The sequence below is a fragment of the Providencia sp. PROV116 genome, from assembly GCF_028482485.1.
GTDB lineage: Bacteria > Pseudomonadota > Gammaproteobacteria > Enterobacterales > Enterobacteriaceae > Providencia > Providencia rettgeri.
The window spans coordinates 57,672-173,014 of record NZ_JAMPQO010000002.1 but is presented as its reverse complement, the minus strand read 5'-3'; the positions used below and the strand labels follow the sequence as shown (position 1 = coordinate 173,014).

Annotated in this window: 107 protein-coding genes and 4 pseudogenes (2 of these 111 cut by a window edge); 65 read left to right on the top strand and 46 right to left on the bottom strand. The window is 37.7% G+C overall.

All coding sequences use genetic code 11. From position 1 onward, the window contains the following. From PSE72_RS02360 to PSE72_RS02320, 9 genes are all read left to right on the top strand, one after another. On the top strand, window positions 1–865 hold the end of the coding sequence (locus tag PSE72_RS02360; protein ID WP_115167295.1) for an ATP-dependent DNA helicase. Its footprint begins 1,061 nt before the window's first position; only the last 865 of its 1,926 coding nucleotides appear in the window; its start codon lies off the left edge, out of view; its stop codon occupies window positions 863–865. 94 nt (window positions 866–959) lie between these two features. Further along, window positions 960–1,658, top strand: a complete 699-nt coding sequence (tsaB, locus tag PSE72_RS02355; RefSeq protein WP_115167294.1) for a tRNA (adenosine(37)-N6)-threonylcarbamoyltransferase complex dimerization subunit type 1 TsaB — start codon at window positions 960–962, stop codon at window positions 1,656–1,658. Window positions 1,659–1,902: 244 nt separating this feature from the next. After that, entirely contained in the window at window positions 1,903–2,505 is a 603-nt protein-coding gene (locus tag PSE72_RS02350; protein WP_004910718.1) for a Slp family lipoprotein, read from the top strand. Window positions 2,506–2,935: 430 nt separating this feature from the next. After that, window positions 2,936–4,624 (top strand): long-chain-fatty-acid--CoA ligase FadD, encoded by a 1,689-nt coding sequence (gene fadD, locus PSE72_RS02345; protein WP_004910720.1) that lies wholly within the window; start codon window positions 2,936–2,938, stop codon window positions 4,622–4,624. An 84-nt stretch (window positions 4,625–4,708) separates the two neighbouring features. Continuing rightward, window positions 4,709–5,830: a ribonuclease D gene (rnd, locus tag PSE72_RS02340; RefSeq protein WP_004910722.1), complete on the top strand. Its 1,122-nt coding sequence runs from the start codon at window positions 4,709–4,711 to the stop codon at window positions 5,828–5,830. Between the two features lie 436 nt (window positions 5,831–6,266). After that, window positions 6,267–7,010, top strand: coding sequence for a Slam-dependent surface lipoprotein (locus PSE72_RS02335; protein WP_115167293.1), 744 nt, complete (start codon window positions 6,267–6,269; stop codon window positions 7,008–7,010). 86 nt (window positions 7,011–7,096) lie between these two features. Further along, window positions 7,097–8,509, top strand: a complete 1,413-nt coding sequence (locus PSE72_RS02330) for a surface lipoprotein assembly modifier (protein WP_115167292.1) — start codon at window positions 7,097–7,099, stop codon at window positions 8,507–8,509. Between the two features lie 18 nt (window positions 8,510–8,527). Then, on the top strand, window positions 8,528–11,536 hold the full coding sequence (locus tag PSE72_RS02325; RefSeq protein WP_272690878.1) for a TonB-dependent receptor domain-containing protein: 3,009 nt from the start codon (window positions 8,528–8,530) through the stop codon (window positions 11,534–11,536). Between the two features lie 67 nt (window positions 11,537–11,603). Then, window positions 11,604–12,374: an energy transducer TonB gene (locus PSE72_RS02320; RefSeq protein ID WP_115167291.1), complete on the top strand. Its 771-nt coding sequence runs from the start codon at window positions 11,604–11,606 to the stop codon at window positions 12,372–12,374. A 152-nt stretch (window positions 12,375–12,526) separates the two neighbouring features. Here the strand turns inward: PSE72_RS02320 and minE are convergent, their stop codons facing one another. Genes minE through minC form a run of 3 tightly spaced genes read right to left on the bottom strand, consistent with a single transcriptional unit; the run spans window position 12,527 to window position 14,355 of the window. Continuing rightward, window positions 12,527–12,811, bottom strand: coding sequence for a cell division topological specificity factor MinE (minE, locus tag PSE72_RS02315; RefSeq protein WP_004910733.1), 285 nt, complete (start codon window positions 12,809–12,811; stop codon window positions 12,527–12,529). 3 nt (window positions 12,812–12,814) lie between these two features. Next, the gene (gene minD, locus PSE72_RS02310; protein ID WP_004910734.1) at window positions 12,815–13,630 is read right to left on the bottom strand and encodes a septum site-determining protein MinD; all 816 of its coding nucleotides are present in this window, start codon (window positions 13,628–13,630) and stop codon (window positions 12,815–12,817) included. 23 nt (window positions 13,631–13,653) lie between these two features. Beyond that, entirely contained in the window at window positions 13,654–14,355 is a 702-nt protein-coding gene (gene minC / locus PSE72_RS02305) for a septum site-determining protein MinC (RefSeq protein ID WP_004910735.1), read from the bottom strand. A gap of 129 nt (window positions 14,356–14,484) precedes the next feature. Between minC and PSE72_RS02300 the strand changes: the two genes are divergently transcribed. From PSE72_RS02300 to PSE72_RS02255, 10 genes are all read left to right on the top strand, one after another. Continuing rightward, window positions 14,485–14,754, top strand: coding sequence for a YcgL domain-containing protein (locus PSE72_RS02300; RefSeq protein WP_004910736.1), 270 nt, complete (start codon window positions 14,485–14,487; stop codon window positions 14,752–14,754). A gap of 48 nt (window positions 14,755–14,802) precedes the next feature. Continuing rightward, window positions 14,803–15,891 (top strand): lytic murein transglycosylase, encoded by a 1,089-nt coding sequence (locus PSE72_RS02295; RefSeq protein WP_004910737.1) that lies wholly within the window; start codon window positions 14,803–14,805, stop codon window positions 15,889–15,891. Between the two features lie 19 nt (window positions 15,892–15,910). Continuing rightward, on the top strand, window positions 15,911–16,567 hold the full coding sequence (locus tag PSE72_RS02290; RefSeq protein ID WP_004910738.1) for a fumarylacetoacetate hydrolase family protein: 657 nt from the start codon (window positions 15,911–15,913) through the stop codon (window positions 16,565–16,567). A gap of 20 nt (window positions 16,568–16,587) precedes the next feature. Next, the gene (locus PSE72_RS02285) at window positions 16,588–17,028 is read left to right on the top strand and encodes a YcgN family cysteine cluster protein (RefSeq protein WP_004910740.1); all 441 of its coding nucleotides are present in this window, start codon (window positions 16,588–16,590) and stop codon (window positions 17,026–17,028) included. Between the two features lie 467 nt (window positions 17,029–17,495). Then, complete coding sequence (locus tag PSE72_RS02280) at window positions 17,496–17,705, top strand: hypothetical protein (RefSeq protein ID WP_004910742.1); 210 nt, start codon at window positions 17,496–17,498, stop codon at window positions 17,703–17,705. A 91-nt stretch (window positions 17,706–17,796) separates the two neighbouring features. Next, a complete protein-coding gene (locus PSE72_RS02275) occupies window positions 17,797–18,030 on the top strand; it encodes a putative hemolysin (protein ID WP_004910743.1) in 234 nt (77 codons plus the stop codon). 1,604 nt (window positions 18,031–19,634) lie between these two features. Then, window positions 19,635–20,213: a fimbrial protein gene (locus tag PSE72_RS02270; RefSeq protein WP_004910744.1), complete on the top strand. Its 579-nt coding sequence runs from the start codon at window positions 19,635–19,637 to the stop codon at window positions 20,211–20,213. Window positions 20,214–20,323: 110 nt separating this feature from the next. Beyond that, window positions 20,324–21,025 carry a fimbrial biogenesis chaperone gene (locus tag PSE72_RS02265; protein WP_102140365.1) on the top strand — a complete coding sequence of 234 codons (702 nt, stop codon included), beginning with the start codon at window positions 20,324–20,326 and terminating at the stop codon, window positions 21,023–21,025. 9 nt (window positions 21,026–21,034) lie between these two features. Then, a complete protein-coding gene (locus tag PSE72_RS02260; RefSeq protein WP_115167290.1) occupies window positions 21,035–23,515 on the top strand; it encodes a fimbria/pilus outer membrane usher protein in 2,481 nt (826 codons plus the stop codon). Beyond that, a complete protein-coding gene (locus PSE72_RS02255) occupies window positions 23,506–24,537 on the top strand; it encodes a fimbrial protein (protein WP_164528882.1) in 1,032 nt (343 codons plus the stop codon). The genes PSE72_RS02260 and PSE72_RS02255 overlap by 10 nt, the downstream gene beginning before the upstream one ends. Window positions 24,538–24,637: 100 nt before the next feature. Here the strand turns inward: PSE72_RS02255 and PSE72_RS02250 are convergent, their stop codons facing one another. Both PSE72_RS02250 and PSE72_RS02245 read right to left on the bottom strand, forming a co-directional pair. Continuing rightward, window positions 24,638–24,940 carry a helix-turn-helix domain-containing protein gene (locus PSE72_RS02250; protein ID WP_004910749.1) on the bottom strand — a complete coding sequence of 101 codons (303 nt, stop codon included), beginning with the start codon at window positions 24,938–24,940 and terminating at the stop codon, window positions 24,638–24,640. 713 nt (window positions 24,941–25,653) lie between these two features. Next, a pseudogene (locus PSE72_RS02245) lies at window positions 25,654–25,998 on the bottom strand (DJ-1/PfpI family protein); the annotation flags it as partial. 240 nt (window positions 25,999–26,238) lie between these two features. Between PSE72_RS02245 and grxB the strand changes: the two are divergent. Next, a complete protein-coding gene (gene grxB, locus PSE72_RS02240) occupies window positions 26,239–26,877 on the top strand; it encodes a glutaredoxin 2 (RefSeq protein WP_004910754.1) in 639 nt (212 codons plus the stop codon). Window positions 26,878–26,955: 78 nt separating this feature from the next. Here the strand turns inward: grxB and PSE72_RS02235 are convergent, their stop codons facing one another. Together PSE72_RS02235 and PSE72_RS02230 are read right to left on the bottom strand one after the other, a co-directional pair. Next, window positions 26,956–27,393 (bottom strand): META domain-containing protein, encoded by a 438-nt coding sequence (locus tag PSE72_RS02235; RefSeq protein ID WP_004910755.1) that lies wholly within the window; start codon window positions 27,391–27,393, stop codon window positions 26,956–26,958. Between the two features lie 14 nt (window positions 27,394–27,407). After that, a complete protein-coding gene (locus tag PSE72_RS02230) occupies window positions 27,408–28,406 on the bottom strand; it encodes a 2-hydroxyacid dehydrogenase (RefSeq protein ID WP_004910756.1) in 999 nt (332 codons plus the stop codon). A 234-nt stretch (window positions 28,407–28,640) separates the two neighbouring features. Between PSE72_RS02230 and PSE72_RS02225 the strand changes: the two genes are divergently transcribed. Genes PSE72_RS02225 through PSE72_RS02215 form a run of 3 tightly spaced genes read left to right on the top strand, consistent with a single transcriptional unit; the run spans window position 28,641 to window position 31,788 of the window. After that, window positions 28,641–31,238, top strand: coding sequence for a YdbH family protein (locus tag PSE72_RS02225; RefSeq protein ID WP_254178852.1), 2,598 nt, complete (start codon window positions 28,641–28,643; stop codon window positions 31,236–31,238). 11 nt (window positions 31,239–31,249) lie between these two features. Further along, window positions 31,250–31,462, top strand: coding sequence for a YnbE family lipoprotein (locus PSE72_RS02220; RefSeq protein WP_102140371.1), 213 nt, complete (start codon window positions 31,250–31,252; stop codon window positions 31,460–31,462). Continuing rightward, complete coding sequence (locus PSE72_RS02215; protein WP_004910759.1) at window positions 31,459–31,788, top strand: YdbL family protein; 330 nt, start codon at window positions 31,459–31,461, stop codon at window positions 31,786–31,788. The genes PSE72_RS02220 and PSE72_RS02215 overlap by 4 nt, the downstream gene beginning before the upstream one ends. An 80-nt stretch (window positions 31,789–31,868) precedes the next feature. Here PSE72_RS02215 and PSE72_RS02210 read toward each other — a convergent pair whose 3' ends face one another. Further along, the gene (locus PSE72_RS02210) at window positions 31,869–32,468 is read right to left on the bottom strand and encodes an FMN-dependent NADH-azoreductase (RefSeq protein WP_004910760.1); all 600 of its coding nucleotides are present in this window, start codon (window positions 32,466–32,468) and stop codon (window positions 31,869–31,871) included. Window positions 32,469–32,682: 214 nt separating this feature from the next. Between PSE72_RS02210 and hrpA the strand changes: the two genes are divergently transcribed. Continuing rightward, window positions 32,683–36,582 (top strand): ATP-dependent RNA helicase HrpA, encoded by a 3,900-nt coding sequence (gene hrpA, locus PSE72_RS02205; RefSeq protein ID WP_198641168.1) that lies wholly within the window; start codon window positions 32,683–32,685, stop codon window positions 36,580–36,582. 282 nt (window positions 36,583–36,864) lie between these two features. On the opposite strand, the gene PSE72_RS02200 is transcribed toward hrpA, so the two are convergent. Beyond that, a complete protein-coding gene (locus PSE72_RS02200) occupies window positions 36,865–38,205 on the bottom strand; it encodes a basic amino acid/polyamine antiporter (protein ID WP_371021248.1) in 1,341 nt (446 codons plus the stop codon). Window positions 38,206–38,558: 353 nt separating this feature from the next. After that, window positions 38,559–39,509 carry a DUF1471 family protein YdgH gene (ydgH, locus tag PSE72_RS02195; protein ID WP_109912180.1) on the bottom strand — a complete coding sequence of 317 codons (951 nt, stop codon included), beginning with the start codon at window positions 39,507–39,509 and terminating at the stop codon, window positions 38,559–38,561. A 385-nt stretch (window positions 39,510–39,894) separates the two neighbouring features. Here ydgH and pntA point away from each other — a divergent pair, with 385 nt between their 5' ends. Further along, entirely contained in the window at window positions 39,895–41,424 is a 1,530-nt protein-coding gene (pntA, locus tag PSE72_RS02190; protein ID WP_110731915.1) for a Re/Si-specific NAD(P)(+) transhydrogenase subunit alpha, read from the top strand. Window positions 41,425–41,437: 13 nt separating this feature from the next. Continuing rightward, window positions 41,438–42,826: a Re/Si-specific NAD(P)(+) transhydrogenase subunit beta gene (gene pntB / locus PSE72_RS02185; RefSeq protein ID WP_115168283.1), complete on the top strand. Its 1,389-nt coding sequence runs from the start codon at window positions 41,438–41,440 to the stop codon at window positions 42,824–42,826. A gap of 126 nt (window positions 42,827–42,952) precedes the next feature. Here pntB and PSE72_RS02180 read toward each other — a convergent pair whose 3' ends face one another. Further along, on the bottom strand, window positions 42,953–44,149 hold the full coding sequence (locus PSE72_RS02180) for an MFS transporter (protein ID WP_115167289.1): 1,197 nt from the start codon (window positions 44,147–44,149) through the stop codon (window positions 42,953–42,955). Between the two features lie 171 nt (window positions 44,150–44,320). Here PSE72_RS02180 and PSE72_RS02175 point away from each other — a divergent pair, with 171 nt between their 5' ends. Continuing rightward, entirely contained in the window at window positions 44,321–44,953 is a 633-nt protein-coding gene (locus tag PSE72_RS02175; protein ID WP_109912182.1) for a TetR/AcrR family transcriptional regulator, read from the top strand. Between the two features lie 49 nt (window positions 44,954–45,002). On the opposite strand, the gene uspE is transcribed toward PSE72_RS02175, so the two are convergent. Then, the gene (gene uspE, locus PSE72_RS02170) at window positions 45,003–45,950 is read right to left on the bottom strand and encodes a universal stress protein UspE (RefSeq protein WP_115167288.1); all 948 of its coding nucleotides are present in this window, start codon (window positions 45,948–45,950) and stop codon (window positions 45,003–45,005) included. 126 nt (window positions 45,951–46,076) lie between these two features. After that, a complete protein-coding gene (locus PSE72_RS02165; RefSeq protein WP_004254821.1) occupies window positions 46,077–46,832 on the bottom strand; it encodes an FNR family transcription factor in 756 nt (251 codons plus the stop codon). Between the two features lie 364 nt (window positions 46,833–47,196). Between PSE72_RS02165 and PSE72_RS02160 the strand changes: the two genes are divergently transcribed. The 5 genes from PSE72_RS02160 to PSE72_RS02140 all read left to right on the top strand — a co-directional run bounded on the left by PSE72_RS02160 (window position 47,197) and on the right by PSE72_RS02140 (window position 52,801). After that, complete coding sequence (locus tag PSE72_RS02160; protein WP_213942406.1) at window positions 47,197–48,207, top strand: NAD(P)H-quinone oxidoreductase; 1,011 nt, start codon at window positions 47,197–47,199, stop codon at window positions 48,205–48,207. Window positions 48,208–48,612: 405 nt separating this feature from the next. Next, window positions 48,613–50,553, top strand: a complete 1,941-nt coding sequence (locus PSE72_RS02155) for a pyridoxal phosphate-dependent decarboxylase family protein (RefSeq protein ID WP_217007942.1) — start codon at window positions 48,613–48,615, stop codon at window positions 50,551–50,553. A gap of 20 nt (window positions 50,554–50,573) precedes the next feature. Then, complete coding sequence (gene tyrP / locus PSE72_RS02150; RefSeq protein ID WP_004910783.1) at window positions 50,574–51,782, top strand: tyrosine transporter TyrP; 1,209 nt, start codon at window positions 50,574–50,576, stop codon at window positions 51,780–51,782. Window positions 51,783–52,053: 271 nt separating this feature from the next. Then, entirely contained in the window at window positions 52,054–52,605 is a 552-nt protein-coding gene (locus PSE72_RS02145) for a PadR family transcriptional regulator (protein WP_272690877.1), read from the top strand. Continuing rightward, window positions 52,598–52,801 (top strand): DEAD/DEAH box helicase, encoded by a 204-nt coding sequence (locus tag PSE72_RS02140; RefSeq protein ID WP_115167287.1) that lies wholly within the window; start codon window positions 52,598–52,600, stop codon window positions 52,799–52,801. The genes PSE72_RS02145 and PSE72_RS02140 overlap by 8 nt, the downstream gene beginning before the upstream one ends. Before the next feature lie 226 nt (window positions 52,802–53,027). On the opposite strand, the gene PSE72_RS02135 is transcribed toward PSE72_RS02140, so the two are convergent. After that, complete coding sequence (locus tag PSE72_RS02135) at window positions 53,028–54,773, bottom strand: ABC-F family ATP-binding cassette domain-containing protein (protein ID WP_217007722.1); 1,746 nt, start codon at window positions 54,771–54,773, stop codon at window positions 53,028–53,030. Window positions 54,774–55,191: 418 nt separating this feature from the next. Between PSE72_RS02135 and PSE72_RS02130 the strand changes: the two genes are divergently transcribed. The 6 genes from PSE72_RS02130 to ahpF all read left to right on the top strand — a co-directional run bounded on the left by PSE72_RS02130 (window position 55,192) and on the right by ahpF (window position 63,437). Further along, the gene (locus tag PSE72_RS02130; protein WP_115167286.1) at window positions 55,192–55,668 is read left to right on the top strand and encodes a GNAT family N-acetyltransferase; all 477 of its coding nucleotides are present in this window, start codon (window positions 55,192–55,194) and stop codon (window positions 55,666–55,668) included. A gap of 371 nt (window positions 55,669–56,039) precedes the next feature. Next, window positions 56,040–57,110 carry an HlyD family secretion protein gene (locus PSE72_RS02125; protein ID WP_004910790.1) on the top strand — a complete coding sequence of 357 codons (1,071 nt, stop codon included), beginning with the start codon at window positions 56,040–56,042 and terminating at the stop codon, window positions 57,108–57,110. Next, window positions 57,107–59,863: a ribosome-associated ATPase/putative transporter RbbA gene (gene rbbA / locus PSE72_RS02120; RefSeq protein ID WP_115167285.1), complete on the top strand. Its 2,757-nt coding sequence runs from the start codon at window positions 57,107–57,109 to the stop codon at window positions 59,861–59,863. The genes PSE72_RS02125 and rbbA overlap by 4 nt, the downstream gene beginning before the upstream one ends. Window positions 59,864–59,868: 5 nt before the next feature. Next, a complete protein-coding gene (locus tag PSE72_RS02115) occupies window positions 59,869–60,993 on the top strand; it encodes an ABC transporter permease (RefSeq protein WP_217007941.1) in 1,125 nt (374 codons plus the stop codon). Between the two features lie 188 nt (window positions 60,994–61,181). Then, complete coding sequence (gene ahpC, locus PSE72_RS02110; RefSeq protein WP_004910793.1) at window positions 61,182–61,745, top strand: alkyl hydroperoxide reductase subunit C; 564 nt, start codon at window positions 61,182–61,184, stop codon at window positions 61,743–61,745. A 117-nt stretch (window positions 61,746–61,862) separates the two neighbouring features. After that, on the top strand, window positions 61,863–63,437 hold the full coding sequence (gene ahpF, locus PSE72_RS02105; RefSeq protein WP_115167283.1) for an alkyl hydroperoxide reductase subunit F: 1,575 nt from the start codon (window positions 61,863–61,865) through the stop codon (window positions 63,435–63,437). 262 nt (window positions 63,438–63,699) lie between these two features. On the opposite strand, the pseudogene PSE72_RS02100 reads toward ahpF, so the two are convergent. Further along, window positions 63,700–63,864, bottom strand: a pseudogene (locus PSE72_RS02100) (phage integrase); the annotation flags it as partial. On the opposite strand from PSE72_RS02100, the pseudogene PSE72_RS02095 reads away from it, so the two are divergent. After that, a pseudogene (locus tag PSE72_RS02095) lies at window positions 63,861–63,963 on the top strand (phage tail-collar fiber domain-containing protein); the annotation flags it as partial. The pseudogenes PSE72_RS02100 and PSE72_RS02095 overlap by 4 nt on opposite strands. A 37-nt stretch (window positions 63,964–64,000) precedes the next feature. Continuing rightward, window positions 64,001–64,192, top strand: coding sequence for a hypothetical protein (locus tag PSE72_RS02090; protein WP_198641161.1), 192 nt, complete (start codon window positions 64,001–64,003; stop codon window positions 64,190–64,192). Between the two features lie 175 nt (window positions 64,193–64,367). On the opposite strand, the gene PSE72_RS02085 is transcribed toward PSE72_RS02090, so the two are convergent. From PSE72_RS02085 to PSE72_RS02075, 3 genes and pseudogenes are all read right to left on the bottom strand, one after another. After that, the gene (locus tag PSE72_RS02085; protein WP_115167280.1) at window positions 64,368–65,879 is read right to left on the bottom strand and encodes a phosphoethanolamine transferase; all 1,512 of its coding nucleotides are present in this window, start codon (window positions 65,877–65,879) and stop codon (window positions 64,368–64,370) included. Between the two features lie 160 nt (window positions 65,880–66,039). Continuing rightward, on the bottom strand, window positions 66,040–66,420 hold the full coding sequence (locus tag PSE72_RS02080; RefSeq protein WP_115167279.1) for a phage major tail tube protein: 381 nt from the start codon (window positions 66,418–66,420) through the stop codon (window positions 66,040–66,042). Window positions 66,421–66,432: 12 nt separating this feature from the next. Further along, window positions 66,433–66,690, bottom strand: a pseudogene (locus tag PSE72_RS02075) (phage tail sheath C-terminal domain-containing protein); the annotation flags it as partial. A 364-nt stretch (window positions 66,691–67,054) separates the two neighbouring features. Here PSE72_RS02075 and PSE72_RS02070 point away from each other — a divergent pair. From PSE72_RS02070 to yajD, 3 genes are all read left to right on the top strand, one after another. Beyond that, window positions 67,055–68,032: a DUF1852 domain-containing protein gene (locus PSE72_RS02070; protein WP_115167278.1), complete on the top strand. Its 978-nt coding sequence runs from the start codon at window positions 67,055–67,057 to the stop codon at window positions 68,030–68,032. Window positions 68,033–68,061: 29 nt separating this feature from the next. Further along, a complete protein-coding gene (locus PSE72_RS02065) occupies window positions 68,062–69,093 on the top strand; it encodes a methionine synthase (protein WP_109912189.1) in 1,032 nt (343 codons plus the stop codon). Between the two features lie 171 nt (window positions 69,094–69,264). Beyond that, window positions 69,265–69,612, top strand: coding sequence for an HNH nuclease YajD (gene yajD, locus PSE72_RS02060; protein ID WP_004910806.1), 348 nt, complete (start codon window positions 69,265–69,267; stop codon window positions 69,610–69,612). Window positions 69,613–69,692: 80 nt separating this feature from the next. Here the strand turns inward: yajD and PSE72_RS02055 are convergent, their stop codons facing one another. Both PSE72_RS02055 and pdxR read right to left on the bottom strand, forming a co-directional pair. After that, a complete protein-coding gene (locus PSE72_RS02055) occupies window positions 69,693–70,274 on the bottom strand; it encodes a YebB family permuted papain-like enzyme (RefSeq protein ID WP_115167277.1) in 582 nt (193 codons plus the stop codon). A gap of 94 nt (window positions 70,275–70,368) precedes the next feature. Further along, a complete protein-coding gene (gene pdxR, locus PSE72_RS02050; RefSeq protein WP_217007721.1) occupies window positions 70,369–71,856 on the bottom strand; it encodes a MocR-like pyridoxine biosynthesis transcription factor PdxR in 1,488 nt (495 codons plus the stop codon). Between the two features lie 103 nt (window positions 71,857–71,959). Between pdxR and PSE72_RS02045 the strand changes: the two genes are divergently transcribed. Next, window positions 71,960–72,418 (top strand): GNAT family N-acetyltransferase, encoded by a 459-nt coding sequence (locus PSE72_RS02045; protein WP_004910809.1) that lies wholly within the window; start codon window positions 71,960–71,962, stop codon window positions 72,416–72,418. 97 nt (window positions 72,419–72,515) lie between these two features. Here the strand turns inward: PSE72_RS02045 and PSE72_RS02040 are convergent, their stop codons facing one another. The 4 genes from PSE72_RS02040 to PSE72_RS02025 form a co-directional block, all read right to left on the bottom strand. Further along, window positions 72,516–73,064, bottom strand: a complete 549-nt coding sequence (locus PSE72_RS02040) for an NADAR family protein (RefSeq protein WP_115167275.1) — start codon at window positions 73,062–73,064, stop codon at window positions 72,516–72,518. 99 nt (window positions 73,065–73,163) lie between these two features. Then, window positions 73,164–73,886, bottom strand: coding sequence for an amino acid ABC transporter ATP-binding protein (locus PSE72_RS02035; RefSeq protein ID WP_115167274.1), 723 nt, complete (start codon window positions 73,884–73,886; stop codon window positions 73,164–73,166). Further along, window positions 73,873–74,637: an amino acid ABC transporter permease gene (locus tag PSE72_RS02030; protein WP_004910811.1), complete on the bottom strand. Its 765-nt coding sequence runs from the start codon at window positions 74,635–74,637 to the stop codon at window positions 73,873–73,875. Before PSE72_RS02030 ends, PSE72_RS02035 begins: the two co-directional genes overlap by 14 nt. Window positions 74,638–74,702: 65 nt before the next feature. Beyond that, on the bottom strand, window positions 74,703–75,470 hold the full coding sequence (locus PSE72_RS02025) for a basic amino acid ABC transporter substrate-binding protein (protein ID WP_109912195.1): 768 nt from the start codon (window positions 75,468–75,470) through the stop codon (window positions 74,703–74,705). A gap of 294 nt (window positions 75,471–75,764) precedes the next feature. On the opposite strand from PSE72_RS02025, the gene PSE72_RS02020 reads away from it, so the two are divergent. From PSE72_RS02020 to PSE72_RS01995, 6 genes are all read left to right on the top strand, one after another. After that, entirely contained in the window at window positions 75,765–76,673 is a 909-nt protein-coding gene (locus PSE72_RS02020) for an AEC family transporter (RefSeq protein WP_198641157.1), read from the top strand. 119 nt (window positions 76,674–76,792) lie between these two features. Then, on the top strand, window positions 76,793–78,253 hold the full coding sequence (locus tag PSE72_RS02015) for an AMP nucleosidase (protein WP_004910817.1): 1,461 nt from the start codon (window positions 76,793–76,795) through the stop codon (window positions 78,251–78,253). Then, entirely contained in the window at window positions 78,234–78,797 is a 564-nt protein-coding gene (locus PSE72_RS02010) for a GNAT family N-acetyltransferase (protein WP_115167273.1), read from the top strand. Before PSE72_RS02015 ends, PSE72_RS02010 begins: the two co-directional genes overlap by 20 nt. A 30-nt stretch (window positions 78,798–78,827) precedes the next feature. Further along, window positions 78,828–79,250 (top strand): helix-turn-helix domain-containing protein, encoded by a 423-nt coding sequence (locus PSE72_RS02005; RefSeq protein ID WP_115167272.1) that lies wholly within the window; start codon window positions 78,828–78,830, stop codon window positions 79,248–79,250. A gap of 105 nt (window positions 79,251–79,355) precedes the next feature. Continuing rightward, a complete protein-coding gene (gene accA, locus PSE72_RS02000; protein ID WP_115167271.1) occupies window positions 79,356–80,315 on the top strand; it encodes an acetyl-CoA carboxylase carboxyl transferase subunit alpha in 960 nt (319 codons plus the stop codon). A gap of 45 nt (window positions 80,316–80,360) precedes the next feature. Continuing rightward, window positions 80,361–81,251 carry a LysR family transcriptional regulator gene (locus PSE72_RS01995; protein ID WP_109912199.1) on the top strand — a complete coding sequence of 297 codons (891 nt, stop codon included), beginning with the start codon at window positions 80,361–80,363 and terminating at the stop codon, window positions 81,249–81,251. On the opposite strand, the gene PSE72_RS01990 is transcribed toward PSE72_RS01995, so the two are convergent. The 6 genes from PSE72_RS01990 to PSE72_RS01965 form a co-directional block, all read right to left on the bottom strand. Next, on the bottom strand, window positions 81,252–81,710 hold the full coding sequence (locus tag PSE72_RS01990; protein ID WP_217007720.1) for an RES family NAD+ phosphorylase: 459 nt from the start codon (window positions 81,708–81,710) through the stop codon (window positions 81,252–81,254). After that, window positions 81,707–82,168 (bottom strand): type II RES/Xre toxin-antitoxin system antitoxin, encoded by a 462-nt coding sequence (gene parS, locus PSE72_RS01985; RefSeq protein WP_004910826.1) that lies wholly within the window; start codon window positions 82,166–82,168, stop codon window positions 81,707–81,709. The genes PSE72_RS01990 and parS overlap by 4 nt, the downstream gene beginning before the upstream one ends. Window positions 82,169–82,256: 88 nt before the next feature. Next, complete coding sequence (locus PSE72_RS01980) at window positions 82,257–82,724, bottom strand: DUF1456 family protein (RefSeq protein ID WP_115167270.1); 468 nt, start codon at window positions 82,722–82,724, stop codon at window positions 82,257–82,259. Between the two features lie 191 nt (window positions 82,725–82,915). Beyond that, window positions 82,916–83,230: an AzlD domain-containing protein gene (locus tag PSE72_RS01975; RefSeq protein ID WP_115167269.1), complete on the bottom strand. Its 315-nt coding sequence runs from the start codon at window positions 83,228–83,230 to the stop codon at window positions 82,916–82,918. Next, complete coding sequence (locus PSE72_RS01970; RefSeq protein ID WP_115167268.1) at window positions 83,227–83,928, bottom strand: AzlC family ABC transporter permease; 702 nt, start codon at window positions 83,926–83,928, stop codon at window positions 83,227–83,229. The genes PSE72_RS01975 and PSE72_RS01970 overlap by 4 nt, the downstream gene beginning before the upstream one ends. Window positions 83,929–83,986: 58 nt before the next feature. Further along, the gene (locus PSE72_RS01965) at window positions 83,987–84,841 is read right to left on the bottom strand and encodes a helix-turn-helix transcriptional regulator (RefSeq protein ID WP_115167267.1); all 855 of its coding nucleotides are present in this window, start codon (window positions 84,839–84,841) and stop codon (window positions 83,987–83,989) included. Between the two features lie 485 nt (window positions 84,842–85,326). On the opposite strand from PSE72_RS01965, the gene leuE reads away from it, so the two are divergent. Both leuE and PSE72_RS01955 read left to right on the top strand, forming a co-directional pair. Further along, window positions 85,327–85,968 carry a leucine efflux protein LeuE gene (gene leuE / locus PSE72_RS01960; protein ID WP_115167266.1) on the top strand — a complete coding sequence of 214 codons (642 nt, stop codon included), beginning with the start codon at window positions 85,327–85,329 and terminating at the stop codon, window positions 85,966–85,968. Between the two features lie 290 nt (window positions 85,969–86,258). Further along, the gene (locus PSE72_RS01955) at window positions 86,259–86,732 is read left to right on the top strand and encodes an NUDIX hydrolase (RefSeq protein WP_109912202.1); all 474 of its coding nucleotides are present in this window, start codon (window positions 86,259–86,261) and stop codon (window positions 86,730–86,732) included. A gap of 41 nt (window positions 86,733–86,773) precedes the next feature. Here the strand turns inward: PSE72_RS01955 and PSE72_RS01950 are convergent, their stop codons facing one another. After that, a complete protein-coding gene (locus PSE72_RS01950) occupies window positions 86,774–87,388 on the bottom strand; it encodes a LysE family translocator (RefSeq protein WP_109912203.1) in 615 nt (204 codons plus the stop codon). 151 nt (window positions 87,389–87,539) lie between these two features. On the opposite strand from PSE72_RS01950, the gene PSE72_RS01945 reads away from it, so the two are divergent. Together PSE72_RS01945 and ddlA are read left to right on the top strand one after the other, a co-directional pair. Beyond that, window positions 87,540–88,424 carry a LysR substrate-binding domain-containing protein gene (locus PSE72_RS01945; protein ID WP_115167265.1) on the top strand — a complete coding sequence of 295 codons (885 nt, stop codon included), beginning with the start codon at window positions 87,540–87,542 and terminating at the stop codon, window positions 88,422–88,424. Between the two features lie 133 nt (window positions 88,425–88,557). After that, the gene (ddlA, locus tag PSE72_RS01940; RefSeq protein ID WP_115167264.1) at window positions 88,558–89,661 is read left to right on the top strand and encodes a D-alanine--D-alanine ligase; all 1,104 of its coding nucleotides are present in this window, start codon (window positions 88,558–88,560) and stop codon (window positions 89,659–89,661) included. 47 nt (window positions 89,662–89,708) lie between these two features. On the opposite strand, the gene PSE72_RS01935 is transcribed toward ddlA, so the two are convergent. The 5 genes from PSE72_RS01935 to PSE72_RS01915 form a co-directional block, all read right to left on the bottom strand. Next, window positions 89,709–90,260: an adenylate kinase gene (locus tag PSE72_RS01935; protein ID WP_109912206.1), complete on the bottom strand. Its 552-nt coding sequence runs from the start codon at window positions 90,258–90,260 to the stop codon at window positions 89,709–89,711. Between the two features lie 118 nt (window positions 90,261–90,378). After that, the gene (locus tag PSE72_RS01930) at window positions 90,379–91,152 is read right to left on the bottom strand and encodes a GNAT family N-acetyltransferase (protein ID WP_004910844.1); all 774 of its coding nucleotides are present in this window, start codon (window positions 91,150–91,152) and stop codon (window positions 90,379–90,381) included. Between the two features lie 3 nt (window positions 91,153–91,155). Continuing rightward, on the bottom strand, window positions 91,156–92,256 hold the full coding sequence (locus PSE72_RS01925) for an NAD(P)/FAD-dependent oxidoreductase (RefSeq protein ID WP_115167263.1): 1,101 nt from the start codon (window positions 92,254–92,256) through the stop codon (window positions 91,156–91,158). A 190-nt stretch (window positions 92,257–92,446) separates the two neighbouring features. Continuing rightward, window positions 92,447–93,607, bottom strand: coding sequence for an MFS transporter (locus tag PSE72_RS01920; RefSeq protein WP_115167262.1), 1,161 nt, complete (start codon window positions 93,605–93,607; stop codon window positions 92,447–92,449). 27 nt (window positions 93,608–93,634) lie between these two features. Beyond that, on the bottom strand, window positions 93,635–94,435 hold the full coding sequence (locus tag PSE72_RS01915; protein ID WP_115167261.1) for an inositol monophosphatase family protein: 801 nt from the start codon (window positions 94,433–94,435) through the stop codon (window positions 93,635–93,637). Between the two features lie 87 nt (window positions 94,436–94,522). Between PSE72_RS01915 and PSE72_RS01910 the strand changes: the two genes are divergently transcribed. From PSE72_RS01910 to PSE72_RS01900, 3 genes are all read left to right on the top strand, one after another. Further along, complete coding sequence (locus PSE72_RS01910; protein ID WP_115167260.1) at window positions 94,523–95,293, top strand: DeoR/GlpR family DNA-binding transcription regulator; 771 nt, start codon at window positions 94,523–94,525, stop codon at window positions 95,291–95,293. A gap of 111 nt (window positions 95,294–95,404) precedes the next feature. Beyond that, the gene (locus PSE72_RS01905; protein WP_198641151.1) at window positions 95,405–96,325 is read left to right on the top strand and encodes an alpha/beta hydrolase family protein; all 921 of its coding nucleotides are present in this window, start codon (window positions 95,405–95,407) and stop codon (window positions 96,323–96,325) included. A gap of 1 nt (window position 96,326) precedes the next feature. Continuing rightward, complete coding sequence (locus tag PSE72_RS01900) at window positions 96,327–96,926, top strand: LysE family translocator (RefSeq protein ID WP_115167258.1); 600 nt, start codon at window positions 96,327–96,329, stop codon at window positions 96,924–96,926. 40 nt (window positions 96,927–96,966) lie between these two features. Here PSE72_RS01900 and PSE72_RS01895 read toward each other — a convergent pair whose 3' ends face one another. Continuing rightward, window positions 96,967–97,749, bottom strand: coding sequence for a GNAT family N-acetyltransferase (locus PSE72_RS01895; protein WP_272673528.1), 783 nt, complete (start codon window positions 97,747–97,749; stop codon window positions 96,967–96,969). 184 nt (window positions 97,750–97,933) lie between these two features. Here PSE72_RS01895 and yqfB point away from each other — a divergent pair, with 184 nt between their 5' ends. After that, window positions 97,934–98,263: a N(4)-acetylcytidine aminohydrolase gene (gene yqfB, locus PSE72_RS01890; protein WP_004910859.1), complete on the top strand. Its 330-nt coding sequence runs from the start codon at window positions 97,934–97,936 to the stop codon at window positions 98,261–98,263. Window positions 98,264–98,385: 122 nt separating this feature from the next. Further along, window positions 98,386–98,538 (top strand): hypothetical protein, encoded by a 153-nt coding sequence (locus PSE72_RS01885; protein ID WP_198641148.1) that lies wholly within the window; start codon window positions 98,386–98,388, stop codon window positions 98,536–98,538. Here the strand turns inward: PSE72_RS01885 and PSE72_RS01880 are convergent. The 5 genes from PSE72_RS01880 to PSE72_RS01860 form a co-directional block, all read right to left on the bottom strand. Then, window positions 98,515–98,649 carry a GNAT family N-acetyltransferase gene (locus PSE72_RS01880; protein WP_324255892.1) on the bottom strand — a complete coding sequence of 45 codons (135 nt, stop codon included), beginning with the start codon at window positions 98,647–98,649 and terminating at the stop codon, window positions 98,515–98,517. The genes PSE72_RS01885 and PSE72_RS01880 overlap by 24 nt on opposite strands. 84 nt (window positions 98,650–98,733) lie before the next feature. Next, a complete protein-coding gene (locus PSE72_RS01875) occupies window positions 98,734–98,928 on the bottom strand; it encodes a hypothetical protein (protein ID WP_232800738.1) in 195 nt (64 codons plus the stop codon). A gap of 130 nt (window positions 98,929–99,058) precedes the next feature. After that, window positions 99,059–100,048, bottom strand: coding sequence for a D-cysteine desulfhydrase (locus PSE72_RS01870; protein ID WP_115167256.1), 990 nt, complete (start codon window positions 100,046–100,048; stop codon window positions 99,059–99,061). 15 nt (window positions 100,049–100,063) lie between these two features. Continuing rightward, window positions 100,064–101,491, bottom strand: a complete 1,428-nt coding sequence (locus PSE72_RS01865) for a Na+/H+ antiporter NhaC family protein (protein WP_115167255.1) — start codon at window positions 101,489–101,491, stop codon at window positions 100,064–100,066. Between the two features lie 175 nt (window positions 101,492–101,666). Further along, the gene (locus PSE72_RS01860; protein WP_115167254.1) at window positions 101,667–102,209 is read right to left on the bottom strand and encodes a GNAT family N-acetyltransferase; all 543 of its coding nucleotides are present in this window, start codon (window positions 102,207–102,209) and stop codon (window positions 101,667–101,669) included. Between the two features lie 153 nt (window positions 102,210–102,362). On the opposite strand from PSE72_RS01860, the gene PSE72_RS01855 reads away from it, so the two are divergent. Continuing rightward, window positions 102,363–103,217, top strand: coding sequence for a helix-turn-helix domain-containing protein (locus tag PSE72_RS01855; RefSeq protein ID WP_115167253.1), 855 nt, complete (start codon window positions 102,363–102,365; stop codon window positions 103,215–103,217). Window positions 103,218–103,219: 2 nt separating this feature from the next. Here PSE72_RS01855 and PSE72_RS01850 read toward each other — a convergent pair whose 3' ends face one another. Further along, entirely contained in the window at window positions 103,220–104,119 is a 900-nt protein-coding gene (locus PSE72_RS01850; RefSeq protein WP_115167252.1) for a LysR family transcriptional regulator, read from the bottom strand. Between the two features lie 117 nt (window positions 104,120–104,236). On the opposite strand from PSE72_RS01850, the gene PSE72_RS01845 reads away from it, so the two are divergent. From PSE72_RS01845 to PSE72_RS01835, 3 genes are all read left to right on the top strand, one after another. Next, entirely contained in the window at window positions 104,237–105,415 is a 1,179-nt protein-coding gene (locus PSE72_RS01845) for an MFS transporter (RefSeq protein WP_115167251.1), read from the top strand. Between the two features lie 170 nt (window positions 105,416–105,585). Further along, window positions 105,586–106,662, top strand: coding sequence for a bifunctional DNA-binding transcriptional regulator/O6-methylguanine-DNA methyltransferase Ada (ada, locus tag PSE72_RS01840; RefSeq protein WP_254178924.1), 1,077 nt, complete (start codon window positions 105,586–105,588; stop codon window positions 106,660–106,662). A 244-nt stretch (window positions 106,663–106,906) separates the two neighbouring features. Further along, window positions 106,907–107,116, top strand: a complete 210-nt coding sequence (locus PSE72_RS01835) for a hypothetical protein (protein ID WP_232800735.1) — start codon at window positions 106,907–106,909, stop codon at window positions 107,114–107,116. A gap of 51 nt (window positions 107,117–107,167) precedes the next feature. Here PSE72_RS01835 and PSE72_RS01830 read toward each other — a convergent pair whose 3' ends face one another. Next, window positions 107,168–108,415, bottom strand: a complete 1,248-nt coding sequence (locus tag PSE72_RS01830) for an MFS transporter (protein ID WP_115167250.1) — start codon at window positions 108,413–108,415, stop codon at window positions 107,168–107,170. A 537-nt stretch (window positions 108,416–108,952) separates the two neighbouring features. Here PSE72_RS01830 and PSE72_RS01825 point away from each other — a divergent pair. Continuing rightward, window positions 108,953–110,101: an MFS transporter gene (locus PSE72_RS01825; protein ID WP_115167249.1), complete on the top strand. Its 1,149-nt coding sequence runs from the start codon at window positions 108,953–108,955 to the stop codon at window positions 110,099–110,101. A gap of 64 nt (window positions 110,102–110,165) precedes the next feature. Here the strand turns inward: PSE72_RS01825 and ydeE are convergent, their stop codons facing one another. Together ydeE and PSE72_RS01815 are read right to left on the bottom strand one after the other, a co-directional pair. After that, window positions 110,166–111,344, bottom strand: coding sequence for an efflux MFS transporter YdeE (ydeE, locus tag PSE72_RS01820; protein WP_115167248.1), 1,179 nt, complete (start codon window positions 111,342–111,344; stop codon window positions 110,166–110,168). A gap of 467 nt (window positions 111,345–111,811) precedes the next feature. Next, complete coding sequence (locus tag PSE72_RS01815; protein ID WP_109912223.1) at window positions 111,812–112,969, bottom strand: iron-containing alcohol dehydrogenase; 1,158 nt, start codon at window positions 112,967–112,969, stop codon at window positions 111,812–111,814. A gap of 251 nt (window positions 112,970–113,220) precedes the next feature. Here PSE72_RS01815 and PSE72_RS01810 point away from each other — a divergent pair, with 251 nt between their 5' ends. Beyond that, window positions 113,221–115,343 carry the 5' end (the start) of a C80 family cysteine peptidase gene (locus PSE72_RS01810; protein WP_272690876.1) on the top strand. Its footprint extends 5,197 nt past the window's final position, so only the first 2,123 of its 7,320 coding nucleotides appear in the window; its start codon is at window positions 113,221–113,223; its stop codon lies beyond the right edge, outside the window.

Genomic DNA, 115,343 nt, shown 5'->3' with positions numbered 1-115,343 from the left:
TGCGGGTTACAGTTATTGGTTTGAAAGTTATGGTCGCCATTTTTTACTGGCGCTAACCCCCTTAACGGTTGCAGATAAATTCAGCGAAATGATTGCAAGTACGCCAGGCAGTTGGGTTTTCACATCAGCAACTTTGTCGGTAAATGAAAAATTAAGTCACTTCACTGACCGTTTAGGTTTAGTCAGTGCAAAAACGTTATTATTAGCCAGCCCATTTGATTATCAAAGCCAAACCTTATTATGTGTTCCCCGTTTTTTACCCGAGCTCAATCAACGAGGTCTAGCACAAAAATTAGCAACAATGCTACGACCTATGATTGAAAAAAATCAGGGGCGCTGTTTCTTTTTATGTACATCGCACCTGATGATGCGTGAATTGGCCGAAGAGTTTAAATCCTCATTGACATTACCCGTCTTAATGCAAGGGGAAAGCAGTAAAAATAAACTGTTATCCCAATTCATTTCAGCAGGGAATGCCGTTTTAGTTGCTACCAGTAGTTTTTGGGAAGGGGTTGATGTGCGAGGTGATGAACTGACTTGTGTCATTATCGATAAACTCCCATTTACTGCGCCGGATGACCCATTATTAAGAGCGCGTATCGAAGATTGTGAATTACGAGGCGGAGACCCTTTTTCTGATGTTCAATTACCAGATGCCGTGATTACTTTAAAACAAGGTGTCGGGCGGTTAATTCGTGATACCAGTGATTATGGGGTTATCGTTATTTGTGATAACCGCTTAGTGACACGTCCTTATGGTGAGGTTTTTTTACGTAGCCTTCCGCCATCACCGCGAACAAGAAGTATACAAAAAGCAATTGCATTTCTTGAAGAGAAAAGACAAGAAGTTAATAGAACGAGGTAAATCCCACCTTGTTTTTCTGCTATTCCTACGGCCGTTTATGTTAATATAATCGGCATCTTTCAATTAGAAACTATTAATTTGCCGGAGTTTAGGCATGTCGAGTCGTATTCTTGCTGTTGATACAGCAACAGAAGCCTGTTCAGTCGCACTTTGGTGTGAAGGTGATATTATTTCTCGTTTTGCGGTTTCTCCCCGTGAGCACACGCAAAAAATCTTACCCATGGTTGAGGACGTTCTTGCGGAAGCCGGAATGGGGTTAAATCAGTTAGATGCATTAGCTTTCGGGCGAGGCCCAGGAAGTTTCACCGGGGTTCGTATTGGTGTTGGTATCGCACAAGGGTTAGCATTAGGAGCTAATTTACCCATGATTGGCGTTTCCTCTTTAATGACACTTGCCGAAGGCGCCTTTCGTATAGCGGGGCATAAACAGGTATTAGTGGCTATTGATGCACGGATGTCAGAAATTTATTGTGCCCAATATCAGCGAACATCTGAAGGTCACTGGTTAGGTGAAGAAACCGAAGCTGTTCTACTTCCCGATGATTTTAAAAATAAATTTACTGGGCTTTCAGGGGCTTGGAGTTATGCAGGAACTGGATGGGAAGCGTATCCTTCATTGCTGAATGACTCAGCTTCATTGTCCAATAGCCATATTACGCTGCCTGATGCGCAAGATATGTTACCCATTGCTGCGCAATTATGGCAACAGGGAAAAGTGGTTGCCGTTGAAAACGTCGAACCTACTTACCTACGTAATGAAGTTACATGGAAAAAATTGCCTGGTCGTGAATAATACATGGGAAATTAATTGATTTGAATTGGCTATATCACGTGATATAGCCAATTTTTTATATTAAACAGAAAATAAATCCAATATTGAATAATAAAAATACGAATCGAATCATTCAATAATTTAGGATATTATTAGGGTGTAATAGAATTCTTATGGCTACTTTTAACATATCGTGTTTTGTTTGCTAAATGCTATTTAAAACTGTATTACCTGAATTTATAATGTCGCTAATCGGAGGTGGTCTATGAACATTGAATTAAACTGCCGTAATGCACTTAAAGGCCTTTTTGTTGCAAGCATATTAGCACTGACAGGGTGTGTTTCGATACCTGCTTCAATTCAAGGTTCGGTGCAAAACCCAACAGATAACTTAACATCCGTACAAAATGCTCCTGAAATGTATATTGGGCAGGAGGCACGTTTTGGCGGGAAAGTGCTTGCAGTTAAAAATGAAACAGCAAGAACACGTTTAGAAATTGCGGTGATGGCATTAAATAAATATGATGCTGCGCCAGAACTCAATTCCCCTTCTATTGGGCGTATTTATGCGTACCTAAATGGTTTTCGTGAACCAAGTGATTTTACTAACCGTTATATTACTGTGGTGGGGAAAATCACTGGGGAGCAACAAGGAAAAGTAGGGCAAGTTCCTTATAAATATGTCACGTTAGATGTAACAGGTTTCCAACGCTGGAATGTTGCACAAAGTGTCATGCTTCCGCCATCTGGCCCGTGGGGTTATGGTTATTATGGCGACCCGTATTTTTATAACCACCCGTGGGGCTATGGTTATGGATACGGTTATCCTGGAGGCCCAGTACCCGTACAAACGTATCTAACAGAATAATGATTATCTTTCTTTATTTAAAAGCCCTGCTTATAGCGGGGCTTTTTTGTTGATATAGAAAAGATTATCTAAATAAGCGCTAACAGATGAAAGTGCGTAATAAAAACATTAACTAAAATTTAGTTCCAATAAAAATGACTTTAGTTAACGTAATAGGTTAAATCCTTTCTTAAGTGACTAGATAAGCTCTCCAAAAACAACGTAACATCATGTATAATTGCGCAATCTTGTACAGATTTATATCTGTTTAACTAATTTAAGACAAACAAGGCGGCTTAGTCCGCCTTGTTTTTTCTTGAAGAACAAAATTTATTTAGTGATAGACCTCTCAACCTTGACATTGTCTGTTTTTCAAACTGGTACGCTGAGTTAATAATTTGTTAAAAGAGATGTTGAGTATAATAACTTCACTAAATTCAGGAGTAACATTTTGGAAAAAATCTGGCTAAAAAATTACCCTGCTGATGTGCCGGAAGAAATCAATCCTGATAGCTTCGCTTCTCTAGCAGAGTTACTTGAAAATGCGGTTTCTCAATTTGCCGACCAACCTGCTTTCATTAACATGGGGGCGGTGATGACTTATCGGAAACTTGAAGAGAGAAGTCGCGCTTTTGCTGCCTACTTACAAAATGGACTTGGCCTTAAAAAAGGGGATCGTGTCGCATTAATGATGCCAAACCTATTACAATATCCGATTGCTTTATTTGGGATATTACGAGCAGGAATGGTTGTAGTAAATGTTAATCCACTCTATACCCCAAGAGAGTTAGAGCATCAATTGAATGATAGCGGTGCAACAGCGATTGTTATTGTATCGAATTTTGCGCATACACTGGAAAAAATTGTTTTCAATACCAAAGTGAAACACGTCATTTTAACGCGTATGGGTGACCAACTTTCACGTCCTAAAGCCACAATCGTTGATTTTGTAGTTAAGTATGTCAAACGCTTAGTCCCTAAATATAATTTACCAGACGCCATTTCCTTTCGCCGCGCTATGCATTATGGCTATCGTATGCAGTACATTAAGCCTAACATTACCGGTGATGACTTGGCCTTTTTGCAATATACCGGTGGAACAACCGGTGTTGCTAAAGGGGCGATGTTAACTCATCGCAACATGTTAGCAAATATTGAGCAAGCAAGAGCGGCTTACGGGCCTGTACTGAAATTTGGGGCTGAATTTGTTGTCACTGCTTTACCGCTGTATCACGTTTTCGCTTTGACAGTTAACTGCTTACTATTTATTACGGTGGGGGGAGTTAACTTATTGATTACCAACCCTAGAGATGTACCTGACACCGTAAAACAACTAGGACGTTATCCCGTTACGTCAATTACTGGTGTTAACACGTTATTTAATGCGTGGCTGCATAATGAAGAGTTCAAAAAGTTGGATTTTTCACGTTTACGCCTTTCAGTTGGAGGCGGAATGCCCGTTCAAAAAGCCGTTGCAGAAAAATGGCAGAAGCTGACAGGGAAACATTTACTCGAGGGGTATGGGTTAACAGAATGTGCACCACTAGTAACGGGTAATCCTTATAATTTAACCAGTTATAGTGGAAGCATTGGTTTACCTGTTCCGTCAACAGATGTTAAATTCCTTGATGACGACGGCAACGAAGTCGCTATTGGTGAGCCTGGCGAAATGTGGGTAAAAGGTCCACAAGTCATGAAAGGGTATTGGAACCGGCCTGATTCTACCGCGGACACGATAGTGGATGGTTGGTTAGCGACGGGGGATATCGCAGAAATAGATAGCGAAGGTTATATTCGTATTGTTGATCGCAAAAAAGATATGATCATCGTTTCAGGTTTTAACGTTTATCCAAATGAAATTGAAGATGTTATTTCGGCACATCCAGACGTTATAGAATGTGCCGCAATTGGCGTACCAAGTGAAAGTACGGGTGAAGCGGTTAAAGTTTTCGTTGTAACGAAAAATGCGAATTTAACGGGTGATGAGCTAAAAACCTTTTGCCGTCGTTCATTAACCGCGTATAAAGTACCTAAGATATTTGAATTTCGTGATGAATTACCAAAATCTAATGTGGGTAAAATTTTGCGTAAAGACCTACGTGATGAAGAAAAATTGCAAAGAGAAAAATCACCAGTATGATTGTGGTTTAGTCTTAAACAAAGAATAGATGACGCCGGTTTTAACCGGCGTCATTGTGATGAAAATAAAAAAGAGAAACTTGTTTTGAATTATCGTTTAGTAACTACAGATAGTGAATTAGCCCAAGTATGCCAAGAGGCTAGTAATGCACCATGGCTCGCTTTGGATACCGAGTTTGTTCGTACCCGAACATATTACCCACAACTAGGTTTGCTACAGCTATATGATGGAAAGCAAGTTTCGTTAATTGACCCATTATTAATCACGGATTTTAGCCCATTTAAAGCACTTTTAACCAACCCAGAGCAACTAAAATTTTTACATGCGGGGAGTGAAGACCTCGAAGTGTTTATGCATGATTTCGATTGTGTACCTGAGCCGATGATCGACACACAAGTTGTGGCTGCATTTTTAGGTTACCCAATTTCTTGTGGTTTTGCGTCATTGGTTGCTGAACATTTAGGCATTGAGCTCGACAAAAGTGAATCACGGACAGACTGGCTCGCGCGTCCGTTAAGCGAAAAACAATGTGATTATGCAGCCGCAGATGTACTGTATTTGCTGCCATTAGCTGAAATTTTAATGGGAAAAGTGACTGAAGCTGGCTATTTGGAAGATGCAAAAGATGAGTGCCAACGTGTTGTCGCTCGTCGGCAAAAAACACTAAAGCCAGAAAAAGCCTACATGAATATCCATAATGCGTGGCAACTACGTGATGAACAGCTCGCTTGCCTACAGTTATTAGCACAATGGCGTTTAAACCAAGCTAAAGCACGTGATATGGCGGTCAACTTTGTGGTGAAAGAAGAGCACCTGTGGAAAGTAGCCCGCTATTTACCAGGCTCTCTTGGTGAACTTGATGCACTTGGTTTAACGGGGCAAGAAATTCGTTGCCATGGTAAGCGTTTATTAGCGATTGTCGAACAAGCAAAACAACTTGATGAAAGCCAATACCCAACACCGGTGGCGAATATTACTGAACAGAGCCAATACAAAAGTGTGTTTAAAGAAATTAAAGCGGTAGTTAAAGATATTGCTGAAAACGAAAAATTTAATGCAGAATTATTGGCCTCTAGACGGCAAATTAACCAATTACTGTCTATTCATTGGGGGTTAAAGTCTTCGGCTACACCTCCTGAGCTATTGGCTGGCTGGCGAGGGCGATTACTCGCTGAACCCATAGCAAAGCTCTTAGCAAGCGTATAGCATATTATGAGGTACAAGAAGAGTACTTCTTGTATCTCATTTAAATAACTTAGTCTACTTTCTCCACCTGTATTTCATTTATATTTATTGTTTGTCAATATATTTATAAAAATATACGTTTTATTTATTAATCAATATATTTATTTTACTTTTATCCAATAATTGTAATTACTCTTAAAAATACAATTAATTCTAAATTGGAACTCTAATAAATAAAATTAGATATTATAGGGTTTTTAATTAACTGTTTAAAAAATAAAAGATTATTTTTTCTTATTGCCTAATAATAAAAAATTGAATTATATTCCCCTCATTTGTAAATAAAAATAATTTGCATATACTCAATCTCGAACATTAAAGGAAAGCATAAATTTTTATTTAATGTGTCTTTTTAAAAAACTACCTAATTCAAACTTCTATTGAAAAGGACGCGCAAATGAAGAAATTATCATTAATTACAGTTGCAGTATCTTTCTCTATATTTTCTGTTGGTGTTATGGCAGAAACGGTATCAAAACAAAGCTTAGATTATGGATATAATCAAACAAATATTATTGTCGATAAAACTCAATCAACCATGGGGCCACACGGGGGGAGTATCGGTGCACCGGGAATTGGTTCTCGCTTTATGAAGGAAGGAAAAACCATATCATTTTCTGGCTTAAAATATATGGTAACACAAAAGCCAGACAACGTGTATGTTTTGGAAAGTGGCGGTAGCCCACACGGTGGAATGGGCAAGTTCCAATTTAGCCAGGTTGCAGATGCCGAGGTGTATTTTGGTGACTGGTCACAAACTGGTTTAGCCGATGATGCAATGCACACGGTTTATTTCTCCGGTGCGAATGCAACAACAGAAGTCCCAACCAGTGGCCAAGCGACTTATACTATAGCAGGCATTAACCAATTCGCAGGTGAAGCAAAACAGACGGGTTGGTTTAATGCAAATTTTGCGGATAAATCATATACAGGTGCATTAGAAGGAACGAATAGCCACTCCATGGCGGGGAACATTGAAGAGGATGGCAAGTTTAGCGGTACTGCCATTGCCAATGAAACACATTATGGTAACAGCATGGGGCAACTATTTGGTGAGAATGCAGAACAAGTGGCGGGTATTCTTTCTTATGATAACCATCGTGAGTTAGACACGGCATTTGGTGGGCAGAAAGACGAATAATTACTGAAAATATAATTGGATAAAAAAGTAGGCAAAAGGAATTTTGTCTACTTTTTTATTTGTATCATTAAAATGGTAGCCTTAATATGTTTATTTTTAATAAAAAAACAAATTTAATATATATAATTTTGTTATTATTTTTCCCTCTACACTCAATACAGGCAGTTCAAGATGTAAACGAAGAGGTTACTAATGTTCTAAATGGTTATAGTAACAAAAAACATCAATCAGAAATAAATAATGTAAAATATAGTAAAAAAAATATCGACGAGCTTGGCTTTATTCTTTATGATCTAATTCAGAAGAGGCATTTTGATGCAATAAATAAAATCATTGATAACTATGTTAGTCATAAAGACCATGATAAAGAATTGGTTAAATATATTTACTCTGAAAAGGCGATATTAAATTATGAATATAACTTGGCAATTAGGTTATATAATGAAATTTTAATTCACAAGCCTAATATGCTTTTGGTTGAGTTAAAACTTGCACGAGCACTAACTTATGTTAAACATTATGAGGCAGCATTGTCGATATATCAGAATATAAAAACAAAACATAGCGGGGGAATATCAAGTAAGTTAGCTGAATATATTGAAAATAAAATAATATATTTAGAGAATAAAAATCGCTGGCAAGGAATGGTTAAGCTAGGTTCAAGTTATGATTTTAATTTAAATGAAGCATCAAATAGCCGTGAAATGTACTGTTTTCGTAGTAAATGTATGAATAGCAGCAATCAGTCTATCGCAGGTGGAAAATGGCATTATTATATTAAATCAACAAAGCGGTTTCCTCTCGTGGGTAACCATTCAGGGCTATTATCATTCGGTGCGTTTGGGTTAGAACCGATGAAAACAGTCACGGCTAGAAAAATAAATATATTTGTTAGCGGGGGTTATCAATTTGAGAATGCGAATACAAAAATCGGCATATTGCCCATATTTGAAGCCAAATGGCATGATAACCAATATTATAATTTAAGCCTAGGAGGAAAAATAGCAACAGAATATACGTTAAATCATCGAGTAACTATTTTAGGTGATTTTGAATATAAAAATAAAACGTATCCTCATGAGTATGGTTTTAATGATGGTGATAAATGGATCTATTCACTATTTGGGACCTATTTAGTTGATTCTCAGTTAGTCGCTTTTGGGGGAATACATGGAGCCAATCGGGAAAAACAACGCAATAGTGATAGTTATTCACAGTATGGGATTAGAGCTGGTTTTTTAAAGATCACCGAGTTGTGTGATTTTCTTGTTGCGGTAGGTTACAAGCAAACAAATTTCGAACAGTTTGATGTGTATTTAAATGTAAAAAGAAAAGATCATAATAAATATTTAAATACCCAAGTAACATTTGATAAAAATAAAATATTAACCTTTACACCTTCTATTTATTTTAATAGCCAAGTGAATAAAAGCACGGCAGATATTATTTATTCTTTTAAGCAAAGTGAAGTCGGTGTCAATTTCACCAAGAAATTTTAATTTTCACCGGAACAGATAATGAAAATCAAAACAGTGATAGCCATTAATATCGTGACAGGGTTATCTATTAGCAGTATTGCAAGTTTAGTCTACGCCCAACAAAGCGAAAACATCGGTTCTATCGTGGTAAATGATAAAGCGACCACCATCAAAGAGCGTGATAGAAAAGGGGCAGACGACCAATATGATAAAGACGAATCAAATATTTATATTAGTAAAGAAGAAATTGATCGTTATAAAGGCACTAACCCCGCAGACACCATTAACCATGCAGTAGGGGTATATAGTGGTGATGCCCGTAATAGTGGGGCGATAGACCCCAATGTACGAGGGATACAGGGGCAAGGGCGTGTCCCGGTGACTGTGGATGGCACAGAACAGGCTATCACTGTGTGGCGTGGTTATAATGGTGCGAATAACCGTAATTATATCGACCCGAATATGATTAGTAGCATTAAGGTAATGAAAAGTGCAACGCTAGACCGCAATGTGCGTACATCGACAGGCGGTGGAGTTGCCATAACAACGCTAGGCATTGATGACGTTGTGGATAAATACGGTAAGTTTGGTTTTGATATTAAATTAGAAACATCGAGTAACTCTACAAAGCCGCGGATTAACCATTTAAACCACGGTATCGATTACCGTGATGATAAGCGCCTAATGAGTTCATTAGAGATCCAGAAGTTTCGTGGAATTTATTTTCAAGATCACGAAATGCTTGTTGATGCTCGTAGTAAAGGTAACGCCAAATTCTTTAATCTGAAAGATAACGCAGCGCGCATTGCCATTGGGACACGGCAAGAAAAGTTTGATTTGATGCTGGCATACAGCTACCGCAACCAAGGCAACTATTTTGCAGGGCGCCGTGGGGCGGATAAATTTTATGATGATATCATTACCTATGACCCTAATAACCCGAATAAGGCGATAGACCCCTATATACCCTTTGTAGCTAGGATTTACGGGCCAAATACAGAGGTGGCGAATACCTCGAATGAAATGTCGACGTTGTTGACTAAATTAAATTTGATGTTACCGAATGCGCAAGATTTATCTCTGGGTTATATGCGTACAGTGAGTCATTATGGCGAAATCATGCCATCACAAATTCGTTACTATGATCTTGAGGGGAAAATTCCGCAATGGCCTTTGGCTAACTTAGCCTTAAATACGTTTTATGCCAATTACTCGTTCAAACCCGAGTCCATTGGTTGGATTGATTTTCGCTTAGGTTATTGGTTAACAAAGACCGATTTAAATTCAAATACCGCAGGGGGGCAACCAGGGGAACCATTAGAAAGGGATTGGAATTATGAACTCAACCGAGATAATGGTGTGGGTAAAAACCCTGCTATCAATGGCACCTTAGTTGATGGCATTAAATTAAACCAACTTAACGATCGCTATGGTGTCTCATTATCCAATAAATTTCAAATTACACCTGAATTTAAAGTGACTTTAATGGGAAGCTTAATTGATGAAACCATTGGTAGCCGTGAAGATATTTTTAATTCGGATTCTAGCCCCAAGGGGAACATGTTCCGTGCTATCCCAAGGGAAGGTAAGCGTCGGGAATATAATGGTACTATTCGGTTTGATTGGCAGCCAACTGATTGGTTAAGCCTGAATGCAGGGGCGCAATATATTAGTTACTGGTCAAGGGATTTATTAAAAGAGAGACGCATTGCGGCCAAAGATGTAAATTATGCGCCCTATAGCCATATAACCGCTCGAAACTATAGGTTATCCCGTTTATTAAGTGCAGAAGAATACCAAACAATACAGCAGTATGTTGATGATAAAGGGAAGACATTTAAAGATACAGTAGAAAGACCTTATGAAAGGCGAATTTTTATCGAGAAAGCGCTAAAAATGAAAAAGAATGCTTTAGGATATACAGGCTTTAATCAACGCAATAGGAAAAATTTAGAATTTAGAATCACAGAAATGGACCATATAGTGAAATGGAAGGTCGATGAAAATAACCGATTTATACGCAAAAATAACCCATTCTATAATGGGGAAGTTGATTTAAAAGAAGAAGCAATAGACCCTGTAACTGGCTTAAAAGCCAAAAAACATCGATTGGGGCATAGTAATACTTATGGATTAGATGAAGTGTTCTATACAGATGACCAAAAATTTAAAGCGCCGAAAAGAAATGAAGAATCAGCTTGGGCGCCTGCATTAGGAGTAACACTTTATTTAACAGAGAATGACCGAATATTTGGGCGTTATTTAGAGACCGTTAGAATGCCAAGTATCTTTGAAGACACTATTGGTTTTTCAGGGGGACGTGAAGCAAACTATGTGCCACCGGTTTATTTGCCAGAACGTAGCCATACAATAGAACTGGGATATGTGCGTAATTTCCAAGAACTGGTTGCGGCAGAAAATCATGCTGACTTACGTATAAATTACTACAACACCGTAGTCACAAATGCCTTTGATAGGAACGACAGGTTAGTCTTTACGCAGGTTGATAAACATAACACAGCTGGTTTGGAACTATTGGCACGTTATGATAATGGCTGGGTATTTGGTGACTTAGGGGTAGATTACCGCTTAAAAAATGAAGTTTGTGATGAAGTCTCATTGATGGTGATGGACCCCTATAATAAATTTGGGGGCTCAGAGTGTACAACAGCTGGGTTCCCCGGCGGCTATTTACGTACTCAATTGCAACCCAAATACAGTATTCATGCCAACCTAGGTTTACGTTTCTTAGATGAAAGCTTGGAAGTGGGTAGCCGTATGCGTTATCACAGTAAAGCAAAAAATGAGGATGAGGCGGAAATGATAGATAAATATCCATTCTCATATGCACCATTAAATAATAGCCCAATGAGCTGGAATGCGGTTTTTACTGCTGATGCTTATGTTAATTACCAGTTTAATAAAGATCTATCGTTTGAATTATTAGCTACAAATTTATTTGATGAATATTATATTGATCCTCTAACCCGCAGTATGATGCCGGCACCGGGTAGAACTATACGCTTCAATGTAACAAGTCGCTTCTAAAAGGGATTCCCCTTCGTTGATGTAGTTATGTTTTGGTATTAACGAAGGGGCTATTAGGGATATTAAAATGCTTACTCTACGTTTTAATTTTGCTGTTATGGTTTCGCTATTATTTCATTTTGGTATCGTTTTTTATTGCTTAAGTGCTGAAAAAACACGTCACGCACAAATTTATACGCCAATAAAGGCGGCGATTATCTCTATTGCATTGACGCAAAATGCAATTGAAAGGCAAATAAATGATGTCACATTAAATAATAAGCGAACTGGCGGTTTACTTTCTGAGTCGCAACAAAATGAAAATGCGGTAATCAAAGTTGCTAATAAAAAAAGTACGCATAGTGATGAAAATAAAGTTTCGGATGTACAGAAAAAAGTTATCGAGAAAAAAGAACAAAAACAACCAAATAAAAAAGTGATTAAGCAGAAAGAACAACAACAAAATAAAAAAAACGATGATGTAAAGCAAGAACAGCAAGCTGGCCAAAATAGTACTTTATCAAATGCCGCAGGGGAACAGGGTGCGCAAAATACGAGGGCAGTAGGGGATAATATAAGTGCGAATTATCAATCTTATATTGATAAATTACGTAGAGAAATAGAGCGCCATAAACGTTACCCAAGAAAAGCGAGAAATACCCATACCCAAGGAAAGGTTTTGGTGAATTTTACGCTTACGTCATCGGGGGAAATAACAAGAGTGAGTATTGCTAAGTCTTCTATGCATACACAACTCGACCAAGCTGCGTTAACGGCTATAGCAAAGAGTCGCTCTGTTGGTATACCACCAGAAGGTTTAAAAAAACAGATAACATTGGCCATTGAATTTGAGTTATAAATTGCCAAATAGAAGGTGGCTTTCAATCTGAATAGATGTTTGAAATTAGCGCCCGAGGGGGTGTCCTTTATTTATTTTTATATTAATAAGATAAAAGCAAGCCGCGACCTATTAAATTAATCCTAAAATTAGACAGCGGCTTTCTTTGCAAATTACTTTTCTTCTGTTGTTGTTTTTATTTCGTCACCTTCAGGTAGCGTAACGTTTAGTTCAAGAACAGAAATATCATCCCCTTTTTGCTCAAATTGCACTGATAACATCTCAGGGTCAACTTGGACATACTTACAGATAACCTGCAAAATATCTCTTTTCATATCTGCAAGATATGGGGGCTCGCTATCACCACGGCGGCGTTCTGCAACGATGATTTGTAATCGCTCTTTTGCGATATTCGCTGTCGTTTTTTTTCTCGACAGAAAGAAATCCAATAAAGCCATTATTTATCCCCCAAATAGGCGTTTTAAGAAACCTTTTTTCTCTTCTTCAATGAAACGGATAGGGCGATCTTCACCTAAAATACGAGCAACACAATCATCATAGGCTTGGCCTGCATCAGATTCTGTATCCAAAATGACCGGTTCACCTTGGTTAGAAGAGCGCAGTACAGATTGGTCTTCAGGAATAACACCAATCAAAGGAATACATAAGATTTCCAAAACATCTTCCATGCTTAGCATATCGCCACGGGTTACACGGCCAGGGTTATAGCGTGTTAACAATAAGTGTTCCTTAATCGGTTCTTCACCTTTTTCTGCACGACGTGATTTTGACGCTAAAATACCTAAAATACGGTCAGAGTCACGGACAGATGAAACTTCCGGGTTGGTAGTTATAATGGCTTCGTCAGCAAAATAGAGCGCCATTAAAGCGCCACTTTCGATACCTGCGGGGGAGTCACAAACAATAAAATCAAAACCAAGGTCGTCGCTCAATTCGTCAAGAATTTTGCCTACTCCTTCACGCGTTAATGCGTCTTTATCGCGTGTTTGCGAAGCAGGTAAAATGAATAAATTTTCGGTGCGCTTATCTTTGATTAAAGCCTGATTCAGGGTTGCATCACCTTGGATAACGTTTACGAAGTCATAGACTACTCGACGTTCACACCCCATGATGAGGTCAAGGTTACGTAGGCCGATATCAAAATCGATCACCACCGTTTTATTCCCTTTTTGTGCCAGGCCAGTAGCTATGGCCGCGCTTGAAGTGGTTTTACCAACGCCACCTTTACCTGAAGTCACTACAATTATGCGTGCCATGAATAATTCCTTGTAAATAAGGTCTAATTTAAATATTCGATATTAAGTTTGTTATCAACTAAACAAAGTTTAGCTGCTTTGGCGAGAAATTCAGCAGGGATTTGATCGCTCAGCCAATATTCACCTGCAATGGAGACCAGCTCAGCTTGCAAATGAGTACAATAAATCTGACTTTCAATATCGCCGGAGGCCCCTGCTAATGCACGGCCTCGCATCACGCCATAAATATGGATATTACCATCTGCTAATAGTTCTGCACCTGCACTAACATTACTTGTGACGATCAGATCACTATTTGGTGCATAAATACGTTGTCCAGAGCGAACAGGGGTATTGATAATACGAGTTTTACGATATAAAGGCTCAGTTTGAACTGTAGCAGCCTGAGGCTCAGGCTGAATCTCAACAGGTTTTTGACTTTTACCTTCGCTTAATATCGGTAAACCAGCATCGTTTGCTTTTTGTCGCATTTGCGGGTTAGTACACCCACTAACCCCAACAATACGTAATCCCGCAGATATAACAGAACGATGAATGCTCTGTAAATCTACATTTGGGGATAATTCAGCAATGTTAATCACGACAGGAGCATTTTTAAAGAAATCAGGAGCTTGATTTACTTTATCTTGCAGCGCTTTTTTGATGAGTTTAGGCTCTTCACTGTATAAGTGAATAACTGAAAGAGTAAAACTGCTGCCTTTAAGTTCTATTGGCGATTGTGGCATCTATCCAGACTCAGCAAATTAAAATTTCCGAAACAATCCTCGGGTGAAGATATTCTGTAAAACAATAGCATGTTATAGTTACTATATACTTCAAGCAAGCTAATGAACTAAGAAAAAGAGTTAAATATAATGATTTGTGCAATTTATAGAAGCCCTAAACGTGACCAAACTTATCTTTATATTGAGAAGAAAGATGATTTTTCACGTGTTCCTGATGAATTATTAGCCCAATTTGGTACACCTCAATTTGCTATGCTTGTCTCATTAGATAAGCGTGAAAAGCTCGCCAATGCTGACTTGGCAAAGGTTAAATCTGACCTCTTAGAAGTTGGTTATTACTTACAATTCCCACCTCCGGTGGAAAATTTGCTTTCAGAACACAAAGAACTGAATAACTAGAGCAAATTAAGAAAATCCTGAAAAGCAATGACAGTCTGGAGGAGACAAATGAAACCAACGTTATTATATACATTAGTCGCTGGTTTGTTTTTAACAAGTTGCTCTGCAACTCATAACGAATCAATTGTTACTCAACCGATTACAGCAGAACAAAATGCGGCTATAGCGCAAGAAGTCGTTGCTTTAGATAAAGCATTTCCTATTGAACAACGTGAACCATCACAATTTCCTGCTTATGTGGAATTACTGAAAGAACATGCTATTGAACAGGGGATTAAGCCTGCCACCATTGAACGTGCTTTTGCTAATATCCATTTTATTGAGCGTGTAGTGAAAGCAGATAAAGGCCAACCAGAGAAAAGGGCGACGGTTACGTTAGCAAGCTATTTAAAAAACGTATTACCACAATCGCGTATTAATGCAGGCTATGACAAATATTTAGAAAACAGATCCACTCTAGATGCTATAAGTGATAAATATGGCGTTCCACCTCAGTTTATTGTTTCATTATGGGGATTAGAAAGTGGTTTTGGGCGCTCACAGGGTAAAGAAGATGTTATCTCGGCACTCGCGACATTATCTTTTGAAGGACGAAGAGAAGCGCTTTTTAGCAAACAACTTTTAGCTGCGCTTGAGATAATGGATAAAGGTTATATCCCAGAAGATCAACAGCTCAAAGGTTCATGGGCTGGAGCGATGGGCCAGAGTCAATTTATGCCAACCTCTTATTTGTCTTATGCAGCAGATGGTGATGGTGATGGTAAAATGGACATTTGGAATAATAAATCTGATGTTTTTGCATCCATCGCTAATTATTTATCAACAGAAGGTTGGCAAGCTAAATTACCATGGGGTTACCAAGTTAACTTACCTGTAGATTTTAATAAAACGTTGGAAGGTGTAAAAGCAGAACAAGGAAGATCTGTTAGTGAATGGCAAGAACTAGGTGTTACATTACCTGCATTCGCTCAGTTACCTTCAGGCGTAAAAACGTGGGTGGTTATTCCGGATGACCCTGAAGGCAGGACATTTTTAGTGACCGAAAATTTTCGAACCATTATGCATTGGAACCGCTCGTATTATTTTGCATTGAGTGTATGCATGATGGCAGATGGTATCGCTAATAAAATACAATAACGATAATAGGAGTACTATTATGTATCAACATCGTGACTGGCAAGGTGCGTTACTGGATTTCCCTGCAAATAAAGTTGTTTGTGTTGGTAGTAATTATGCAAAGCATATAAAAGAAATGGGGTCTGCTATACCGGAAGAACCTGTTATTTTTATTAAACCAGAAACTGCCTTGTGTGATATTACTCAATCAATTGTTATTCCAAAAGATTTTGGTGCTGTTCATCATGAAATTGAAATGGCAATCTTAATTGGTATGCCATTAAAAAATGCAGATGAAGATCGTGTATCACGTTCTATCGCCGGTTATGCAGTTGCATTAGATTTAACCTTACGTGATTTGCAGGCTAAATTTAAAAAAGCAGGTCAGCCATGGGAAAAAAGCAAATCATTTGATGGTTCATGTCCAATTTCTGGCTTTATTCCTATTAGTAACCCAAATGACTTACAAAATGTTCAGCTTTCTCTGGAAATAAATGGTGAAGTTCGCCAAGAGGGCTCAACGCGTGATATGATCACGCCAATTTTACCTCTGATTAGCTATATGTCCCGCTTTTTCACATTACGTGCAGGGGATGTCATCTTAACGGGTACACCTGAAGGTGTTGGCCCATTAGCTTCTGGTGATATGCTAAAATTATCAATTAATGATCACTCGCTGACTACACGGGTTATTTAAGTATAGGATTAAAAAGTATTATGTCGCAGTTCTGGCAATTTAAAACTTTAGATGAAATGACGGATGAAGAATGGGAATCTCTCTGTGATGGTTGCGGGCAATGCTGCTTACACAAATTAATGGATGAAGATACAGATGAAATCTATTTTACTAATGTCGCTTGCAATCAGCTAAATCTAAAAACTTGCCAGTGTAAGCATTATGAAGACCGCTTCAGTTATGAAACGGATTGTATAAAACTTAATCGCTATAACTTAGAAACATTTGGATGGCTGCCAAGCACTTGTGCTTACCGTTTGTTATTAGAAGGGAAGCCTCTCCCGGCCTGGCACCCATTAAAAACCGGCTCTAAAGCGGCAATGCATAATGAAGGCGTGTCTGTTCGCCATATCGCGGTCAGAGAAATTGATGTGGTGGATTGGGAAGAACACATTATGAATAGGCCGATGGGTAGGGGGTAGTAGTAACCCTCTATGATACAGTAAGTTATTATGGAAATATCACTTTCAACTGTAGGCTTATTTGCCATTCTAAATATTGCTATTTTACCGGCAATAATTTCTTTTTTTGAAAAATTTAGCCAAGTTGCATCGATGATGATTTATTCATTTTAATTGGTGCATTATAGTGTGTTAAATGAAAGTAAATAATAATCACACTACTACAAGGTGTGATTATTTATTCTATTAGTTATAGAAGTTTTCAATAAATATTCAATATTGCCTTCTAGTTATTAGCCTTATCAGTCTTAAAATTTTAACTGCATGAAAATCTATCTTTAAAACCAACCTCTCACAATTTTTTATGTTATATCTTAAAACCATAATATTTTTATTTGAGGAAAAATGATGATTTGTGACCTCTCATTTTGCTTTTCTCAAGATACTTAGCTAATCTATTTCTTGTAAGAGTAACATGGAGGATGGAAATGAAAACATTTGGTGTGGTACTCACAATTATAGGTCTCATTACCGCGATTATTTCTTACAATATGGATGTAAGTATTCCTATCGTTTATGGTGAGAGTGTGAAGGATTCAGGGCTGGCATTTGATAGGCAGAATTATATTATTGGCAGTTTGCTAATTGCCTTTTTTGGCATTTTGATTGTCCTTTTTGACAACAAAAGGCGTAAGTAAAATGGCTTTTATTTATTAATAAAATCAGTTTATATTCGTCTCATTCCATAATAATAAATGAACGTTCCAAATTAACTAAAGAATATTTCTTATGAAGAAAACACTTATGTTAGTGAGTTTTGCTGCTATTTCCGGATGTGTTTCCAATACAACCGCAATTGAGTCAAAAGCGGTAGGCATGGCCAACCCTGCTTCGGTGTATTGTGAACAAATTGGTGGGAAATTAGAAATTAAGAGAACAGAGCAAGGGCAACTCGGGTACTGTATCTTGCCCTCAGGTGAGAAAATAGAAGAGTGGGCTCTATACCGTCAGAACAAACATTAACCAATTATTCACTTCTTGATTACTGCTACAGCGAAAACTTAGTGAAGATTTTGCTGTAGTTCCAATCTAACAGTTCCAATCCAATAATATTTCTATTTTGCATTAATTATTTCTTGAAATTAGCCGATATTACTACTAGTTGTCAGCGTATTTTTGTCATTTGATCAACTAAATAGCGATGTAATAACAGGACTAATACTTATTAAGCTCATCATAAGGGGGGAGGCAATATTTTGATAGCTTCATATAGATTTAGTAAGGATGACCTCATCTGTTTATGGCAAATTATTGATATAAAATATTTTTATCCACTAATGTCTCATAACCGGTAATTTGTTGTACTAAAATAGAAACAGCTACCTTATGTTATGTAATTGCTAAATAAATTAGTCTTATTAGAGTGATTGATTTACCAAAAAGACGTTAAACTGTCTGCTAGTGGATAAGTAATAGAGTAAAACATCATCTTTTAGCGATGGCTTTTTGGATTTGATCACACTTTAACACACGCAATGAGTTATTTAGGAATATTCTTAATGTTAAAAATTGATGCATAGATCACATTTCCATGGGGTGTTCGTTTTAAGAAAACATCATTATTTTCATTAGGTTATAAAGCAAGAAAATTGATATAACACAGTTTATAGTTTGTACAATTAATCGGGGTTTCTTATCCTATATCAAAAATAATGATAATTTTTTTTAACATAGCTTCGGCTAAATAATTTGGTATTCTGGTTTTTACTACAAGATCAAGTTGAATGAATAAAGGATTATATTGCGATTTTATCGCTATTTCCTTTATCATTTTTATTTCCCTCATTCCATTTATTTTTTAATTTTGATTAAAATCGACATTTACCTCGTAAAAATTCACATTCTTAAACTTTAATAACGACAAAAGCAGACTGTTAATATAAAAGAACGCCTATACACTCATAGTGTGTTAATTTGATATTCAAGCATAATAATTCGAAATTTAATATTTGTAATTGACGGGTATTACATATCTTCACAGATCAATAAATATTAATTATATTAATGTTTGAGCCTTTATGTGATATTCATTATTAGATTAATATTGTGGATATTTTGCGACAGAAAGTATCAAAATGTGAATTAAAATATGTATTCAATCCAATTATAATGATTTTTGTATTTTATAATAATCTACATTTTTTAGTTTGGTTAAATTAAAATAAGTTAATACAAAATTAATAGATATTAAAATCTAAATATTAAGCTTTGTACGAGTAAATTAGTGGAATCAGCACATCAAAATGTTCAATCGATAGGTTTGTTTTAATAGCCTTTACCTATCAAAAAATTAATAAGTGATGAAAAAAACGATTTAATAAAATTTAAGTTATTATGTATCCTCTCTTCGAAATCATATAGAGCATATGATTATAAATTCTAAATAGGACTAATTAAGAAAGATATTTATTTGCATTAGTAAAAATGGTTTAAAAATGAAACATAAATGACTAACTGTATTCAATATGCGGTGGAGTTTTTATTTTTCTTTATTTACCAATAAATTAAATAAAAACTTAATAAGTTCTTTAAATGTAAGAATAAAAATCTCATATTAGGAAATGAAAATGAAGAAAGTACTACTGACCGCTGTTGCTACAACAATCATCGGCTTATCAACAGCTAATGCAGCAAATAAAGTTGGCGGTGGCCAAGTTAACTTTAACGGTAAAGTAACTGATGTTTCTTGTACTGTTTCTGTTGACGGTCAAGGTAGCGATGCAAGCGTATACTTAGCACCAATTTCATTGGAAGAAATTCAAGCAGGTGGTAAAGGTACATTATTAAAACCAAAAACATTTGCAATTGATGTGACTAACTGTTCAGCAACATCAGTTGGCGGCAACGCTAAAACGATCGGTGTGGTGTGGACTGGTGGTAACTTATTAAGTGGTAGCGAAAAATTAGGTTATTTAGCGAATACTGATTCTACTGGTGCGAAGAATATCCAATTTGTCTTATCGGCTGATGACGCTAAAAAATTCATCGTACCAGGCGGCGACAATCAACAACCATCCGAACTTATTACCCAAATTGACCAAGGTTCACGTTTCCAATATTACGTAGGTTATATCACCGATAAACCAACAGAAGTTACTGCAGGTGAAGTTAAAAGCTACGCAACTTACGAAATCACTTATCAATAAGAATAGGTTGGTTGTTTTAAGTTAGTGTTATTAGACGTTGTAGTAAAACACTAATGGATATTATTGCAATAAGCGGTAGAACACTGCCGCTTTTATGTTTTGAGGTTTAAATGAAAGCTATCGTATTAGCATGTTGCTTTATCTTCAGTATTAATTCGTTTGCTAACAATATAATTGTTAATGGTACGAGGTTTATTTACCCTGGAGATGAGAAAGAGATCACCGTACAACTTTCAAATACAGCAGAACGTCCTGCGGTTGCTCAAGCTTGGCTTGATACAGGTAATGCATCAGAAACACCTGATACGATAAAAACCCCATTTCAAATTACTCCTCCTGTTTCTCGAGTAGAAGCAAAGGGTGGTCAAAATTTACGCATAAAGTTAATGGATAAAGGGCAAATTCCCCAAGATAGGGAAAGTTTATGGTGGCTTAATATTCTAGATATTCCGCCTACTGTAAAAGGCAAAGATGGGGAAATGCAGAATGTTTTACAGTTAGCAATTCGTTCTCGTTTTAAGTTTTTTTACCGGCCTGTTGGGCTAGGTAGCCGAGAATTAGCTCCTGAACAGTTAGTTATCAAAACAAATGGTAAGAATATTGTTATTGAAAATCCAACACCTTTTTATATTACGGTCACAAAAATATCCACCGATGGAAAGGTTGGCCTTACAGATAAAACTGTTTTAATAGAACCCAAAAATCAAACATTAGTTGAATTAAAGCAGGCAATTAAGTCTGGCAGTAAGGTTGTTGTTAACAATATTAATGACTATGGTTCAGATGTTGCGGTGACTCTAACTGCAAAATAGGAATATATAATGAAACAGCGAGAGTTAAACAATAAATATAGCAATACACTCTCTGTAGTCTGCTTTATTACGTCATGGATTGTTCCCGTATTCCATGCCTCAGCTGAAGAAGAAACCTATGAATTCAATAGTGGCTTTATTATGGGAAGTAAAGACAACGTTGATTTAGACCGTTTTAATGCGACAGGGATTAGCCCAGGAAAGTATTCAGTTGATGTATATACGAATAATGATTGGAAAGGGCGTTACGAACTTAATTTTGAAGAACAAAAAAATAAACAATTAGGGGTTTGTTATACCCGAGAGTTACTTTCAAACTTAGGTATTGATACTGAAAAATTTAATCCATCAATTGATAAAAACAGTGCTACTTGTCTGCCGTTGGATGAGTGGAACAGCGACAAAGAAGTTAAAGATATATTTCATACGTCGACACTACGTTTAGATATTTCTGTACCGCAAATTTACGAACAAAAAATTTCTCGGGGTTATGTTTCTTCGCAATTTTGGGAAACAGGAATTCCTGCATTAAATATTGGCTATATGGCTAATTACTATGATAGCCATATCAGTGGAAACCAAGGTTCAAATAGCTCTAGCGCCTATTTAGGCGTTAATGCTGGCTTAAGTTATGATGGTTGGCTATTGAAACATATAGGGAATTTGGGTTGGCAACGTTCTACAGGTTCTGAATGGAATAGCAATCAAACTTATCTGCAAAGGCCCATTGCCGCACTAAAATCAAAAGCGACTATTGGGCAGTTTTATACGGATGGTAATTTATTCGATAGTATTGGCTTAAGAGGGGCTAAGCTAACAACGGATGACAATATGTATCCAGATGGGATGACAACTTATGCGCCTGAAATTCGGGGGATCGCTCAAAGTAATGCCTTAGTGACGATTCGGCAAAATGGCAATATTATTTATCAAACAACCGTGTCTCCTGGGCCATTTAGTTTGAATGATGTTTACCCATCGGGTTATGGTAATGATTTGAATGTTACAGTAAAAGAGGCTGATGGTAGCGAGACTAATTTTAGTGTGCCGTATTCTTCGTTAGCACAATTATTACGTCCAGGGTTTACGCGTTACCAAATAGCAGGCGGTAAATCTGATTCTGAAAATTTAAGAAATCGTCCTTTTGTTATGCAAGCGACTCTTCAGCATGGGATTAATAATACATTTACCCTTTATGGTGGGGTCACTGCTTTTAATGATTACCAAGCTTATTTGTTAGGAAGTGGTATTAATACTGGGATTGGTGCGGTTGCAATTGATGTAACGCAATCTCGCATTGTATTTAATCATCGTACAGATTATGGGCAAAGTTATCGTTTTACATTTAATAAGTTATTCACTGAAACAGACACTAATCTTGTGTTAGCAGCATATCGATATTCAACGAAAGATTATTACAATATTAATAATGCACTTTATGCTATTGATAACGATAAACGTGGCGTTGTCGATACATTAGGGCGTGAAAAAAATGGTTTCAGTTACACTATTAACCAAAATTTACCTGAAGGTTACGGTGGAATTTATTTCATGGGGCGTATTTCAAGTTATTGGGATAAGTCAGGAACAGAAAAACAATATCAACTAAGTTACAACAATAGCATCAATCGCCTTTCATATGGTTTGTCATTTATGAGGGTATATACACAAAATAGCCATGATAAAAAAGATGACAGGCTCGGTGTGAACTTGAGCATTCCTCTTTATTGGGGAGAGAATCAGGTGTCCACCTTAACGTCTAATACTACATTTAATAATGAAAAGTTCGGAAGTAGCCAAATAGGTACCAGTGGTACGTTTGACCGTGATAATAATTGGACATACGGAATCAATACCTCAGTTGCAAATGGTGGTGCGAAAAATATCGGTCTTAATACTAGCTACCGTACATCGTCGGTCAATACAAATGCGAATTACAGCCAAGGTGAAGGTTATCGCCAATATGGTGTAGGCGCAAATGGGTCATTAGTTTTGCACTCCGGTGGAATAACGCTAACGCCGAATAATGCAACCACAATTGCATTGATTGAGGCGAAAGACGCGGAAGGTGCATCAGTGGTAGGGGCGATGGGGACGACAATTGATAGTCATGGTTATGCTATTGCGCCTTATGTAAGAGCTTATCGCACTAATAAAATCGAAATTGACCCGAAAGGCAGTTCTGAAGATATTATTTTTGAAAATATGTCATCACAGATAGTTCCTTATGAAGGTAGTGTCGTTAAGGTTAAATTTGGTACTAAGATTGAAAAAAATGTGGTTTATAACGTTAAAAGATCTAATAACAAACCACTACCATTTGGCGCTAATGTGACAGACCAAAAAGGTGAGGCAATCGGTATTGTTGGGCAAGGTGGTATGGTGTTCATTAGCAGTGAAATTGCAACTAATGCCATTATTACGTGGGATAAAGGTCAATGTACATTCTCATTAGCTGCAGGAAATAGTAAGGAAGTTCTATGTCAATAAAAAATCAATGGTTTTGGTATATTGGGGTAGGGTTACTATTTACCGCAAATGGCGTATCTGCAAATAATGGGCGCCCTGGATACATCTATATGAATAGTTGCGAAAGAACAAGTCAGCCGGCATATAGAGTAGATATGAGACTTGGAAAAATTGTTGTAGATCCTAACCTTCCGGTTGGGAGTGTAATTAAAACACAAGATTATTCAATGAATACTAACCAAACCTACCTCTGGTGTCGTGGAAAGGTGAATATTGAGGCTGAAGTGGTCATGCCTGATTTACGCGATATTGGTGGGAAAGTTTACCAAACGAATGTTGAAGGTATTGGTTTAAAATTCCACCGTTCATCGGGTCGGCAGCATTCTATGACTTACCCAAGTACTTTTCCTACAAATGTGGGATATTATAGTACCCCAATGTCATTAAATGATTCTACTTTTACGCTAAGTATAATAAAAACGGCTAAATATACAGGAACCGGAACACTAGCAAGTGGTATTTATACCACTTATGGATATAAACCTAATAACAGTCCAATCTTAGTTAGTTATTTAGATGCAAATGCTATTACTATCGTTTCTCCATCCTGCCAAGTGACAAGTGGTGAAAATCAAAATGTAATGTTAGACCCTATAAAACGAGTTCAATTAACAGCGAGAGACCAACCTGCAGGTGAAAAAGATTTTACCATAAAGTTGAAATGTAGTGGCGGTACTAGTTTTACGGGTAAGACTAATATTGATGTTACTTTTAGCGGGATAAAAGCGACAGGGACTCAAGTAAACGGTGTTTTAGCAAACCAAAGTACCTATAGCCCAGCAAAAGGAATTGGTGTTCAAGTTATAGAACGAAAAGATAAAAGCCCAATCAATTTTGGCCGCCCATATCGTGTAGCATCATTAAATAATAATGATACAAAAGATATCGATATAGAACTTACCGCTCGTTATTTTCAATATGAAGATAGAACTTCACCAGGTGAAGTTTATGCTCAAATGCGCTTTGATATTACATATGATTAGTTATTAAAAGTATTTTATTTAATAATAAAGGCTGATTTTATATTTAGAGTCAGCCTTTATTTTATATTCAAAATAATAACTCGTAGTTATTATAGAAGACTTATTTCAAATCAACAATTATACTTTCAGCAACATACTGTCGTTCTTTATTGATATGTTCGGATGCATCATTTTTTTCATTTTTTAATCCACTAGTATAACCTTGGAAAAACCATTCAATGGGGCAATTTAGCGCTTCAGCGATATCAACTAAATGATTGATAGGTATTTTATTAATTCCATTCTCATAACGTGAGATTTGCTGTTGACTTAAATTTAATTTATTAGCTAAATTAGCTCCAGATAGACCGAGTTCTTTTCTCCGGTTTTTTATTTTAATACCAATTATAGTATGAATGTCCATATGACATCCTCAATTTATATGAAGGGTTATTATTTAATGCACTTAATTAAAATTACATTTGATAGTATATTAAAAACTAAAGTGTTTTAAAAGATTTAATGAACATAAATATGATGAAAATCGCGATTTAGAGCTTTAAACATTAATAAATAATAACATTGTTTATAGTAAGGGATTATAACGAAAATAAGTAAAATAGCTAATGCAAGAATTCATCAAACTAAGATTGTTAAAATAAGAATTAATATTAACAAATTTAAATTGATACTTAAAATTTAATGGTTATAAAAAATGGTTAATTATTTTCTTTGTTTTCAGTTAGTTGCTTTCTTTTTGGGATGTGTAAGATTGAAAGTGTAAAGTTAAATCATGAGAATAAATGTTAATTTTTTGTTTTTATTGGTTGGCGGAGTTATTATTTGAATAATTAAAGATGACTAATAAATCAATAATATTTATTAGCTATCAAATAAGTTGATTTAAATAAAGCTATAAACATCTTAAATGATTACTTTTGAAAAAGGATCATGATTAGCATCTTTATTCCATATATACTCCATTTTAAGCGCAATATTATTTGCAATGTCTCGGTTATAAAAATCGCAGATAATCTGTAATGACATATCAATACCTGCGCTAATGCCAGATGAGGTATAAAACTTATTATCATGAACCCATCTTGCTTTAGATTGCCATAATACTCGGTCATTGAGTTAAGTTACCCACTGATAAGCGAGCTTATTTGTTGTAGCCTTAAAGCCGTTTAAAAGGGACGTTTGAGCAAGAAGTGCGGAACCAGTACAAACTGAAATGACAGTTTCCGCATACTCGACCTGTTTTTTCAGCCACTGAATATAATCATCATTCTGCGATAATGAGCGAGTACCTTGCCCTCCAGGTATCAAAATATATTGATAGAATGGGGTAAGTATAGGGCGTGTATTGACTGTAACCCCTTGAGATCTAGTCATTGCCTTTCCTGAAGGTGATATAAATTCAATTTGGCAATGTTCTAAGCGGCCAAATACTTCAACAGGCCCCATAACATCAAGGGTTTCAAAATTATCAAAAGGATAATTGCGATGGAATTTAGCTGCATATTTTTTTCAGGAGTAGCCATTATTAAACGTATTTTGCCATGATCTGTATTTCATTATTGGGATTTTGTGCACTCTATTACATTTATTTTTCCTTGCGCTAAACAAAATTTTACAAGCGTGATAAGACATAAATGTAAGCACTCAAGTATACTGTATAAACCTATTGTAACTTTTATTATCAAATTAGTGAGGTTAACAATGAAATTATATATTTATGACCACTGTCCGTTTTGTGTCAGAGCAAGAATGATTTTTGGTTTAAAAAAGTTAGCAGTAGAGCAAATCGTTTTATTCGATGATGATATAGAAACACCGACAAAAATGATTGGTCGAAAAATGTTACCTATTTTACAAAAAGATGATGGAAGCTATTTACCTGAAAGTTTAGATATTGTTCATTATGTTGATAGTATTAATGAACCTAAATATGCAAAAGGGAGTATTGCTCCTGAAATAGAGACTTGGTCTAAAACGGTTTCGGCGGTGGTATATAAGCTTGTAACACCACGCTTTACTCAAACGGATTTTCCCGAAATCAGTACAGCGGAAGCTAGAGCAGCATATATAAGCAGAACATCAAAATCTTACGGCGACTTAAATGAGCTTAAAAAAGAAACACATACGTTGCTAGTTGAATTAGAGCCGCAATTATCTTTATTAGATGCGTGGTTAGAAACACGGAGCGAAGATATTGATATTAATGATTTTATTATTTTTCCAACCTTACGCAGTTTGAGTATTGTTGAGCACTTATCATTTAGCACAAACATTCGGAATTATATGGAGCGAATTGCAAAATCTACGAATATTAACTTGCTATTTGATAAGGCTAAATAGCTTGCTTGGTTGCCAGTTTAGTGGGTTTTGTTAAATGCCAACCGCCTCTAAAAGAGGCAGGTTGTGCAGGATAATCCATTAATGGACGTAGTCACGTAGTGTATAAACTAATTTGTAATGACCTTGAATTAAGGTTAATTGATTGTTTTTTAAAGTAATAACAGCGCCATCAGACAGTACTCGGTTTATCATTGAATCCCATTTAGATAAATCTTCATCAACACATTCGAGTTCCGTTCTAGTTAAGTTTTTTACAGTAATTTTTGCGTTTTTGATATCGCCAAACCCGTTAAAATCATTACACATTGATGCAGAAACAAACATTTTCTCGCCAAAAGAAAGGGAAGGAGCTGTTTGCTTACTGTTAATGGCCTTACCATTCACTTCAGTGAGAATAAAACGATGATGCATTAATTTATTTTCAAGTGCTTGGTCATCATTTCGCGCATTGACTTGATGAGTTTGGCAAGCTGCTAGCAATAAACCCAAAATTGTAAGTGGAATTAGGCGTTTCATGGTTCCAGACCCAACTATGCGTTAACAATATTAGGGCAAATTTCCCCGCGACTTATTTGACGGATATTATTAAGCGTAGTTTGACTGATGCTTGTTAATGCTTCTTCCGTTAAAAACGCTTGATGCCCTGTAAACAATACGTTGTGGCAAGAGGAAAGCCGACGAAAAACATCATCTTGTATGACATCATTAGATTTATCTTCGAAAAATAAATCGCGCTCATTTTCATATACATCCATACCTAAAGCGCCAATTTTCTGCGATTTTAGTGCATTAATTGCCGCAACAGAATCGACTAATGCGCCTCGGCTTGTATTGATGATCATGACTCCATTTTTCATCTTCTTGAAGGCATTTTCATCGAGTAAGTGATGATTTTCTGGTGTTAATGGACAATGAAGAGAAATAATATCTGATTGCTCATATAAAGTATCTAAGTCAACATATTCAGCACCCAAATCTAAAACAGCTTGGTTCGGGTAGGGGTCATGTGCGAGTAAACGCATTCCGAATCCCTTTAAAATACGTAGTGTTGCTTGACCAATTTTTCCTGTGCCGATAATACCCGCAGTGCGGTTATGCATATTAAAGCCTGTTAATCCCTCGAGAGAGAAATTTGCATCTCGAGTACGCTGGTACGCACGGTGGATCCTGCGATTAAGACATAGCATCATACCAACAGCATGTTCGGCGACAGCTTCAGGAGAATAAGCGGGCACGCGGACAACCTGAATACCTAATTCTTTAGCTGCTTGTAAATCAACGTTGTTAAAGCCAGCACAACGTAAAGCTAAAATTCGAATATTTAGTGCGGCAAGCTCTTCCAAAACAGCGCGATTAGCTTCGTCGTTAACGAAAATACAGATGGCATCGGCACCAACCGCATTTTTAGCGGTTTGAACCGTCAATGGAAAATCAAAATATTCAATACTAAAATTAAATCCAGAATTTTGATTAACTTGTTCCATGTGCTTGCGGTCATACTGTTTGGTACTATAAGAAACAATTTTCATCATAAAGACTCCAATTTTTAGGAACCAATTAGAAAAGAGTAGGTAAAAAGGTGTACCTACAAAATATAAACTCAGAATAAGGCAATTAAGTTTGTAAATCACCTATAAATTAAGAAAATAGGTATCTGTTTACGATTGAATGTGGTTTATCTTTGTTAGTATCACGTTTAATAAGAAAATTTTGCTGAAAATTATCACGTGCGCTATAGAACAATTCGAACAAGGGACGCAGTAATGCAGTTAATAAAAAGAGCATTCAGAACATTACTCTACTTTTTGGGTGGAAGCGCTGCTCTCTTAATACTCTTATGGATAACGATATCCCACTGGGTGCCAGTTGTCGCATCGCACTATCTTCCTAAGCCACTTAAACTTTCATTTTCAGAACCAAGAATTAGTTATGGTCAATTGGATATAGCAAGTATCAGTATAACAGCAAACAATTGCACTTTGGTTCAATTGAATAGCACAAGGTTTTCTGTCTTTCCCTTGCATGCTATTGTGGATGGTCTTGATGTTAAAACTGAATGTTTAAGTGCTCTTGAGCCAACTAATGAAACAGTTAATGAACCGATTAATATTGCAGAGTTTATCGATAATCTCCCTGTTTTTTCATTAGTTATAAATAATACCAATATACAACCATGGAGTGATTACCAAGGTAGTATCTGGTTGCGTAAAAATCAGGTTAACTCTCTACAGTTTGATTTTAGAGGGGATAATTTAAGATTATCATCTTTAATTACGGCTGAGCATCAATTGGTTATTAAAGATTTCTCTGCGTACCTACCAGAACAAAAGCAAACAATAGAGTTATTTGGTGATGTTCAATTGCCATTAATGGCTAATCAATTTCCCGAAAAGGGGGAATTGAATGCTTACTTTAAGTTAATCAACCCAGAAAAATTTTTACTGGCTGAATTTGGTTGGGTGAATGGCCAAGGGGTATTAACGGTCAAGGATACAGAAACACAAGAAGAATTACTTTATCTACCATGGGCGCTATCACCATCTAACATACAGATATCTCAAGGAAAATGGCAATGGAAAGAAGCAGATATTCCTTTGCAGGGGGGAGTTAATTTTCAAGTCGATAACTGGGATAAAACGTTAAGTGAAATGGTTTTCTCAGGGCGTGTCAATATGCTTACACAAGCGAAGAAAGGTAAAGCTAATATTGTTTTAACACTGCCAGCCACTAAAATAGACTTACTCGATACGAATATTAATTTTAGTTTAAATGGCCAAGTTAAATATGATGACATGGTGCTGGATATTAATTTACCCGCTAAGCTTTCAGGTCAGCTAGCAGCCCCAAAAATTTCTTTTTTATCCAGTTCATTATTAAGAGCTTATGGCCGCCTTTCTGAAACACTTGTTCTGAATGAAGTTAGATTGCCACTCGCGGGAACATCGTTAAGTGAAGATGGTATTTCAGGGCGTTTACAAGCTATCCTTAAGGTTAAAGAACAGTACTGGGGAGATTTCGACATTCATTTGGATGGTAAAGCCAATAAGTTTGCTTTAGATAAGGGAAAATGGTTTTGGAATTATTGGGGAAATGCCAATTTGCCTTCATTATCAGCTAATTGGGATATTAAGGGTAATGGGAGTTGGCAGGACACTTTAATCACATTAAATAGCTTAAATACAGGGTTTGACCAAATACAATATGGGCTCTTATCGATGAGAGCTCCACGCTTACAGCTAAGTAAGCCATTGGTTTGGCAGCGTGATCAGAATAAAGCCAATTTTAATGGAAAATTACAGCTTACCAGTGAACGGATGCAATTCGGTACTGAAAGTTATCTGCCAAGGATCACATTAAACGCAGATCTTAGTGGAAAATCTCCTGCTGAATTTCAACTTAAAGGCGATTTAAGTACTAAAGATGTAGGGCCAATAGTCATTTTTGGGCGCTGGGACGGTGAAAGATTAAGAGGGGAAGTTCGTTGGCCTGAACAGTCGGTCACGGCTTTTCAAACGTTAATTCCTGCTGACCTTGGTATTGAATTAAAACAAGGAAAATTATTTTCTCAAGCCGCTTTTTCAATAACGCCGGAAGATGGTTTTATTGCAGGAGGACACTGGCGCGTAGAGAATACTAGTCTTTGGTTAAAAGATGGCGAATTATCAGGATTAGATTTTGTTTTACCGTGGCGTTTAAAACAAAGTACTTGGACTTTGGGCGCTAAAGCACCTGTTGAGTTGCGTATTAAGCAGCTCAATAATTTATTCGAATTAACTGATATTAAAGCAGATCTCTCTGGTTCTTATCCGCCAACGGAAAATTCGCCATTAAAACTGACTAATGTAGGCTTTAAAACATTAGGGGGTGAAATATCGATGGATTTACTGCGTTGGCCACAAACTCAAGCCGCTACGATAAAATTAAGGCAGATTGAACTTAGCCAGTTATTTACCATACTAAGAGTGTCGCAATTTGCTGTTTCCGGTAAAGTTAATGGTGAATTACCTTTTTATTTAAATAACCCAGAATGGATAGTTAAAGATGGATGGTTAGAAAATAGTGGGCCATTAACATTACGATTAGATCCCCAATTTGTTGATTCTATCCGAGAAGATAATATATCTGCAGGTTCCGCAATGGGGTGGTTACAATATTTGGAAATAAAACGCAGCCGTACAGATGTTAATGTTACAAATTTAGGGATGTTAAAGATGACAACAATCCTTGAAGGGTATAACACTCAAGAAAAGAAAAAACGTGAAGTTCATTTGCATTATCAACATGAAGAAAATATCTTTCAATTATGGCGTAGTTTACGATTTGGTAGCTCTTTAGAAGAGTGGTTGGAAAAAAATTTATAATGAGCATAAGAATGAACGTGAAAATATTAAAATTCACTACAGCTATATCGATCGCATTGTTGTTATCAGCTTGCTTGCGAGTTGAGGTCGCAACACCGGATAAGCCCATCAATATTAATATGAATGTAAAAATTGAACATGAAATCCAAATAAAAGCGGATAGGCAAGTAGAAGAATTATTGAAAGAAAATAGTGATTTGTTCGGTGAGGTAAATCCTAAATGAGTCGAATTATCAAGGTACTAGCACTATGTTCATTATTGACTGCTTTTCAGACGATAGCAATTACGGTTGATGAAGCCAAAGAAACAGGCCTATTAGGGGAAACACTGTCGGGCTATTTAGCTCCGATTAATACGAGTAACCAGGAGGCAACTAAGCTAGCAGCACAAATTAACCAAGAACGAGAAAAAAGATACAGCGAAATTGCTGCAAAAAATAACCTAAAAACAAATGAGGTCGCTAGGATAGCAGGGCAAAAACTCGTAGAACGGGCAAGTCCTGGGGAGTTTGTGCGTGGCATTAATGGCCAATGGTTACAAAAGAAATAAAAAGCGCACTCAGAAAGTGCGCAAAATATAACAATGGTAGCTTTGGGTTTTAATAATATATGACTTAAAAAGACTATATCTTAAGCGATAATAGTATTTATATGGTTTTGTGCTTGTTGATGTGCTCGTTCAACGGACTCTTGGCCTAACGATGTTCCTTCAGCAAAAACGAACTCAACGTCTGTAATGCCAATGAAATCTAAAAATAATGTTAAATAAGGCACCATGGTATCTGTTGGTGTACCTTTATAGATACCACCTCGACTCGTTAATACATAGGCACGCTTGTCTTTTAATAAGCCAACAGAACCTTGTTCTGTATATTTAAACGTGTGCCCTGAGCGAGCGATAAAGTCGAAGTAATGTTTTAAATGAGAAGAAATCGTAAAGTTATACATTGGGGCTGCAATAACAATCACATCGTGAGCTTTAATTTCATCAATCAACGTATTTGACAGGTCCAAATGTGCTTGTTGTTGTTCTGTTTTCGTGTCACTTGGGCTAAAAGCTGCTAAAATTTCACCGTCAATCGCTGGAATTGGCTCTTTGACTAAATCTCGTACAGTTACTGTATCTGCTGAGTGTTTTTCCTGCCATTGTTGAATAAAGTAATCTGCCATTTTATTGCTTTGTGAATAGTCAGCCAGAATACTTGATTTCAATAGTAATACTTTACTCATGTGTTCCTCTATTTTTAGGTAAAACTTTATTGGTAATGATACGTAAGGTGTAACTGATTGATAGGAAAAAAATTAGATAGCCTTCTTCAAAAAAATTGATGGTATTTTTATGTGATAATAACAATTAAAAATAAAAACGAAATTTAGCCCTTACAAATTGCGAAGTGGATTGGCTAGCGTGTATTGAAATTTATTAAAGATAAGGATTTAACAGGTGAAATCCATTCTGACAGCATTAACCGCTGATATTGGACAAACTTCATTACGTGACCAATGGTTACTAAAGAAAAGAGTGCAAGGTATTGCAAAGATCCAGAACGAAAAATCGCGCTCTGCGGTACTTGACGCTATTAAAATAGATATTGAAAAGGCCAAACAAAAAGTTGAAATTAAACGATTAAATGTGCCTAAAATTGTGTATCCGGATAATTTACCCGTCAGCCAGAAAAAAGAGGTTATTTTAGATGCCATTAAAAAGCATCAAGTAGTTATTGTTGCAGGTGAAACGGGCTCTGGAAAGACCACCCAAATTCCAAAAATTTGTCTAGAACTTGGCAGAGGGGTCCTAGGATTTATAGGCCACACTCAGCCAAGACGTTTAGCCGCACGCTCAGTCGCTACACGTCTTGCTCAAGAACTTGAATGTGAATTAGGTTCAAATGTTGGCTATAAAGTGCGATTTAGTGACCAAGTGAGTGAAACAACTCAAGTCAAATTGATGACTGATGGTATCTTGCTTGCGGAACTACAAAATGACAAATTGCTGTTGCAATATGACACTATCATCATCGATGAAGCTCACGAAAGAAGCCTCAATATCGACTTTATTTTAGGTTATTTACGTCAATTATTACCAAGACGCCCTGATTTAAAAGTTATTATTACATCAGCAACTATTGACCCAGAACGTTTTTCGAAACACTTTAATCATGCTCCGATTGTTGAAGTGTCTGGCCGTACCTATCCGGTTGAAGTCCGTTATCGTCCTATTATGGGAGATCAGAACGATAGCGACCGTGACCAAATAGATGGGATAATAGATGCAGTAAATGAGCTATCTGTTGAAGGTAATGGCGATATATTGATTTTTATGAGTGGTGAGCGGGAAATTCGTGATACCGCAGATGCGTTATCAAAACTTTCTTTACGTCATACTGAAATCTTACCATTATTCGCAAGGCTTTCTAATAGTGAGCAAAATCGCATCTTTCATCCTCATGGGGGACGGCGGATCATTCTTGCAACAAACGTAGCAGAAACATCATTAACTGTACCTGGTATCAAATATGTCATTGATACCGGTTATGCACGTATTAGTCGTTATAGTTACCGTACAAAAGTACAGCGTCTCCCTGTTGAAGCTATCTCTCAGGCTTCAGCTAATCAACGTAAAGGGCGCTGTGGCCGTGTTTCCGATGGGATTTGTATTCGTTTATATTCAGAAGATGACTTTCTATCACGCCCAGAGTTTACAGACCCTGAAATTTTACGGACGAATTTAGCATCAGTTATATTACAAATGACTTCTATTGGTCTTGGTGATATTTCCGCGTTTCCATTTGTAGAGGCTCCAGATAAACGTAATATCCAAGATGGTGTGAAATTACTGGAAGAGCTAGGTGCAATTAAGTCCCACAAACAGGCAGATAAAGGCTATCAATTGACAGATACAGGTCGGCAGCTAGCTCAGCTTCCTGTTGACCCAAGACTTGCTCGGATGGTGATTGAAGCACGTAAACATGGTGCAGTACGTGAGACAATGGTGATTGTTTCTGCATTATCAATTCAAGATCCGCGGGAGAGACCGTTAGATAAACAGCAAGCTGCTGATGAAAAACATCGCCGTTTCCATGATAAGCAATCAGATTTCTTAGCCTTTTTAAATCTTTGGGATTACTTAAAAGAACAACAAACGCAGCTTTCTAACGCCCAATTTAGAAAAATGTGCCGCCAAGATTTTCTCAATTATTTACGTATTCGAGAGTGGCAAGATTTATATACCCAGCTGAGGCAAGTGGTAAAAGAGCAAGGTTTTGCAATTAATAGTTCTGAGGCTGATTTTCGAAGTATTCACGTTTCGCTATTGGCTGGGTTACTTTCACATATTGGTCAAAAAGATGCCGATAAACACGAATTCACTGGGGCTAGGAATGCACGTTTTACTATTTTCCCAGGTTCGGGGTTGTTTAAAAAACCACCAAAATGGACAATGGTTGCGGAACTTGTTGAAACATCGAAATTATGGGGAAGAATTGCCGCATCCATCGATGTTGAGTGGGTTGAACCCTTAGCTGAACATTTAACTAAACATAGTTATAGTGAGCCTCATTGGTCAAAATCTGAAGGCGCGGTAATGGCATCCGAAAAAGTGACTCTATATGGGCTACCTATTGTTGCGTCAAGGCAGGTTAACTATGGGAATATTGACCCATTACTATGCCGTGAGTTATTCATTCGTCACGCTTTGGTTGAAGGGGATTGGGTCACTCGCCACGCATTCTTTAAAGAAAATCTGAAATTATTATCAGAAGTAGAGGATTTGGAGCATAAATCACGTCGACGTGACATTTTAGTTGATGATGAAACATTATTTGCATTTTATGACCAACGTATCCCGAATGATGTGATTTCTTCCCGTCATTTTGATAATTGGTGGAAAACAGCATCTAAGCAACAATCTGACCTGTTAAGCTTTGAAAAAAGTATGCTGATTAAAGAGGATGCCAGCAATGTTTCGGCACTTGATTACCCTAACTATTGGCATCAAGGAGATTTAAAATTTCGGTTGAGTTACCAATTTGAACCTGGAACTGATGCTGATGGTGTGACGGTACATATACCTCTTGCTGTATTAAATCAGGTTCAGAATATTGGCTTTGATTGGCAAGTTCCTGGGCTGCGTCATGAGCTAATCGTTGCTTTAATCAAATCACTACCTAAACCTATTAGACGAAATTTTGTCCCTGCACCTAATTATGCTTCTGCATTTTTAGAACGAGTGCCAGAGCCTGAAGGCAGCGTATTGGATAAACTTGAACGTGAATTACGCCGTATGACGGGTGTCACTGTTGAACGTGAATCATGGCAATTAGCGCAGCTTCCAGCCCATTTAAAAATGACGTATCGTGTTGTGGGTGACAAAAATAAAGCCGTTGCGGAAGGGCAAAATCTTGATGAGCTAAAAAATAGCTTAAAAGAAAAAGTGCAAGAAACGTTATCTGAAGTTGTGGATGACGGTATTGAGCAACATGGGTTACATATTTGGAGTTTTGGCGAGTTACCTCAACGTTATGAGCAAAAAAGAGGCGGATATTCCGTTAAAGCTTATCCTGCGTTAGTCGATGAGAAAAATAGCGTTGGTATCAAGGTATTTGAAACCGAATTGGAACAACAGCAAGCAATGTGGGCCGGAGTGCGTCGGTTATTGCTGTTAAACATTCCATCGCCAATTAAATATCTACATGAAAAATTACCAAATAAATCAAAATTAGGTCTGTATTTTAACCCTTATGGTAAGGTATTAGAGTTAATTGATGACTGTATTGCTTGTGGCGTCGACCAAATAATTGCTGATTTTGGTGGTGCGGTATGGGATGAAGTGCAGTTTGAAAAGCTGAAAGAGTTTGCACGTGCAGAATTAAATGATGTGGTTGTTAATATTGCTAAGCAAGTTGAACAAATATTAACAGCGGTGTTTGCTATCAATAAACGTCTAAAAGGGCGGGTTGATTTTTCGATGGCGATAGCGTTATCGGATATAAAAACACAAATGTCGAATTTGGTATTTAAAGGCTTTGTGACCACTCATGGTTGGAAGCGCTTACCTGATATTCTTCGTTATTTAAATGGAATAGAGCGGAGATTAGAAAAATTAGCGATTGACCCTAACCGAGATCGTGCTCAAATGAGTAAGGTAGAGCATGTTCAGAATATGTGGCAACAATGGCTAGTTAAATTATCTCCAATTCAGAGAAATATGCCAGAAGTTCAAGAAATTCGTTGGATGATTGAAGAATTGCGAGTTAGCTTGTTTGCCCAACAGCTTGGAACACCATACCCAATTTCGGATAAACGCATTATGCAGTTGATGGAACACTTATCACAACAGCTGTAAGAACTATTATTTTTTACTCATTGGCGCTTCACATATTGTTTATGTGAAGCGTTTTTTATTTTAGTTAATCTTGGTTTATTTAGTTACAACATACTAAGGGGGATTAAAAATATAAACTTTCGAGTTCGTACAACAGTCATTTTCACTAAAATAAGAGAGCGAAAAATATTGAAAGAGGAGGGGTAATAGAAAACTATTGGGCTATTAAGCGACCAGGGACTAGGATTTTGCAGCAGATTAGGGCTTAAATTTACACATAAAAATTAAGCCCTTTATATAAGACTAGGCAACCAAATAATAGAGCGCAGGAATAGCGGCTATCGCAATGGCATACGCCATAATTTTTTCAATCGCTTTTAATGGCATTTGGTTGGTTTGCTGCTGACGAGCATAGAAAAAGACCAAAATACCTGGAGCATACAAAACGACAGATAATAGCAAATTAATTAACCCTGATGCATAAAGCAGCCATAAACCATAAAGGCTGGCAATGGCTCCAACGGCAAGTAATGCTTTATTATGACGTTCAAAAGCCACTTTTACTAAAAATGCGCCAACAAGGAAATAAGGGACTAAAATCATTTCAGAGGCGATGGTAAGCAATGTGTTGTAATTACTCCCACTAAGCCAAATAAGAACCAAAGATAGTTGTACTGCACCATTGGTGAGCCATAAAGAAGATGATGGTGCATCATTTTTATTTAATTTGTTGAATATTTTAGGGAATGATTGATATTGGGCTGCGATATAAGGTACTTCCGCAGCCATAATAGTCCAGCTTAGATAAGCCCCACAAACGGAAATAATTAGGCCTGCCGCAATAATAATATCACCACTCGAACCAATTAAATTTACCATGAGCGGAGCCATGGATGGGTTTTTTATTTCTGCGAGTTCAGCTCTAGGCATGATACCTAGGGAAAGTAAGGTAACAAGAATGTAGATAATTAATGCAGAACTTACTGCAAAAATTGTTGCTAAGCCAACATCACGGCGATTTTTAGCTCTAGCAGAAACGACAACAGCACCTTCGATACCAATAAATACCCAGAGTGTAATCAGCATGGTATCTTTAACTTGTTCCCAAACCGGAACACCAAATTCGATACCACTAAAATCTGCATTGAAAATATCAAGTTTAAACGCAAAAAAAGCCAATACAATAAATAAGCCAAGAGGAACCAATTTTGCCATTGTAGCAAGTTTATTAATCCCAGCGGCTGTCTGTACCCCTCGAAGGACTAAATAATGAACAAACCAGAGAAGTATGGACTCTCCGATTAGAGCTTGCCATGTATTCCCATCACCAAAAACAATGTTATCAGGCGTATCTGTAAAAAAACTGATTGCTGCGAATACGATAACGAGATAAGACACATTGGCAACTACCGCACATAGCCAATACCCCCAGGCTGAACAGAAACCAATTAATTCCCCGAAGCCGACTTTTGCGTAAGTAAATATTCCACCGTCAAGGTCAGGACGTATGCGGGAAAGTAACAATAGGGCAAATGCTAAAAAGAGGATACCCACACCTGTAATTGACCAACCAATTATTAATGCGAGTGGGCTGGCAACTTCCGCCATATTTTGAGGGAGACTAAAAACACCGGCGCCAACCATTGAGCTAAGAACTAGCGCTGTTAGTGCGGTAAGACTCAAAGTATTTTTCAAAGTAAATCCTGAACGTTCAGAAATCAAAAGTTAAAATGACGTTAAAATGCCATTGCAATAATTAGTTTAACTAGTAGCCATTAAAAAAGCAGATAGAATGACTGCATGTTTTCATAGGTGTGGATTCTACGAACGAAATGACAGATATGCAATGGCAATGTATGCATTTTTAAAGATGTTTTATGCACTTTTTTAAAAGAATGGAAGTGAATAGAGCCAAAGAAAATAAATAACGTAAAGAGAAAGTATAAAAACAAAAAAACCAGCCGAGTAGGCTGGTTTTAACATCACGTAATACTCGGTTATTTAAACAAGTCAGCACTGATAGTGACACTTCCACCATTAGATTGCCATTCTCTTGTAATATGGAAATATTTAGCCCCTTTAGCTTCAGCACGTTTTGCTATTTGGTAACGTACCTCTGGCGTATTGGTGTAATATCCTGAGAATGTAATAGAGTCAAATGGAACCATTTGAGCTGCTGCTGTTTTGTTCACTTCTTCAATAACATAGCCACTTGGCAGAGTCACACTAGTACGACCTGGCTGGCTGCTAGAGGTTTCAAAGAAGCGACCGACTGCGCTTGTTGGCTCTTCAGAAGATGCAACACCTGGGATACGTACTTTTTTAGCTGCTTCACCGCCTTCAGCTAATAGAGCTCGACCAGCTTCTGAATCAGCAGGAACCACTGCGTCTTCATTAAGTACTTGTCGTTTCGGGGCATCTTTCTTATAGATGTAAGCCGTTGCTAATGTGTTTCCACCATCATTCATTGCGATATTACGAACCACATAGAACGAGGCTGCATTTTTCTCAAGGGCTTTTTTAGCAATAGCCTCATAGAGGTCTGGTTGAGAAGGGTAAAAACCGCTTACCGTAACAGTATCAAAAGGCTCATATTCTGTTGCGTCAGTTTTTGACATTTCTTCAACACCACCGAATACACGACGTTTCGGTGTACCAACTTCTGGTGCATCTTTTGCGTAGACATCTGCAACAACACGCATGTTGCCGCTATCACCTACATCATCAAGGCTTTGAATGTAAAAGGCATATGCCCCCATTTTATCAGCCCTACGGGAGACTGCATCGGATGCTTCATAAATAGCATTAAAGCGCCCGGTAACTGTTATACGCTCATAAGGTTTTAATTCAGTAGCCTGTTTTGGCGTCAATTCAACAGCCGCCTGAGTAGCAGTTATACTAGTTAATGATAACACCGCGGCTGCGATGACCGTAGTTTTCAGCTTCATACAAAATCCTTCCGCCTTGCGCAATTTATTATAAACATGCTGAATCTTAGTTGTATCACATGTACGTGATTATTACACGTAACGGAACCCGTTGTCTCATGATTTTCTTTTTATGAGAAATAAATAATTATTGACTAGTTAAATTTACCAGATTTTTTAAAGTATCCAGTATTTTATTGACCTAAAACTAAGATTTTCACTGCGAATTCCATTTACTGTCTAAGAATCGAGATCAATTATGGATCAAGAAGCTTATTTTCAGTAGGTTATTAGAACATTAAAAATCTGTTTATGCACAAAATAAGACTTTTCTCTGTGATGATAGTCATTATTTTAGCAAACACTCTATTAACAACATTACGTTAGGCATTAAAAAGGGAACATTATGCGTATTGGTATACCAAGAGAAAGACTTGCCAATGAAGCGCGTGTTGCAGCTACACCATCAACAGTGACTCAACTTCTTAAGTTAGGTTTTTCTGTCTGTGTAGAACAAAATGCGGGTCATTTAGCCAGTTTTGATGATGTAGCATACGAACAAGCGGGGGCAGAAATCGTTGATCGTGATACTGCATTTGCTGCGGATATCGTTTTTAAAGTCAACGCGCCACTGGATGATGAAATTCCTCTGTTAAAAGAAGGGGCAACACTGGTGAGTTTCATTTGGCCGGCACAAAATGCTGAGCTAATGGAAGCTTTAAAAGCTCGGAAAATTAACGTGATGGCGATGGATGCCGTGCCACGTATTTCACGTGCCCAGTCACTTGATGCGCTGAGTTCAATGGCTAACATTGCAGGCTACCGTGCAATTGTTGAAGCTGCTCATGAATTTGGCCGTTTTTTTACGGGGCAAATTACGGCAGCAGGTAAAGTGCCTCCAGCGAAAGTCATGATCATCGGTGCTGGGGTTGCTGGCCTTGCTGCAATTGGTGCTGCAGGTAGCTTAGGCGCTATTGTCCGCGCTTTTGACACTCGCCCTGAGGTGAAAGAGCAAGTTCAGAGTATGGGAGCTGAATTCCTTGAATTAGATTTCAAAGAAGAGGCTGGTAGTGGCGATGGCTATGCCAAAGTGATGTCAGAAGCATTTATTAAAGCTGAGATGGAATTGTTCGCTGCTCAGGCGAAAGAAGTCGATATCATTGTGACTACGGCACTGATCCCAGGTAAACCCGCCCCTAAATTGATTACCAAGGAAATGGTTGAATCAATGAAACCAGGGAGTGTGGTTGTCGACTTAGCTGCGCAAACTGGGGGAAACTGTGAATTAACTCAAGCAGATAAGTTGGTTGTGACTGACAATGGCGTAAAAATCATTGGTTACACTGACTTACCAAGCCGTTTGCCAACTCAATCATCACAGTTATATGGAACAAACCTTGTTAACTTGATGAAACTGCTATGCAAAGAAAAAGACGGTGAAATCAACATTGATTTTGACGATCTGGTTATTCGCGGGGTCACAGTGATTAAGCAGGGTGAAATCACCTGGCCTGCCCCCCCAATTCAGGTATCTGCTCAACCGCAGGCGAAACCGCAATCGGTTGAAAAAGTTAAAGCGCCTGAGAAAAAGATGTCACCGACGCTGAAATATGGCTTGATGGCATTAGCCATCATCTTGTTTGGTTGGTTCGCTAATTCAGCGCCAAAAGAGTTTTTATCGCACTTTACGGTATTTGCATTAGCTTGTGTGGTCGGTTATTACGTGGTGTGGAATGTCACTCATGCATTGCATACACCGTTAATGTCAGTCACTAATGCTATTTCAGGGATCATCGTCGTGGGCGCCTTGCTCCAGATTGGAAGCGGTGGCTGGGTAAGCTTCTTATCCTTTATCGCCATATTGATCGCCAGTATCAATATTTTTGGTGGGTTCACTGTAACCCAACGCATGTTAAAAATGTTTCGTAAAGGGTAAGGGGTAACTTATGTTGTCGAGTGGAATTGTGACAGCAGCTTATATAGTTGCTGCTATCCTATTTATTTTCAGCCTTGCTGGGCTATCCCGTCATGAAAGCTCCCAACGAGGGAATACTTACGGCATCATCGGGATGGCTATTGCATTGGTAGCCACGATTTTAGGTCCTCACAGTGCTAATGTGGGCTGGATGATCGTTGCGATGATTATTGGTGCAGTGATTGGTATTCGCTTAGCGAAAAAAGTTGAAATGACAGAAATGCCTGAGCTGGTGGCTATTTTACATAGTTTTGTCGGTTTAGCAGCAGTGCTGGTTGGTTTCAACAGCTTTATCGCAAGTGAAGGGCACGCTGATGTTGTGATGGAAAACATTCATTTAACAGAAGTTTTTTTAGGGATCTTCATTGGTGCGGTTACCTTCACTGGTTCAGTGGTCGCTTATGGTAAATTATCAGGAAAAATGTCATCAAAACCGATGATGTTACCTAATCGCCATAAACTGAATTTAGCGGCGTTAGTTGTTTCATTTATTCTGCTAGTGATTTTCGTTAAAACAGAAAGTGTGGGCTTACAAGTCTTCTTGATGCTAATCATGACTGTGATTGCTTTAGCCTTTGGCTGGCATTTAGTTGCATCAATTGGTGGGGCAGATATGCCTGTAGTTGTCTCAATGCTGAATTCTTATTCAGGTTGGGCTGCTGCAGCGGCAGGTTTCATGTTAAGCAATGACTTGTTGATTGTCACAGGGGCATTGGTCGGTTCTTCAGGGGCGATTCTGTCTTATATTATGTGTAAGGCGATGAACCGTTCATTCATTAGTGTCATTGCGGGAGGCTTCGGTACAGATGGCTCTTCAACGGGTACTGAAGAAGAAATGGGTGAGTACCGTGAAAGCACTGCAGAGGAAGTTGCTGAAATGTTGAAAAATTCAACATCGGTAATTATCACTCCAGGCTATGGTATGGCAGTTGCACAAGCGCAATACCCTGTTGCGGATATCACTACTAAACTACGTGAACGTGGTATCAAGGTGCGATTTGGTATTCATCCTGTAGCAGGGCGTTTACCTGGCCATATGAACGTATTATTAGCAGAGGCCAAAGTCCCTTATGATGTCGTATTGGAAATGGATGAAATTAATGATGATTTCTCTGATACTGATACCGTTCTGGTTATTGGTGCTAACGATACGGTTAACCCAGCGGCTCAAGAAGATCCAAACAGCCCAATTGCGGGGATGCCTGTCCTTGAAGTTTGGAAAGCAAGCAATGTCATTGTATTTAAACGTTCAATGAATACAGGCTACGCTGGGGTTCAAAACCCGTTATTCTTCAAAGAGAATACACAAATGTTGTTTGGTGATGCGAAAGATAGCGTTGATGCAATCTTACGTGCATTGTAATTTAATGAATCGTTAATTTACTTCAAAATTAGCAATAAATAAGAAGGGGTGATTGGCTAATACCAGTCACCCCTTCTTGGTATTTAAGAGCTAAATCAATTTATGTGGTGTAATTTTATAAACGTATCATTTGATGCAAAATCTAGCGCAATTGGTTAGTCCGCGAGCAAAGGTAAACACTAATAAAAACGCTAGTGTTGATATCATGAGCATGCTCATCATGAGAACTCCGCCATTGAAATTATCCATGACATATCCTCCCACTAAGCTACCAATAGTAATTAAAATTAAAAACATAAAGGTAATCAAAGCTGAACCTTTTTCGGTTAATTCTGGAACATGAACGTGCATCCACATGTTGATTGTTGCAGGAACCATACCCGCAGCAACTCCCCATGAAAAAACAAATATGATACTGGTCGCCCAATTAAAATCTAAAACGGATAATGCGAGAAAAGCTAAGGCCAATAAAAGTGCACTAATCGCAAAATTATAACGAACATTATGTTTTCCGACATAGCCTGCCAGTATATTGCCAACGACGCTAGCTACACCAAAAAAGAGTAATAATGCTGAAATTTGCCCTTCGATAAAACCTGCGGTTTGTTTAAAGAACACCGTAAAATAGTTATAGGCGGAGAAATGCGCTAAAAAAATCAATGTAAATATAACTAACCCTTTACGTGCAATTGGGTGCGAGGGCATCAATAATAACTCTTTCCATTGCATAGACGAGGACGGCTTTAATGATGGTAAAGAAAAATACTGCATTAAAAATGCGATAGCGCCCGCAATGACTAATGCAATATAAGGTGTTCTCCAACCATAGTTATCAGATAGCCAAGCGCCTAGAGGTACGCCGAGTACGGTAACTAATGTGACTGCCGAAAAAAATATTGTTACGGATGTGGTAATTGACATGTTTTTAGGTGCTAAACGTACGACTAAGCCAGCAGCAACACCCCAAAAACCCCCTAATGCAATTCCTAATGCGAAACGACCTAATAAAACTAAACTAAAATTAGAAGCGAAAGCCGTAATTGCGTTGGCTAATATCATGAGAGCAACTAAGAAAAGTAATACTTGGCGTCTATCGATATTTTTTGCATAAATGGGAACAAATAGGGAGGATGCCATACCTGCGATAGATGTAACTGTCACGGTAAGCCCTGCTGTACCTGTTGATATTTGGAAATCATAAGCGATATTATTCAGGACGCTTATCGCTAAAAATTCACCAGTAACAATAATGAAGCAAGCAAAAGTTGCAGATAATAGTGAAAGCCAGTTACCATTGTGCGAAGAAAAATGAGTTGTTGTCATGTGCTTTCCATGAAAATGAAGTAGTTTACAAAAAAAGAAATAATTTTATAGTGATCGTTATAAAATCATAACGCTATTCTTTATGCTAATTTAGGCGCTGTCAATTATTTTTATAGCGATCACTATAAAATAGTTATGGCATAGTGAGTTGACTGCGAGTAAAGTGAGAATATGAATCAAATAAAACGTGGGCGGCCGAAAGGCTTTGACCAACAAGATGCATTAGCTAAAGCCATGTTACTTTTTTGGCGAAATGGCTATGTTGCAACCTCAATTAGCGATTTAACTCATGAGCTAGGTATCACCGCACCTAGTCTTTACTGTGCTTTTGGTGATAAAGCATCGCTGTTTAATCAATGTATTGATTATTATTTGATGAATGAAGCTTGCCCTATTTTATCTATCGTAAAGCAAGCTAAAACGGCGAAAATTGCGATTGAATTACTGATGTACGAAAGCGCCAAAAGGCTAATTCAGCCAAACAAACCCGCAGGTTGTATGTTGATTACTGCGGCAATGAATGGGGCGAAGCAAATCGAAGATGTGCAATTAAATGTTCAAGAAAAACGTAAGAGCTATCAAGAGATTCTACTAGAGCGTATGCGCAAAGGTATTGCTGATGGCGATGTTGCACCAGATGCACCGATTGAAGCTATCGTTGATTTTTATATCACGGTAATTGATGGTTTTACCATCCAAGCGTGTGACGGAATTGAACTTGAAAGGCTGAATCAAGTTATTTTTAATGCTATGCAGGTTTGGCCAGTACTTAATTCCAGCCAACATAAACAGAATCAGGATTGAATTGCTCCCCTAGTTAGTGAATTAGGGGGAGCAATTTTTAAATGATTAATTAATCTTCATCAGCAGGGGTGATAGGGCAGACAAAGCCGTCAGGTTTAATCGCTAATAAATCACATTTTAGCTTATCGATGACATGCTCTGCGGTATTCCCCAAAAAGGCCGCTGAAATCCCTGTACGGCCTAAAATACCCAGCACCACAACCCCCGCATGTAATTCTTCACTCATGTCAGGAATAATTTTCTCGGGTAGGCCTTCACGGACATGGGTGTACTTTTCATCAATCCCAAATTTTTGCCGTAGCTCTTTCATCGCAATTAAATGTTGGCCACGTAGTGCGTTGTTATATAAGCTCGGGTCGAAATCGGGCAACTCTATGGCAATATTCATTGGCGCAACAGGATATGCGCTTACTAAATGAATTTCCTGTTCTTTAATAATGCGTGTTGCTAAGTCTTTTGTTTTTTCGACCAATTTGATATTGAGGTCATCGTGATAAGATTCCTCATTTGATAAATTAACGGCAACAACCACGGAACCGTGGTCTGGCCATACTTTATCTTTCACCATCCAGACGGGAGCAGGGCATTTTCGGAGTAAGTGCCAGTCTAACGGGGTAAAAATAATTGACTCGAAATTATCGGTTTGATGCGCCATTTTCAGTAATAAGTCATGTTCACCACTGATAACTTCCTGAATAATGGCCTCATATGGCTTGTTGTGCCAAATAACTTTAATTTCAATATCAATACCTGCTTCAAGATAGAAATGAGCTTGCTGTTTGATCCACGCTGCTTTTTGGCTTATTACACCTTTACGCATGGCATTACGCTCTTCAGGGGACAGTAATGTTGTCATGTCATAGGAAAGGTCGTAGATAGGCAAAAACGCTTTTATCCGTCCACCATTACGCTGCACGATGTAGACAGCACGTCTTAATGCAGGTTGATCATCCTGATTTGGGTCAATTGCAACTAGCAGGTTTTTATAGTTTGCCATATTGAAATCCTCTCGATACACGGATATTTCCATATAGATAAACTATGATATTGAGATTAAATAGGCAAGAAATCTGGGAAAAAAAAATGAAAACGGGTCACGTTGTCAATGACCCGTTTAGGGGGATTAGCATGTAATTGCCGAAACTTTACCAGCAATATCAGTTAGTTTAGCCATATCTTCGATAGTGATATACTTACCTTTAACACTTAGCATGCCACTTTTTTGGAAACGACCTAACAGGCGGCTGATAGTTTCAACGGTTAATCCAAGATAGTTACCAATATCTCCACGAGTCATGGTTAATCTAAATTCTCTTGGTGAAAAACCACGCTCTGCAAAGCGGTGTGAGAGGTTAAGAATAAATGCAGCTAAACGTTCTTCCGCATTTTTCTTAGATAATAAAAGGATCATTTCTTGGTCACCTTTAATTTCACCGCTCATTAAACGCATAATTTGTTGACGTAAATTAGGCATCTTGCCTGATAAATCATCTAATGTTTCAAAAGGTATTTCACAAACCATTGATGTTTCAAGTGCTTGTGCAAAACTTGGGTGCTGTGTATGAATGATGGCGTCAAAACCAACAAGGTCTCCAGCTAAATGAAAACCGGTAATTTGCTCATCGCCTTCTTCGGTTATTGTATAGCTTTTTATTGTACCTGAGCGGATGGCATATAATGAACGCAACTCATCGCCTGCTTTAAACAAAGCTTGGCCTTTTTGAATTGGTTTTTTGCGTTCGATGATATTATCAAGTTGATCCAGTTCATGTTCATTCAGCGTAAAAGGAATGCAAAGCTGGCTAATACTGCAGTCCTGGCAATGAATAGCACAACCACCAGACTGGATGCGACGAACAACTCTTTTTTCTGGGATCATATTTAAGGCTCAATCAAGTTAAAATTATTGATATGAGTCAATTTTAACATAAGATAATGCAACTGGTAAGTAGTAATGTATGACGGAATCGACTTAATAAACAAAAAAGCCAATCAGAGAACATGCAAGAAATTAGTGAATTTAGATATTAATGCTAAATTAAAGAAGATTACTAAATATAAAATTTGATATAGATTAAATTTCACCCTCTAAACGATAAAAAGATGACAGATATCACCATTGTAATTAATACTTAAAATTATAGTGCTTGAGCACGAAATATTAAACTAATTAGCATTAATTTAACACGAAAATAAATTTATGAATATCAATTTTTCAAATTAACCTCAATAAGGAGATTATAATGACACTTACTCAACAGTCTTTACCCACTTCGATGACAGTTGTTGACATTATAGAACCTGGTGGGTCAGAAAAGCTGCGATTAATTGATAAACCGTTACCTAGAATTTCTGCAGGGTATTTACTTGTTAAGGTGGAAGCTGCGGGCGTTAATCGTCCTGATATTTTTCAGCGTAAAGGATCTTATCCTCCACCGGCTGATGCTTCACCGATTATGGGGCTTGAAATTGCAGGAACTATTGTAGGCAAGGCGGATGATGTAGCGGAATGGCAGCTAGGTGATAAAGTTTGTGGGCTGGTTGCTGGGGGGGGCTATGCGGAATATTGTCTAGTGCATAAGCACATCGCCTTACCGTTAGGGAATTTATCTTTCATCGAGGGGGCGGCAATACCTGAAAACTTTTTTACTGTTTGGGCAAACGTTTTTCAAATCGGCAAGTTAAAAAAAGACGAAACAGTACTTATTCACGGGGGAACATCGGGTATTGGTAGTGTGGCGATTATGTTAGCGAAAGCTTTTGGTGCAACAGTGATTACCACTGTCGGTTCTGAGGATAAGGCTGAAGTTGCAAAATCGTTAGGTGCAGATTGTGCTGTTAACTATAGAAAAGATGATTTTGTTAAAGCTACACTCAATTATACCTCTTCTCGAGGTGTAGATATGGTCGTAGATATTATCGGTGGCGATTATGTTGCAAAAAATTATCAAGTTGCAGCTAAATTTGCGCGTATTATCCAGATTGGGATGATGAAAGGTAACCCTAAAGAGTTAAATATGATGCCCTTAATGGTAAAAAGATTAACTCATACAGGGTCAACGATGCGTTCTCGAACGATTGAAGAAAAAGTTTTGATCGCACAAGAGCTCAAAGAACAAGTTTGGGGAATGTTGCAAAAAGGTAAAATTAAACCTGTTATTAACAAATATTATCCTTTAGACCAAGTAAAAGAAGCTCATGAATATATGGAGTCAGGTGACCTTGTTGGTAAAATAGTCCTAATAAACAATTAAATGTAAACCTTTAATCTGGTTTTTACTGTTGTGTTACAATATTACTTATAATAGTAAAAGCCAGTTTGTTTATAACAAATAATTTACATAATCAAGTCTTTTTAGCGTAAATATCTCTTTACAGTTAACTAAATTTTGATTTTTTGTGCTTGCCCACAAATTAGAATGAAATTCCAATTAGTTTGTTAATAATTTAATAAAAATAGATTATATCTATAAACAAGTTGGCCATTAACGGTTTGTTTATCAATAAGTAATTCTTAAATGATATTTTTAAATGTATATCATTAATATATTGATATCTTTTATATAAACACAGCCCGTTATGCACTTTCCAATGATATTAAGTTAAGTGACTTAAATGCAACTAGCGGCTGCTAATTGCAGTTTGAAGGTGTAGTAATGATGAATAATTTTAAAAATGCAAAGATGAATGTAGATGCATTGTTTTTAGGCCCTAAATCTGAAAATGCTGTCTTTTTCAAAGAAATGATGGAATATTCAGTGAGTGAACACATGCATTGGCGCTCTAGCTATCATCCAGAAGACCCTGATCTTATCTCTACCGTTGACCGCTATGCCCCTGAATACCGAGATACGTTATATCGTACAGAAGGTATTCTTAATCAACTCTCTTCAAAATTAAAAACAACATCAGTTCCATGGTTCTCTCCACGTTATATGGGCCATATGAATGCAGATACGCTGATGATTTCTAATTTAGCTTATGTTATGGCGATGATGTACAACCCTAATAATTGTGCACAAGAATCTTCTCCGACGACAACCGTTTTAGAAATAGAGGCCGGATTAGATTTATGTGCCATGTTTGGTTATGACGTACAACATGCTTGGGGGCATATTACATCAGGTGGGACAGTAGCTAACTATGAAGGATTATGGGTAGCTAGAAATATTAAAACACTACCGTTGGCGATTATGCAGCATCCAAAATCCCAATACCTACTAAAGGGGAAAACCGAAAAAGAGTTGCTCAATCTTTCAGTGCCTACAGTTCTAGACTTAATTGACGAATTAAAGAAACAGCAAATTTTTGAAGAAATTCGTGATCTGACCTGTCGTGGCGTTGGAATAGAGCAAGGAAAACTCGGTAAGTTATTGGTTCCTCAGTCTAAACACTATTCATGGATGAAAGCGATGGATATCCTTGGTTTAGGCCAACAGAATATTGTGCAACTACCCGTTGATGCAAGTTATCGAACGGATGTGTGTAAAATGCGTGAAACCGTATTTGCATTGATTGAGCAAGGAGAACCTATTTTAGCGGTCGTTGCCGTTATGGGAACCACAGAAACTGGCGCAATTGACAATGTCAAAGAAGTCATTGAGCTACGACGTGAATGTGAGCAACGTTTTGGTGTTTCTTTTTATGTGCATATCGATGCTGCTTATGCGGGATACGCTTGTGCGATGTTTCGTGATGAAGAAAATCAATTTATGGAGTATGAGAATTTAATCCAACGGTATCATAGTGAAGGAATTTTCCCTGAAAATATGGTGTGGCCAAAACGCGATGTGTATGAAAGTTTTAAAGCATTAAGCCAAGCTGATTCTATTACCGTTGACCCTCATAAAGTGGGGTTTATTCCGTATGCGGCGGGGGCAATTTGTATGAAAGATAAGCGGATTGTAGATTTGGTTTCTTACCATGCCGCTTATGTATTTGAAGAAGTGCAAGAAAAACAGCGTAAAGCAGAAAAAACGCAGAATGTATTACTTGGCTCTTCCATTATGGAAGGGTCAAAAGCAGGCGCAACCGCCGCAGCGGTATGGGCTGCACATCGCTTAGTCCCATTAAATGTTTTAGGGTATGGAAAAGTGATTGCCGCAGGGATCATCACGGCCAATTGGATGATTGACAAAATTAATCAATGTGAGCCTTTCATTATTGATGAGCGTCAATTTTCAATTATTGCTATGCCTACGCCTGATTTTCACATGATTAACTTTATGTTTCGTGAAATCGGAAACACCTCTTTAGAAAAGCAAAATCAGCTAAATAAGCGGCTATATGAATTATGCTCTTATGCAGCTGGTCGGAGTTATTCTAATGATTTTCTCACCTCATCAACTTCGCTAACTTATAACGAATATGGTGATAATCCATTGAATTTATGTCGAGATGCACAGTTCTCTGATAATGAATGGCATAAAGTGCGGTCAATTTATGTACTACGGGCAGCGATCATGACGCATTGCTTGCGTGATAGGGCACATTTTGAAACCTATTGGGCGGAGTTAAAAAATATCTTTGAAGATAAACTGCAACAACTCATTAATCAAGAAAATAAGTCAAATCATTCCAATTATAAAATTAATATTTAATTGATTGTTAGGATCTCAATATGAAAAATCGCACACTTGGTAGTGTATTTATTGTTGCAGGTACTACGATTGGCGCAGGTATGTTAGCTATGCCTATCGCGGCTGCTGGTAATGGGTTTTTAGTTAGCTTGGCTATGTTATTAGTGTTATGGGCATTGATGTGTTACACAGCATTGCTCTTGGTCGAGGTTTATCAACATGAATCCCACGAAACGGGAATTGGTAGTGTTGCGCAACGGTATTTAGGGTCTAGTGGCAAATTTATTACGGGTTTCAGTATGATGTTCCTTATGTATGCACTGACAGCGGCTTATGTCAGTGGTGCAGGGGAAATCATTACTTCAAATTTAAAAAGTAGTTTTGCCATTGAAATGGCCGATTGGATGGGAATTGTTGTATTTACCGTCATTGGCGGTGGCGTTGTATGTTTCGGGACTTCATCCGTAGATTTTATCAACCGTATTTTATTTGCTGCAAAAATTGTTTTCCTAGTCATTATATTGGCATTAATGATACCGCATGTTGAGCAACAAAATTTATTGGCTGCGCCAACTGAAAAAGTTCTCATTTTATCTGCGATACCAGTATTTTTTACCTCATTTGGCTTTCATGGTAGCGTCCCAAGTATCGTTAAATACATGGGGGGAGATGTCAAAAAGCTGCGAGTTATTTTTATCATCGGAAGTGCTATCCCATTGATTGCTTATATTTTATGGCAAATCGCAACCTTAGGGAGTATTGGTACAACCACGTTCGTTGGTATTTTGGCTGAAAACGCAGGGCTTAATGGACTATTAGATGCAATTAAGGATGTGGCTCAATCAGGAAAAACAGAGTTAATTGCACAAATGTTCATGAGCTTGGCTCTAGCGACATCTTTCCTTGGGGTTGCTTTAGGGTTATTTGACTTTTTAGCAGACTTATTTAAACGTCAAGATAATGCTTCAGGGCGTCTACAAACAGGTTTACTGACTTTTGGACCACCGTTAGTTTTTGCTTTATTTTATCCTAAAGGGTTTGTGATGGCGTTAGGGTATGCCGCAATTGCACTTTCAATACTAGCTTTATTACTACCTAGTGCAATGGCATTTAAATCAAGGGCATTGAACCCACAGAAATATCAAGTATTGGGTGGTGGATTAGGTTTATCATTGGTATTTATTTGTGGCATTATAGTTATAGGAGTTCAGTTAGGTATTGTTTTCAACATATTACCTAATATTGGTTAATAAACAGTTTACTTGCCAGCCGTCTCTTGATGGCTGGCTTGTTCTTTTCCTAAAAGCCTTTCTCAAATTTACTGCATAATTTACTCAGTTAGACAATTTACCGCACATTTTTTACTGTTGTATTGGTATTTAGTCGGTATAATCCATATAAGAATGATTATCATTAGCACGTTATGCACAAAAACAGATATATCTAAAGCTGGCATTTTTTGTAAAAGTAACTATTATATTAGATATATCGGTTTTAGAATGAATAACCCTGAGAGTTTTAATGGCAAGTGAACAACAACTAGACCCGTGTTTGTGTAACGGTAAAAGTGTCAGTCGTATGTTTAACCCTAAACAGTTAAGGATTTATATCCTACATTTACTGACAGGGGAAATTAATTATGGTTATGAGTTAATAAAAAAAATTGCAGAAGAAACGGCAGGTTTTTATTGTCCAAGTCCGGGGGTAATTTATCCGACTCTAACGTTATTAGAAGAGTTAGGGTTTATTTCAGCGGGTAAAGATAATGGAAAAGGGCGCAAGTGTTATGTAATTACTCCAGAAGGTCGCTGTTTTTTATTACTCAAAGCTGAAATATTGGCAGAAGTTCAACTAAAATTAAAATATGCACAGGAATTAAAAGCAGGTAATCAATTTGCTAATGAAATTGAATGTGCTGTAGATAAATTTAAGTCATTGTTGAGACACCAAATCGTGATACAACAGTTGACAAAAGAAGAGACAACAAGAGTCGTTGAGATCATTAACCGCGCAGTGGAACGAATTGAGCAAGTCAATGCGGTGTTAGTGGCAGAGGGAAAATCAAATGGCTAAAACGAATGATATTATACAAGCAAAAGAGCATTTATATATGAAAGAAATAAGCAAAATACCACAGAGCAACTACCCGGTTACTTCTGAAAATGAACAGCCTGTGAATACGAATAAAGATGTTAAATTTAAAGAGGTTGTTTGCCCCAATGTCCCAACGTCATATTTTAAGCGAGCTAAAAAACAAAAAATAAAATAATAATTTGGATAGTTTACAAAATCTTTATTCATACGAAAGGCATAAAGAATAAATTCAATTATTTTCATTATTGATGAATAACAGTACTCAATTTTCTATTATTTCGTCAATAAGGTCAATTTTAGGGTACATATAATTATTTTGTAAACTGTAACTATCATCCTATATCAGTATACGACTTATTGAGAAGGCCCCCTGATCACTTAGCGTCATCAGGGGGTATCGGTTATAAGTCCAATTTAGCGTGTATTTGGGCTATTTCATTTATCCACTGTTGTTGTAACTGTGGCTTTTGGTGGCTTAGTTTGCGTTTTTGATCCGCAAGTAACTTTTGCTCTAATATCAGTAATGTTTCTAGTAGCTCATCTTCATGCGCAGGTTTCTCACAAGGAATTTTAATCGCCGATTTAACAGAGACATCTCTCCCAAGTGTAGGCGTTAATAATGACTGGGATTGCAGCTCGATTTTATGATAAATATCATCAACATTAAGGTATTCCTCTAGCCGATTATCATCGATAAACCAGAAGCGTTGGCAGCTATTTTCAATGAGCCATCTATCATGGCTTACAACCAATAATGCTCCAGAAAATAAGCTAATTTGTTCACAAAGCGCTTCCTTGCCTTCTAGATCAAGGTGATTGGTAGGTTCGTCCAATAAAATCAACTCGTACTGAGCTAAACTTAAACCAATAAACAATAACCTAGCGCGTTCTCCACCACTCAGTGTTACTACTTTCTGTTGATGGCGTGAATAAGCAAAACCAGCGCCAATCAAGGCCATTTTTCGTTGTTCATCGGTTAAAGGTGCAAAATGACGTAGTGCCTCTAGTAGGCTATCATTATCATTTAGCTGCTCTAATTGTTGGTCATAATAACCAGCACTGATTGCTGGGTGAAACTTCAATTGCGAGCTATAACGCAAATCTTGTTGATAACATTGCCAAAGTAGACGTAATAGTGTCGATTTACCACAGCCATTAGCGCCCATGATGGCGATACGGTCACCACTTTTCACTTGATGATATGCCGTTTTAAACAACTGATTTCCATTCGGTGTTGAAACAACAGTGTTTTCCAACTCCAAAACTCTATCTGCAGGAATCGCTTTGCCATTTAAAGCAAGCTTCCATTGATAGCCTTCAGTTAACTCAGTTTGGGCATCTTTAAGCCGAACAATATGTTTTTCCATCTGCTTGGCTTTGCGTGATAAGGCTTCATTGTCATACACATGCCCCCAAATAGCTAAGCGCTTGGCACTTGATGTAATACGGTCAATTTCTTTTTGCTCGGCTTGATTACGACGTGCATCAGTGATGTCTTTTTCACTCAATGCTTGCCGTGCTGCACTGCAAGGTAACCGATAAAAATGCAGTGATTTATCTCGTAAAATCCAAGTACAGTTACTCACTTTATCTAATAATGATTGGTCGTGAGACACGAGTACGAAACTGCCTTTCCATGACTGTAAGAAATTACCTAACCAAAAAAGTGTGGGTAAATCTAAATGGTTACTTGGTTCATCAAGTAGTAGTAAATCGGGCTGCTCAATTAAAGCACGACCTAGAAGCAAACGAGTATGTTGCCCTCCACTGATGGCATTAACTTTTTGTTCCCATTGTTCAGGTGTAAAACCTAATTCTGATAATAAAACTTCAGCCCGCCAGCGCTCAGTGACTTTGTCTTGTTCAGGTAATTTTTGAACCAGTGCATCAAGCAGTGTCAAGGAAGCAATATCATCGGGTAAATGTTGTTCAATATAAGCAGTAACACAGTGATTCGCATAAGTAATACTGCCATTATTAGGGAACAACTGCTGGGTTATTAGCTTCAATAATGTACTTTTCCCGCTTCCGTTATGGCCAATTAAACCAATACGGTCGCCTTGTTGAACGGTAAAAGAGATATCATTCAATAAAGTCGAGGTTGAAGTATCGTAATTTAGTGATTTTACAGTTAATAAAGTGCTCATAGCTTACTCAAATTTTAGGCATAAAAATGCCAGGGTATAGTCGTCACGACAACCCAGTAAGCTGAGGGAAGATTTTCTTTAGTAGCTTCGCTCAGGCAGGGTTATCGCAGTATAAAACTGTGAAAGCCTGAGCTCTGGCGATTACCAAAGAAGTGTGAGTATTCAATAAGATCACACAACAGCATAGATTAGCCTCCTTAATATTTGTTAAGTTAATCCATGAGATAATCATAGCAAACATAGTCTTTGGCAAACAATGTCCAGAAATGCGTTGTTTGATTATTATTGTTAAATTAAGTATATCCACAGATATAAATGATACTTATATCATACCCGAAGAAATGAATAATACTGCTGTGAATTGGGTTCTTCGTTAGTAGCGTTTAAAATTAGGATTCAAAAGATAAGAGACCCCCAAATGAACGTAGAAATAAAGTCAGCAACCCACCAAGATGCCGCTTTGATATTAGATATGATCATTGAACTTGCGGATTACGAAAAAGCACGTCATGAAGTGAAAGCAACAGTTGCTGATATCGAAAATTCTTTATTCGATGAAAATTCAAGCACTGAAGCATTGATTTGTTATGTCGATGGGCACCCAGCAGGGTATGCCGTATTCTTTACAAGTTATTCAACATGGTTAGGTAATAGCGGTATCTATTTAGAGGATTTATATGTATCTCCTGATTTTAGGGGAGCAGGAGCCGGGAAAAAACTATTGAAACATATTGCAAAATTAGCCGTAGATCGAAAATGCCAGCGTCTGGAATGGAGCGTGCTTGATTGGAATCAGCCAGCAATTGATTTCTATAAAAGCATAGGCGCGCAACCACAAGATGAGTGGGTTCGTTACCGAATGGACGAGAAAACGATAGTTGAATTTGCTTGCTAATATTTATTCAAATCAAATGCTATTAATAAAGCCAGTAAACTAATTGACTGGCTTTATTTTTTATATATTGAATTAAATGTATACAATTAATGCCTTATTATTGTTTTTATCTGTCTATTCTACCTTTTTGTGACACAAGGCAACTTCACTTAACTTAAATGCTGATAAAATGTTATTAAATTAGATAGATAGCTAATTTAATAACTGTGTTTACACGTACTAACATAGTTAAAAAATAAAAAATTATTACTTTTGTCTTAGTTGTATTTATTTAGCATATAGGACAGTTATATCGTTTTATTAATATTTACCAGGTTAATAATCAAAATAATTGTTGTTCCTTGTTTTCTCATTTAATGGAAAGGGATGGTATGAAAATAAATAAGCAAAAAATATCTTTTTACATCATTTTAATAATAATTATTGTTGCGGGTGGTTTTTATTACTGGAATGTTAATTCAGGTGGGCTACCTGCTGGATTTGCACAAAGTAATGGCCGTATAGAAGCAACGGAAATTGATATTGCGACTAAGACTGCAGGGCGCATTGAAACGATTAACGTCAAAGAAGGGGATTTTGTTAAAGAAGGCCAAGAACTTGCTCGTATGGATACTCGAGCGCTTCAAGAGCAGCTTCATGAAGTACAAGCCCAGTTGCGCCAAGCGATTAGTGCAGTGACGACAGCCGAATCTGCTTTAGCCCAACGAAAAAGTGAAAAAGTTGCTGCTCAAGCCGTTGTTCGTCAACGTGAAGCGGAATTAGACGCTGCACAAAAACGGTTAAATCGCTCTAGAGCTTTGGTAAGAACCAATGCTGTTTCTCAACAACAAGTCGATGATGATACAGCGCAGATGCAAGGTGCTCGCGCAGCACTGGAGGCGTCAAAAGCACAAGTTGCCGCCGCGACATCAGCGATTGATTCTGCAAGCGCCGGTATTGTTCAAGCGAAAAACCGTGTTGATGCAGCGACAGCAACGGAACGTCGTATTATTGCGGACTTAGATGATAGCATTCTAAAAGCGCCAAGGAACGGGCGTATTCAATATCGTGTCGCTGAGCCTGGAGAGGTACTTGGCGCTGGTGGGCGGGTCTTGAATATGGTCGATTTAAGTGATGTGTATATGACCTTTTTCTTACCGACTGAAGATGCAGGTAAAGTTGCCTTAGGCAGTGATGTTCACATTATCCTTGATGCTGCACCAAACATCGTGATCCCAGCAAAAACCACGTTCGTGGCAAGTGTTGCACAATTCACACCCAAAACCGTAGAAACACAAAATGAACGCTTAAAATTGATGTTCAGAGTACGTGCGCGTATTTCCCCTGAGTTATTAGAGCAACACTTAGAATATGTCAAAACAGGGTTACCTGGTAAAGCGTATGTACGTTTGGATCCGAATGAATCTTGGCCTGCTGAACTTGAGGTGAGATTACCACAATGACCAATAAACTGATGGATGATGTGATTATCGATATACAGCATGTCAGCCAGCATTATGGTGATAATTGTGCGTTGGATGACATTGTGCTTTCCATCCCAGCAAGAAAAATGGTTGGGTTGATTGGTCCAGATGGTGTAGGAAAATCAAGCTTGATTTCTCTGATCGCGGGGGCAAGAGTGATTCAAGAAGGCCAAATAACGGTACTTGATGGTGATATGAATGACATTGAACACCGCCGAGCTGTTTGCCCTCGCATCGCTTACATGCCACAAGGTTTAGGGAAGAATCTCTACCATACATTATCTGTTTATGAAAACGTCGATTTTTTTGGGCGTTTATTTGGTCAATCAAAAGCTGAGCGTGAATATCGCATTCAAGATTTACTTGAAAGTACAGGGCTTGCACCCTTTAAAGACCGTCCTGCTGGCAAATTATCAGGAGGCATGAAACAAAAGTTGGGATTATGCTGTGCGTTAATTCATGATCCCGATTTATTAATTTTAGATGAACCTACCACTGGGGTTGACCCGTTATCTCGTGCACAATTTTGGGATTTAATCGATCGTATTCGTTTGCGACAAACCAATATGAGTGTTTTGGTCGCAACAGCTTATATGGAAGAAGCCGAACGTTTTGATTGGTTAGTGGCAATGGATGATGGCAAGGTGCTTGCCACTGGCCATGCATCTGAATTAAAAGCACAGACGCAATGTGATGACCTTGAAGCTGCGTTTATTCAATTACTACCAGAAGAAAAGCGTAGCGGGCACAAAAAGGTTGTGATCCCTGCGCGTGATACCACAAAAGACAATATTATTGCCATTGAGGCTCAAGACCTAACCATGCGTTTTGGCAACTTTGTCGCTGTTGACCATGTTAATTTTAAAATTCCGAAAGGGGAGATTTTCGGTTTTTTAGGCTCCAATGGGTGTGGTAAATCGACCACCATGAAAATGTTGACGGGGTTATTGCAAGCCAGTGAAGGTCAAGCATGGCTATTCGGTCAAGAAATTGATCCTAAGGATATCGAAACACGCAAACGCGTCGGTTATATGTCGCAAGCTTTCTCGTTATATAGTGAACTCAGTGTTGAGCAAAACCTTGAACTGCATGCAAAACTCTTTCATATTCCAGAAGAAAAAATCGCACAACGCATTGATGATATGTGTCAACGATTTGAACTCGAGGAAGTCAGGGATACTATGCCTGATGATTTGCCTTTAGGAATTCGTCAACGGTTATCTTTAGCTGTCGCTGTTATTCATGAACCTGAAATGTTAATCCTCGATGAGCCAACGTCAGGAGTGGACCCTGTTGCCAGAGATATGTTCTGGAATTTAATGGTCGATTTATCAAGGCGTGACGGCGTCACAATTTTTATCTCAACTCACTTTATGAATGAAGCCGAACGCTGTGACCGGATTTCATTAATGCATGCAGGAAAGGTACTTGATTGTGATACGCCTGCAAACTTAACCAAAAAACGCGGATTAGCGACATTAGAAGAAACTTTTATTGCTTATTTGCAAGATGCGGTAGGTGATGCAGGGCAAGGGCAAGAAACTGCGCCTGAGTTCCATGTTGACCCTGAACTGAAAGAACAAGCGACTGAAGCGTTGAAAAAACGCTTTAGTTTACGTCGGTTATTTAGTTATTCCATCCGGGAAGGCATGGAATTGCGTCGAGATCCTGTCCGTTCTACATTGGCGTTATTGGGAACTGTAATTCTCATGTTTATCATGGGTTACGGTATTAGTATGGATGTAGAAAATTTACGTTTTTCAGTACTCGATCGCGACCAAACAGGGCTAAGTCAGGGATATACTCTGAACTTAGCAGGCTCACGTTACTTTATCGAACAACCACCAATTAAAGATTATGATGACTTAGAGGCAAAAATGCGTAGCGGTGATGTTACTGTTGCGATTGAAATTCCACCTAATTTTGCAAGGGATGTTGCCCGTGGTAATAACGTTAAAATTGGCGTGTGGATTGATGGTGCCATGCCAAACCGTGCTGAAACTGTGCGTGGCTATGTACAAGCAATGCACTTAGCATGGCTAAGTACGATGGCAGCTCGCCAACCCGTTGGTGTTGCTGGTATGCCCGCTATCGATATTGAAACTCGATATCGATATAACCCAGATGTTCGTAGCTTACCAGCGATTGTTCCCGCGGTTATTCCATTATTATTAATGATGATCCCTGCCATGTTGAGTGCGTTAAGTGTTGTTCGGGAAAAAGAACTTGGTTCGATTATCAATCTTTATGTCACCCCGATCACCAAATTAGAATTTTTACTTGGAAAACAGCTCCCTTACATTTTATTAGGCATGTTTAACTTTGTATTACTGTGCATATTATCAGTGTATATATTTGGTGTTGAATTTAAAGGTAGCTTTCTGACATTAACGCTGGCAGCATTTCTGTATATTAGTATTGCAACAGGTATGGGACTACTAATTTCATGCTTTATGAAAAGCCAAATTGCGGCAATTTTTGGTACTTCTATCATCACGTTGATACCAGCAACTCAGTTTTCAGGAATGATTGACCCTGTCTCATCATTGGAGGGTATTGGCCGTTGGGTTGGAATGGTTTATCCAACGTCGCACTTTCTGACTATCACGCGAGGAACCTTCTCTAAGGGATTAAATTTATTCGATTTACAGTCATCATTTATTCCATTACTGATCACCGTACCACTGGTTATTGGGCTAAGTGTTTTATTCCTGAAAAAGCAGGAGGCATAGTGATGATACGTAAAATTCAGAATATATTTAATTTAGGAATCAAAGAATTGCGCAGTCTGGGCCGCGATAAAGCAATGCTAGCCTTGATTGTCTTTGCTTTTACGGTATCGATTTATTCGTCGGCAACGGTGACACCCGGTTCTTTACATAATGCTCCCATTGCGATTGCTGACCAAGATAAGTCACAGTTATCAAACCGGATAATCAATAGCTTTTACGCACCTTATTTCTTACCTCCCGTAGATATCACACCAGACCAAATTGATGGCTTGTTAAACCGTGGCTCATATACATTTGCATTAGATATTCCGCCTAATTTTCAACGTGATGTGCTTGCCGGCCGGCATCCAGAAATTCAGGTGAATATTGATGCAACAAGAATGAGCCAAGCCTTCTTAGGGAATAGTTATATTCAAAATATTACCTTAGGTGAAGTGAACGAATTTTTAGCAAAATACCGCAGTAATGCGAGTTTGCCTGTCGATTTGGAAGTGCGTATGCGCTTTAATCCTAACTTGACGCAGTCATGGTTCGGTTCTGTTATGGCAATTATCAATAATATTACGATGCTATCGATCGTTTTGACGGGGGCAGCACTTATCAGGGAGCGAGAGCACGGTACCGTTGAGCACTTGATGGTCATGCCACTAACACCATTTGAAATTATGATGTCAAAAATATGGTCAATGGGGCTGGTGGTATTGATTGCATCCGGTGTTTCCTTAATTTTAGTGGTAAAAACATTGCTACAAGTCCCCATAGAAGGGTCTATCTTATTGTTTATGTGTGGAGTTGCCTTGAGTTTATTTGCGACAACATCAATTGGTATTTTTATGGGGACAATTGCACGATCTATGCCTCAGTTTGGTTTGTTGATGATTTTAGTACTGTTGCCATTAAACATGCTTTCTGGCGGGATGACAGCACGAGAAAGCATGCCCCAGCTCGTTCAAGATATTATGTTAACCATGCCGACCACACACTTTGTTAGTCTAGCTCAGGCGATTTTATATCGCGGAGCAGGTTTCCAAATTGTTTGGCCTCAATTTGCAGTGCTCGTTGTGATTGGCGCTGTATTCTTTTCCCTCGCACTCATTCGTTTTCGCAAAACGATTGCCACCATGGCTTAACTCACTGAACATAAAATAGGCCTTATAAATAAAACGCTTGCTGAACAGAACAGGAAGCGTTTTAATGTCTCACCTATTGATTTTTGAAATATGATTAGGCTGCACCTATCAAATCGATAGTAGGTAATGATTGGATTAAGCTGCTGTAAAACAGTAACTTAATAGGCAACCAAACAGGAGAACATCATATGTCATTAATTAATACTCAAATCAAACCATTTACTAACCAAGCATTTAAAAACGGTGAATTCATCGAAGTTTCTGAGAAAGATGTTGCAGGTAAATGGAGTGTTTTCTTCTTTTATCCAGCTGACTTCACCTTTGTTTGCCCAACAGAATTGGGTGACATTGCTGATCATTATGAAGAATTCCAAAAATTAGGTGTTGAAATTTTCTCTGTTTCTACTGACACACATTTTACCCATAAAGCATGGCATGCAAGTTCAGAAACTATCGGTAAAATCAAATATGCAATGATTGGTGACCCAACAGGCGCATTAACACGTAACTTCGAAAACATGCGTGAAGATGAAGGCTTAGCAGACCGCGGTACTTTCGTTGTTGACCCACAAGGTATCATCCAAGCGATTGAAGTTACAGCAGAAGGCATTGGCCGTGACGCTTCAGATTTACTGCGTAAAGTAAAAGCAGCGCAATATGTTGCTAGTCACCCAGGTGAAGTTTGCCCAGCTAAATGGAAAGAAGGTGATGCAACGCTGTCCCCATCTTTGGACTTAGTCGGCAAAATCTAATTAATCTAGCTTAATTGATTAATACTGAATAATTCAGGTTGCAGGTGTCTAGGCCTGCAACTTGGATCATGACGGGTATATGTACCCGATTTTATGATAAAAATTAAAGGGGATTACATGCTCGACAATAATTTACAGGCACAATTGAAAGCCTACTTAGAACGTTTAACTAAGCCCGTTGAATTAGTTGCTAATATAGATGACAGCCAAAAATCAAATGAAATCAAACAGCTGTTAGAACAAATTGCGTCGTTGTCTGATAAAGTCACTGTACGTGAAGAACGAAATAGTGCAGTAAGAACACCTTCTTTTTTAATTACTAACCCAGGTACAGATAGTGGTTTGCGTTTTGCAGGCTCGCCTCTGGGACATGAATTTACGTCTCTTGTGCTGGCTTTATTGCAAATCGGTGGTCATCCATCGAAAGAAGCACAAGAGTTATTAGAGCAGGTTAAAGGTCTTGAGGGCGAGTTTCATTTTGAGACTTATTATTCTTTATCTTGCCATAACTGCCCAGATGTTGTTCAGGCACTGAACTTGATGGCAGTTTTAAATCCAAATGTTAGTCATACCGCTATTGATGGTGCACTTTTCCAAAATGAAATTGATGAACGTAATGTAATGGGCGTTCCTGCGATTTTCCTGAATGGAAAAGAGTTTGGTCAAGGGCGTATGACATTAAGCGAGATTGTTAGCAAAGTCGATACCAATGCAGATGCGCGTGCAGCAAAATCACTAACAGAGCGCGAACCTTTTGAAGTACTTGTTATTGGTAGTGGCCCAGCAGGGGCTTCAGCGGCAATTTATACGGCTCGTAAAGGGATCCGCACTGGTGTGATTGGTGAGCGTTTTGGTGGCCAAGTCATGGATACGGTTGATATTGAAAACTATATTTCAGTTATCAAAACGGAAGGCGCTATTTTTGCAGGTGCATTAAAGAACCACGTGGACAACTATGATGTTGATGTCATTGATGGCCAATCAGTTGCAAAACTGATACCTGCTGCAGAAGAAGGTGGATTACACCAAATCGAAACAGCATCAGGTGGTATCTTAAAATCACGTAGTATCATTATTTCAACGGGTGCGCGCTGGAGAAATATGGGTGTTCCGGGGGAACAAGAATACCGCACTAAAGGCGTAACATTCTGTCCGCATTGTGATGGCCCATTATTTAAAGGTAAACGTGTTGCTGTTATTGGTGGCGGCAACTCAGGTATTGAAGCGGCTATCGATTTAGCTGGAGTGGTTGAACATGTGACCGTACTGGAGTTTGCTCCGGAACTGAAAGCAGACTCAGTGTTACAGCAAAAAGCCCGTAGCCTGAAAAATGTCGATATTATCGTCAATGCGCAAACCTTAGAAGTAAAAGGTGATGGTAGCAAAATGACGGGGCTTGAATACAAAGATCGTACTGATAATAGTACTCATTTACTGGAAGTTGCCGGCGCATTTGTACAAATTGGTTTATTGCCAAATACCAATTGGTTAGGTGATACGGTCGCCAGAAACCGTATGGGCGAAATTGAAATTGACGCTCGTAATGAAACCAGTATTAAAGGTATTTTCGCTGCAGGTGACTGTACTACAGTCCCTTATAAGCAAATTATTATTTCAGCCGGAGAAGGAGCAAAAGCCGCACTTAGCGCATTTGATTACCTGATCCGCACAAGTACCAGAACCGCTGAATAGGTGTAATTTACTTTATATTCAGTGAGTTGTAGTCAAAAGGCACTCGGGGGCGAGTGCCTTTTTTTTTGTGCATAATCTGTACAAAAAAGGCTCAAAAGTGCCTAAAAGTGTTCAAGTGTGGACAACTTGTGGACGATCTAAACGCTGATTTGGTGGTACTTACAGCGGAGAAATGCATCCCAGTGTGGACAATTTGTGGACATGCAAAAGTTAAATTTGCCTCGGTTTTCGTCGTCAAAATCATCCTAAAACGAACAATCTATTAAGCTAACTCTGTTCCTCCCTTTAATGGATTATACGTAATCGCATCTTGAAGAAAGTCCGGTGCAAAGTGTGCGTAGGTCAGTGTTTGCTGTAATGTCGAGTGACCTAAGATTCTCTGCAAAGTAATAATACTACCGCCATTCATCATAAAATGGGTTGCTTGGTTTGTTTGATAAATCGGGGTTATTGGTGGTCGTGGCAAATTGCCCTGAAACTTATAAACGCCGTGGGCTCAGGTCGCACGCAAACTATCCGTATGATTTAGTGCTGAGATTGAAAGTGACTTAAAAGGCGTTTGGGTGTTCCAGTCTACTTATGATGAGTTTACAAAAACCGAGAAATTAGGTTTCAAAGTTATACAAAACTTTAACGGATTCCCAGAATGGAAAGAACTTGGAGCGACTGAATTGAAAGAAAAAGAAGTTTATATAGCTAATAAATGTAAAGTTAAATTGATCAATCATGCAGATAAGATCATAACTCCATTATAAGATGCATTAGATTTAGGGATTGCTTTAGAAAGTCAGAAATTACAGTTAAGCGCCTGGAAAAGATATTGAGTAATATTAAATCGAGTAGAGACTTCAACTGCGTCGGATATTATTTGGCTAGTTTATCCGTAATATTTTAAGGATGCCTTATGAGTGAAGGCATCCCATTTTATTCTTATTTGGAATAATCATCGGGTAAATCATCAAACATGCGATGATTTCTATTAAAATCAATTATAATATTTTGGTTAGGGCAATCGTTTTTAGACAACATATCACAATTACTTTCAATATTACTTTCTTCTATTCCGGTCCACTGAGAAAATAAAGACATAAAACTTAGCCCACTACGACGGCTGTTTATCATTTCTTTATGCTTAGAATTATAAGATGTGATGAAAAAAGGCACTTCATAGTTCTGCTTGTACTTATCACTATGTGCCAATTCATTTTTGTCATATGTTAAAGATAACGCATGATCAGAAAAATACATCATTGACCATTTTGATTTAGTTTTACTTAAGTCAGAATATATTTCTGATAACAATTTATCTGTATTTTTTATACTCTGGACATAACAAGAGAATTTTTTATTCTGATAAAAATGATCAAACTGCTCCTCTGTTCTGGTACAAAATGGCGTATGACTTCCCATAAGATGAACAACAATAAGTTTTTTAGGTACTTGGGACTTCAAAGCCAATTTAAATTCTGGCAACAATGCATCGTCTGGAGAGACTAATTTATCATCTGAACTTCTTCTTTTAATAAAAAAACTATTGTTTGCTCTTCGTCCAATAGCGGCAACTGAGCCGTCATATTCACCCACAAATCCTTGATTAGATAACCAGTAAGTATCAAAACCTGCTTTGTTAGCTAATGTCATGATGTTATTACCGATTTCAGGATATAAGGATAAGCTATGCGTTAAAGAAGGTTGTGTCGAACTCGCTGCAGAGGTGTAGTTAGTAAAAAAAGTCCCATTGATTGAGCTCATAAATGGCGTGTTCTGTATTTTAAAACCGTATTCTTGCATAAAATCTTTTCGGACACTTTCACCAATAACAATAACGTAAGTATCATATTGGTTATTAACGTCAGTGATTTTAAAAGTGTCATCACTTGTATATAATTCAACCTCATTGATTAAGGAATAAATAGAATAAATGAGCTCTGTAAAAAAACGAGTTTCTGGTGTTCCTGAATTAGCCGCTCTCTCATATTTACCACTTAAAGCATATTTTGAGGGAGTGAAGAAAAAAACCACCATTACGATACTTAATATTGTCTTTTTATGATAATTCATCGGATTGGCTTTAATAAAGCTAACTAAAGTTCCAAAAGCGAGTATTAAGATAGAATAAATAAAATATTTATTATCTATATTTGATATAAATTCTCGTGATTCTTGTATGTCGGTATAATAAAAGGAAGCAACTGTATTATATGTAGGGGAGCTATAGATCAACCCGACAGGTAAATAAACAGCAGCTAAAATAGTGAAAAATAAAACAATAAAACGGTAGATACTATTTTTCACATAAAGTAAACCAATGCTTATAAAAAATATATACAGCGGCTTGAATGGATAGCCCATTACCTTGTGTAATATAGAAAAGAGAAAAAATAATGCGATAAACTTCAGCATTATTTTGCTTAAAATTACATTTTGTATTTTCTGGATCATAACTAGCTTTTTAACAATTCACTCTTAATTTTTGCCGCGTAGATTAGCACAAATAGAGTAAACGAAATATAACAATAGGATTGAATTTTTGATATTATCAGAAAAATTTATCATTGATTGAGCTATGTCACTCATTATAAAGTTCTATATCATGGCTATGCTAATGGTTGTTTGTGTTATCACCGGCTTTCGCACTGCCTAAATCCAATTCGGTAAAGCGCCCGCCAGTTTGAATTTCACACGGAATGGATTCACCGGTTGAATCATTGTAGTAAGAGCCCGCAAAGCGGAATTGCTTACCGTCAATGGTGGCACCCCAGCTTTCCAGCAATTCAGACATTAAGCCCCCCATAGAGGCCTCCATATCTAAAGCGCCAGAATCAAAGCCCATCATGACAGCCACAGAGCCCACCATACCGGCACCCTGATAATCCTCTGTTTTTAATGACAGCTTTGGTGGGGTGACTTCTTCTACTTGTCCAAGGTAGGTTTGGCCATCAATAAACAGGTCAAACATAAAAAGTTTTTTAGGCATACCCATAATTCAATTTCCTTAGCCCAGTTGGTCAAAAACAGCGAAATACTCGTCAGTGAATTCCTGTGTTAATGTCAGGTTTTCCAGTGGCGGTACGGGAGTGTACTTGTAGCGAATGTGTGACTTACCATCGCGTAAATTTTCTTTCGGGTTATCCGGTGGGTCATACCAACATTGAAACCCTAACAAACGGCCATGCGTGACGAGTTGCGTGCCTTTGCGGTTGATACCATCCACAATATCTTTTACCAATGAGGGCGTGAGTGTTTTGTCGATTTTTCTATATGTACTAAATAAATTTATTTCACTAACCAATGTTTAAGTCTTTGTGTCGAATATTCATTCCTTCTAAGAAGTTAGCCATATAATGTACTTAACATTATGAATTATAATGTAAAATAATATTTCTTGGTTCTCTGTCACATAATTAAAATAAGTAAAATAGATGATCATGAAAATCGTTCATGTTTGAAATGAAATTAAGTCGCTTTCACTCAATCAACAGCTCTGGCATAAATTAGATAACGCAAACAAATTAACGTATTTACAACATAAAGATTGATGAATGGGCAACTAAAACTTCTAAAAAATCAAGAAGTCAATTGAGTTTCCATCTTGGAATTTAGGGTGTGACGAGACGATGAACAAAAATTTTACATTTACGATTAAAAGTAGTCTTTTTGACGAAAATTATAATCCTTCTGAAAATACACGTATTACAACTAACTTTGCTAATTTAGCCAGAGGGAAAAATCGCCAAGAAAATTTGCGCAACACGCTTGTCATGATGAACAACCGTTTCAATACATTAGCTTACTGGGATAACCCTAAAAGTGACCGTTACTCTATCGAACTTGAAATTATTTCTGTTGAGATGAGTGTTGAAGGGAATAGTAATACCTTTCCTGTGATTGAAATATTGAAAACCAATATTGTTGATCACAAAACAGGCAAACGTACTGAGGGCATAGTTGGAAATAACTTTTCATCTTATGTGCGTGATTATGATTTTAGTGTTTTATTGTTAGACCACAATAAAGACCAAGCAAACTTTAGTGTTCCAGAAAATTTTGGTGACTTACATGGGAATATCTTTAAATATTTTGTTAATTCTAGCGAATACAAAGCTCATTTTAGTAAAGCGCCAGTAATATGTTTAAGCGTCTCCAATAAAGACATTTATCACCGAACTGGGAATCAACATCCTATATTGGGTATTGAATATCAGCAAAATGGGGCTTCATTAACGGATCAATATTTTAAAAAGATGGGATTACAGGTTCGTTATTTCATGCCTCAAAACAGTGTTGCACCGCTGGCATTTTATTTTACGGGAGATCTGCTGAGCGATTACAGCAATATTGAATTAATTAGCACGATTAGCACGATGGAAACATTCCAGAAGATTTATCGCCCAGAGATTTATAATGCGAACTCCGTTGCGGGAGTATGCTACCAACCGAGTTTGACGAACCAAGATTATTCATTAACAAAAATTGTTTATGACCGCGAAGAACGTAGCCGATTGGCTATTGAGCAAGGGAAATATACGGAAGAACACTTTATTGAACCCTATAAGCATATTCTAGAGCAATGGTCTGCTAACTACGCGCTTTGATTAATTATAAAAATTTAAGGTCAATTATTATGAAAACATTATTACCAACATCTACCGCGGGTAGCTTACCAAAACCTTCTTGGCTTGCTGAACCTGAGACGCTTTGGTCTCCTTGGAAGTTGCAAAATGAAGAGCTCATTGAGGGAAAACAAGACGCACTGCGCTTATCCCTTGAAGATCAACTGCGTGCTGGAATTGATATTGTTAGTGACGGTGAACAAACACGTCAGCACTTTGTGACGACATTTATTGAGCATCTCAGCGGTGTTGATTTTGCAAAGCGTGAAGTGGTTAAAATTCGCGATCGTTATGATGCGAGTGTGCCAACGGTGGTTGGCGCGGTTGAACGTCAAAAGCCTGTTTTTGTCGAAGATGCTAAATTTTTACGTAAGCTAACGAACCAGCCGATAAAATGGGCGCTTCCTGGACCAATGACGATGATTGATACCCTGTATGATAATCATTACAAAAGTCGTGAAAAATTGGCGTGGGAATTTGCTAAGATTTTGAACCAAGAGGCAAAAGAGCTTGAAGCGGCGGGCGTTGATATCATTCAGTTTGACGAGCCAGCTTTTAATGTATTCTTTGATGAAGTCAACGATTGGGGTGTAGCTGCGCTTGAAAGAGCCATTGAAGGGCTGAAATGCGAAACTGCGGTTCATATCTGTTATGGATACGGCATCAAAGCTAATACTGATTGGAAGAAGACGTTGGGCTCCGAGTGGCGACAATATGAAGAGGCTTTCCCAAAACTACAAACCTCGAATATCGATATTATCTCTTTGGAATGCCATAACTCCCATGTTCCAATGGATTTGATTGAGCTTATTCGCGGTAAAAAAGTGATGGTGGGGGCGATTGATGTAGCCAGTAATATCATCGAAACACCAGAAGAAGTTGCTAATACGCTACGTAAAGCACTGCAATTTGTGGATGCAGATAAGCTTTATCCATCAACAAACTGTGGGATGGCGCCGTTATCTCGTCGTGTCGCAACGGGTAAACTTAATGCATTAAGTGCAGGGGCTGAGATTATCCGCAGAGAATTGTTGAATAAGTAATCTAAGTATAAATTAACGAATAAAAGGACCCAGAATTGATGAGGTGCCCTATAAAGTTGGGACTTCATGATATCTGGGTTTTTTGCTGTTTTGTGTTTCTTTTTTTGTTCTGACTTGAGGTATATTAGGCGTATTATTTCAAAATTACGATCTTCAATAGGAATATTGGCAATGGCTTTGATCCCTAAAAACTATGCGCGATTGGAAAGTGGCTATCGTGAAAAAGCACTTAAGATTTATCCATGGGTTTGTGGGCGCTGTACCCGCGAGTTTGTGTATTCAAATTTGCGTGAATTAACGGTTCACCATATCGACCATGATCATACTAATAACCCTGAAGATGGCAGCAATTGGGAACTATTATGCCTATTTTGCCATGATCATGAGCATTCGAAGTACACAGAGGCTGAGATGTATGGCACTAATGTTGTTGCAGGGGAAGATGCGCAAAATGATGTTGAAGCAGCGACCTATAACCCATTTGCTGATTTAAAATCAATGATGAATAAGAAAAAATAAGTATCATTGCAGACTCAGGCAGTTGTATTTAAAGGCACTCTATCGAGTGCTTTTTTACGTATTTAAATCCATATTGGTTATTAATGAATATCCTCATGACTACGATATACGAGTGATAGTTCAGGGTGATTCCATAGGCTTGCGGGCGTCACTGTAGTGCGTTTCCATGGGATATGACCAATAAACCAAAGTTTCCAGAAATTTAATTTTGCATTCGGATTTTTAGTTAATAATTCTTCAAAGGTTTCAATTTCGCCAATTTGGATTGATAAAGCAGATTGGTAAATATCAAAAACAAACTTAGAGCAAAACTGCCTAGGTGAATTGTAATTAAACCCGGTGTGGTAAAATTTGTTTAAGCGAGCAGGAACTTCAGCGACTAATGCTGATTTTTGTTCATGGGTTAGTGTATGAGCAAATCGACGTACGCTGTAACGGTTACCAGATGAACGGGAAATAAAGCGAGATAAGGTTGTGGTTGTTGAAAGCGGAACACGACTTTCTGCAATCAAATAGTCTTCGCCATTATGGCCGACAATCATGCCAACATGGTTACTCCAACATAAAGATGCTGAGGCTATTTGGCGAAATAATTCGGTCCCAATACTGGTAAAGACAACATCGCCAACTTCGTACTCATGGGGATAATTTATTTTTGTCATAAAAGTACCTCAATATAAACAATGCTATTAAGGTACAGTTATAAAGATTAGAAAATTTTCTAGCTATCGGATAAAAGCTGAAAATCATTTTTGTTTAACTAGGGGATATTTTACTCAATTGTTCGCTAAGTAATTTTACGTTGCTAATTATCTCATTTTCACCATGAGCGGCGTAGCCAAATAGAATCGCATTTTGGTGAGCACTTTGAATGCAGTAACGCGATAGCGGTTGTGCACCAAAGCCTAACAGACGGCATTGGTTAAGGATCAGGTTAATATCATAACCATCTTTAACCCAACAAACGGTATGAATGCCTGAGTCTGTCATTTGTACATCAAATAAATGCGGGAGATAATGGTTGATGGCATTGATAAACGTATTTTGTCGGTCGTAACATATCTTTCGTATTTTTCTGACGTGGCGTGCATAGTGGCCTTCTTGGATAAACTGCGCTAAAGCTGCCTGCTCTAAATAACTACAGTGGCTATCACTATAATATTTCATCATGGTGAATGCCTCACTCAGAATTTCTGGCACAATTAAAAAACCTAAACGAAAACCGGGATACATCATTTTAGAGAATGTCCCTGCATAAATAACACGTTGATGATTATCTAAGCCTTGTAAGGCTTGAATAGGTTTTGATAGAAAACGAAATTCACTGTTATAGTCATCTTCAAAAACCCATGCATTATTTTGTTGTGCCCAATCCAATAATGCTAAACGTCTCGGTAAGCTGAGAGTTGTGCCGAGAGGAAACTGGTGAGAAGGCGTGGTGTAAATTAATTTTGCTGTTTCATGATGTTTTGCACCATATACAATATCCATTCCTTCTCTGTCAGATGGAATAGCGGCAATCTCAGCACCTGCTGCGGTTAAAATAGCTCTCGCACTATCATAGCCAGGGTCATCTAACCATACTTTATCCCCTTGCTGTAATAAGACTTTTGCGGCTAAATTAATGGCTTGTTGTGTTCCATTGACAATAATAATTTGTTGCTGTTTACAATGAACTCCGCGAGTAGAACGAACGTAATCGACTAATAAATTTTTAAGCGGTGTATACCCATCAGGGTGATTAAAATGCGTAATTGCATGTTTGGATTTACGCCAAACTCGGCCTAATAATCTACCCCATAATTCATGTGGAAATTGGTCTACACAGCCAATACCAATATTAAACATTGAGTTCTTATCGGTATTCGGCCGTGAGTTTTTCCATAAATTTGTTAAAGTAGAAACTCTAGGGTTCAGATTTAATGCAGGGTATCCAGATTGGTCGCGCTGTTTAGTACTACTTATGGTGCCAACTAATTCATCAGGAATATGGGGCGAAACATAAGTTCCTGAGCCTTTTTTCGAGTAAAGATACCCTTCATCAATTAATCGTTCAAACCCAGCAATGACCGAGTTTCGCGAGATCGACATCATTTCCGCTAATGCTCTCGAAGAAGGTAGCTTAACACCAGCAGCAATACGTCCATCTAAGATAGCGTTACGTATTGTGTGATAAATATTTTCCTTAATGTGTCCATCTTCAAGTAAAAGTAATGGGAACTGCGCATGTTGTTGGCGTCGCATAAAGTGGTTCCTAAATAAATAACAAAAGTGTCTCTTATACAGAGCCAGATTGCTATGTACTATAACTCCATTATGTAATATGTCTACAAATGGAAGGGTTATTATGAGTAAAACAACATTATCAGTTACCGTAGAATTTGTTGCTCCAGAACATTATCCAGCATGGTTAGTGTACTGGCTGGAATATCAAAAATTTTATCGAGTAGATTTAAGCGAAGAAATTACCCTAAAAGCATGGGAGCGCTTTTTTGATGAAAATGAACCGATGTATTGTGCGGTTGCGCTTGAAGGTGGAAAAGTTGTTGGTTTTGTGAATTATTTATTTCACCGTTCAACATGGGCAGAAAATGATTTTTGTTACCTAGAAGATTTATATGTGACACCAGAAATGCGTGGACGGCATGTAGGAAAACAATTAATTGAATTTGTACATACACAAGCGCAAGAAAAACAATGTGGCCGCTTATATTGGCATACACAGGAAACCAATTTACGAGGCCAAAAGTTGTATAATTGGGTTGCAGAAAAACCAGGGGTAATTGAATATAGAATGCCTTTGTAATAAAACGCAGTAGCATATCCTATATTCAGTAACATATTGATAGGCCCGCTGTTTAGTCACAACGGGTTTTTTGTTTTTATCAGAAAATAAGCAAAAATTAGAGAGTTAGATTGGCTAACTGACTTCTAACATCCATTAATGCAAAACCGAGCAAATTTAACCCTTTCCATGTTAATGGGTTTTCAATATTTTCAGTATCTTCGGCAAGGCCTATTCCCCAAATTTTATCAACGGGGCTAGCTTCAACCAGAACACGTTCGTTTGTGGCAAGTAAAAACTGCTTAATTTCTTTATTTTGAGAAAATTTGGCCATATTCGCCGCAACAACAATGGTAAAACGGTTTTCATCCCATATATCTTGTTTAAACCCACGAACCTCACGGCCAAATGCTTTAGCTGCACCAGGATTTGGTGCATGAATAATTTTATCCAATGTTTCTAAATCACCAAATAAGCGTGCTTTTTCTGCCATCATAAAATGTTCTGCGCTAGCAAAACGGTGATTATCGACAACAAATGGGGAAGGGTACCACTGGCTAAAACAGCTTTTTGTAATTTGGTTTTGCTTGGTTTGGTGGCCCCAGAAGAAAATATATTTAAATTTTTTCCCTGAGCGGTATTGTTTACAGAGGCTTTTGATATCCATAACTTAAGTTTTATTAAGGAGTAATATTCTTAGCTTATCGATAATAAAAAGATTTGGATATCAGAAAAACCTGCTTAGATTACTAAGCAGGTAAAAAAATTAAAGTACTTTACTTAAAAACTCCGCAGTTCGTGGGTTTTTAGGTGCAGTAAAGAGTTGTTCTGGTGTGCCTTCTTCTTGAATTATACCTTGGTCAATAAACATAACGCGGTCAGCGACTTCACGCGCAAATCCCATTTCATGGGTGACGATAACCATCGTCATACCTTCATTCGCTAGGGTTTTCATCACAGAAAGTACCTCCCCAACTAATTCAGGGTCAAGCGCAGACGTCGGTTCATCAAATAACAAAATGGACGGTTGCATTGCTAAGGCCCGGGCAATAGCAACACGTTGCTGCTGCCCACCGGATAAACTGGCAGGCCATGCATCAATTTTATCTAACAGCCCTACTTTGGTTAGGAGTTGTTCAGCTTGTTTAAGTGCCAGTTCCTTTTTTATTCCTTTTACTAAGGTTGGTGCCATCACTAAATTTTCTAACACGGTCATATGGGGGAATAAGTTAAAACGCTGAAACACCATCCCCACATTTTCTCTCATTTTATTTAAATCGGTTTTAGGGTCATGAACGTTAAAACCGTTAACTTGTATTTCACCGCCATCTGGGCGTTCTAGTGCGTTTAAACACCGTAAGAAGGTACTTTTGCCTGAGCCAGAAGGGCCTATGACACAAATCACTTCTTGAGGTTTAACTTCGCAAGAAATACCTCTAAGTACATGAGCATCGCCAAATTTCTTTTGTAAATTATTAACGTAAATCACTTCTGCCCAACCTTCTTTCCATATATTGCACCAGCTGAGCAAGTATAAATGTCAGCATCCAATAAATCACAGATATCGTTAAGTAGGGTTCCCAATAAGTTGCATAAGCACCGGATACCGTTCTCGCTGCATAGGCGAGATCAGCTAAGCCAATTGCGGAAGCAAGGGAGGAATCCTTAACAATCGCGATGGCATTATTTCCAAGCGGGGGAAGGATACGACGAAAAGCTTGTGGAAGGATCACTTTACGCATTGTTTTTGCCCAACTCATACCAAGCGCACGCGAGGCTTCCATCTGCCCTTTGTCAATAGATTGAATGCCCGCACGAAAAATTTCAGAAACATAAGCCCCTGAGTTTAAAGTGATTGCAATGACACAAGATAAAAATGCACCGTAATCGGAGCGGAGCATTTTAGCCGTATCAATAGACATTATCCCTGAGGTAACAAATAGGCCATCACGCGGGTTAATAAATAGTGGAACTAAGGCAAAGTGAACAACCATTATTTGAACAAATAGCGGAGTACCACGAAAAGCACTGACATAGAAGCGAACAGGCCACTGCACAAAATAATGTAAAATCGGTTTCCAAATTCCTTGCTCAGCTTTGGCAGTTCTTCCTAAGCCGAGAGTTAACCCCCATAATGAGCCTAAAATAACGCAAATGATGGTTGCTTTTATCGTCATCATTGCGCCTTCAGCAAATAATGGAGCATATTCTTCAATTATTTCCCAACGAAACGCAGACATCTTAATTTTCACCCTGATTTAGAACGTGAAAAAGCCATCTAAGGATGGCCTTAAGTTAGATTTAATTATTGTTTTGGTAATTGAGGAACGTTTTCATCAAACCATTTTTGATAAATTTTATTGTAAGTACCGTCTGCAATAATTTTTTCTAAGCCATTATTTATTTTTTGCTGTAATTCGCTATTTCCTTTTGCGACAGCAATACCAAAATATTGTTTTTCGAAGTGGTTATCGTAGATCAGTTTAAATTTTTTCTCTGGGTGCGTTTTTATGTAATATTTAATCACACCAACATCACCAACAGCTGCATCAATACCATCTTCAAATAGCTCTTGTAATAAAAGCGGTGTATTGTCGAAACGTTTAATTGATGTACTGTTTTTTCCGATTACATCAGAAACAACAATGTCACCTGTGCTGGAGTTGACGACACCTACATTCAGCTCTTTTAAGCTATTTAAATCTTTTACATCAGATGTTTCGCTGATAACGATCGCTTGCTCAGCAGGGAAATAGGGATTAGAAAAATCAACCATATTTTTGCGTTTATCGGTAATTGTAATCCCCGAAATTAAAATATCCCTATCACCTGACGATAAAGTCGCAAAAATCCCTTCCCAAGGAGTATTGACAAGTTTAACGTCAAAACCTTCTGCTTCCGCGATTGCTTTAATGATATCAATATCAAAGCCTTCGAGCTGTTTTTGGCTATTTTCATATTCGAATGGACGGTAAGTCCCACCAGCACCAACTGTATAGCTTTCTTTTGCGTAAACATTCCCGGCGAAGGCTGCCAATGACATACAGCCAGCAAAAACTAATTTTTTAAACATATCAACCTCTTTAATTATGCATTTATAGTGAATAAAAATACATAATATTACCGTGGTAAGCAAATGATTTTTATATGCCTAAGTGAGATAATTTTAGGGTTCATTTTTTGTATGGAAAAAATATTTATTTAAATATAAACAAGCGATAATCGATTAAATATTGATTGATGCAAAAATGAATGGAGAAAAACCAAATATTGAAATAGAGCTTTTTTTACCTATCCGTCACAAAAACTTAACGATAGACTAATTAATATACTTAGCTAATACTCAAATAAAACAGATTACGTTCTCATGGATAAGATTTTATTAGTTTTATGGCCATTATTTGCTCTGATTGCAATGGGGTTTGTATTACGTCGTTCGACAATAGTTGCCACTGATTTTTGGCCGAGTGCTGAAAAGTTAAACTATTTCATTTTATTCCCTGCATTATTAATCAACAGTTTAGCAACAGCACCATTGGATAACCCTAAATTACCCTATTTAGCGAGCGCCATTCTATATGTTTTAGCGATTAGTTCTGCGTTAGTTCTTGGTTGCAAATATTTATTCAAAATTCCTATCCCACGATTTGGGGCTCATATCCAAGGAATTACGCGTTTTAATACTTATTTAGGGCTGGCCATTGTTGCAGATTTATTTGGTAAAGAAGGCATTGCTATTGCTGCAGTCATTATGGCTGTTTTAGTGCCAAGCTGTAATGTCATAGCTGTACTTTCATTATCTTCTGGGCAAAAAGTCTCCGTTAAGCAAATTTTATTGCCGATCATAAAAAATCCATTAATTATTTCTTGTGTTGTGGGAGTGTTATTAAATATATCGCCTGTGGGGTTACCGTTTGGATCTGATCAATTTTTAAAATTACTCGCAGCCGCTAGTTTACCACTAGGCCTAATCTGTATTGGAGCCGCATTACAAACCTCAACACTGAAAAATGAATTTAAACCCATCATGACATCGACACTGTTACGCTTACTTCTTATGCCTATTTTAGCGGTAACAGTAGCGAGTTTATTTTCATTGCCAAATCTTGAAACAACCCTATTAGTGCTATTTTTTGCTATTCCCACTGCACCAACCGCTTATATTTTAACGCGCCAGTTAAATGGAGATAGTCAGTTAATGGCAGGTATAATAACCTTACAAACCGTGGTTGCTGTGTTCACATTACCCATTGTTTTATCCTTTGTAGTACATTAATTGTGAATATATTAATTGTGGGATAAGCACATTAGTCTCGATATATTTTGCAACTATCACACTGATACTCTATGTTATCGGAGATGATTTTATCTGATGATAAGGAGTTGTGTGTGTCTTTGGAAAAATGCCAGAAATATGAAAACTTATCTATTGAAGATGTTTTGGATAAACTTTCGTTGTTATATAGCAATGCGATAGACTCATTAAGGGACGCTATCGCTATTTATGTAAAAGAAGGCCGCATACCAGATATTACAGAAAGGGAAAATGGGTTATTCGCTTACCCCGAGCTATGTGTAACATGGGAAGGAAAAATCGATCATTGTGAAAAAACACGTGCTTATGCTCGCTTTGTTAAACGAGGCGATTACACCATTACGGTGACGCAGCCAGATTTATTCCGTGCCTATTTAGTTGAACAGCTGTCTATTTTGCAACAGGATTATGATGTTACTTTTGCTGTTCGCCCTTCAAAAATTGAAATTCCTTATCCTTTTGTCATTGATGGGTCAGACTTAGTGTTGGATAGGAGTATGAGCAGTAATTTAGCTGCATATTTTCCTATAACCGATTTATCTCACATTAGTGATGATATTACCGATGGTTTGTATTCTGCTACAGATGAAATGCCACTGTCCCATTTTGATGCATTACGTGTGGATTTTTCATTAGCACGTTTGAAACATTATACCGGAACCCCACCTGAGCATGTTCAACCGTATATTTTGTTCACCAATTATAACCGTTATGTTGATGAGTTCGTGAATTGGGCATGTGAACAGGTACGAGATCCTGAAAGTCGTTATATTGCATTATCTTGTGTAGGGCATAATTATTTAACCGCTGAAAATGCAGACCCGCAAATTGCCACTTCTGATTTAACATGGAAAAAATTTCAAATGCCTGCATATCATCTAATCGCTAGGGATGGTGCAGGGATTACTTTAGTGAATATCGGTGTTGGGCCTTCAAATGCAAAGAATATTTGCGACCATTTAGCGGTTTTACGACCACATGCTTGGTTGATGATAGGCCATTGTGGTGGATTAAGAGAAAGCCAAAAAATTGGTGATTATGTTTTGGCACATGCTTATTTGCGTGATGACCATATTCTTGATGATGTATTACCGCCAGATATTCCTATTCCAAGTATTGCAGAAGTCCAACGCGCGCTGTATGACGCAACGAAACAAGTTAGTAATATGCCTGGGGAGTTGGTAAAGCAACGGCTACGAACAGGAACCGTTGTTACAACAGATGATAGAAACTGGGAATTACGCTTTTTTGCAACGGCTCGCCGCTTTAGTTTAAGTCGCGCTGTTGCAGTGGATATGGAAAGTGCAACAATCGCAGCACAAGGTTATCGTTTCAGGGTTCCCTACGGTACGCTTTTATGTGTTTCGGATAAACCTTTGCATGGTGAGATTAAATTACCGGGCCAAGCAAACAGTTTCTATGAAGGTGCAATTTCTGAACACTTACAAATAGGTATTCGTGCTATTGATTTATTGAGGCAAGAAGGGGATAAATTACATTCAAGGAAATTAAGAACGTTTGATGAACCCCCATTTAGATAGCAAGGAGATGCAATCAATGTCTGTAATACCTGAACTTGAGACAGACAGATTAATATTAAATAAACACCAAGTGAGTGATTTTCCTGCACTTGCGAAGTTATGGGCGACCGAGTCGATGGTTCGCTACATTGGCGGTATGCCATCTAGCGAGCGCGAGTCATGGATGAGAATGTTAGCTTATGGTGGCTTATGGCCATTATTAGGCTTTGGTTATTGGGCTGTCCGCGAAAAAGTGAGTGGCCAATATATTGGTGATTTGGGGTTTGCAGATTTTCATCGTATGGTCGAGCCGCAAGTTAAAGGCATTCCGGAAGCGGGCTGGGTCATTGCACCTGAATATCAAGGAAAAGGTTATGCAACAGAAGCGATGCAGGCTGCATTGTCTTGGCTAATAAAAGAAAATAAGTTTCGGCAATCTATTTGTTTTATTGAGCCGAGGAATTTAGCATCTTTACGCGTGGCTGAAAAATTGGGTTACGTAGTTGACCGTGAGATATTTATGAATGGCACGATCACGGTACTATTACGGCAACAATTAGCTTGAGTTGTGAATGTTAGAGCGGGTTATTATCTCATGCATGATGAACTAGATATTTCTCAAGTTAGCCAATTATCAGGTTTAGCGGCATCAACCTTACGTTATTATGAAGAAAGAGGTTTGATTAAACCGATAGGCCGCAAGGGGTTAAAACGGGTTTATCATGGGAAAGATGTTATGACCCGCTTATCTTTAATTGCATTAGGGCAGGAAGCTAAATTTTCACTCGACGAAATTGCTACCATGCTCAATCATAAGGATGGCCCTAATATTGAACGTGCGAGCTTACTCGAAAAAACCGAGGAGATTGAGCAAACCATACAGGGGTTATCTGCATTAAAAAAAGGTATTTTACACATTGCGAATTGCCCTGAAAAAAATCACTTTTTATGCCCTAATTTTCAAAAAATCATGGAAAATAGTTTAAAATTAAATCAATTGAAGAAAAATCAACGCTAAATAACTATCCCACTTTTGGTAATAATCAATCCTACTTTCAGGCATGGAATGGGATTGATTCTCTGGTTACACTCCTAAGATTGCAGTTACCATTTTAGGAACGATATGACTAACCATTTTCTTGCATTTGAGAAACCCATTGTTGAACTCAATGACAAAATTGAAGCGCTTATTGCCTTCAAACAGAAAGGGCACCCTTCAGAAATTCAATTAGAGGAAGAAATCCAGCTCTTGAAAAAAAAGAGCCACTCGCTGACGAAAACGATATTTGCATCTCTTGGGGCATGGGAAATTGTTCAATTAGCTAGGCATCCATTAAGGCCTTATCCTCTTGATTATATTCCATTAATATTTACTGAATTTCAAGAATTAGCCGGTGACCGTGCTTTTGCTGATGATAAGGCGCTGGTGGGGGGGCTTGCTCGTTTGGATGGCAGGCCGGTTATGGTACTGGGGCAACAAAAAGGGCGTACAACAAAAGAAAAAGTTATACGTAATTTTGGTATGCCGTCGCCAGAAGGCTACCGTAAAGCACTCCGTTTAATGAAAATGGCGGAACGTTTCCACTTACCTGTATTGGTATTTATTGATTCTGCGGGAGCGTATCCTGGCGTTGGCGCTGAAGAGCGCGGACAAGCAGAAGCCATTGCACGCAATATTATGGAAATGTCGCGCTTAAAAACGCCCATTATTTGTGTCATTACAGGCGAAGGTTGTTCTGGTGGTGCGTTAGGCATTGGTGTGGGGGATCGTATTAATATGTTGGAATACAGTACTTATGCAGCGATATCTCCGGAAGGTTGTGCTTCTATTTTATGGAAAGACTCTCAAAAGGCACAAATTGCAGCGGAAGTGATGGGAATGACCGCTCCACGGTTAAAAGAACTAGGCATTATCGATACCATTATTTCAGAGCCTTTGGGTGGAGCTCACTGTGACTATCAGTTAGCTGCAGAACAATTAAAACAACAATTACTCACTGATTTAAATGAGTTAATTCAATTAGACATGGAAGTATTGCTGGCAGAGCGGTATCAAAAAATAATGGATTTTGGATACTGCTAATGCTATTAGTTCAGATTAATAGAGAGTGAACTGTAGGGATTAGAAATGGCTGTTGACCTGAATTTATTGAAAGTATTTATTGCCGTTGCGACACAAGGAAATTTTGTCAATGCGGCAAAATTACTTTCAATGCCAACATCGAATGTAAGCCGTTATATTAAACAGTTGGAACAACAACTTAACAGCCAGTTAATTGAACGTACAACCCGGCAAATGCGGCTAACTGAAACAGGAAATATTTTATTTGAGCAAAGCCAAAGGTTAGTTAGTGAATTAGAGCAGGTTGTGGTGCAAATTTGTCATCCACAACAACTTACTGGAACGTTACGGCTAACTATCCCCAGTGAATTTGGTAGTCTATTATTCGCGGATTTATTAGCGAAGTTTGCATTATTACACCCACAATTAAATATTCACTGTGATACACAATTAATGCCTCAAGATGTTATTAGTGATGATATTGATTTATTACTCACATTTCATCGCGGTCACCTTGAGGACAGTAGCTATCACTCACGTTTAATCAAATCATGGCAAAGTGTTGTAGTTGCCGCTCCCCAATTAATTGAACAAGTAGGAAAACCATGTTTATTTAAGGACTTAGCTAATATGCCGTGTATTTCAAGCTTGAGTGCATTGCAGGGGCAACCATGGATATTTATTGATTCAGAGGGTTTACAGCAAAAAGTGATAATTAACAGTAATTATCGAGTAAATAGTGGCATTCTAGCTCACGCTGCCGCAATGAACGGCGTTGGTTATGCTATTCTGGCATTAGAAGCGTGTGCCGAACAGATTACACAGAATAAATTAGTGCAAATAGAATTCGATGGAGTATCACCAGCCCCAATAGAGCTGCGCGCGGTTTATGCGAGCCGTAGTGCATTATCACCAAAGATAGACACTTTTTTACAGTATTTGTTAGCAAATATTTAACTATGCTAAGCGTGGGTCAACACTAAAATCCAGCGGTTTAACGGTATGTAAGGCTTTTTGAAATTGCGGGTGCAACGGGTTAATAATTGCATTGTATTCGTAGGGAATAATGCAAGAGGGAATTAATAATACTAAGCTATCTTGGTTATTTAGCCATGTAGTACCAATATCCATGGTAGAAGTTGGCGCTGGGTCTTGCTGCCAATCTGTTGGAAGGTGGTCTAACGACAATTTCATCACGTACCTATCATTGATATCGATGGATAGCAAACTGAACTGGTTTAATAGTAAGTCTTGATTGATGTGAACGAGTATTTCAAGGGTGGCTAATGAAATACTGGTTGAAGTATAAACAGAGGGAGTTCCTTTATGATTCCAACGCCCACCGTAGAGCATGGCTCCTTGACCAGACCATGCATCGTGAATAAAACTGGATTTAACCAATCGATACAAAATCATGAAAACACACCATGCTCAATGCGGCCAATCAAATCAATCACCTCAATGGCTCCACTTTCTGTCGCAATAAGCTCAATAGGGCGTAAATGGCCTAACCCTTTAACGGGGTGATTAAGCCAATCACCTGCTGCATGTTTATCTCCATTAAATAAACGCACTGCCGCATCGAATACGCGTACTAGACGAGCAATTCGTTCGCTTTCATCAGCATTGAGGGGTTGGCCTGCATTTTTGCGACGAGCAATATTGCGTTCATTAATGCCGGATATCCGTAATAATTCAGTTTTACTCATTCCTGACCATTCTTGGATATTGTCTAAAACAGAGACAGACAGCCCTTGGCGTAAGAAGTGGGTCAATTCAATACCACGTTCGGCAGGTAACCCTACATGGCGCCATAGTGGTTTAAAAGATGAAGCAGTCGGTTGAAGTGGGGTTGTGGGGATATAGTTTCTCATTTGAACCTCCTGACATTTGTCATTTTCATTATAGACAAATGTCAGAAAAATGCAAAATTAATGAACAAAAAACAAACAGAGGAAATAGTTATTTATCACCACGTAGACGAATTGTCAGGCCTTTTAGGAAGTAACGCAGTAATTGGTCCCCACATTCGCGATAGTTTTTATGTCCTGGTTTACGAAAAACAGCGTTAAGCTCAGGTTTGGATACACGAAAATCAACAAGCTGATAGATTTCAATCATATCTGTATCTTTTAATTCAAAAGCTACGCGTAATTTTTTGAGCATAATATTGTTATTAAGGCGGCTATCAACGTCAGGTGCGGGATGATTTTCATCTTTACCGCGGCGGTGATAGATTAAACCATTCAGAAAATGCCCCATTACATTGTCATTGCACTCAACATATTCAGGCTCATTATCTTTTTTTAACCAAGTCATCATTTCTTCTTTTGTAACAGCCAAATCTGCGAGTTTTACGATTTTAACCATTTGGGCATCGCTTAGATCCAACATATAGCGAACACTACGTAAAACATAATTATTAAGCATGGTATTGTATTATCCATTATCCATAAAAGTTAATTGGCTATTTATTGAGTAAGTAAGGCCAATAAAGTATTCACTATGACAATCAATGACAGGGTGAAATTGAAAAGGAATATATTTTGAGAGGGCCATATTATGAGGGATTAACCAAGATAAAGCAAAGCGTTGAACGATGCTTTATCTTGAATATTAAGTTAACCGATAAAATAAATAAGGGAATAGAAAAATACTAAAGTAAGACCGACAGTTAACAGCATATTTTTCAATACTGAGGCAACAACGACACAGAATAACGCCCCCCATAAATAAGGATTATCTGGGAAGGAGCGTAGACCATGGTTTTCTAATAGGATAACAGGGGCACAAATTGCGGTTAGCAAGCAAGGCGCTGAGTACCCTAGTGCTTGACGAACCACGAGGGGCAGACGTATTGGTAACTGTGGTATTAGGAAAATATAACGTAGAGTAAAAACAACTGCTGTTAAGGTAATAATTAAAAGCCAAATCATTTTTCCTCCTTCAATAAACGTGAAACGGCCACCGATACAAACATCCCACCCACACCAGCGATAACAATAGCACTACTAAAGGAGTACATTGAAAGTACGATGGCGACAACGAGTGAAAAAATAACACCACAAAGCGTACTTATTTTTCTTGTTAGTGGAACGACGATCGCAAGCAAAGTTGCAACCACAGAAAAATCGAGATGTAAGCGACTCAAATCGCCCACAATATTGGCCATCGCAATCCCACAAAGGCTGGTGATTAACCAAACGATATAAAAACTAAACCCAGCACCAAAGAGATAGGGAAAACTTAAACTTTGGCGTTTAGCTGCGCTAATCGCAAATAATTCATCTGTTAATAAAAAGCCGATACTAAGGCGCTGGGGCGTTGTAAAGTCTTTAACTTGAGGGCGTAATGTCAACCCATAAAGTAAGTGCTGAGAAGTGATAAAAAAAACAGAGATAACAATCGTGATATAGCCTGCACCTGAGTTAAGTAATCCAAGAGTAACTAACTGTGCTGCGCCTGCAAATACCATCGCAGACATCGCCACACTTTGCCAGAAATCGAGACCTGTTTCGACCGCCATTGAACCTGCTAATACCCCCCATGGAATAACAGCAAGATTAAGAGGAGCGGTATGAGCAGCTCCTGTCATCATCGCTTTTTGCCATTGGTTACTTTGTTGTGATGCCATTTAAACTAACCTTGTTGTAATTATGAACACTTTTATAATTTGATTGATTTTAAAGATATTAAATATTAGTAGATAGAATAAAATTGCTCTTTTCACCGATCCGATGCCGAATAAAATTCCCAGGGGTAACTCCAAGGGCCTGTTTAAAATGTCGAGTGAAATGACTTTGGTCGGAAAAACCGCATTGGTTTGAGACTTCTGCAGGCGTATTTCCTGCTAATAACAGTTTTTTTGCCTTGTGTAAGCGGGCTTGTACTAAGAATGCGTGTGGTGTAATCCCTGTATGCAATTTAAACTGTCGTAGAAAGTGCCATTGGCTAAAACCTGATATTTCGGCTAATTGGCTTAATGAATGTTCTTGTCCGCAGGTGTTGATGAGCAAGTCACAAATTTGTTCTATGCGTTGCTTTGCGGGTGTTATTTCTGTTAATTCAATTTTAGTGCGGTTGTAACGTAAGGTTAGCCAACTTAAAGAGGATAACAACAAGGTTTCCTTGAAAAGGGTATTACCTGATTGAGGTAATAGATTAAACAATAAGCGGAGTTGGGCGCTAAGCCCTGCATCCTGTATCACTGCAATAGGAAACCAGGGTACCAACCCTTGGTGCTCTGTTGTTAAACCGAGTGTGAGTTGGGTAAAAAGTTCTGGAGTAGGGTAAATAGCCTGATAAGACCAGCCATTTTCCATTGCTGATGAGCCAGTGTGAATTTCATCGGCATTAACTAAAATTATATCCCCTTTAGGCGCGTAGTGGTTTTCGCCAGTACGGAAAAATTGTTGTGCGCCTTCTTCGATAACACCAATGCAAAACCCTTCATGACTATGGCGAGAAAATTTTTGTTGATGATAACGGGCTTTGATCATTTCAAGGCCGTTGAGTTCCTCTAGATGAAAATAGTTAGCGCTTTCCATGGAATTCCTAAAATAATAATGATTAATAACTCAATATTTTTTAATAAAATGTTAAAAGAAAATAATCTTAGCTTGCTATTAAATGAGGTGTTTTAATTTTATACAGTTTTTATCCAACGTTACTTTTAAATAGCACCGACATTTATGTTATAACGTGAAACCTCACTCAAATCACTATTACTATTTCATTTGTTTTTGTGGTGTCAAATTCTTTGTTATGAATAAATACTGGCATTAATCACTGTCTTGCTAGGTGTTTGTAGTCCGCTTCTGATTAAGTTGGTTTGCGTGGTTTATTGTTCTTGTTAGGCATGTTGCTTCATTGCTATAAAACCAGATTATTTTAATTTATTGAAATTATATTTTATATTTGCATTATTCATTAGTGATATCTTTTATAGAGTGAATAAAGTCTGTATCATAATAAATATAAAGAAATGATGTGAATTTTTTGTTATAACTTTTATTGAGTTAGCGGGTTTCCTATGCTTGAAAATCTCGGTATTACAAACTTATGGACTTATCTTATCGGTGTTATTTTTATTACATTGGTACCAGGCCCTAATTCTTTATTTGTTTTAACTAGCAGTGCGAAATATGGTGTGAAAAATGGTTATAAAGCAGCATTAGGTGTCTTTACAGGAGATGCTATGCTCATTTTTCTATCATTTTTAGGGGTTGCGTCTTTAGTAAAAACATCGCCTATCTTTTTTAGTGTTATAAAATACGCAGGGGCGGCATATTTATTTTATTTAGGGATTAAAGCCTTATATAGCGTATTGCATAAGAAAGAAAATACAGGTGATGTTGATTCAATTACTTTAGAAACTAAGGGTACCTATAAAAAAGCCGTTTTTTTAAGTTTACTAAACCCTAAAATGATCATTTTTTATGTTTCATTTTTTATCCAATTCATCGACCCAGCTTACCCAAGCGCGGGGGTGCCATTTTTTATTCTTGGCGCCATTTTAGAAGCCTGTAGCATGATTTATTTATCACTATTGATTTTTGGCGCAGTTGCCGTAACGAATCTGGTAAAACATAATAAAAAGCTATCTAAATTATCTAATAGTTGTATTGGCGCTGTATTCTTGATGTTTGGAGCAAAACTTGCACTAACCGCATAATTGTTTTATCAGAAATAGCCGGCCATGCGCTGGCTATTTTTTTATCACTGTTACCCACTCACTAGCTTCCGTTTAGTGTCTTCCTTGCCCGTTTGACGGTATAGTGTTTGCATGCCTGGCGTGTATATCTAGTTAGCATCTCAGTCATTAAAGCTATTGTTGCAGCCAATTAAAATACGCAAGTGACATTAGCAGAGTTAATGCCTTATGACTGGAAGGCCGCGAGGTGTTAAGCTCGAAAATAAAAATACAATGTAGAAATAGTAAAATGGAAAAAGGGCAATGATAGGATGAACGAGGAAGTTAAACATTTTACGGCAACAGCAATGATCCGTAATGAGCATGGTGAATTTTTATTACACGAACATCAAAAGCTTGGTTTTTGGTTACCACCGGGTGGCCACATCGAAGTGAATGAAGAGCCACAGCATGCTGTTTTTCGAGAAGTTCTTGAGGAAACTGGGTTAGAGTGCCAAGTAGTCAGTTGTGGTTTCCCGTTTGCATCACAAATCCATGATTCATCCCATACACAAGTACTGCCGTTGCCTATCGCTATCTTGAAAGAATTTATTGTCGATAAAAAGAAAGGTAACCATTGGCATATTGATATGATTTACTTATGTGAGTTATTGCCTTCATCACAACCGCCTTTTGCACCATTTGAATGGGTGCCATTTGAGGCGCTCGCCAAACTCAATATTCCAGCCGACGTGATTGAGTTGGCGAAAGTGGTCAATGAATATTATCGGTTGCAGGGTAAATAGTTATCATGAATGTGGACATGGGTAGGAATGTAAGTACAAGATTAATTTATATTAAAGAATAATAAAGATAGTCCCAATAGAATGAGTAGTGCACCAATTGTTCTATCCATAATAAATTGGTAGTTAAGAATTTTGTTTCGTACTACGGGTGTCGCAAAGAAAATAGCAATTAGACTAAACCAAAGCCAATGAGCGAAAGAAATAAATAGGCCATAACTTAAATTTAACCAAATTGAGTTCTGTGTACTGATAACTTGGCTGTACACAGAAACTACAAAAAACATGGTTTTTGGGTTTAAAGCATTCGTCAAAAAACCATTTTTAAAAGCGTTTAAGGCAGATAATGGCCTTGATACTGCATTATTTGAGGATATTTTTACTTTATTTGTTAATGATTTAAATCCGATATACACCAAGTAAATTACACCAATAAGTTTAACTATTAAGAATAATGTTGGTGAATTCATGATGACCAGCGTGATACCAAAAACGGTATAGAACACATGAACCTGTACCCCAATAGCGATACCTAGCGCACACAATAAGCCTGTTTTAATGCCATAGGTATAACTATTGCGAGTTACCATAGCGAAGTCAGGCCCTGGACTAATGACGGCTAAAATGGTGATGGTCGCAACTGCAATAACTTCATTCATATTAATTTCCTGAAAGGTAATAGAAACAGACTAAAAATGTATTTACTTTGAAATAATTTGTTTATTTATTGTTTTTATTATCAATGGATTGAATAAAACTAAAAAGCGATTTATCCTGACGCAAATCTGTCAGTTTTTGTTACCTATATATATGAAACTACCACCGTTAACATCATTACGTTTTTTTGATACTGCTGCGAAAGCAGGCAGTTTTGTGAAGGCAGCACAAGAGCTAAATGTGACTCATAGTGCGATTAGCCGACAAATTCGTTTATTAGAAGAATATCTTGGTGTTGAGTTATTCGAACGAAGGAATCGAGCTGTTTTTTTAACGGCTAACGGGCAAATATTGTTACAAACAACTAGTTCGATATTCGAACAGCTTAAAGACGGTGTTGAAAAGATAAAAAGTAGCACGTTTCCTGATGTTGTTAGCTTGTCTTGTGAACCAACAATTGCAATGAAGTGGTTAATTCCTCGACTTACGCATTTTTATCAACAATATCCTCATATTACGGTACATCTAGTTGCCGCAGGTGGTGTTATTGATTTTACAAAAGCGAACGTTGATTTAGCATTGAGGCGTAATGATTTTAAATGGAATGACAATCTTTTTGCAGTAAAAGTTTGTTCAGAACGCATGGGGGTTGTGGTTCGGCCTGAACTTGATCTTAAGAAAAACTTTGCTCATATACCACAACTGTCGACGACATCTAGACCCAATGCATGGACAACTTGGCAGAATATAAAAAAAGTTACTCTTCCAAATAGTAAAACTATTACATATGAGCACTTTTACTTGTGCATTCAAGCTGCATTGGCGGGGCAAGGAGCAGCGCTTGCATCATTTTTGATGGTTGCGGATGAAGTACAATCAAAGCAATTAGCCGCACCATATGGTTTCATTGAAGATAGTTCTGCGTATTATTTATTGTCATCGAAACCTATTGAAAAGGGCAGTGCAGCAGCTATTTTTACCCAGTGGCTAATAGAGCAGGTGAATATCAGTATTGAAACCCTGATTGACGGAAGATAATTACCTATCAAAAAAAGAAGGTTTGATTATAAAGCCAGCGAACCCTAATGAAAAATAAATAATTTATGTCATAACCATTTCTTTGCGTGCTATATTTCTCTGCTAGGTTTGGTGTTTTATGTCGGAGCAAATAATGAGCAAGATACGAGTAGGTGTTATTTTTGGTGGTCGATCAACAGAACATGAAGTTTCGCTACAGTCCGCTAAAAATATTATCAATGGATTAGATCGCAATAAATTTGATGTATGCCTTTTGGGAATCAATAAAGAAGGGCAATGGCATGAATATAACGAATCTGATTATTTATTGCATGGTGATGACCCGTCTCGTATTGCCTTGAATACACCAAAACGTAGCATTGCATTTGTTCCGGGAAAAACGCGAGAACAATTTATTTCGCTTGAAGATACGAAGCCATTGCCGCAAATTGATGTTATTTTCCCTATTGTTCACGGTAATTTAGGTGAAGACGGTTCGCTGCAAGGCTTATTGCGTATGGCGAATTTACCGTTTGTCGGGCCGGGGGTTTTAGGTTCGTCGGCCTGTATGGATAAAGACGTTACCAAAAGGTTACTTAGAGATGCAGGTTTAAATATTGCCCCGTTTATTACGGTGTTTAAAAATGAACGTGCAACAACAGAATTTGAAGCCACTGTGGCACTGCTAGGTTTACCGCTATTCATTAAGCCTGCAAATCAAGGTTCATCTGTTGGGATCAGCAAAGTCAGCACTAAATCGGAATTTGAAACGGCTCTGGATTTTGCCTTTTTATTTGATAATAAAGTCCTTATTGAAAGTGCAGTAAAAGGGCGTGAAATTGAGTGTGCAGTATTGGGTAATGAAGCGCCTCTTGCCAGCCCTTGTGGTGAAATCGTGTTGCACGATAGTTTTTATGCATACCATACCAAATATATTGATGAGAATGGCGCATCTGTCGTTGCTCCTGCACAATTAGATGAGGCGGTGAGTGATAAAATTCGTGAGATTGCCTTATCCGCATACCGCGCATTAAATTGCTATGGAATGTCCCGTGTGGATGTTTTCTTAACAGAAAATAATGACGTTGTTATCAATGAAATCAACACATTGCCTGGTTTTACGAATATCAGTATGTACCCTAAACTATGGCAGCAAGGCGGTATGACCTATCAGCAATTAATTAGCCGCTTAATTGAGTTAGGAATTGAAAAATTTCAACAAACGGCGATGTTGAAAACGGCATGTAATGAGCTTTAATCGCTGAGATAATACTATCTCGGTAGTTTTTATGACTACCGAGATGTTTATTTACTCTGAACTTGAGCCTTCATCTGTTGTAAAAATAAGTTTGTTTCTTTTGGTGAGGTGAGCCGAACAAACTGAATATGGCGTAAATTGAAATTTACCATATGACTTAGGTTTCTTTTCTTATTTGGATAGTAAGTCTTTAGCAGCCACAAAATTATCGAATCGCGACTGAAAAAGGCATTTTTCCAACGTTCTTTATTGCCTGTATTTTCCCACAGCTCTTGTCCAGAACGAATGCGCGCTAATGTGCGCGTAATCGACTGATAAAGGGTTCGAGGCAAGGAGTAATCCAACCAAACCACCATGTCGACTTCTTTCCATTTAATGGGTTGAGTCCGTGTATAGTTGCCATCAAGAATCCATCCAGATACCGCTTTATCTAATGTAGCGGCGAGTTTCTGGTTAAGCTCATCATCCGAAGAACCTTGCCAATTTGCTAGCCAATATAAGCTATCTAACTCAATAGAAGGGACATTTAATAACAAAGAAAGTTGCTGGCAAAGGGTACTTTTACCGCTGCCACTAGTGCCAATAATATTAATTTTCATATGTAAACATCAGACAATTTTGTCACTAGGGTTGATCTGGAAATGACTGAATTTGGAACCATTGTATGAACAATGATCCCAGATTAGATGCCTCTACAAATAACACTATTGCTTTAAATTATTTGCACCAGACATAATTGATGTAGCGAAATAATGGCACAAAACCAAATTTTTTATACAGGTCAAATCCTGCTTCTGAAGCATCAAGGAAACAGTGCTCTACACCTTGCTGGCGGCAAAATGCTAAAGCATAATCAATGAGTTGTGATGCATAGCCATTACCTTGATGGCTTGGCTCAGTACCAATATCATCAAAACGGGCTAACGTTCCTTCAATTGTTACGGTCATTGAGGTCGCTGGTTCTCCGTTGACGAGCAACACAAGGTGAAATTGTGGTGCGCCTTGTTGCAAAGCATCCTCATGATAACGCACATATTCTTTAATAACCTGGTCGTGCTCTTCAGATAGATAAAATGCGGAAACAAGTGGCTTAGCCCACAAAGACAAATCGTGATTCGCTAAGACGATATCGACTTGGTTATCAGGCAGTTCAACCTCATTTTGTTTTGCTAAGGTTAACGCCATTGCGGTAGTGACGCTGTCACGTTTGTAACCTAGTGACTCAGCCTCAGTTACCACCTGTTGGAGCATCTCTTCGGGGATCACTAAAGTATGGTTTTTCTTCTGTGAAACAAACAGGTTGTGAGCCTGCATAAAGGCGTGACTGGTCGAGTCAGGCTGCAAATAAATGAAGTTAAACGCCGGCGAATTAAGGGGCGTTAAATAGCAAATTGTGTGTTGTGCGATCTGGATACTATGTTCACAAATAGATGTCCAAAATGTTTTTTCAATCGATTGATAATGTCTTAAATAGTACAACGGAATATTCATTTGTCAGTTACCTGATACAAAACGAGTTAATCGATATGGGCCTAATGCGGCTTGTTCTATTCCATGCAAGATTTCATCTTGAGCCAATTGGCATATCAAAGGCGCTAGCGTAATCGCAGCGTGCATACTGATAATATATAAACCTTCAAAATCAGCAACTTTTCCGACAATTGGCATCTCATCTTTAGGTATAGGTCGCATTCCTATGAAAGCGTTTTCAAGATTTAACGTGTTACTACCTATAAATGAATTTTTAATCGTTGTAAGGGCGTTTTGTGCGATAGCCACTGCACTGTGCTCGGGTTTTTCGCTAATATAATCTTCAGCACAGAGTATTTTACCTGAACCTGCCGGTCGTAGCTCCATTTGTGGTGTTGAAATGATATGTTGAACCAATGTTTGTTCGACGGAATCATTGATACGCACAATGATAGAGGGAGAGGAGGTAACAGGTAATTCAACATTAAGCGATTGCATAAGGGCAGCCGCGTCTACGCCAGCAGTCACGATAACCTGTTCAGCTAAAAACGTATTTTTATGGGTGTTTACGCCAATTATGCGCCCATTTTCCTGCAAAATAGTGTGAACTTCCTGCTGAGGTAAATAGATAACACCTTGTTCAATAGCAAGGGATAGCAACGCTTTTGTTGCATGAATCGGGTCAACGCTACCTTCATCTGGGCAAAATGCAGCAAGTTCAGGTAAGGCAGACAAGAAAGGTTCCATCTTGTGTACGGTTGACTTGTCCAATAATTCGACATTAAATCCACTCTGTTGGTGATGGTAGACATATTCTGCAGTTGCTGAATCTGTTTCTTGCCAGCTGAGAGCACCTGTCCACTGGATCTTTAACTTTCCATCAGTGTGTTTATCGAGTTCATGCCATGCAACGAGGGCTTGTTGTCGAAGTTGACTATATGCATCGGGCCTTCCATATGACACATTTAACCAAGCGAAAGCATGCTGTGTGACACCTTGGCCAGCGTGTGCTTTATCAAGCAAAATGACCTGCTTATCGGATTGTCTTGATAGATACCAAGCTAATGTTGTACCAACAAAGCCAGCACCAATAATGATAATCTTTTTTTGATGGGTAGGGTTCATTTAGCCTCAGTATATATATGGCAGTCGCTAGTAGAAAAATCAGATGGAATTTTAATAGTTTAATGAATAATTATATATATGAAATCTATAAATAGAGCACGATTGTTCCCATTTTTATCAGATATGAACAATTGATGAGAGAAAACGGAGTGTAAGGCTACAATGCAGTAGCCTTAAGAGATTCAAAAAATTACACACGGATAAAACGAGTTACAAAAGCAATAATAACTAATAATGCAGAAATTAATAATAATGCAGTTGCCAAGGACAATTGAAAAGCAACAAAACCAATAGCTGCAGGTCCAGCCAAAATACCTAAATAGCCTAAAGTTGAAATTGCAGGTACGGCAAGAGCCTCTGGCATCGTTTTTTGCTTCCCTACAGCAGAAAACATCACCGGTACTATATTAGATGAACCCGCACCGACTAATGCAAAACCTATGATGGCAAATATGAGATGAGGAGATAAAACAGCAATAACAAAACCAAGGCAAGCGAGCAAAGCACCTAAAAATACGACACGAGCAGAACCGACTCGCATAACAATTTTGTCGCCCAGTAATCGGCCAATAGTCATGGTTGTGGCGAAAGCCGCAAAACCTAAACCGCCTAAAGTTTCTTTTAATCCATGGTGTTCAATTAGAAATACAGCTCCCCAGTCAAGAACTGCGCCTTCAGCAAGAAAAACGGCAAAACAGACAACCCCAATAACTAAAACAATGCCTTTCGGGATAGCGATGAGGGGGCCAGTTGGGGCGTTAGCGTAGGGGAGTAAACCGTTATAGCAAGCCGCTAATAGAACCACCGCAACAATTGAAATAATCATTGATGCCATTGTCGCGGAAACGCCAAGTAGCAAGATCAAACTCATGGTACCTGCGCCTGCTATTCCCCCGACACTATAAAAACCGTGAAAACCAGACATAATTGGCTTGTCGGATGATTTTTCAACAATAACAGCTTGGATGTTCATCGCGCAATCTGTTAAGCCAATGAAAATTCCAAAAAATAATAAGGCAACGATGATAAAGTTAACTTGCGATAAAGAAGATAAAATGGGGAACAACAAACAAAAGGCGATAGTGGAAAAAACCATTAAGCGGCGGCAGCCATACTTGGCCGCTAATGCTCCGGTCACCGGCATAGCAATAAGTGCCCCTCCACCGAAACATAATAGTAGCATGCCAAGGGTGGCATCATTTGCTCCTGTGTTAAGTTTGACATAAGGAACAATGGCTGCCCAGGCCGCGGTAACAAAACCAGCAATAAAAAAAATAATTCGAGTAGAAATTTGCTCCCTTTTAGCGGGTATTAAGGAAACATGGCTATTAACTTGTTGAGTAGATTGCATTTTATAGGGCTTCTTAAAAAGATAAAATTAACTACCTGTATTTAAGATAGTCAGAATTTGTTCATGAAGGTATGGGCAACCTGTTGCTACAACAGCACCGCCTGCTTCAGCTCGGCTGCCATCCAATGTAGTCACTATGCCACCAGCACGTTCTATAATAGGGATTAATGGAACAATATCATAAGGTTCCAGTGCGAATTCGACACAAATATCGATTCTACCCGCTGCTAACATTGCCATTGCATAGCATTCTCCCCCATAGCGAGTCATTAATACTTGTTTCTCAAGCGCCATAAAATGAATGTCTGGCAGTGCTGCTATAGGCTCAGGCGATGTGGTATGCAAGATGGCTTGTTCGAGTTTGACTTGTTTGCGAGTAGATAAGCGATATTGTCCGTGAGAGCTACTAGTCCAACTCCCGTGTTGGTCTGCCCAAAAGCGTTCACCAATATAGGGTTGGCTCATCATTCCCATGACCGCTTTGCCATGCTCAGTTAGGCCTATCAGGTTTGCCCATAAAGGGAGTCCACAAAGGAAAGGGCGGGTTCCATCGATGGGGTCAAGTACCCATTGAATGGGACCTGTACCCGTTATTCCATATTCTTCACCCATGATAGAATGCGTTGGATAATGTTTAGATATCAGTTCTCGCATGGCTTTTTCTGCGAGCTTATCCGCTTGAGTGACTGGGTCGAAGCGATAGTTGGCTTTGGGTTTGTTTTCAATAACACTAAGTTCATTTGTTCGATAGTATTCAAGAGAAATTTTACCGGCAGTATTGGCAAGTTCATGTAAGAAAAAGCTATCTGGTAACTGAGAGTGCGACATTTAGTTGTCCTCGAGTGCTTGAACAAGATAGTGTTTGACATCTTTTCTTGCTCGATTATGATTGCTAAAAAATTAATGAGGAATTTCATGCTCGATTATGTCGCTTTTCCAGAGCAAAGGCAAAATAAAATTCGCCAGCTACTGCTAGATGAAGGGCGAGTGGTTTGTACGACTTTAGCCCGTGAAATGCAAGTTTCAGAGCATACCATTCGTAGGGATTTAAATGAATTAGCACAAGAAGGCGTTTGCCGCCGAGTCCATGGTGGTGCGGTCAGTATGCTTGAGGAAAAGGGCACATTCGAGCAGAGAACGACACAAAACCAAGATGAAAAAATCAAAATAGCGAAGGCTTGCAATAAACTAGTCAAACAAAATACCTGTATTTTTATTGATTCAGGTTCAACTAACTTAGAAATCGCTCGTTATTTACCTTCGGAACTATCATTGACGGTTGTGACTCATTCCCCCTCAATAGCATTAGAATTAATGAAGAAGCCACTATATGAAGTGATTTTAATTGGTGGGAAATTAAACCGCCAAGTTGGCGCGAGTATTGATATTTCTGCAGTAAATCAAATCAACCAAATCCATTTTGACCAATGCTTTATTGGTGGCTGTGCTTTGGATCCGCAAATGGGAGTTTCGATATTTGATTATGAAGAATCTAAATTTAAGAAAATGCTTTTTGAGCGCAGTAATCAAGTCATTATGGGGGTGACCGCAGACAAATTACCCGGGGTTGCGAGGTATAAGATTGCCAATTGTGAACAAATTTCAATCTTAGTTATGACAACAGAATTGAATAAACAAACGACTGACTTGTTTACTAATATGGCAATAAAGATTGCACAAGCATAGGCCATATGTCTAACTTTTATCTTGTACCGTGAGGGCATTTTAGGTGCTATTTGATATAAAAAAATCAATATAATATTTTCGAAAGGCTTTTATAAATATGATGAGTGTGTAATGAAACTAAAAATGATTACCTTGTTGCTTTCACTTTATTCATTGGATGTATTTGCTCAGGATTTATCTGTGAATATGCAAACTATGCACTTTGCCGGCAAAGAAATACATTATTACTTAATCCAAAAACAAGCCGAAAAATCAAAAGACTTATTAGTTCTATTACAAGGCTCAGATTGTAAAAGCGTCATTAATAACCCAAACATGCTGAAAAATTTCGGTGTGGCATTTCCTGATAATGATATTTTATTAGTTGAAAAAACAGGGTTAAACAACCTAGTGGGGGCTAATGATGAAGAAGCTTCGGAAGAAGAGTGTCCTGTTGACTATATGTCGAAAGACTCGCCATTAGAACGCGCCAATAATTATGTAGCAGTATTACAACAATTAAAAAATGATTATCAACACATAGTGCTATTAGGCGGAAGTGAAGGTGCACTGGTAACTAATTTAATTGTTGCACAAGAAAACTTTATAACCGCATCCGTTGCATTGAATGTCGGCGGACAATATTTTATTAATGATGTTCTGTATAGTATTGAAAATAATACACCTAAAGAAGAAATTGCTAACTCAAAAGAAGGTTTTAAACAATTTGCAGAAGCGGTAAAACAAAAGCAATTAAATAACGACCAATTTGTCAGCGGCCATGGCCCGAAATGGTGGTATGAGATGCTCACCATTGACAATTTAAAGCTTATCCAGTCAGTTAAAACTCCACATTTGGTGATACAAACGATGGCGGATACCAACGTGGATGCTCATGGTACAGATAATATGATGAAACAAATTCGTAATCCCCATGTCAGCTACCGAGCATATCAAGATTTAGACCATTTTTTTAAAGATAAAGATGGGCAGTTACATACTGAACAAATTGTGACAGATATTCAACATTGGTACCAAACGGTGACAAAATAAAGTGGATATACTTGGCTTTATCGTTATATTATTCCCCATTGTCGTGTCACCGGGAGCAAGCTTTGCGATTGCTTTAACTAGTGTGTTAAACCAAGGTATTAGAGGACTGTTTATACCTATTATTGGAACGGGATTAGGCATTTTAACTCATGGTTTTTTAGTTGGAATTGGTTTAAGTAAAATACTGGTTTCTTACCAGTGGGTAATGAATTTAATTGGTATTTTAGGTACATTATATCTATTGTATCTTGCTACTTCATTGATCATTTCAGGAATTAATGCCAGTAAAAGAGAAAGCTCTCAAGAAATAAAAAAAATCACGGTCAAAGATGCTTATTTAGCTAATTTACTTAACCCAAAAGCGATTATTTTATATTTAGTCGTTGTTTCAAAATATGCAGGAACTGACCCGTCACTTGCTAATTTTCTAGTATTATCACTTATCCATATTATCATGATGGCTTTATGGCTGCTGTTTTCTTGCTCCGCTTTAATTATTTCTTCTTCCTCCCTTAACGTCTCAATATTACGGAAATACATTAATATTGGTGGTGGCGTGTTGCTATTAGCGATTACATTAGAGCCTTATTTTTTTAGGTAAAATAAAATGCACCTTGTTTATTAAGATGCATTTAATAAAATCATTCCGAAATATAGCTGTAGTAATTAAATATAGGTACAAAACCCAGTCTTTTGTAGATAGATAACCCTTCACTGGATGACTCTAATACACACTGTTTAACCCCTTGTTGATGGCAAAGGTATAGCGCATGTTTAATAAGTGAAGTCGCGAGCCCTTTACCTTGGTATTGAATATCGGTACCAATATCATCAAGTCGAGCTGTTTCATTATTAAATGTCATAGTTAAGGTTGAGACTGGTTGCTGATCTGCAAATAAGACTAAATGCACCATATTAGTTTGTTTATCAAGTGCTCTTTGGTGATAACGAATATACTCGTCAGTAACAGTTGAGTCACTTTCATCTGTATCAGAATCGACAGGGAATGCTGTAATTAACGGCTGAGCCCAATCCTTGAGTTGATTATTGCTGAACACAACCTGAAAAGCCGCATTAAGCTGCGGTGGTGAATTGTACTGAGATAAAACGTCTTGCGGTAAAATCATTGCGGTTGATTCACCATCATAGATTAACCCGCGTGTTACTATTTCTGACTCAAATAGAGAACGTATTTGGCCATGAACAACAAGGACATAAGGCTTAGCTTGTTGTTTGAACAGCATTTCAGCCTTCTCGTAATCTGAAATGAGCGCACCTTGGTGGAGGTAAATATAATTAAATATAGGCAATGGTAGCTCAGAAAAGTAAGCACTAGTTTGGTTGCTGATTTTCACTACATTTGCACATATTGCAGACCAAAAATAGTGTTCTTGTTGATAGAACAAATTTTCATTGTCATCCATTATGTATACTCAGTTTATAGTAGTAGATAATATTTTTATGGCTTGATTGTATATAAAACACAATGATCGCTATAGTATTCGTATAATTGAAAGCACGAAAAGAACCATTTTATTGCAATTTATTGGGTTTATAAGAAAATAGGTTTTCCTAGAAAAGACATTGTATAAAAATAAGAGAATTATTATGAATAACGCCCCAGACACGATAACCTTTTTTGAGCGTTTACTTCCACTGGTGGTTTCCGGTAAAAAAATTATCACTATCCGTGATAAAAGCGAGAGCGATTATGTTCCTGGGACTATTGTGAAGGTATACGCGCTGGAAACAGGTGAATATTATACTGATATTAAAATATTGTCGGTAGAGCCCATTTCTTATGATGACATTTCTGAATACCACGCTAAGCAAGAAGCCATGAGTCTAGAGACGTTGAAAGCGCTTATCAAAGAGATTTACCCAAACGAGCAATATTTATACGTAATCACTTACCAATTGCTGAATAGCACTGACTGATCACGAATATAGTTTTTTGGCAATTTGTAAAAATACCTTTGTTGCCGGTGATGCTTGGTTCTCGTTAATAACAGCAAAAGCAATACTACGCTTAACTAGTGGGCTAAGGGGGTTCACCATTAGTGGCTGCGGGTGCAGGGGTATTTATTGCACTAAATCCGTTGAGTGCGGTTATTGTGGGAACTCTATTTCTTAATGAGCAACTCAGTACAGTGACCTTTATTGGCGGAATATTAATTTTTTGGGAATACTTAGTTACTTGCGAGAACATCTAGCCATAGCAAAGAGTCACCTTGTTGTTTTGCGAGCGCTTCAATAAATTTAAATACGGTTTTTCCATAACCTTTACCTGTAGCACCAGGAGAAAAGTAAAGCTTATTTAACAAAGTACCAACTAAATTAGTTTCAGGTATACAGGAGTGATAGGTTAGTTTTACTAAACCGATTGGGTTCGTATTTTCAATAACATACTAATCAATATGCTGTTGATTAAGGTCTTCAGTGATTTTAGTTGTGCTGTATTCTTGATTTAAATATGAGTTAAGTTCATTTTGGCTATTCCATAATGTAGCAAAATGATGCAAATAACTTTCCGTACCTATTTTATGTAGCAATAACGCGTCGTGTTTCGTTGCTTTTCTTAGTATATGGGGAACTTGGTTCATAAATGTTTTCTCCTGTGCTTTATCAGTGTATAGCAATCAATTGATAAATGTCATAGAAGAGGAAAAGTAGAGCATTTTTGGTATTAGAGAGAAGATAAAAGGACTAATTAGCCCTTTTATCTGATGATGATTATTTAATTGTTTGGCTAATATCTGAGTAAGCAAATAACGCTTGGGCTCCACCTGTATGAACAAATAGAATGGGGGTTTTTTCTTCAGAGTTTTCTAAGTAGTCAATTAATCCAGCCATGGCTTTACCAGTATAAACTGGGTCTAATAAAATACCTTCTTGCCTCGCTAATAAATTGATTGCTGCGAGGCCTTTTTGGTTTGGCATTCCGTACATGGGGGTAAAGAAGTTATCCCATAGTTGTACTTTGGGTGTTTTAGTTAGATCCAGCCATTGAGCCAGTTCGAATTGCAATGTTTCAACTTTAGGGGCTTGGTCTTGTTGTTTTCTTGAAACGGTGACACCAATTACTTGGCTTTGTGGTAATAGTTCTTGCAAGCCAATGGCAAGCCCTGCATGCGTTCCAGCACTCCCGGAGGCAACAATAACTTTGTCAAATTCTATATGTTCTGGCTTCTGCTGAGCTATTTCAATAGCACATTGAATATAGCCTAAGGCACCTAATGCATTTGACCCTCCAACAGGGACAATATAGGCATCTTTAAGAGAAAGTGTTTTTATTAATTCTTCCAGTTGAGATTGAGGATCGTTTAGTTCGTCACACATAACACAACGAGTGGCAAATAAATCAGTTAATAATTTATTACCATTATGAAGAAAGTTAGGATTATCGCTTTGAATTGGATTTTCTAACAATGCAACGCATTCAAGCCCATGCATAGCGGCAACTGCAGCAGTTTGGCGGACATGGTTTGATTGAATTGCCCCCGCAGTAACAATAATTTTTGCTTTTTTGGCTAATGCATCAGCCATTAAAAATTCTAGTTTACGTAGTTTATTTCCCCCCATGGCAAGGGGAGTCATATCATCACGCTTTATATAAATCTCACGACCAAACTTACGCGATAAATTATTCAATCGATTAAGCGGAGTCGATGCGTTAAGTAAATCTATTTTTGCAAACTGTGCTAGTCGTTGTTGAAGAGACATCTAAATTCCCAATAATTAATAAGAGAAACCAAGGTAAAGGTAAATAGCAAGAACAATACTGGCAGTCACTAGTGCATAAGGCATCTGTGTTCGAATATGCTCAATATGTTCGCAGTCTGTCGCCATTGATGCAACAATAGCATCCGCAGAAATTGGAGAGGTCATATCGCCAAATATTGAGCCAGAAATTGCTGCACCAATCATATATTCCACAGGCATTCCTACAGATAAACCTAATTGAACTCCGATAGGGATCATTATTGCGAAAGTACCCCAAGAGGTGCCTGTTGCTAAGGACATAATGGCGCTAATTATAAAGATAAAACCAATAGAAAAACCTGGGGCCATAACGCCTTGAGTGACTTCAGCAATATAAGCGCCTGTATTTAACTCAGCAGAAACATTTCCCATTAAGAATGCTAAAATCATAATGGAGCTAATTTTTAGCATATTGGCATAACCGATAAACAATTCTTTAAAGAAAGCATCAATATTTAGTAACCGTCGACCGATAAACCAACAGAAAGATACCATAGTACCAAACATGACTCCCCAATATACGGATGTCGAACCGCTTCCTTTACTAAAGTCACCATCACCTGTGATATATAGTGCGATAGGGACCATTAATACCGTAGATAAAATAGGTATAAAGAAGTTTAATGTAGAATGAGCGTTAGGGTGGTCAATAATCTCTTCTTCGTTATCCTGACGTTGTAATTGAGAAATGTTCCCAGCAATAAAATTTTGTTGGTATGTATCTTCTGCTTTTTTCATGGGACCCCATGAAATATTAGTAAATACATAGAATAGGATCGTTATAATGGATAACCACGCCATTAAATTGTAACCAATCGACGTAATTAAAATATCAAAAGGCTCGCCTTGAATCAGCCCTTGGGAAATTTGTACCCCAATTAACCCCATTATTACCGCTCCCCACCCATTGATGATGGCAGAGGAACAAACAGAAACACACGCAGTTTGGATAATATAGGACATTTTTTCAGGGGCAACACCATATTGTCGTGCGAGATTTTTAGTTGAAGCTCCAGCGACTAATTGGTTAATTGAACTTTCAATAAAAATAAGAGAAGTAATGATAATGGCGAGCAACTGAGTAGATTTACGGTTTTTAATTAATTTTGTCTTATTGGTAAGTAACTGAACTAAAGCACGAACGCCACCTGTAACCACAACAAGCCTCATGATCCCACCGATCATAACCATAAAGACAATTGTTCGCGTATTTCCTGCAGATGAAAATGTATCAATAATACCATCAACGGTACCTTGTACACCTAATAATACGTTGTGGTCATGAATGACAGTAAAACCAACGAGTATTCCTAACATTAATGAAAGCATGACTTGGCGAGTTAATATCGCCAATATTATAGTCACAATGGGAGTGATAACGGTCCAAATACCATAGTCCTGCATGTGTTTACCTGTGATCCGAGAGAAAATATGAATTTTATAATTGTTGAAAAATCATAGCATTAATAGGAACACGGTAGAATAATTTTATGTAGTTTGAAATACATTGTGACAATAAATTAATAAGAAAAAGGCCAAACAGATAAATGTTGGCCATATGTATAGATAGAATCAAATATTACTGTCGAGCTTGCCACTCTTTAGCTGTTATTTTACTAATATCTTCTGTTTTAGTTTCGCCAATTAATTCAATAAATTGTGGTTCAAGAGTTGCATAGTATTTGAAGCCACATTTTTCTTGAGCAATTTTAGATTGTTCGTTACCTTGAAAGTAACCGCACCACAAATTATCTAATTTTAAATCAGTGAAAGCATGGTGAATGATGGCGTTAATTGATTCTGGAATAATGCCTTTTCCCCAGAACGGTACACCAACCCAATAGCTAACTTCTGCGTCATTTTCACCAATAGGAAAATTACTTTCATGGCTGAATGATAAACCAATCAAGCCAATAGCTTGGTTCTCATTTTTTAACGTCACAGCGTAAATTTCATCGCGCATAAAAATATTTTTGATGATAGAAAGACTTTCTTCTTCGCTTTTGTGAGCAGGCCAACCTGCGATTGGGCCAATTCTTTCATCTTTTGCATAGAAATATAAATCCGCGGCATCTGTTTCTTGCCAAGGACGCAATATTAACCTATTTGTTGTAAGTACCATTTTATTATCTCCTCATTACGCCATCTCCTAACTTGAAAGTTATTTTAGGTATTTATAGAAATAAAATAAGGGCATAATTTGTTCATTTTAGGTACTTATGACAACTTATGTGTTATGGTAGTGCGATACGGTGCAAATTAAAGTACAACGCTCATGATGCATTTAAAAAATTATCAAATTGATTTGCCTGAAGTCATTCGGATTGGTGAAAGCAATATGGATAAAATGCAATTTAAACCGATTAAAACATCTTATGTGGCGGTTTGTGTGTGCAAGCAAGGATATGCAATATTCAATATTAATTTCAAACGGTATCCAGTACGAAAAAACGACATAATCGTTTTGTACGATGATTCCTTTGCAATGCTACAAGCCAAATCACGCAAATTTCGTTTGGAGTATTGGTTGATTGATAAAAAGCTAGCAGTAGAAATTGCTTATGCATTACCACATCAACTTTTTGCTTTTTTTAATGACTTCCCTGTAATTTCAACGCCATTAGAAAAAGCTACACTATTTGAAAGCTGGAGATATATTCTTCTAACTATCGTGTCTAACTGGAGTGGCTATGGGCTATTACAATTAAAAAATCATTTGCAAAATTTATTTTTAGAAATTAGTAATCATGCACAACACACTTCTATCAAACCAGAAAATAAAAGCCGCCAAGAGCAACTGTGCTGGCGTTTTTGGGGCTTAATTACGACCTACTGTAAACAGCATAAAGAAGTGAAATTTTATGCGGAGCAATTGTCGATCACACCATTTTACTTATCTAAAATTAGTCAAAGTTTTTTTAAAGACTCACCAAAGGTATTGATTGATAGGCAAGTGATTCTAGAAATAAAGGCATTATTAGAAATTGGTAATTTATCCATTAAGCAAATTGCGGATGAATTAAACTTTGAAGATACATCTTATTTATGTCGCTACTTTAAACGGCATACAGGGGTGACGTTAACGGGATTTAAAAAACGCATTGAACAAAAAGAACGGAAAAATAAATAATATTAATGTGGTTCAATCTTTGTTGAGTATTTTTTTATAAATTCAATGAAACAGCGTAAGCGTGGTGAAACAGCTTGGTTACGATAGTAAACGGCATTTATAGGTTGGCGAGTTTTAATGGTTTTCTTTTCTAATACTTGTACTAATTCACCACGAGCGAAAGCGTCTAATGTGACGAAATCAGCTGAACATAAAATGCCAGCCCCTTGAACTGCAAGGTGAAATAAAACTTCACCGCTAGTGCCTGAAATATCAGGTGAAACCTTAAATAAATTCCCATCATGAGTTTTTATTGGCCAAATATTTAATGAATCAGGTTGAGTGAAGCCTAATAAACAGTGTTGTTTTAATTCTTCAATACTTTCCGGTACGCCATATTTTTCAAGATAATCAGGGCTGGCAACGAGTCGTTGTCGACTAAAACCTAATAAGGTGGCATTGAGTGAAGAATCTTTGAGGACTCCAATACGAAAAGCTACATCAATTCGTTTTTCTAACAGATTAGTAATTCCTTCATAGTTATGGATCTCAAGTTCGATTTGCGGATAAAGTGCATAAAATTGTGGAATCAATGGGGCAATAACATGAGTCAAAAAGGGAGTTGATGCATCTATCCGTAATTTACCTGAAGGAACAGTCTGTCGTATTGAGAGCATATCTTCAGCTTCTTGAGCTAGTTCAACTATTTTTCGCGATTTCTGCAAAAATGCAGCGCCTTCATCACTAAGTTTAATTGAACGAGTTGTTCGGTAGATTAACGTCGTATTTATTTTTTCTTCAAGCCTGAGTAATAAACGACTTACTGTCGATATTGTCATGTTTAATTGCTCTGCTGCTGCGGTGATAGAACCACAATCTACAACGCTAATAAAGGCCTGAAGCTCTTCAAAAGTTATTCTCATTATTGCATATCCGGCAAAAGTTATTTTCACCTTAACGCCTTTTTCATTGAGTATCAATGTGAAAAAATTCTGCTCATTAATAAAAATGTTAATAATTTATTTCAATAAGGTTTTTAAATGAGAATTAACACGGCATTACTAGCGTTAGCAATAGGGGCTTTTGCTATTGGAGCAACAGAATTTTCACCAATGGGAATGCTTCCTTATATTGCGGACAATCTTAAAGAAGACATTCCTTCTGTGGGGGTGATCGTGGTTATTTATGCCCTTGGCGTTATGGTTGGTGCACCTATTATGACGCTATTGTTAGTCAAGAGGCGCCCTAAAATAGCATTAGTATTTTTGATGTCGATCTTCACTATTGGGAATGTATTATCGGCAATGTCACCTGATTTGATGACCCTGTCACTTTCTCGTTTTATTACTAGTTTAAATCATGGTGCATTTTTTGGATTAGGCGCAATTGTTGCGGCAAGCGTGGTTCCTCCAGGAAAACAAGCAAGTGCAATAGCGGCTATGTTCATGGGGTTAACAATAGCTAATATCGGTGGCGTACCTTTGATGACGAAATTAACACAAGTCGTAGGATGGAGGCAGGCATTTTATTTAATTTCAATTTTAGGCATTTTGACGATTATAAGTTTAATTTGGGCTTTACCAAATAACCTAATGGGGACAAAAGTGGATGTAAAAAATGAATTGCGTATTTTACGGCGCCCTCAAGTCCTGTTAGGCATGTTATCTACTGTGTTAGGTGCGAGCGCAATGTTTACGTTGTATACCTATGTTACACCAATGTTAATGAATTTTATTCAGGCTTCAGACCAAATGGTCACAATAATGTTAGTGATTATCGGTATAGGTTTTACTGTTGGTAATTATATTGGTGGGTTATTTGCAGATAAGTCACTTTTTAGCACTTTAATAATATTTTTCATTATGTTGGCATTAAGCATGGCTATATTCCCATTTATTGCGGTAAATGCATTTGGTGCGGGTGTTGGCCTAATGATATGGAGTATTTTTAGTTTTGGTATTGTTCCTCCTATTCAAATGTTAGTCATGAATGCAGCAAAAGGTGCGCAAGCCTTAGCGTCCTCCGTTAATATAGGAGCCTTTAATCTAGGAAATGCTATTGGTGCAGCAATTGGTGGGATAGTTTTATCCTATGGGTATAGCTATTCAATGATTAGTTTTATGGGGGCACTAGTCGCTGTTTTGGGAATTATGGTTATTCTGGTTGTTTTTCGCAAAAAATCCGATACTAAAATGGAAACTGAAATTGCATGCAACTAATTTTATTGTACTTATTCTCCATTTGATGATTAATGTAAAATCACCGTTAAGTGGATTAAAAGGATTCCTCGCACGGAATAAATAAAACTTGAATTAAAAAGCAATGTTCGGAGTTTTTTGCAATTGTAGTTTGTCATAATTAATGCAATTAACTAAAGAAGGGCGACATGATGACAACTAAAAATTTGTGGAATACGCCAGAACAGAGATGGCAAGCGGTGGTTGAAAGGAATAAAGCCGCGGATGGTCACTTTGTTTACGGTGTAAGAAACTCTGCTATTTATTGCCATCCGTCTGCTGCTGGCCGTTTACCAAATAGAAATAATGTTGAGTTTTTTGATAATGAGCAACAAGCTATTGAACAAGGCTATCGTGCAGGAAAACGCTTACGGACAGAAACATCACAATTAACCCAATTTTATCAAGAGCAAATTGAGAAAGCTTGTCGTTATATTGAACAGCAAGAGCAAACGGTGAGTTTGGCTGCGTTAGCTAGTTACATTGGTATGAGTCGCTACCATTTTCACCGTTTGTTTAAAGCGCAAATAGGGTTAACACCAAAAGCCTATGCGGATGCATTTCGCCATAAAACATTGCAACAACGGCTTCAAGAAAAAAAACGAATTACTGACGCTATTTATGATGCGGGTTATCAATCAAATAGTCGCTTTTATGAAGCCTCATCTCAACGACTAGGAATGACACCGAGTGAATGGAAATCAGGAGGGGGTGGCAGTAAAATTTATTTTGCTCTTGCGGTTTGCTCATTAGGGACACTATTGGTTGCACAAAGTCCGATAGGTGTTTGCGCCATTTTGTTAGGGGATGATCCTGAGCAGTTATTGAATAATTTACAGGATAAATTCCCAAAAGCAGAGCTGATTGGAGGAGATGACGGCTTTGAGCAACTGGTAGCTCAGGTGGTAGGTTTTATTGAAGCACCTGAAATTGGTTTAAACTTACCATTAGACATTCAAGGCACTGCATTTCAACAACGCGTTTGGCAAGCTTTACGTAATATTCCAGTAGGAAAAACAGTAAGTTACAGTGATATAGCAGAAAAAATTGGCAAGCCTAGTGCCGTCAGAGCGGTTGCTAATGCCTGTGGTGCAAATATGTTAGCTGTCGCTATTCCTTGTCACCGAGTGGTTAAGAGTAATGGTGACCTTTCAGGCTATCGTTGGGGCATTGACCGAAAACAAGCGCTATTGTTAAAAGAAGCTCAGTATAAGGCAGATAATAGTTAATGATAGCTAAGGGAATCACGGGTAACCATAGTATTCATATAATTATATCTAGTGAACTACCTTAGTTAGAATATTTAAAATAAACAGCACCTATATTAATATATAATAGGTGCTGTTTAGTAAACACAATATAATATCTAAAACTAAAATTTTACTTTTAGAAGTAACATGCCAATATAAAGAGTTAGTTGAAACCCATTTTCCTGCTAATACTCGTATTTCGCGGCCACAAGGAGGATTTTCATTGTGGGTTGAACATCTACCGGTTAATAGTCGTAAATTACTCGATATTCTACATCGTAATAAAGTCACCGTTTTAACAGGGGAACATTTCTCGACCGGCGGATGTTTCCTTAATCATTTGCGAATAAACTATGCGCTTCCATTAATAGCAAGGCGACGCAATGCAATTAAAATATTAGGGGAAGCATTAAAAGTCACAAGCTTAAAATAATATAAAACCCCTTATTCAGTAGATATGAGTCATGAATAAGGGGAATAAGAGTCATTGAATGGTGGGTTTCGGTTGACTATTTTTAGAATAGAATAAGTAAATCACATAGAGAAGCGTAAAACTGGCAGTGTAGCCTGTAAAAATCATCCAGAAGGTTTTCCAATCTACAACACCATTAACGGTATTAAGTTCGATAACCCAACCACATAATACCGCGCCTAAAAATGTGCCAAAACCGTTGACTAATGTGGTGAATACGCCTTGTGCTGTTGAACGAAATTCGGGGGCAATTTCTTTTTCCAAAAATAGTGCTCCTGCGATATTAAAGAAATCAAATGCACAGCCGTATACAACCATGGATAAAAATAATGCCAGTGTACCAATCGCAGTGAAATCACCATAAGCAAATAAGCCTAGTCGTAAAATCCATGCAATCATACTCATAAATAAGATGGTTTCAATTTTGAATTTTTTGAGTAACAGCGGTAAGAGTAAAATAAAGACAATTTCTGAAAATTGCGATATCGATAAAAAGATAGTGGGGTATTCAGAAAAAACCGAGCCTCTAGCTTCAGGCATTAATGACATATCTTGTAAAAAGGGAACGCCAAAGGTATTGGTAATTTGTAAGACAGAACCTAATAGCATGGCAAAAAATAGGAATACTGCAACTCGCCCCTTTTTAAAGAGTAAAATAATATTTTGACAACTAAAGCTAAATTTCTGTTCTTTTTTCTCAATTTTACAGGTCTGTGTTGAAATAAAGAAAATAGAAAAGATACTGAGGACTACGGATGCGATCGCACCTACATATAATTGATAAAAACTCATTTCCAATTTTAATAAGCTAATTGTCCACATAGCAACAATAAAACCTACGGTGCCGTAAACGCGTATTTTGGGAAAATAAACATCCGAATCGAGTTTTTTTGCGCTCAACATCTCAAAAACAATGCTATTACAAACGGAAATAGTTGGCATATAAAACATTAGGTGAACTAATGTCATAATAAATAGCAAGGTTATTGAGTCACTATGCGCCATTGCGATCAAAAATACAGCAGAAATAATATGTGAAGCAATATACACCAGTTTTCGGTTATTAATTTTATCTGCAATAAATCCGATAATAATCGGTGAACATAAAGCTGAGATGCCTAATGTACTAAAAATCAGGCCAATTTCACCACCTTTGAAATGTAAGGTATTGAAGAGGTAAGACGCAAAAGTAACCAGCCATGAGCCCCAGATAAAAAATTGAAGAAATGAAACGAATTTTAGCCGAGCAGTGATATTCATGTTTATACACCTTCCGTTAGCCTAAACATGCTTTAATGTAATTATTAAATAAACTGTTCTTTTCAATTAATTTAATAACCAAACATGGAAGCACCCATCTTGTTATTGTTTGAGCATTATAAAATAGTTAATGTGAGTTTTTTTTGATATGGAAGAGGCAAATCATCGATTAATTGTAGGAATTAGTCCCTTTTTATAGGAGAGTTCACATATCAAAAATAAAGATATAATAAAATAAGTGTGAGAATTAACTCTTCTGAATTCAAGATGATTAAATGATAGTTAATATATATTTAACTTAGTCGGTATTACTTGAATTTAATTAATATTTAAGATTTAATAGGTATCTCTTCAGCCTCATACTTTCAGTATGCTATCCCAATTAATATCTCAATTTTTCCAGTAGTCAGCTTGACTGCGCCCTAGTGGCTCGCTACCAAAGAACTTACCTCAACTACTTTTTTAAAATTCAAATTCTATAAGTTCCAATCATAAACAATGATTGGAAAATTCAATGTATATCAAAACGAGAATATTATGATATCTACTCATTACCTGCTGCTTTTATGCGCAGTAGCGGTATACCTTGTGGGTACCGCAGAATTCATGTTATCGGCGATTTTATCGCCGTTAGCGAATGTTTTTCATGTTCAGCCCGACCAAATTGCTTGGTTGATATCAGCTTATGCACTGGCCTATACCTTGGCAGCGCCTATTATTGGTTACTTATCAGATCGAATTGATAAACGAAAAATTGTACTCATGGCTCTTTTGTTATTATCACTTGATAGCTTGGTTATTATTTTTGCACCTAATTTATTGATTGCACTAGTTTTAAGAGGATTTGGTGGATTAGCATCTGCCGCACTTGTTCCGGTTATCTTTGCCCTTATTGCTGATGTGATGAGCGAAAGTAAGCAAGCTGCAGCAATGGGAAACATTATGATGGGAATGACTGTCGGTATTATTACCGGGCCTATCATCGCTGGGGCATTAGTTCAGTATTTTGCGTGGTACGCTCCATTTATTTATACCGCGGTAGGGTGCTTAGTGGTATTCATCATGGGGTTATTTACACTACCTCGTTCACAAAAAGTAACCAGTAAAAAATTATCTTTCATAGCGATTAAACAAAAAGGTATTTTTCGACTTATATTAGCGAAAGGTCTATGGAATGGGGTGTCAGTCTGTATGTTTCTGCTTGCGGGTGAAATATTAAGGCAAAGATCACACTTAGAAAGCGTTGAAGTTGGCAGTCTAATGGGATTATTCGGGGTCGGATTATTATGTGGCAATGGTTTGGTTGCAAGAACAGAGAGGATTAAGATGTCAAATAATACAAAACTGATTGTTATTATTTTAATAATCATGGCTGCGATTATGTTATTTCTTAGTGGGTGGCTTTCGTTAATTGGTCATGGTTTATGCTTAACTATTCTTGGGGGGATGTTGGGATTAGCATCTCCAATAAGTACCGCAATGTTAGCAAGGCAAAGTGCAGAGAATAAAGGTTTTGTCTTGTCGATATCCGAGAGTGTGAACAACTTGGTTTTATTATCTGCACTACCCGTATTTTCTTTATTTTTTTCGAAAGGTCACCTTGTGATTTCTATGATCATGATTGTTATATTCTTGAGCTCAGCTATTTTTTTAGTTTTCCCGATAAGACAGAGAATAAAAAGGTAGTAGATAGCTTATTTTTCTCCACCGAAAATGGTTTTTTAGTGGAGAAAAGAGTGCTATTGGGAAATTAATAGTTTTTCTTTCTTAGACGCATTCCATTTAACATGGATAGCCAAGCTAAAAATGTAATAAACATAAGAATAATAAAAATAAAATAGGGTGGAAGTTCTGTTAATACAACCCCTGTTAACATCGGATTAAATGCACCACCAAGCAGCCCTAGAGATTGGGCCGAAAAGTAACTGGCCTTCATTCCGTCTGGTGCAATACTATCAATCAGCATATATTCACCAGGGGCATAAATTAATTCACCTAGAGTGAAAATAAAGGCACCAAGAGCCCAAAGGTATAAATTTTCATGGGCATACATAAAGGTTGCCAACCCTAAAATAAAAAATAGACTGCCTAATGTCATTAATTTTCTTAAATTATCTGGGGTGATGCGTTTTCCGACGGTATATTGCAACGTCACCACGACAATCGCATTCACAGGCAAAATAACGCCAATCACCACTTGAGCGAAATCGCTGTCCGCTACAGTAATGGCGTACTGGGATATCCACGTCGTAAAAGTACCGAAAACTAATGAGCCTAAGAACGTTGATAAAATAAACCAAGCTAGCACTTGGTCTAGCAGCATAGCGACAGGGTTCCATTTACGGATTTGGCCTTCTCCTAATGGTGTCGGTTTTATGCTCTGTACAAACCTTTGTATAAAAAAGATCGGAAAAGCGGCAGAAATTGCGGCTAAATAGAATGGCAAGTTAATACTATACATTAATAACCAAGTACCAATTGGTGGGCCAACGGTCCAGCCTATATTAATAAAGGTATAGTTTAAGGAAAATATTTTTGCTTTTAATGCAACGGTGAGGGTATCTGCGAAATACGCTTTTAGTACCGTAGAGAATACGGAATAAGAGCAATTTATTAGTGAAAAGAAAATAATAACTAAAATTGCATTATTAACGATAGGTATTGCAATAAACCCACAAATAAAGGCGATAACAGCAAATAACATACAGCGTTTTTTGTCTACGCGGTCAGCTAGCATGCCAAAACCCATGCTAAATAAAACACCGACTATCATAGCCATTGACATTGCAACACCAACAATATCAATAGCCATTTTATATTCACGGGTCAGGTAAATAGCCATGAAGGGTAATGTCGCACCACGCCCAATAGTTAAGAGCAGTGACGATGCAAGTAATGCACTGTTTGATATATTAAATTTAGATAACATGGCACACAACCTAACTCATTAATTGTTGTTATAGATTTGTTTCAGATGTTCTGTAAGCTATAAAATACCTAAATTTACTGCGGTGAGATATGGTGATTAATGCTCAAAATTGAAAACAATATTTTGCTGATGCTAATGTACCATTCTCAATTAAAAATCTGGCAATATGAAATACAATCTTGATAATTAAATGTTATATGCTGTTGTAATCACCAAGAATTTAAAGTGAGTTATAAGGCGAAGGAATCTTGACGTTAAAATAGAAAAAGGTGCAAATTTGCACCTTTCAGACTTGCCGCCAAACATATTATGCTTGGCGGCAAGTCTAATAGGTTTTGAAAATAAACGAGGAAAATCAAATTATTGATTTTCGGCTGATAACACAAAGCGGGAAAAACCACGCTTTTATCCCGCTTTGTCAATAACCTCAAAGGTGCAATTTTGCACCTTTTCGAAAGAAGTAAACATTATAAAGCGGCAGTATATACTCGGCGGCTAATATCTAAATTAATATCTTGGTGCTCACCTAATTTCACCATACCATGTGCAGCCAAGCTATTGACTAAGGGCTCAATAACATCTTGATTCAGCTGGTAGTCACTGAAACGAGTACCCACTCGCATTTTTTCAAAGAACTCTCGAGTTAACTCAATGGATTTGAGTGCTTTCTCTTGTTCTGTACCTGACGTAATTCCCCAAACTCGTTCGGCATATTGCACTAATTTGGCCTGTTTTTGGGCTAATTTTTCTGTCAGCATGGACGGTAGAACAATCGCGAGTGTTTGTGCATGATCCAAACCATACAACACAGTAATTTCATGACCTAACATATGTGTAGACCAGTCTTGTGGAACACCAACACCGATTAAACCGTTTAAAGCCAATGTGGCTGTCCACATTAAATTAGCCCGAATATCATAATCTTTCGGAGTCTCTAGCGCTTTAGGTCCAATTTCGATTAATGTCTTCAATAAACCTTCTGCAAATGCATCTTGTACATAGGCATTTACTGGATAAGTCAAATATTGTTCAATCACATGAACAAAAGCGTCAACGACACCATTACTGATTTGACGAGCCGGTAAGGTATAGGTTTTGACTGGGTCAAGAATAGAGAACTGAGGAAATACGTGGTCACTCATAAATGCAAGTTTAGAGTGTAGTTCTTCACGAGTAATCACAGAACCTTTGTTCATTTCAGAACCTGTAGCAGGTAATGTTAATACAGTTCCAAACGGTAGCGCAGTATTTATGGTAGTGCCTCTATTGGTGACCACTTCCCACTTATCACCTGGATAATTTACCGCTGCCGCAACAAATTTAACGCCATCAATGACCGAACCGCCACCAACAGCCAGCAAGTAGTCAAAGCCTTCCTTTTCAATTTTATCGACCGCTTTTATCAAGGTTTCATAACGAGGATTAGCCTCAATTCCACCAAAATGATCGAATGTTCGAGATCCTAAAGCTTGCTCAACTTCATTTAAGGTTCCTGTTTTTCTTGCACTTTCACCGCCAAATAAAATAAGAACCTTAGCATTTTTAGGGATAACTCGGTCAAGTTCACTGATTTTACCTTCACCAAACATGATACGAGTGGGGTTATAAAATTCGAAATTGTTCATATATGGCCTTCGCAGAAAGTAGAAATGAATCCAAATAATTACATGCATATAATATAATTACAAGTAAACATAATATAATCATTAAAATGATTGTGTATCATATCGATTTGATGGCTTATATTTTAATAGAGAAATTATCTTGAGCGTTGTTAGTTGTAGTTAATCTTAATTGTTTTTTTATATATTTTACTGATGTGGCAATCTTGTTAAGTTGAAGATGGGTTTTAATTTGACAAGGAATGAAAATTTAGATGATAAATATAAATGATAAGAAAACTAATGATGAAATAATTAATAAAAATGATGATTTTATATTTTTAACAGAACACATAGATGGCAGGCCATTAGTAGGGGAGCAGTCCTCCGAACTTAAAAATATATCTAACTGGTTTAATCCTATAGATGAATTCACAAGGCTTACAATTTTTCATCATTTAATGAGTCGGCCTACAAGTGACTCGACATATAATTATCATGTTTTAATCCAAATAGGAGGTGATGACTCAGCAGCTAAATCAACAGGGAGATTATTAGCAAAATTTCCTAGTAATTCACTTGTTATACAGTTTGATATTAAAAATGAACAGTGGAAAGTACTACATGGTGATTTACAAACTCAAGTTAACGGGAAAATACGTTGGGTGGTTATTGGCCATGGTCAATATACTGGACGTAACCAGCAAAGCCACTTTGAAGGGTACCAAGCTTACCAACTTATTACAGGTTTGAAGTATCTTAAAAATGATGTACTGAAGGCATATCCACCTAATAAGATTGTTTTGGCAGGCTGCCAATTAGGACGCGGGGGGGTAAATGAAAACTTTGTTTTTAGGGCAAGTGTCGAATTAGCTAAGTATGGAATATACCTTCCAGTAGTAGGTTATAATCGACCTATCGGTATCACGAGTGACAGTAAAAAAATAACTTGGCCATATAATTTAGCAGGGGAAAAACAGTCTACTAAAAATTGGCGGTTGGAAATTAATATTAACCAAACTAACCAACAGAGCTATATTAATGGAAAGCATGCCAGTTTATATTTTATCGATGAGCTAAGAAGTGGTGAGTTAGAAATTTGGCAATTAATCAAAGATGAGCATTCTACTGCTATGGATATTTTTAGGGATCCAAATAATGAGTATAAAATCGATATTGATTTGATTAAAAAATTGGCTTTTAATCATGATGCATACGCTATTTTTAAACAAAAGTTAAATGCGAAAGATACTCAATTTAATAGTGATTTTAGAAGTGAACTAATTCGTGAATATGAAAATATTGGAATATTAGAAACACCATTATGGTTAATGATTAATAAAATCAATGTGAATGCTAATCCGCAAAAAATCAACGATACTGTCAAAATTATTATTCGCTCAGGAAGAGGCGTTGTAGGCAAAAAATATACTGAAGATCTCGTTAATGAGCTCCCTAATAGCACATTATTGTTTCAATTAAACCCGAATACAATGGAATTTTTCTCAGAGTATGGCGACATAGAGCATTTACTAAAAGTAACTAAACAACAGTGGATATTAATAGATAATATTCATTCTGAACCTGGTTTTATTCAAAACTATGCAAACTCATTAAATGTGTTAAAAACAAGATATGGTTTTAAAATGCCAGAAAATATTATTCTATATTTGACCGATAAAAAGGCACTTTTGACAAAAGAAGAAAAGGTGATTTTTGGCGAGGAGTTAACGAGTAAGCTAAAAAAAAATGGGGTATATACTAAAATTTTTTTAGAAAATAATTTTGAACCAAGACATAAAATAAAAGCATTACTTGAAGATATTAGTATAGGTAATTTACTAGCAGAGCATATTGATATTAATAAACACCTTTATTTAAAAGGGTATTTTACATTCCAAGATGGAAGTGTCGATAAGAACAAATTAAATATTGCAGCATATGACCCCATTATCAGTAAAAAAATTAATAAAATTTGTGACGCTGAGAATGAAAATGATTTCTCTCATATGTGGAATTCAATATTTATTGATGATGACACCACTAGGATTAAACAGCAAGCTATTGAAGTAAAAAATATTTTGGAGTTTTTGAGCCTCCAACCTGAAAAAATAAACTACTTAAGTAAGCAGTCTATAAACCGTTTGAGTGAGCTATTCCCTAGTGGGCAAGGCTTTAATCATGCAGAAGTTTTAAAACTAGTCCAAGATCCAATGAAATTAAGAGAATATAATCAATATATTGATGATTTTTTAATCCTCTATATAGATATTGAAACTCCATTTGGAAACGAAAAATCATTAAAAAAAGAATTTAGATTAACTTTAGATTTGCATGAAAAACGAAAATCGAATTATGCAGCATTATCTCAGTTATCATATAAAGTGGGGTTCAATGC

Excerpts from the sequence above, each read along its gene's own strand:
- PSE72_RS01915 (WP_115167261.1), bottom strand. The coding sequence starts at position 94,435 with ATGTCGCACTCTCAGTTACCAGATAGCTTTTTCTTACATGAACTTGCC.
- PSE72_RS02335 (WP_115167293.1), top strand. The coding sequence starts at position 6,267 with ATGAAGAAATTATCATTAATTACAGTTGCAGTATCTTTCTCTATATTT.
- leuE (WP_115167266.1), top strand. The coding sequence starts at position 85,327 with ATGCTTGAAAATCTCGGTATTACAAACTTATGGACTTATCTTATCGGT.
- minC (WP_004910735.1), bottom strand. The coding sequence starts at position 14,355 with ATGCCACAATCGCCAATAGAACTTAAAGGCAGCAGTTTTACTCTTTCA.
- pdxR (WP_217007721.1), bottom strand. The coding sequence starts at position 71,856 with ATGCGACGCCAACAACATGCGCAGTTCCCATTACTTTTACTTGAAGAT.
- parS (WP_004910826.1), bottom strand. The coding sequence starts at position 82,168 with ATGAGAAACTATATCCCCACAACCCCACTTCAACCGACTGCTTCATCT.
- PSE72_RS02145 (WP_272690877.1), top strand. The coding sequence starts at position 52,054 with ATGGCAAGTGAACAACAACTAGACCCGTGTTTGTGTAACGGTAAAAGT.
- PSE72_RS01815 (WP_109912223.1), bottom strand. The coding sequence starts at position 112,969 with ATGAACAATTTCGAATTTTATAACCCCACTCGTATCATGTTTGGTGAA.
- PSE72_RS02330 (WP_115167292.1), top strand. The coding sequence starts at position 7,097 with ATGTTTATTTTTAATAAAAAAACAAATTTAATATATATAATTTTGTTA.
- PSE72_RS01925 (WP_115167263.1), bottom strand. The coding sequence starts at position 92,256 with ATGAACCCTACCCATCAAAAAAAGATTATCATTATTGGTGCTGGCTTT.
- PSE72_RS02085 (WP_115167280.1), bottom strand. The coding sequence starts at position 65,879 with ATGATCCAGAAAATACAAAATGTAATTTTAAGCAAAATAATGCTGAAG.
- minE (WP_004910733.1), bottom strand. The coding sequence starts at position 12,811 with ATGGCTTTATTGGATTTCTTTCTGTCGAGAAAAAAAACGACAGCGAAT.
- PSE72_RS01830 (WP_115167250.1), bottom strand. The coding sequence starts at position 108,415 with ATGAATATCACTGCTCGGCTAAAATTCGTTTCATTTCTTCAATTTTTT.
- PSE72_RS01855 (WP_115167253.1), top strand. The coding sequence starts at position 102,363 with ATGATGCATTTAAAAAATTATCAAATTGATTTGCCTGAAGTCATTCGG.
- uspE (WP_115167288.1), bottom strand. The coding sequence starts at position 45,950 with ATGGCAAACTATAAAAACCTGCTAGTTGCAATTGACCCAAATCAGGAT.
- PSE72_RS02055 (WP_115167277.1), bottom strand. The coding sequence starts at position 70,274 with ATGACAAAAATAAATTATCCCCATGAGTACGAAGTTGGCGATGTTGTC.
- grxB (WP_004910754.1), top strand. The coding sequence starts at position 26,239 with ATGAAATTATATATTTATGACCACTGTCCGTTTTGTGTCAGAGCAAGA.
- minD (WP_004910734.1), bottom strand. The coding sequence starts at position 13,630 with ATGGCACGCATAATTGTAGTGACTTCAGGTAAAGGTGGCGTTGGTAAA.
- PSE72_RS02325 (WP_272690878.1), top strand. The coding sequence starts at position 8,528 with ATGAAAATCAAAACAGTGATAGCCATTAATATCGTGACAGGGTTATCT.
- ddlA (WP_115167264.1), top strand. The coding sequence starts at position 88,558 with ATGAGCAAGATACGAGTAGGTGTTATTTTTGGTGGTCGATCAACAGAA.
- PSE72_RS02270 (WP_004910744.1), top strand. The coding sequence starts at position 19,635 with ATGAAGAAAGTACTACTGACCGCTGTTGCTACAACAATCATCGGCTTA.
- PSE72_RS02290 (WP_004910738.1), top strand. The coding sequence starts at position 15,911 with ATGTATCAACATCGTGACTGGCAAGGTGCGTTACTGGATTTCCCTGCA.
- ahpC (WP_004910793.1), top strand. The coding sequence starts at position 61,182 with ATGTCATTAATTAATACTCAAATCAAACCATTTACTAACCAAGCATTT.
- PSE72_RS02280 (WP_004910742.1), top strand. The coding sequence starts at position 17,496 with ATGAAAACATTTGGTGTGGTACTCACAATTATAGGTCTCATTACCGCG.
- PSE72_RS02160 (WP_213942406.1), top strand. The coding sequence starts at position 47,197 with ATGACACTTACTCAACAGTCTTTACCCACTTCGATGACAGTTGTTGAC.
- PSE72_RS02005 (WP_115167272.1), top strand. The coding sequence starts at position 78,828 with ATGCATGATGAACTAGATATTTCTCAAGTTAGCCAATTATCAGGTTTA.
- PSE72_RS01950 (WP_109912203.1), bottom strand. The coding sequence starts at position 87,388 with ATGAATGAAGTTATTGCAGTTGCGACCATCACCATTTTAGCCGTCATT.
- PSE72_RS01845 (WP_115167251.1), top strand. The coding sequence starts at position 104,237 with ATGAGAATTAACACGGCATTACTAGCGTTAGCAATAGGGGCTTTTGCT.
- PSE72_RS01935 (WP_109912206.1), bottom strand. The coding sequence starts at position 90,260 with ATGAAAATTAATATTATTGGCACTAGTGGCAGCGGTAAAAGTACCCTT.
- PSE72_RS01930 (WP_004910844.1), bottom strand. The coding sequence starts at position 91,152 with ATGAATATTCCGTTGTACTATTTAAGACATTATCAATCGATTGAAAAA.
- PSE72_RS02045 (WP_004910809.1), top strand. The coding sequence starts at position 71,960 with ATGAGTAAAACAACATTATCAGTTACCGTAGAATTTGTTGCTCCAGAA.
- PSE72_RS02255 (WP_164528882.1), top strand. The coding sequence starts at position 23,506 with ATGTCAATAAAAAATCAATGGTTTTGGTATATTGGGGTAGGGTTACTA.
- PSE72_RS02135 (WP_217007722.1), bottom strand. The coding sequence starts at position 54,773 with ATGAGCACTTTATTAACTGTAAAATCACTAAATTACGATACTTCAACC.
- PSE72_RS01990 (WP_217007720.1), bottom strand. The coding sequence starts at position 81,710 with ATGATTTTGTATCGATTGGTTAAATCCAGTTTTATTCACGATGCATGG.
- accA (WP_115167271.1), top strand. The coding sequence starts at position 79,356 with ATGACTAACCATTTTCTTGCATTTGAGAAACCCATTGTTGAACTCAAT.
- PSE72_RS02040 (WP_115167275.1), bottom strand. The coding sequence starts at position 73,064 with ATGGATATCAAAAGCCTCTGTAAACAATACCGCTCAGGGAAAAAATTT.
- PSE72_RS02265 (WP_102140365.1), top strand. The coding sequence starts at position 20,324 with ATGAAAGCTATCGTATTAGCATGTTGCTTTATCTTCAGTATTAATTCG.
- PSE72_RS01970 (WP_115167268.1), bottom strand. The coding sequence starts at position 83,928 with ATGGCATCACAACAAAGTAACCAATGGCAAAAAGCGATGATGACAGGA.
- PSE72_RS01945 (WP_115167265.1), top strand. The coding sequence starts at position 87,540 with ATGAAACTACCACCGTTAACATCATTACGTTTTTTTGATACTGCTGCG.
- PSE72_RS02320 (WP_115167291.1), top strand. The coding sequence starts at position 11,604 with ATGCTTACTCTACGTTTTAATTTTGCTGTTATGGTTTCGCTATTATTT.
- PSE72_RS02070 (WP_115167278.1), top strand. The coding sequence starts at position 67,055 with ATGAACAAAAATTTTACATTTACGATTAAAAGTAGTCTTTTTGACGAA.
- PSE72_RS02215 (WP_004910759.1), top strand. The coding sequence starts at position 31,459 with ATGAGTCGAATTATCAAGGTACTAGCACTATGTTCATTATTGACTGCT.
- PSE72_RS02030 (WP_004910811.1), bottom strand. The coding sequence starts at position 74,637 with ATGTCTGCGTTTCGTTGGGAAATAATTGAAGAATATGCTCCATTATTT.
- PSE72_RS02155 (WP_217007942.1), top strand. The coding sequence starts at position 48,613 with ATGAATAATTTTAAAAATGCAAAGATGAATGTAGATGCATTGTTTTTA.
- PSE72_RS02130 (WP_115167286.1), top strand. The coding sequence starts at position 55,192 with ATGAACGTAGAAATAAAGTCAGCAACCCACCAAGATGCCGCTTTGATA.
- PSE72_RS01910 (WP_115167260.1), top strand. The coding sequence starts at position 94,523 with ATGCTCGATTATGTCGCTTTTCCAGAGCAAAGGCAAAATAAAATTCGC.
- PSE72_RS01860 (WP_115167254.1), bottom strand. The coding sequence starts at position 102,209 with ATGGTACTTACAACAAATAGGTTAATATTGCGTCCTTGGCAAGAAACA.
- tsaB (WP_115167294.1), top strand. The coding sequence starts at position 960 with ATGTCGAGTCGTATTCTTGCTGTTGATACAGCAACAGAAGCCTGTTCA.
- PSE72_RS02020 (WP_198641157.1), top strand. The coding sequence starts at position 75,765 with ATGGATAAGATTTTATTAGTTTTATGGCCATTATTTGCTCTGATTGCA.
- PSE72_RS02230 (WP_004910756.1), bottom strand. The coding sequence starts at position 28,406 with ATGAAAATTGTTTCTTATAGTACCAAACAGTATGACCGCAAGCACATG.
- PSE72_RS02220 (WP_102140371.1), top strand. The coding sequence starts at position 31,250 with ATGAACGTGAAAATATTAAAATTCACTACAGCTATATCGATCGCATTG.
- rbbA (WP_115167285.1), top strand. The coding sequence starts at position 57,107 with ATGACCAATAAACTGATGGATGATGTGATTATCGATATACAGCATGTC.
- PSE72_RS02165 (WP_004254821.1), bottom strand. The coding sequence starts at position 46,832 with ATGATCCCAGAAAAAAGAGTTGTTCGTCGCATCCAGTCTGGTGGTTGT.
- PSE72_RS01955 (WP_109912202.1), top strand. The coding sequence starts at position 86,259 with ATGAACGAGGAAGTTAAACATTTTACGGCAACAGCAATGATCCGTAAT.
- PSE72_RS02140 (WP_115167287.1), top strand. The coding sequence starts at position 52,598 with ATGGCTAAAACGAATGATATTATACAAGCAAAAGAGCATTTATATATG.
- ydeE (WP_115167248.1), bottom strand. The coding sequence starts at position 111,344 with ATGTTATCTAAATTTAATATATCAAACAGTGCATTACTTGCATCGTCA.
- yqfB (WP_004910859.1), top strand. The coding sequence starts at position 97,934 with ATGAATAACGCCCCAGACACGATAACCTTTTTTGAGCGTTTACTTCCA.
- PSE72_RS02180 (WP_115167289.1), bottom strand. The coding sequence starts at position 44,149 with ATGACAACAACTCATTTTTCTTCGCACAATGGTAACTGGCTTTCACTA.
- PSE72_RS01975 (WP_115167269.1), bottom strand. The coding sequence starts at position 83,230 with ATGATTTGGCTTTTAATTATTACCTTAACAGCAGTTGTTTTTACTCTA.
- PSE72_RS02175 (WP_109912182.1), top strand. The coding sequence starts at position 44,321 with ATGAATCAAATAAAACGTGGGCGGCCGAAAGGCTTTGACCAACAAGAT.
- PSE72_RS02025 (WP_109912195.1), bottom strand. The coding sequence starts at position 75,470 with ATGTTTAAAAAATTAGTTTTTGCTGGCTGTATGTCATTGGCAGCCTTC.
- PSE72_RS02285 (WP_004910740.1), top strand. The coding sequence starts at position 16,588 with ATGTCGCAGTTCTGGCAATTTAAAACTTTAGATGAAATGACGGATGAA.
- PSE72_RS01825 (WP_115167249.1), top strand. The coding sequence starts at position 108,953 with ATGATATCTACTCATTACCTGCTGCTTTTATGCGCAGTAGCGGTATAC.
- PSE72_RS02065 (WP_109912189.1), top strand. The coding sequence starts at position 68,062 with ATGAAAACATTATTACCAACATCTACCGCGGGTAGCTTACCAAAACCT.
- PSE72_RS02295 (WP_004910737.1), top strand. The coding sequence starts at position 14,803 with ATGAAACCAACGTTATTATATACATTAGTCGCTGGTTTGTTTTTAACA.
- PSE72_RS01995 (WP_109912199.1), top strand. The coding sequence starts at position 80,361 with ATGGCTGTTGACCTGAATTTATTGAAAGTATTTATTGCCGTTGCGACA.
- PSE72_RS01850 (WP_115167252.1), bottom strand. The coding sequence starts at position 104,119 with ATGAGAATAACTTTTGAAGAGCTTCAGGCCTTTATTAGCGTTGTAGAT.
- PSE72_RS01870 (WP_115167256.1), bottom strand. The coding sequence starts at position 100,048 with ATGTCTCTTCAACAACGACTAGCACAGTTTGCAAAAATAGATTTACTT.
- PSE72_RS01980 (WP_115167270.1), bottom strand. The coding sequence starts at position 82,724 with ATGCTTAATAATTATGTTTTACGTAGTGTTCGCTATATGTTGGATCTA.
- pntA (WP_110731915.1), top strand. The coding sequence starts at position 39,895 with ATGCGTATTGGTATACCAAGAGAAAGACTTGCCAATGAAGCGCGTGTT.
- PSE72_RS02350 (WP_004910718.1), top strand. The coding sequence starts at position 1,903 with ATGAACATTGAATTAAACTGCCGTAATGCACTTAAAGGCCTTTTTGTT.
- PSE72_RS01905 (WP_198641151.1), top strand. The coding sequence starts at position 95,405 with ATGAAACTAAAAATGATTACCTTGTTGCTTTCACTTTATTCATTGGAT.
- PSE72_RS02080 (WP_115167279.1), bottom strand. The coding sequence starts at position 66,420 with ATGGGTATGCCTAAAAAACTTTTTATGTTTGACCTGTTTATTGATGGC.
- PSE72_RS01875 (WP_232800738.1), bottom strand. The coding sequence starts at position 98,928 with ATGAACCAAGTTCCCCATATACTAAGAAAAGCAACGAAACACGACGCG.
- PSE72_RS01895 (WP_272673528.1), bottom strand. The coding sequence starts at position 97,749 with ATGGATGACAATGAAAATTTGTTCTATCAACAAGAACACTATTTTTGG.
- ydgH (WP_109912180.1), bottom strand. The coding sequence starts at position 39,509 with ATGAAGCTGAAAACTACGGTCATCGCAGCCGCGGTGTTATCATTAACT.
- PSE72_RS01865 (WP_115167255.1), bottom strand. The coding sequence starts at position 101,491 with ATGCAGGACTATGGTATTTGGACCGTTATCACTCCCATTGTGACTATA.
- tyrP (WP_004910783.1), top strand. The coding sequence starts at position 50,574 with ATGAAAAATCGCACACTTGGTAGTGTATTTATTGTTGCAGGTACTACG.
- PSE72_RS02225 (WP_254178852.1), top strand. The coding sequence starts at position 28,641 with ATGCAGTTAATAAAAAGAGCATTCAGAACATTACTCTACTTTTTGGGT.
- PSE72_RS02125 (WP_004910790.1), top strand. The coding sequence starts at position 56,040 with ATGAAAATAAATAAGCAAAAAATATCTTTTTACATCATTTTAATAATA.
- PSE72_RS02250 (WP_004910749.1), bottom strand. The coding sequence starts at position 24,940 with ATGGACATTCATACTATAATTGGTATTAAAATAAAAAACCGGAGAAAA.
- PSE72_RS02210 (WP_004910760.1), bottom strand. The coding sequence starts at position 32,468 with ATGAGTAAAGTATTACTATTGAAATCAAGTATTCTGGCTGACTATTCA.
- ada (WP_254178924.1), top strand. The coding sequence starts at position 105,586 with ATGACAACTAAAAATTTGTGGAATACGCCAGAACAGAGATGGCAAGCG.
- PSE72_RS02275 (WP_004910743.1), top strand. The coding sequence starts at position 17,797 with ATGAAGAAAACACTTATGTTAGTGAGTTTTGCTGCTATTTCCGGATGT.
- yajD (WP_004910806.1), top strand. The coding sequence starts at position 69,265 with ATGGCTTTGATCCCTAAAAACTATGCGCGATTGGAAAGTGGCTATCGT.
- PSE72_RS02010 (WP_115167273.1), top strand. The coding sequence starts at position 78,234 with ATGAACCCCCATTTAGATAGCAAGGAGATGCAATCAATGTCTGTAATA.
- PSE72_RS01965 (WP_115167267.1), bottom strand. The coding sequence starts at position 84,841 with ATGGAAAGCGCTAACTATTTTCATCTAGAGGAACTCAACGGCCTTGAA.
- ahpF (WP_115167283.1), top strand. The coding sequence starts at position 61,863 with ATGCTCGACAATAATTTACAGGCACAATTGAAAGCCTACTTAGAACGT.
- PSE72_RS02200 (WP_371021248.1), bottom strand. The coding sequence starts at position 38,205 with ATGGTTGGCGCCGGTGTTTTTAGTCTCCCTCAAAATATGGCGGAAGTT.
- PSE72_RS01920 (WP_115167262.1), bottom strand. The coding sequence starts at position 93,607 with ATGCAATCTACTCAACAAGTTAATAGCCATGTTTCCTTAATACCCGCT.
- PSE72_RS02300 (WP_004910736.1), top strand. The coding sequence starts at position 14,485 with ATGATTTGTGCAATTTATAGAAGCCCTAAACGTGACCAAACTTATCTT.
- PSE72_RS02235 (WP_004910755.1), bottom strand. The coding sequence starts at position 27,393 with ATGAAACGCCTAATTCCACTTACAATTTTGGGTTTATTGCTAGCAGCT.
- PSE72_RS02260 (WP_115167290.1), top strand. The coding sequence starts at position 21,035 with ATGAAACAGCGAGAGTTAAACAATAAATATAGCAATACACTCTCTGTA.